118 protein-coding genes, 1 tRNA gene and 1 pseudogene (1 of these 120 running past the window's edge) are annotated in these 110,984 nt (G+C 61.1%); 36 read left to right on the top strand and 84 right to left on the bottom strand.

Going from position 1 to position 110,984, the window contains the following annotated elements:
* A protein-coding gene (locus B3397_RS12545) for an ATPase (RefSeq protein ID WP_296250463.1) crosses the window boundary here: on the top strand, positions 1-242 show its final stretch. It extends 610 nt beyond the left edge of the window; only the last 242 of its 852 coding nucleotides appear in the window; its start codon lies beyond the left edge, outside the window; it ends in the stop codon at positions 240-242.
* A gap of 117 nt (positions 243-359) precedes the next feature.
* Here the strand turns inward: B3397_RS12545 and B3397_RS12540 are convergent, their stop codons facing one another.
* Positions 360-1,409 carry an alkene reductase gene (locus tag B3397_RS12540; RefSeq protein ID WP_296250460.1) on the bottom strand — a complete coding sequence of 350 codons (1,050 nt, stop codon included), beginning with the start codon at positions 1,407-1,409 and terminating at the stop codon, positions 360-362.
* 89 nt (positions 1,410-1,498) lie between these two features.
* Positions 1,499-1,801: an ArsR/SmtB family transcription factor gene (locus tag B3397_RS12535; RefSeq protein ID WP_296250459.1), complete on the bottom strand. Its 303-nt coding sequence runs from the start codon at positions 1,799-1,801 to the stop codon at positions 1,499-1,501.
* Between the two features lie 156 nt (positions 1,802-1,957).
* On the opposite strand from B3397_RS12535, the gene B3397_RS12530 reads away from it, so the two are divergent.
* Positions 1,958-2,530, top strand: coding sequence for an ACP phosphodiesterase (locus tag B3397_RS12530; protein WP_296250457.1), 573 nt, complete (start codon positions 1,958-1,960; stop codon positions 2,528-2,530).
* A 25-nt stretch (positions 2,531-2,555) separates the two neighbouring features.
* Here the strand turns inward: B3397_RS12530 and B3397_RS12525 are convergent, their stop codons facing one another.
* Together B3397_RS12525 and olsB are read right to left on the bottom strand one after the other, a co-directional pair.
* On the bottom strand, positions 2,556-3,326 hold the full coding sequence (locus B3397_RS12525; RefSeq protein ID WP_296250455.1) for a lysophospholipid acyltransferase family protein: 771 nt from the start codon (positions 3,324-3,326) through the stop codon (positions 2,556-2,558).
* Positions 3,326-4,081: an L-ornithine N(alpha)-acyltransferase gene (gene olsB, locus B3397_RS12520; RefSeq protein ID WP_296250453.1), complete on the bottom strand. Its 756-nt coding sequence runs from the start codon at positions 4,079-4,081 to the stop codon at positions 3,326-3,328. Before olsB ends, B3397_RS12525 begins: the two co-directional genes overlap by 1 nt.
* A 231-nt stretch (positions 4,082-4,312) precedes the next feature.
* Here olsB and B3397_RS12515 point away from each other — a divergent pair, with 231 nt between their 5' ends.
* The 4 genes from B3397_RS12515 (at position 4,313) to sbcB (ending at position 8,627) form a co-directional block, all read left to right on the top strand.
* Entirely contained in the window at positions 4,313-5,392 is a 1,080-nt protein-coding gene (locus B3397_RS12515) for a serine hydrolase domain-containing protein (protein WP_296250451.1), read from the top strand.
* The gene (locus tag B3397_RS12510) at positions 5,389-5,718 is read left to right on the top strand and encodes an amidase (protein ID WP_296250449.1); all 330 of its coding nucleotides are present in this window, start codon (positions 5,389-5,391) and stop codon (positions 5,716-5,718) included. Before B3397_RS12515 ends, B3397_RS12510 begins: the two co-directional genes overlap by 4 nt.
* A 252-nt stretch (positions 5,719-5,970) precedes the next feature.
* The gene (locus tag B3397_RS12505; protein ID WP_296250447.1) at positions 5,971-7,128 is read left to right on the top strand and encodes a phospholipase D-like domain-containing protein; all 1,158 of its coding nucleotides are present in this window, start codon (positions 5,971-5,973) and stop codon (positions 7,126-7,128) included.
* Positions 7,129-7,190: 62 nt separating this feature from the next.
* Positions 7,191-8,627 carry an exodeoxyribonuclease I gene (gene sbcB / locus B3397_RS12500; protein WP_296250445.1) on the top strand — a complete coding sequence of 479 codons (1,437 nt, stop codon included), beginning with the start codon at positions 7,191-7,193 and terminating at the stop codon, positions 8,625-8,627.
* Positions 8,628-8,696: 69 nt separating this feature from the next.
* Here the strand turns inward: sbcB and mvaT are convergent, their stop codons facing one another.
* Complete coding sequence (gene mvaT / locus B3397_RS12495) at positions 8,697-9,077, bottom strand: histone-like nucleoid-structuring protein MvaT (RefSeq protein WP_296250443.1); 381 nt, start codon at positions 9,075-9,077, stop codon at positions 8,697-8,699.
* A gap of 323 nt (positions 9,078-9,400) precedes the next feature.
* Between mvaT and purU the strand changes: the two genes are divergently transcribed.
* On the top strand, positions 9,401-10,252 hold the full coding sequence (gene purU / locus B3397_RS12490) for a formyltetrahydrofolate deformylase (RefSeq protein WP_296250441.1): 852 nt from the start codon (positions 9,401-9,403) through the stop codon (positions 10,250-10,252).
* Between the two features lie 6 nt (positions 10,253-10,258).
* Entirely contained in the window at positions 10,259-10,423 is a 165-nt protein-coding gene (locus B3397_RS12485) for a hypothetical protein (RefSeq protein WP_296250439.1), read from the top strand.
* 44 nt (positions 10,424-10,467) lie between these two features.
* On the opposite strand, the gene B3397_RS12480 is transcribed toward B3397_RS12485, so the two are convergent.
* From B3397_RS12480 to B3397_RS12470, 3 genes are read right to left on the bottom strand one after another with little or no spacing between them, the layout of a single operon-like run.
* On the bottom strand, positions 10,468-11,463 hold the full coding sequence (locus tag B3397_RS12480) for a lysylphosphatidylglycerol synthase transmembrane domain-containing protein (RefSeq protein WP_296250438.1): 996 nt from the start codon (positions 11,461-11,463) through the stop codon (positions 10,468-10,470).
* Positions 11,460-12,221 (bottom strand): polysaccharide deacetylase family protein, encoded by a 762-nt coding sequence (locus B3397_RS12475; RefSeq protein ID WP_296250541.1) that lies wholly within the window; start codon positions 12,219-12,221, stop codon positions 11,460-11,462. The genes B3397_RS12480 and B3397_RS12475 overlap by 4 nt, the downstream gene beginning before the upstream one ends.
* Positions 12,214-13,311 carry a glycosyltransferase family 4 protein gene (locus tag B3397_RS12470; RefSeq protein ID WP_296250538.1) on the bottom strand — a complete coding sequence of 366 codons (1,098 nt, stop codon included), beginning with the start codon at positions 13,309-13,311 and terminating at the stop codon, positions 12,214-12,216. The genes B3397_RS12475 and B3397_RS12470 overlap by 8 nt, the downstream gene beginning before the upstream one ends.
* Positions 13,312-13,515: 204 nt before the next feature.
* Between B3397_RS12470 and B3397_RS12465 the strand changes: the two genes are divergently transcribed.
* A complete protein-coding gene (locus tag B3397_RS12465; RefSeq protein WP_296250436.1) occupies positions 13,516-14,991 on the top strand; it encodes a helicase HerA-like domain-containing protein in 1,476 nt (491 codons plus the stop codon).
* Between the two features lie 252 nt (positions 14,992-15,243).
* Here the strand turns inward: B3397_RS12465 and B3397_RS12460 are convergent, their stop codons facing one another.
* Together B3397_RS12460 and B3397_RS12455 are read right to left on the bottom strand one after the other, a co-directional pair.
* The gene (locus B3397_RS12460; RefSeq protein WP_296250435.1) at positions 15,244-16,716 is read right to left on the bottom strand and encodes an inorganic phosphate transporter; all 1,473 of its coding nucleotides are present in this window, start codon (positions 16,714-16,716) and stop codon (positions 15,244-15,246) included.
* 337 nt (positions 16,717-17,053) lie between these two features.
* Positions 17,054-17,254, bottom strand: coding sequence for a hypothetical protein (locus tag B3397_RS12455; protein ID WP_296250434.1), 201 nt, complete (start codon positions 17,252-17,254; stop codon positions 17,054-17,056).
* Positions 17,255-17,692: 438 nt separating this feature from the next.
* Between B3397_RS12455 and pcaR the strand changes: the two genes are divergently transcribed.
* The 9 genes from pcaR to pcaC all read left to right on the top strand — a co-directional run bounded on the left by pcaR (position 17,693) and on the right by pcaC (position 27,345).
* Positions 17,693-18,535, top strand: a complete 843-nt coding sequence (gene pcaR, locus B3397_RS12450) for a pca regulon transcriptional regulator PcaR (protein ID WP_296250536.1) — start codon at positions 17,693-17,695, stop codon at positions 18,533-18,535.
* Between the two features lie 231 nt (positions 18,536-18,766).
* Positions 18,767-20,113: an MFS transporter gene (locus B3397_RS12445; RefSeq protein WP_296250433.1), complete on the top strand. Its 1,347-nt coding sequence runs from the start codon at positions 18,767-18,769 to the stop codon at positions 20,111-20,113.
* Positions 20,114-20,292: 179 nt separating this feature from the next.
* Positions 20,293-21,150: a CoA transferase subunit A gene (locus B3397_RS12440; RefSeq protein ID WP_296250432.1), complete on the top strand. Its 858-nt coding sequence runs from the start codon at positions 20,293-20,295 to the stop codon at positions 21,148-21,150.
* The gene (locus B3397_RS12435) at positions 21,147-21,929 is read left to right on the top strand and encodes a CoA-transferase subunit beta (protein WP_296250534.1); all 783 of its coding nucleotides are present in this window, start codon (positions 21,147-21,149) and stop codon (positions 21,927-21,929) included. Before B3397_RS12440 ends, B3397_RS12435 begins: the two co-directional genes overlap by 4 nt.
* A complete protein-coding gene (gene pcaF / locus B3397_RS12430; protein ID WP_296250430.1) occupies positions 21,926-23,131 on the top strand; it encodes a 3-oxoadipyl-CoA thiolase in 1,206 nt (401 codons plus the stop codon). The genes B3397_RS12435 and pcaF overlap by 4 nt, the downstream gene beginning before the upstream one ends.
* Positions 23,132-23,435: 304 nt before the next feature.
* Positions 23,436-24,725 (top strand): MFS family transporter, encoded by a 1,290-nt coding sequence (locus B3397_RS12425; protein ID WP_296250428.1) that lies wholly within the window; start codon positions 23,436-23,438, stop codon positions 24,723-24,725.
* A 48-nt stretch (positions 24,726-24,773) separates the two neighbouring features.
* Positions 24,774-26,138, top strand: a complete 1,365-nt coding sequence (locus B3397_RS12420) for a 3-carboxy-cis,cis-muconate cycloisomerase (protein WP_296250426.1) — start codon at positions 24,774-24,776, stop codon at positions 26,136-26,138.
* Between the two features lie 11 nt (positions 26,139-26,149).
* A complete protein-coding gene (gene pcaD / locus B3397_RS12415; RefSeq protein WP_296250425.1) occupies positions 26,150-26,938 on the top strand; it encodes a 3-oxoadipate enol-lactonase in 789 nt (262 codons plus the stop codon).
* Between the two features lie 14 nt (positions 26,939-26,952).
* Positions 26,953-27,345, top strand: coding sequence for a 4-carboxymuconolactone decarboxylase (pcaC, locus tag B3397_RS12410; protein ID WP_296250423.1), 393 nt, complete (start codon positions 26,953-26,955; stop codon positions 27,343-27,345).
* 115 nt (positions 27,346-27,460) lie between these two features.
* On the opposite strand, the gene B3397_RS12405 is transcribed toward pcaC, so the two are convergent.
* The 4 genes from B3397_RS12405 to B3397_RS12390 form a co-directional block, all read right to left on the bottom strand.
* Positions 27,461-28,726: an OprD family porin gene (locus B3397_RS12405; protein ID WP_296250422.1), complete on the bottom strand. Its 1,266-nt coding sequence runs from the start codon at positions 28,724-28,726 to the stop codon at positions 27,461-27,463.
* A gap of 404 nt (positions 28,727-29,130) precedes the next feature.
* Entirely contained in the window at positions 29,131-30,591 is a 1,461-nt protein-coding gene (locus tag B3397_RS12400) for an AdeC/AdeK/OprM family multidrug efflux complex outer membrane factor (RefSeq protein ID WP_296250420.1), read from the bottom strand.
* Positions 30,588-33,758, bottom strand: a complete 3,171-nt coding sequence (locus B3397_RS12395; protein ID WP_296250418.1) for an efflux RND transporter permease subunit — start codon at positions 33,756-33,758, stop codon at positions 30,588-30,590. Before B3397_RS12395 ends, B3397_RS12400 begins: the two co-directional genes overlap by 4 nt.
* A gap of 3 nt (positions 33,759-33,761) precedes the next feature.
* On the bottom strand, positions 33,762-34,904 hold the full coding sequence (locus tag B3397_RS12390) for an efflux RND transporter periplasmic adaptor subunit (protein ID WP_296250416.1): 1,143 nt from the start codon (positions 34,902-34,904) through the stop codon (positions 33,762-33,764).
* Positions 34,905-35,157: 253 nt separating this feature from the next.
* Between B3397_RS12390 and B3397_RS12385 the strand changes: the two genes are divergently transcribed.
* Together B3397_RS12385 and B3397_RS12380 are read left to right on the top strand one after the other, a co-directional pair.
* Positions 35,158-35,790: a TetR family transcriptional regulator gene (locus B3397_RS12385; protein WP_296250414.1), complete on the top strand. Its 633-nt coding sequence runs from the start codon at positions 35,158-35,160 to the stop codon at positions 35,788-35,790.
* A 116-nt stretch (positions 35,791-35,906) separates the two neighbouring features.
* Positions 35,907-36,800, top strand: coding sequence for a DMT family transporter (locus B3397_RS12380; RefSeq protein ID WP_296250412.1), 894 nt, complete (start codon positions 35,907-35,909; stop codon positions 36,798-36,800).
* A 129-nt stretch (positions 36,801-36,929) separates the two neighbouring features.
* On the opposite strand, the gene B3397_RS12375 is transcribed toward B3397_RS12380, so the two are convergent.
* Both B3397_RS12375 and pobA read right to left on the bottom strand, forming a co-directional pair.
* On the bottom strand, positions 36,930-38,426 hold the full coding sequence (locus B3397_RS12375) for an MDR family MFS transporter (protein WP_296250410.1): 1,497 nt from the start codon (positions 38,424-38,426) through the stop codon (positions 36,930-36,932).
* 88 nt (positions 38,427-38,514) lie between these two features.
* Positions 38,515-39,696, bottom strand: coding sequence for a 4-hydroxybenzoate 3-monooxygenase (gene pobA / locus B3397_RS12370; protein WP_296250409.1), 1,182 nt, complete (start codon positions 39,694-39,696; stop codon positions 38,515-38,517).
* Positions 39,697-39,848: 152 nt separating this feature from the next.
* Here pobA and B3397_RS12365 point away from each other — a divergent pair, with 152 nt between their 5' ends.
* The gene (locus B3397_RS12365) at positions 39,849-40,733 is read left to right on the top strand and encodes a helix-turn-helix domain-containing protein (protein ID WP_296250407.1); all 885 of its coding nucleotides are present in this window, start codon (positions 39,849-39,851) and stop codon (positions 40,731-40,733) included.
* Here the strand turns inward: B3397_RS12365 and B3397_RS12360 are convergent.
* Complete coding sequence (locus B3397_RS12360; RefSeq protein ID WP_296250405.1) at positions 40,717-40,890, bottom strand: hypothetical protein; 174 nt, start codon at positions 40,888-40,890, stop codon at positions 40,717-40,719. The two genes, B3397_RS12365 and B3397_RS12360, sit on opposite strands and share 17 nt — an antisense overlap.
* Positions 40,891-40,979: 89 nt before the next feature.
* Positions 40,980-41,909, bottom strand: coding sequence for an AraC family transcriptional regulator (locus tag B3397_RS12355; protein ID WP_296250403.1), 930 nt, complete (start codon positions 41,907-41,909; stop codon positions 40,980-40,982).
* Positions 41,910-42,219: 310 nt separating this feature from the next.
* Here B3397_RS12355 and B3397_RS12350 point away from each other — a divergent pair, with 310 nt between their 5' ends.
* On the top strand, positions 42,220-42,546 hold the full coding sequence (locus tag B3397_RS12350; protein WP_296250401.1) for a putative quinol monooxygenase: 327 nt from the start codon (positions 42,220-42,222) through the stop codon (positions 42,544-42,546).
* A gap of 42 nt (positions 42,547-42,588) precedes the next feature.
* A complete protein-coding gene (locus tag B3397_RS12345) occupies positions 42,589-42,828 on the top strand; it encodes a hypothetical protein (RefSeq protein WP_296250399.1) in 240 nt (79 codons plus the stop codon).
* Here B3397_RS12345 and B3397_RS12340 read toward each other — a convergent pair.
* From B3397_RS12340 to bglX, 6 genes are all read right to left on the bottom strand, one after another.
* The gene (locus B3397_RS12340) at positions 42,821-43,447 is read right to left on the bottom strand and encodes a flavin reductase family protein (protein ID WP_296250397.1); all 627 of its coding nucleotides are present in this window, start codon (positions 43,445-43,447) and stop codon (positions 42,821-42,823) included. The genes B3397_RS12345 and B3397_RS12340 overlap by 8 nt on opposite strands.
* Before the next feature lie 124 nt (positions 43,448-43,571).
* Positions 43,572-43,946: a heme utilization protein gene (locus B3397_RS12335; RefSeq protein ID WP_296250395.1), complete on the bottom strand. Its 375-nt coding sequence runs from the start codon at positions 43,944-43,946 to the stop codon at positions 43,572-43,574.
* A 218-nt stretch (positions 43,947-44,164) separates the two neighbouring features.
* Complete coding sequence (locus B3397_RS12330) at positions 44,165-45,487, bottom strand: MFS transporter (protein ID WP_296250393.1); 1,323 nt, start codon at positions 45,485-45,487, stop codon at positions 44,165-44,167.
* Positions 45,488-45,655: 168 nt separating this feature from the next.
* Positions 45,656-46,984: a sigma-54-dependent transcriptional regulator gene (locus tag B3397_RS12325; RefSeq protein WP_296250392.1), complete on the bottom strand. Its 1,329-nt coding sequence runs from the start codon at positions 46,982-46,984 to the stop codon at positions 45,656-45,658.
* Positions 46,981-48,735 carry an ATP-binding protein gene (locus tag B3397_RS12320; protein WP_296250390.1) on the bottom strand — a complete coding sequence of 585 codons (1,755 nt, stop codon included), beginning with the start codon at positions 48,733-48,735 and terminating at the stop codon, positions 46,981-46,983. The genes B3397_RS12325 and B3397_RS12320 overlap by 4 nt, the downstream gene beginning before the upstream one ends.
* A 96-nt stretch (positions 48,736-48,831) precedes the next feature.
* Entirely contained in the window at positions 48,832-51,123 is a 2,292-nt protein-coding gene (gene bglX, locus B3397_RS12315; RefSeq protein ID WP_296250387.1) for a beta-glucosidase BglX, read from the bottom strand.
* Positions 51,124-51,369: 246 nt separating this feature from the next.
* Here bglX and B3397_RS12310 point away from each other — a divergent pair, with 246 nt between their 5' ends.
* Both B3397_RS12310 and B3397_RS12305 read left to right on the top strand, forming a co-directional pair.
* Positions 51,370-52,566 (top strand): class I SAM-dependent methyltransferase, encoded by a 1,197-nt coding sequence (locus tag B3397_RS12310; protein ID WP_296250385.1) that lies wholly within the window; start codon positions 51,370-51,372, stop codon positions 52,564-52,566.
* Positions 52,567-52,663: 97 nt separating this feature from the next.
* The gene (locus tag B3397_RS12305; protein WP_296250382.1) at positions 52,664-52,876 is read left to right on the top strand and encodes a response regulator transcription factor; all 213 of its coding nucleotides are present in this window, start codon (positions 52,664-52,666) and stop codon (positions 52,874-52,876) included.
* Here the strand turns inward: B3397_RS12305 and B3397_RS12300 are convergent, their stop codons facing one another.
* Positions 52,877-53,896: a DUF4917 family protein gene (locus B3397_RS12300; protein ID WP_296250380.1), complete on the bottom strand. Its 1,020-nt coding sequence runs from the start codon at positions 53,894-53,896 to the stop codon at positions 52,877-52,879.
* Between the two features lie 141 nt (positions 53,897-54,037).
* Here B3397_RS12300 and B3397_RS12295 point away from each other — a divergent pair, with 141 nt between their 5' ends.
* Complete coding sequence (locus tag B3397_RS12295; protein WP_296250378.1) at positions 54,038-55,111, top strand: glycerophosphodiester phosphodiesterase; 1,074 nt, start codon at positions 54,038-54,040, stop codon at positions 55,109-55,111.
* A gap of 137 nt (positions 55,112-55,248) precedes the next feature.
* On the opposite strand, the gene B3397_RS12290 is transcribed toward B3397_RS12295, so the two are convergent.
* From B3397_RS12290 to B3397_RS12265, 6 genes are all read right to left on the bottom strand, one after another.
* The gene (locus tag B3397_RS12290) at positions 55,249-55,557 is read right to left on the bottom strand and encodes a hypothetical protein (protein WP_296250376.1); all 309 of its coding nucleotides are present in this window, start codon (positions 55,555-55,557) and stop codon (positions 55,249-55,251) included.
* Between the two features lie 28 nt (positions 55,558-55,585).
* The gene (locus B3397_RS12285; protein WP_296250374.1) at positions 55,586-56,152 is read right to left on the bottom strand and encodes an AAA family ATPase; all 567 of its coding nucleotides are present in this window, start codon (positions 56,150-56,152) and stop codon (positions 55,586-55,588) included.
* A gap of 295 nt (positions 56,153-56,447) precedes the next feature.
* Positions 56,448-57,554, bottom strand: coding sequence for a Gfo/Idh/MocA family protein (locus tag B3397_RS12280; protein WP_296250372.1), 1,107 nt, complete (start codon positions 57,552-57,554; stop codon positions 56,448-56,450).
* A gap of 85 nt (positions 57,555-57,639) precedes the next feature.
* Positions 57,640-59,250, bottom strand: a complete 1,611-nt coding sequence (locus B3397_RS12275) for a sensor domain-containing diguanylate cyclase (protein ID WP_296250370.1) — start codon at positions 59,248-59,250, stop codon at positions 57,640-57,642.
* A 70-nt stretch (positions 59,251-59,320) separates the two neighbouring features.
* Positions 59,321-59,956: a DUF2238 domain-containing protein gene (locus B3397_RS12270; RefSeq protein WP_296250368.1), complete on the bottom strand. Its 636-nt coding sequence runs from the start codon at positions 59,954-59,956 to the stop codon at positions 59,321-59,323.
* A 44-nt stretch (positions 59,957-60,000) separates the two neighbouring features.
* A complete protein-coding gene (locus B3397_RS12265) occupies positions 60,001-60,192 on the bottom strand; it encodes a hypothetical protein (RefSeq protein WP_296250366.1) in 192 nt (63 codons plus the stop codon).
* A 401-nt stretch (positions 60,193-60,593) separates the two neighbouring features.
* Here B3397_RS12265 and B3397_RS12260 point away from each other — a divergent pair, with 401 nt between their 5' ends.
* Positions 60,594-61,802: a tyrosine-type recombinase/integrase gene (locus B3397_RS12260; RefSeq protein WP_296250364.1), complete on the top strand. Its 1,209-nt coding sequence runs from the start codon at positions 60,594-60,596 to the stop codon at positions 61,800-61,802.
* Between the two features lie 10 nt (positions 61,803-61,812).
* On the opposite strand, the gene B3397_RS12255 is transcribed toward B3397_RS12260, so the two are convergent.
* From B3397_RS12255 to B3397_RS12200, 11 genes are all read right to left on the bottom strand, one after another.
* Positions 61,813-62,016, bottom strand: coding sequence for a helix-turn-helix transcriptional regulator (locus tag B3397_RS12255; protein ID WP_296250362.1), 204 nt, complete (start codon positions 62,014-62,016; stop codon positions 61,813-61,815).
* Entirely contained in the window at positions 62,013-62,258 is a 246-nt protein-coding gene (locus B3397_RS12250) for a hypothetical protein (protein WP_296250360.1), read from the bottom strand. The genes B3397_RS12255 and B3397_RS12250 overlap by 4 nt, the downstream gene beginning before the upstream one ends.
* Positions 62,259-62,455: 197 nt before the next feature.
* A complete protein-coding gene (locus tag B3397_RS12240; RefSeq protein ID WP_296250357.1) occupies positions 62,456-62,683 on the bottom strand; it encodes an Arc family DNA-binding protein in 228 nt (75 codons plus the stop codon).
* A gap of 171 nt (positions 62,684-62,854) precedes the next feature.
* Entirely contained in the window at positions 62,855-62,992 is a 138-nt protein-coding gene (locus tag B3397_RS12235) for a hypothetical protein (protein WP_296250354.1), read from the bottom strand.
* A 39-nt stretch (positions 62,993-63,031) separates the two neighbouring features.
* The gene (locus tag B3397_RS12230) at positions 63,032-63,400 is read right to left on the bottom strand and encodes a hypothetical protein (protein WP_296250352.1); all 369 of its coding nucleotides are present in this window, start codon (positions 63,398-63,400) and stop codon (positions 63,032-63,034) included.
* Positions 63,401-63,440: 40 nt separating this feature from the next.
* Entirely contained in the window at positions 63,441-66,245 is a 2,805-nt protein-coding gene (locus B3397_RS12225; protein WP_296250351.1) for a toprim domain-containing protein, read from the bottom strand.
* A 2-nt stretch (positions 66,246-66,247) separates the two neighbouring features.
* Positions 66,248-66,481 (bottom strand): hypothetical protein, encoded by a 234-nt coding sequence (locus B3397_RS12220; RefSeq protein ID WP_296250350.1) that lies wholly within the window; start codon positions 66,479-66,481, stop codon positions 66,248-66,250.
* A gap of 68 nt (positions 66,482-66,549) precedes the next feature.
* Entirely contained in the window at positions 66,550-66,927 is a 378-nt protein-coding gene (locus tag B3397_RS12215; protein ID WP_296250348.1) for a hypothetical protein, read from the bottom strand.
* Entirely contained in the window at positions 66,927-67,208 is a 282-nt protein-coding gene (locus B3397_RS12210; protein WP_296250531.1) for an ogr/Delta-like zinc finger family protein, read from the bottom strand. The genes B3397_RS12215 and B3397_RS12210 overlap by 1 nt, the downstream gene beginning before the upstream one ends.
* A gap of 94 nt (positions 67,209-67,302) precedes the next feature.
* Positions 67,303-67,764 (bottom strand): YmfL family putative regulatory protein, encoded by a 462-nt coding sequence (locus B3397_RS12205; protein ID WP_296250346.1) that lies wholly within the window; start codon positions 67,762-67,764, stop codon positions 67,303-67,305.
* Positions 67,765-67,793: 29 nt separating this feature from the next.
* Positions 67,794-67,994, bottom strand: a complete 201-nt coding sequence (locus B3397_RS12200) for a DNA-binding protein (protein WP_296250344.1) — start codon at positions 67,992-67,994, stop codon at positions 67,794-67,796.
* A 103-nt stretch (positions 67,995-68,097) separates the two neighbouring features.
* On the opposite strand from B3397_RS12200, the gene B3397_RS12195 reads away from it, so the two are divergent.
* Together B3397_RS12195 and B3397_RS12190 are read left to right on the top strand one after the other, a co-directional pair.
* Complete coding sequence (locus B3397_RS12195) at positions 68,098-68,454, top strand: helix-turn-helix domain-containing protein (protein ID WP_296250342.1); 357 nt, start codon at positions 68,098-68,100, stop codon at positions 68,452-68,454.
* 107 nt (positions 68,455-68,561) lie between these two features.
* Complete coding sequence (locus B3397_RS12190) at positions 68,562-68,750, top strand: hypothetical protein (protein ID WP_296250340.1); 189 nt, start codon at positions 68,562-68,564, stop codon at positions 68,748-68,750.
* Positions 68,751-68,788: 38 nt separating this feature from the next.
* Here B3397_RS12190 and B3397_RS12185 read toward each other — a convergent pair whose 3' ends face one another.
* From B3397_RS12185 to B3397_RS12060, 26 genes and pseudogenes are all read right to left on the bottom strand, one after another.
* Positions 68,789-70,036 (bottom strand): phage late control D family protein, encoded by a 1,248-nt coding sequence (locus B3397_RS12185; RefSeq protein ID WP_296250338.1) that lies wholly within the window; start codon positions 70,034-70,036, stop codon positions 68,789-68,791.
* Positions 70,037-70,044: 8 nt separating this feature from the next.
* Complete coding sequence (locus B3397_RS12180; RefSeq protein ID WP_296250336.1) at positions 70,045-70,485, bottom strand: phage tail protein; 441 nt, start codon at positions 70,483-70,485, stop codon at positions 70,045-70,047.
* 5 nt (positions 70,486-70,490) lie between these two features.
* Positions 70,491-73,250, bottom strand: coding sequence for a phage tail tape measure protein (locus tag B3397_RS12175; protein ID WP_296250334.1), 2,760 nt, complete (start codon positions 73,248-73,250; stop codon positions 70,491-70,493).
* Complete coding sequence (locus B3397_RS12170) at positions 73,237-73,359, bottom strand: GpE family phage tail protein (protein ID WP_296250332.1); 123 nt, start codon at positions 73,357-73,359, stop codon at positions 73,237-73,239. Before B3397_RS12170 ends, B3397_RS12175 begins: the two co-directional genes overlap by 14 nt.
* An 8-nt stretch (positions 73,360-73,367) precedes the next feature.
* Positions 73,368-73,700 (bottom strand): phage tail assembly protein, encoded by a 333-nt coding sequence (locus B3397_RS12165; RefSeq protein ID WP_296250330.1) that lies wholly within the window; start codon positions 73,698-73,700, stop codon positions 73,368-73,370.
* Between the two features lie 51 nt (positions 73,701-73,751).
* Positions 73,752-74,267 carry a phage major tail tube protein gene (locus tag B3397_RS12160; RefSeq protein WP_296250328.1) on the bottom strand — a complete coding sequence of 172 codons (516 nt, stop codon included), beginning with the start codon at positions 74,265-74,267 and terminating at the stop codon, positions 73,752-73,754.
* 48 nt (positions 74,268-74,315) lie between these two features.
* The gene (locus B3397_RS12155) at positions 74,316-75,488 is read right to left on the bottom strand and encodes a phage tail sheath protein (protein WP_296250326.1); all 1,173 of its coding nucleotides are present in this window, start codon (positions 75,486-75,488) and stop codon (positions 74,316-74,318) included.
* A gap of 158 nt (positions 75,489-75,646) precedes the next feature.
* Complete coding sequence (locus B3397_RS12150; RefSeq protein WP_296250323.1) at positions 75,647-76,051, bottom strand: tail fiber assembly protein; 405 nt, start codon at positions 76,049-76,051, stop codon at positions 75,647-75,649.
* A 763-nt stretch (positions 76,052-76,814) separates the two neighbouring features.
* Positions 76,815-77,286 (bottom strand): annotated as a pseudogene (locus tag B3397_RS12145) (phage tail protein); the annotation flags it as partial.
* Positions 77,283-77,894: a phage tail protein I gene (locus B3397_RS12140; protein WP_296250321.1), complete on the bottom strand. Its 612-nt coding sequence runs from the start codon at positions 77,892-77,894 to the stop codon at positions 77,283-77,285. The pseudogene B3397_RS12145 and the gene B3397_RS12140, both read right to left, overlap by 4 nt.
* The gene (locus B3397_RS12135; protein WP_296250319.1) at positions 77,891-78,805 is read right to left on the bottom strand and encodes a baseplate J/gp47 family protein; all 915 of its coding nucleotides are present in this window, start codon (positions 78,803-78,805) and stop codon (positions 77,891-77,893) included. The genes B3397_RS12140 and B3397_RS12135 overlap by 4 nt, the downstream gene beginning before the upstream one ends.
* On the bottom strand, positions 78,802-79,155 hold the full coding sequence (locus B3397_RS12130) for a GPW/gp25 family protein (protein WP_296250317.1): 354 nt from the start codon (positions 79,153-79,155) through the stop codon (positions 78,802-78,804). The genes B3397_RS12135 and B3397_RS12130 overlap by 4 nt, the downstream gene beginning before the upstream one ends.
* On the bottom strand, positions 79,152-79,697 hold the full coding sequence (locus B3397_RS12125; protein ID WP_296250314.1) for a phage baseplate assembly protein V: 546 nt from the start codon (positions 79,695-79,697) through the stop codon (positions 79,152-79,154). The genes B3397_RS12130 and B3397_RS12125 overlap by 4 nt, the downstream gene beginning before the upstream one ends.
* Positions 79,698-79,780: 83 nt before the next feature.
* Positions 79,781-81,217 (bottom strand): KAP family P-loop NTPase fold protein, encoded by a 1,437-nt coding sequence (locus B3397_RS12120; protein WP_296250312.1) that lies wholly within the window; start codon positions 81,215-81,217, stop codon positions 79,781-79,783.
* A 78-nt stretch (positions 81,218-81,295) separates the two neighbouring features.
* Positions 81,296-81,748 carry a phage virion morphogenesis protein gene (locus B3397_RS12115; protein ID WP_296250310.1) on the bottom strand — a complete coding sequence of 151 codons (453 nt, stop codon included), beginning with the start codon at positions 81,746-81,748 and terminating at the stop codon, positions 81,296-81,298.
* Positions 81,745-82,224, bottom strand: a complete 480-nt coding sequence (locus B3397_RS12110; protein WP_296250308.1) for a phage tail protein — start codon at positions 82,222-82,224, stop codon at positions 81,745-81,747. The genes B3397_RS12115 and B3397_RS12110 overlap by 4 nt, the downstream gene beginning before the upstream one ends.
* Positions 82,221-82,433: an Rz1-like lysis system protein LysC gene (gene lysC, locus B3397_RS12105; protein ID WP_296250306.1), complete on the bottom strand. Its 213-nt coding sequence runs from the start codon at positions 82,431-82,433 to the stop codon at positions 82,221-82,223. Before lysC ends, B3397_RS12110 begins: the two co-directional genes overlap by 4 nt.
* Positions 82,330-82,773 carry an Rz-like lysis system protein LysB gene (gene lysB, locus B3397_RS12100; RefSeq protein WP_296250304.1) on the bottom strand — a complete coding sequence of 148 codons (444 nt, stop codon included), beginning with the start codon at positions 82,771-82,773 and terminating at the stop codon, positions 82,330-82,332. The genes lysC and lysB overlap by 104 nt, the downstream gene beginning before the upstream one ends.
* On the bottom strand, positions 82,770-82,976 hold the full coding sequence (locus tag B3397_RS12095; RefSeq protein WP_296250302.1) for a hypothetical protein: 207 nt from the start codon (positions 82,974-82,976) through the stop codon (positions 82,770-82,772). Before B3397_RS12095 ends, lysB begins: the two co-directional genes overlap by 4 nt.
* Positions 82,973-83,812, bottom strand: coding sequence for an N-acetylmuramidase family protein (locus tag B3397_RS12090; RefSeq protein WP_296250300.1), 840 nt, complete (start codon positions 83,810-83,812; stop codon positions 82,973-82,975). The genes B3397_RS12095 and B3397_RS12090 overlap by 4 nt, the downstream gene beginning before the upstream one ends.
* Positions 83,809-84,132, bottom strand: a complete 324-nt coding sequence (locus tag B3397_RS12085) for a phage holin, lambda family (RefSeq protein WP_296250298.1) — start codon at positions 84,130-84,132, stop codon at positions 83,809-83,811. The genes B3397_RS12090 and B3397_RS12085 overlap by 4 nt, the downstream gene beginning before the upstream one ends.
* A 57-nt stretch (positions 84,133-84,189) precedes the next feature.
* Positions 84,190-84,399: a tail protein X gene (locus tag B3397_RS12080; protein ID WP_296250297.1), complete on the bottom strand. Its 210-nt coding sequence runs from the start codon at positions 84,397-84,399 to the stop codon at positions 84,190-84,192.
* Complete coding sequence (locus B3397_RS12075) at positions 84,399-84,863, bottom strand: head completion/stabilization protein (RefSeq protein WP_296250296.1); 465 nt, start codon at positions 84,861-84,863, stop codon at positions 84,399-84,401. The genes B3397_RS12080 and B3397_RS12075 overlap by 1 nt, the downstream gene beginning before the upstream one ends.
* Positions 84,864-84,961: 98 nt before the next feature.
* Positions 84,962-85,666: a terminase endonuclease subunit gene (locus B3397_RS12070; protein WP_296250294.1), complete on the bottom strand. Its 705-nt coding sequence runs from the start codon at positions 85,664-85,666 to the stop codon at positions 84,962-84,964.
* Positions 85,667-85,668: 2 nt separating this feature from the next.
* The gene (locus B3397_RS12065; RefSeq protein WP_296250293.1) at positions 85,669-86,673 is read right to left on the bottom strand and encodes a phage major capsid protein, P2 family; all 1,005 of its coding nucleotides are present in this window, start codon (positions 86,671-86,673) and stop codon (positions 85,669-85,671) included.
* A 39-nt stretch (positions 86,674-86,712) separates the two neighbouring features.
* Entirely contained in the window at positions 86,713-87,555 is an 843-nt protein-coding gene (locus B3397_RS12060; protein WP_296250292.1) for a GPO family capsid scaffolding protein, read from the bottom strand.
* Positions 87,556-87,713: 158 nt separating this feature from the next.
* On the opposite strand from B3397_RS12060, the gene B3397_RS12055 reads away from it, so the two are divergent.
* From B3397_RS12055 to B3397_RS12040, 4 genes are all read left to right on the top strand, one after another.
* Complete coding sequence (locus B3397_RS12055) at positions 87,714-89,474, top strand: terminase ATPase subunit family protein (RefSeq protein ID WP_296250290.1); 1,761 nt, start codon at positions 87,714-87,716, stop codon at positions 89,472-89,474.
* Positions 89,474-90,496: a phage portal protein gene (locus B3397_RS12050; protein WP_296250288.1), complete on the top strand. Its 1,023-nt coding sequence runs from the start codon at positions 89,474-89,476 to the stop codon at positions 90,494-90,496. Before B3397_RS12055 ends, B3397_RS12050 begins: the two co-directional genes overlap by 1 nt.
* 96 nt (positions 90,497-90,592) lie before the next feature.
* Complete coding sequence (locus B3397_RS12045) at positions 90,593-90,805, top strand: hypothetical protein (RefSeq protein WP_296250287.1); 213 nt, start codon at positions 90,593-90,595, stop codon at positions 90,803-90,805.
* Positions 90,802-92,553, top strand: coding sequence for an Ig-like domain-containing protein (locus B3397_RS12040; RefSeq protein ID WP_296250286.1), 1,752 nt, complete (start codon positions 90,802-90,804; stop codon positions 92,551-92,553). The genes B3397_RS12045 and B3397_RS12040 overlap by 4 nt, the downstream gene beginning before the upstream one ends.
* Before the next feature lie 123 nt (positions 92,554-92,676).
* Here the strand turns inward: B3397_RS12040 and B3397_RS12035 are convergent, their stop codons facing one another.
* From B3397_RS12035 to B3397_RS11990, 10 genes are all read right to left on the bottom strand, one after another.
* Positions 92,677-93,567 (bottom strand): DUF6236 family protein, encoded by an 891-nt coding sequence (locus tag B3397_RS12035; RefSeq protein WP_296250283.1) that lies wholly within the window; start codon positions 93,565-93,567, stop codon positions 92,677-92,679.
* 137 nt (positions 93,568-93,704) lie between these two features.
* Entirely contained in the window at positions 93,705-94,535 is an 831-nt protein-coding gene (locus B3397_RS12030; RefSeq protein WP_296250281.1) for a phage antirepressor N-terminal domain-containing protein, read from the bottom strand.
* 262 nt (positions 94,536-94,797) lie between these two features.
* Entirely contained in the window at positions 94,798-94,956 is a 159-nt protein-coding gene (locus tag B3397_RS12025; RefSeq protein ID WP_296250279.1) for a hypothetical protein, read from the bottom strand.
* Between the two features lie 613 nt (positions 94,957-95,569).
* Positions 95,570-95,917: a LexA family protein gene (locus B3397_RS12020; RefSeq protein WP_296250277.1), complete on the bottom strand. Its 348-nt coding sequence runs from the start codon at positions 95,915-95,917 to the stop codon at positions 95,570-95,572.
* A 116-nt stretch (positions 95,918-96,033) separates the two neighbouring features.
* The gene (locus tag B3397_RS12015) at positions 96,034-96,645 is read right to left on the bottom strand and encodes a phage antirepressor N-terminal domain-containing protein (RefSeq protein ID WP_296250276.1); all 612 of its coding nucleotides are present in this window, start codon (positions 96,643-96,645) and stop codon (positions 96,034-96,036) included.
* A gap of 957 nt (positions 96,646-97,602) precedes the next feature.
* Positions 97,603-97,676: transfer RNA gene (locus B3397_RS12010), tRNA-Gly, on the bottom strand.
* A 118-nt stretch (positions 97,677-97,794) separates the two neighbouring features.
* Positions 97,795-98,685: an alpha/beta fold hydrolase gene (locus B3397_RS12005; RefSeq protein WP_296250275.1), complete on the bottom strand. Its 891-nt coding sequence runs from the start codon at positions 98,683-98,685 to the stop codon at positions 97,795-97,797.
* 289 nt (positions 98,686-98,974) lie between these two features.
* Complete coding sequence (locus tag B3397_RS12000; protein WP_296250274.1) at positions 98,975-99,667, bottom strand: pseudouridine synthase; 693 nt, start codon at positions 99,665-99,667, stop codon at positions 98,975-98,977.
* Positions 99,668-99,673: 6 nt separating this feature from the next.
* Positions 99,674-99,901, bottom strand: a complete 228-nt coding sequence (locus B3397_RS11995; RefSeq protein WP_296250273.1) for a cysteine-rich CWC family protein — start codon at positions 99,899-99,901, stop codon at positions 99,674-99,676.
* Positions 99,902-100,618: 717 nt separating this feature from the next.
* The gene (locus B3397_RS11990) at positions 100,619-101,731 is read right to left on the bottom strand and encodes an enoyl-CoA hydratase/isomerase family protein (protein WP_296250271.1); all 1,113 of its coding nucleotides are present in this window, start codon (positions 101,729-101,731) and stop codon (positions 100,619-100,621) included.
* Positions 101,732-101,899: 168 nt separating this feature from the next.
* On the opposite strand from B3397_RS11990, the gene ung reads away from it, so the two are divergent.
* Entirely contained in the window at positions 101,900-102,586 is a 687-nt protein-coding gene (gene ung / locus B3397_RS11985) for a uracil-DNA glycosylase (protein WP_296250269.1), read from the top strand.
* Here the strand turns inward: ung and B3397_RS11980 are convergent.
* From B3397_RS11980 to B3397_RS11965, 4 genes are all read right to left on the bottom strand, one after another.
* Positions 102,583-103,620, bottom strand: a complete 1,038-nt coding sequence (locus B3397_RS11980) for an AbrB family transcriptional regulator (RefSeq protein WP_296250267.1) — start codon at positions 103,618-103,620, stop codon at positions 102,583-102,585. The two genes, ung and B3397_RS11980, sit on opposite strands and share 4 nt — an antisense overlap.
* Positions 103,613-105,127 (bottom strand): tripartite tricarboxylate transporter permease, encoded by a 1,515-nt coding sequence (locus tag B3397_RS11975; protein ID WP_296250266.1) that lies wholly within the window; start codon positions 105,125-105,127, stop codon positions 103,613-103,615. The genes B3397_RS11980 and B3397_RS11975 overlap by 8 nt, the downstream gene beginning before the upstream one ends.
* Before the next feature lies 1 nt (position 105,128).
* Positions 105,129-105,587: a tripartite tricarboxylate transporter TctB family protein gene (locus B3397_RS11970; RefSeq protein WP_296250529.1), complete on the bottom strand. Its 459-nt coding sequence runs from the start codon at positions 105,585-105,587 to the stop codon at positions 105,129-105,131.
* A gap of 130 nt (positions 105,588-105,717) precedes the next feature.
* Positions 105,718-106,701, bottom strand: a complete 984-nt coding sequence (locus B3397_RS11965; RefSeq protein WP_296250264.1) for a Bug family tripartite tricarboxylate transporter substrate binding protein — start codon at positions 106,699-106,701, stop codon at positions 105,718-105,720.
* A 314-nt stretch (positions 106,702-107,015) separates the two neighbouring features.
* Between B3397_RS11965 and B3397_RS11960 the strand changes: the two genes are divergently transcribed.
* Positions 107,016-107,687: a response regulator gene (locus tag B3397_RS11960; RefSeq protein WP_296250263.1), complete on the top strand. Its 672-nt coding sequence runs from the start codon at positions 107,016-107,018 to the stop codon at positions 107,685-107,687.
* Positions 107,680-109,062, top strand: a complete 1,383-nt coding sequence (locus tag B3397_RS11955) for a sensor histidine kinase (protein WP_296250261.1) — start codon at positions 107,680-107,682, stop codon at positions 109,060-109,062. The genes B3397_RS11960 and B3397_RS11955 overlap by 8 nt, the downstream gene beginning before the upstream one ends.
* Here the strand turns inward: B3397_RS11955 and B3397_RS11950 are convergent.
* Positions 109,059-109,871: an HDOD domain-containing protein gene (locus B3397_RS11950; RefSeq protein ID WP_349679025.1), complete on the bottom strand. Its 813-nt coding sequence runs from the start codon at positions 109,869-109,871 to the stop codon at positions 109,059-109,061. The two genes, B3397_RS11955 and B3397_RS11950, sit on opposite strands and share 4 nt — an antisense overlap.
* A 60-nt stretch (positions 109,872-109,931) precedes the next feature.
* Positions 109,932-110,867 (bottom strand): YgfZ/GcvT domain-containing protein, encoded by a 936-nt coding sequence (locus B3397_RS11945; RefSeq protein ID WP_296250260.1) that lies wholly within the window; start codon positions 110,865-110,867, stop codon positions 109,932-109,934.
* Positions 110,868-110,984 lie beyond the last annotated feature (117 nt).

Genomic DNA, 110,984 nt, shown 5'->3' with positions numbered 1-110,984 from the left:
TCGAAAGCCTGGGCAACGACGTGGCGGCGCTGAAGAAACAGGGCAATCCCAGCGCCCAGATCGAGCGGCTGGAGCAGGATCTGATCGTGCTCAAGAGCGAGCAGGACAATCGCCCGGCGGCGGCCAGCGGGCCTAGCAACGGCGAGTTCGATGCGTTCCGCGGGCAGACCACACGCAGCCTGACGACGTTGCAGAGCCAGGTGCAGAATCTGCAGCAGCAGATCAATCAGCGGCGTCAGTAGTAGGGTTGTTGGTAGGCAGGGTTGGCCTGTTCGCGGCTTCACGCCGCTCCTACAGAGGGACTCAGTTCCTGTAGGAGCGGCGTACAGCCGCGAATAGGCCAAACCTGCCAACGCGAATCACATCCGCGGATAATCCAGATACCCCGCCGCGCCCTTGGCGTAGAACGTCTCGGGATGAGGCTCATTCAACGGCGCATCGGCTTTCAGACGTTCCGGCAAATCGGGGTTGGCGATGTACGGCACACCGAATGCCACGGCATCCGCGGTGCCATTGGCTAGTGCAGCATTGGCCGACGCCTTGTCGAACTTCTCGTTGACGATGTAAGGGCCGCCGAAAGCGTCACGCAGTTGCGCTGCCAGGCTGTCATCGGCCTCCTTCTCGCGGGCACAGATGAACGCGATGCCGCGCTTGCCCAATTCACGGGCAATGTAGGTGAAGGTTTCGCCACGGTTCTGATCGCCCATGTCGTGCAGGTCGGCGCGCGGCGACAGGTGCATGCCGACACGGTCGGCACCCCACACCTCAACCACTGCATCGGTCACTTCCAGCATCAGGCGCGCGCGGTTTTCCAGCGAGCCACCGTAGGCGTCGGTGCGCTGGTTGGTGCTGCTCTGCAGGAACTGGTCGAGCAGGTAGCCGTTGGCACCGTGGATTTCCACGCCGTCGAAACCCGCAGCCTTGGCGTTCTCGGCACCCACGCGGTACGCCTCGACGATGTCCGCGATCTCAGCGGTTTCCAGCGCGCGAGGCGTTTCGAAACCGGTGATTGGCCGAACCAGGCTGACGTGGCCAGCCGCTGCGATGGCGCTTGGCGCCACTGGCAGTTCACCGTCCAGGTAGGTGGAATGGGAGATACGCCCCACGTGCCACAGCTGCAACATGATGCGGCCACCGGCGGCATGGACGGCTTTGGTCACGTTGGCCCAGCCGCGCACCTGGTCATTGGACCAGATGCCGGGGGTGTCGGGGTAGCCTACGCCCATGGGCGACACCGAGGTGGCCTCACTGAGGATCAGCCCGGCACTGGCCCGCTGCACGTAGTACTCGGCCATCATGGCATTGGGCACCCGGCCGGCATCGGCGCGGCAGCGGGTCAGCGGGGCCATGATGATGCGGTTCGGCAGCTCCAGGGCGCCAAGCTTTATGGGGTCGAAAAGCGTAGTCATCTATCTAACCTCTGTCAGTGAGTAGGGTCGCCAGAGCCACGCAGGCTCGGCTGAAATAACGGGTGCAGGTGAAGATCATCGACCGCCAGTCAGAGCTGTTCGCTCATTTGCGCCAGAAAGGCCTGGATGACCTCTTCGTTGCGCCTGAAGAAATGCCATTGGCCCACCTTCTTGCTGCTGATCAATCCAGCCCGCTGCAAAGTCGCCAGGTGAGCAGACACGGTGGACTGCGAGAGCCCGCAGCGCTGATCGATCTGACCGGCGCAGACCCCGTTCTCGATGCTGTGATACTGATCGGGGAAATGCCCCTGAGGGTCTTTCAGCCAGACCAGAATCTCCCGGCGTACGGGGTGGGACAGGGCTTTTATTATGTCGTCGAGATCAAGGGGCATGAGCGGCTCGGTGTCTGTCGCGATTGCTTATATCGGTATGGACCGAAATATATATCTGTAGTTCGCGATATACAAATATGAATCCGTGCTAATCCGATAGTCAATCGCTATATCGGGTTATAACGATACGTTGCCAATGGTGCTAAGCTGCCGCTCATGAATTATCTCGCACACCTGCACCTGGGCGGCCCGTCCCCCGAGCAAATGCTCGGCAGCCTTTATGGGGACTTCGTCAAAGGGCGGCTGGACGGACGTTTTCCGCCCGCCGTGCTGGCCGGTATTCAACTGCATCGGCGCATCGACGCCTACACCGATAGCCACCCCATCGTTCAGCGCGCGATCGGCCGCTTCCCCGCCGAGCGCCGCCGCTATGCCGGCATCGTGGTGGATGTGTTCTTCGATCATTGCCTGGCCCGGCACTGGCATGCGTATGTCGATGAGCCGTTGGATGCATTTACCGGGCGGGTGTACGACGTACTGGCTGCGGAGCCCGAATTGCCCGGCCGCCTGGCAGCGGTTGCGCCCTACATGATTGCCGATGACTGGCTGGGCTCGTACCGGGATTTTCGCGTGATAGGGCAGGTATTGCAGGGCATTTCCCGACGCTTGTCCAAACCAGAGGGCTTGGCTGGGGCCATCCATGAGGTGCAGGCGCTGTATGAGCCATTGACCGAGGATTTTCGCGAGTTCTATCCGGTATTGCAGGAGGCCGTGGCGGATTTGCGGTGACCGACCGGCACCGCGTCCACCTTGATCACGCCGCTCGCCGTACCTCTTCCACCTCGCCGAACAGCGCCATGCGCACCGCTTCCTGGGCTTCATACGCCAGCGCCGCGCGCTCCTTGCCGACACTGGCAATCGGCGTCAACACCTGAACTCGCACCTCGGCGCGCTCCTGCTCGAACAGGCGCAGCAGGTGCGACAGCAGGTCGTCTTCGCCCACGAACGGCGCGATCGAGTCCGCTTCACCGTCCCGCACATAACGGATGGCGATGGGCAACACAGGCACGCCGGCATCGATGGCACTGGCCAGCAACCGACCGTGGAAGGTGCGCAGCGAGCGACCGTCAGTGGTGGTGCCTTCGGGGAAAATCATCAGGTCGTGGCCGCTTTGCAGGTGTTGGGTCATTTGCCGGCGTATGTGCTGGCTGTCGCCCGCGCCACGGCGAATGAACAGCGTGCCGGCTTTCAGGGCCAGCCAACCGGCCACCGGCCAGGTGCGTACCTCGGCCTTGGACAGGAACGATAACGGCGCCAGCATCCCCAGCACTGGAATATCGGTCCAGGACACATGGTTGCCGACCCACAGCATGGGCGCCCTGGGCATGTCGCCTTGCACATGGACCTTGAAGGGCAGGGCGTTGCTCAGCCGTGCCATGAAAAACCGCGACCAACGTTGTCGGCGATAGGTGGGGTTGCGCAGGCCGAGGCGCTCGTACAGGCTGAATACGCCTGCCATGGCCAGCCCCAGAGCCACCACCAGCAAGAGCCGCACGACGCGCCCGTACAGGCGCCAGCGCTTCATTACACCGCCGCCTTGAAGTGGCGTGCGTAGCGCGGACACAGGTCGTCGCGCTTGAGCAGGATGAACACGTCGGCGACCTGGAAGTCCTGGTCCCAGCACGGCTCGCCGCAGATTTTCGCGCCCAGGCGCATGTAGGCCTTGAGCAGCGGCGGCATTTCGGCAATGACGTTGCCGGGAATGTCCAGGGAGGGCAGGGGTGTTTTCGGCTCGGCCCGCAGGTGTTCGGTGCACAGGTAGCGCTCACGCAGGCGCTGCATGATCGCCTGGGCCTGTACGCCGCCATCCTGCATGGGAATGCTGGCGCAGCCCATCAGGTAGCTGTAGCCACCCTGGTTGAGCACCTCGGCCAGTTCGCCCCAGAGCACGGCGATGGTGCCGCCGTTGCGATACGCCGGGTCGACGCAGGTGCGGCCGATCTCCAGGATCGGCCCCTTGAGGTGGCGCAGGCCGTGCAGGCTGAATTCCTCTTCGCTGTAGAATCGGCCCAGGCTGCTGGCGGCCTGGTGGTCGAGCAGTCGGGTGGTAGCCACCAGGCGGCCGGTGGCCAGGTCACGCACGCCGATGTGTTGGCAGTGAAGATCGTAGTCGTCCATGTCCAGGCCCTGCTCGGCGCCCTTGAGCTTGGCGTTGAACTCACCGCTGAACACTGCAAAGCGCAACGCCTGGGCTTCCTGCAAGGCTTGCGGGCCGAGCAGACGTTCGGCTTGCAGACGGCGTTCGGTACGGGTGTCGCCAGCGCGTGCGATCTGAGTCATTGCAAGTCTCCAAATACCAGCCAGGGAAGAGCGGCCGGTCAGCTGTGTTGGGCAAGCTCAGCCTAGGAACACCCGGTGTCATCACCATTACGCTTTAGTGATGCTTGTATGACAGGGAAACAGGCACCCCCGCGCCGATGGTGTCGCCTGCAAGGCTGCACAACTCTTTGTCCGATCGACTGTCATACACCCGCCGCACACTCGCTCCTGTTCCTTTCATGAGTCATCCGAATGCCGCGTTTGCTTGTCCTGCTGACCCTCTTGCTGACCACCGCGGTAAGCCGTGCCGAGTCCTGGCCGCAGGCGCAATGGAGCGAGGCACTTGCGCCCACTTCACCGGCGATCGAGCAACTGGAGCGCTATGCCTTTCCCGCACGCAACGATGCTACCCGCGAGGGCGTGCGCACCGACGCCCTGCTGGTGGTCCGCGATGGCCAGGTGGTGTATGAGCGCTACGCCGCGCCGACCCGGGCGAGCACCGCGCATTCGACCTGGTCCATGAGCAAAAGCCTGTTGGCCACCGTGCTCGGCGTAGCCTTTGGCGAGGGCCGCTTTCATCTGCAGGACTCGGCGGCCGACTACTACCAGCCGCTGAACCAGCACCGCGATATCCGCTTGCAGGACCTGCTGCACTGGGCGTCCGGTCTGGACTGGCAGGAAGACTACGAGTACGCCCCGCTCGACTCTTCGGTGGTGGCCATGCTCTATACCCGGGGGCGGCGCGACATGGCGGCGTACGCGGCCAGCCATGGTCGCGCGGCTGCCCCAGGCAAGGTGTTTCTCTATTCCAGCGGCGACAGCAATCTGCTCGCTGCGGCGCTGCGCAACATGGTCGGCATCCACGATTACCCCAACTATCCCTGGCAAGCCCTGTTCGACCCCTTGGGTATCCACAGTGCGGTGTGGGAAACCGATGCCAGCGGCACCTTCGTCGCGTCGTCCTATGCCTACCTCACGGCCCGCGACCTTGCTCGGGTTGGTCTGCTGATGCAGCGCGATGGGCAGTGGCAAGGGCAGCAACTGCTGCCCCGGGCCTGGGTGGAGTTCAACCGCACGCCTTTCGCCCCCAGCGCTGATCAACCCGGCGAAGCCGCGGCTGGGGGGCACTGGTGGCTCAACAGCAACGGCGCCTGGCCGAGCGCACCCCGTAGCACTTTTGCAGCGCTCGGCCATTGGGGCCAGGCGCTGTATGTGCTGCCCGAGCAGAAACTGGTGGTGGTGCGCTATGCCGACGACCGGGACGGCAGCTATCGGCATGACGAATTGCTGCGCCAGGTGTTGCTCGCTTTCGGCGGGAAGGGCGCGCCATGAACCCGAGCAAGCATCCCTGGTTGAGCATCAGCCTCGTTGCCCTGATCGCGGCCACGGTCTGGCTGTGGCAGGAACGCACCCAGTTGTTGGCCTTTCCGGACATTCTGAGCGCCTACTCGGCGAAGGAATATTGCTCGTGCCGCTATGTGATGGAGCACAGCGGCGAATACTGCCAGGGGTACGTCAAGCAGTACCTGCCGTTGAGCAGCCTCGTGGAGGATGCGGACCAGCGTCGTGTCGTGGCTTCGGGGCTGGGACGAAGCAATACGGCCGCCTGGGTGGGGCCACGCCAGGGGTGCCGTTTGATACCGGGGGATGGCGGGTGAGGTGGGGTGTCGGTGCGGGCCTCATCGCGGGTAGAACCCGCTCCCACAGTGGAGCGGCGACTGCTCACCGCAATTGGCGGGGTAAATATGCCCCTGTGGGAGCGGGTTCTACCCGCGATGACGGCCACATTGGCAACCCTCCTACAACAGTTGCCCACCATGAAACATCCAGTTACTGTCCCTTCACCTTGACACCAGGACCCTCTATGCCTCGCCTGAATTCCGACCTGCACACCTGCGAGGCCTGTTGAGATGGCCGGTGCCATATTCCCCTGGCGCAACAGCAGCCAGTTCGAACTGTTGATCGACGGTCCGCAGTTCTTCCCCCGCATGATCGAACGCATTGCCCAGGCCCAGCGCCATATCGATCTTGAACTGTATCTGGTTGAGGCGGGCGGCTGCGCCCAGGCGATGGTCGATGCGCTGCAGGCCGCTGCGCAGCGAGGCGTCAGCGTGCGCTGCCTGTTCGATCACTATGGCTCGCTGGCGTTTACCGCTGCGTTGCGTGAGCAGTTGCAAACGGCCGGCGTGGAGTTGCGTTTCTATAACCCCATCCGCTGGCGCCGCGGACTGCGCAACCTCTATCGCGATCATCGCAAACTGCTGGTGATCGATCAGGAATGGGCCATGGTCGGCGGTACGGGCGTGACGGATCAGTTCTGGCGGCCGGGGGAAGCGGTCAGCGAGTGGCATGAGGTGATGGTGGCGATCAGCGGCTCCCTGGTCAGCGACTGGCAGATGCTGTTCGACCGTCAGTGGCGCGCCAACCTGCGCCGCACTGCCTGGCGGCCGCCCACCCATTTCGGCCTGCCGCGGGTGCCGCCCATGCCCGAACGGGGCGAGGGCATGGGCCGTGTGGCCTATGCCGATGCCCGCCAGCATCGCGACATCCTGCAGTCGCTGGTGCGCGCGCTGAACAGCGGGCAACGGCGCATCTGGCTGGCCACCCCGTATTTTCTGCCGACCTGGAAAGTCCGCCGCTCATTGCGTCGCGCCGCCAGTCGTGGCGTCGATGTGCGCCTGCTGCTCACCGGTCCGCGCACCGATCACCCGTCGGTGCGCTATGCCGGGCACAACTACTACCCCAAGCTGCTGCGGGCCGGGGTGAAGATATTCGAGTACCAGCCCTGCTTCCTGCATCTGAAGATGGTACTGGTGGACGACTGGGTGAGCGTAGGCTCGTGCAACTTCGATCACTGGAACCTGCGCTTCAATCTGGAGGCGAACCTTGAGGCGGTGGATCCACACCTGGCCCAGGCCGTGGAGCGCAGCTTCGTCACCGACTTTCACGCCAGCCGTCAGATCAGTCTGGGGGACTGGAAGCGCCGACCGATCTGGCGGCGTGTCCAGCAGCGTATCTTCGGCTGGCTCGACCGGTTGAGCGTGGCGCTGTTTCGACGCCGCGGCTGATCCGGTGGCCCTCTACACAGGCAGCCTCTAAACTGGCGGGCTAATGCGCACAGGACAAGCCCGTGAATTCCAGCATCTTCTGGTACGACTACGAAACCACCGGCATCAATCCGCGCTGCGACCGGCCGTTGCAGGTGGCCGGTATCCGTACGGATCTGCAGCTCAATGAAATCGATGCGCCGGTCAACCTCTACTGTCAGCCCAGCGACGACATCCTGCCCCATCCTGCGGCGTGCATGATCACCGGCATCACGCCTCAGCGCCTCGAGGAGCAAGGGCTGAGCGAGGCTGACTTCATGACCCGGGTGCACGCCCAGTTGGCGGCGCCCGGTACCTGCGGTGCCGGCTACAACACGCTGCGCTTCGATGACGAAATGACGCGCTACAGCCTCTACCGCAATTTTTTCGACCCCTACGCCCGAGAGTGGCAGGGCGGCAACAGCCGCTGGGATTTGATCGACGTCGTTCGTGCCGCCTATGCACTGCGCCCCGAGGGCATCGAATGGCCCGAGCAGGAGGGTCGCGTCAGCATGCGCCTGGAATTACTGACCGCCGCCAATGGCATCGATCACGGTCAGGCGCACGATGCCTTGTCTGATGTAAGGGCTACCATTGCACTTGCCCGGTTGATTCGTGAAAAGCAACCACGGCTGTATGAGTGGTTGTTTCAACTGCGCAGCAAACACAAGGTCATGGAACATATCCAACTGTTAGCGCCGATGGTGCATATCTCTGGTCGTTTTTCAGCGGCGCGTCACTATGCCGGTGTTGTGCTGCCATTGGCCTGGCACCCGAAAAATCGTAATGCGTTGATCGTGTGTGACCTGCACGACGATCCGCAGTCGTTCATCGAGGAAAGTGCCGAGACTTTGCGACAGCGTATGTACAAACGCCGAGACGCGCTGCTGGAGAATGAAACGCCGGTGCCTTTGAAACTTATTCATATCAATCGCTGCCCGGTGATTGCGCCGCTCAAGGTATTGCGCGACAGCGACTGGCAACGCTTGGGCATGGATAAAGCGCTCTACTCAGCCCGCGCCTTGCGTCTAGCCGATGCGCAACACCACTGGCGTGAAAAAATACCGGTGTTGTATGGCGACGCCGAGTTTGGCTCGAATGCAGACCCAGAGCAGCAGTTGTACGAAGGCTTTATCAATGATCGGGATCGGCTGCTGTGTGAACGTGTGCGCACCTTGGACCCGGAGCAGTTGGGTAATGAACAATGGATGTTCGATGATGAACGCTTGCCAGAACTTTTGTTTCGCTACCGCGCTCGCAACTTCCCACACACGTTGAAACAACCAGAGATCGAACGCTGGTCAAGCTTTTGTCAGCAACGCCTCCGCGATCCGGCCCTCGGAGCGCCCCATACCCTGCAAGCCTTTGAGGCCGCCCTGCAGGAATGCGCTGCCAGGGCAACGCCCACTCAATTGCAGGTATTGCAACGGTGGGAGATGTACGCCAAACAATTACAGGCGCGCTTGGGAATGTCCCGCTAAACACAAATGGGCAGGCACAAAAAAACGCCAGCAAGCTGGCGTTTTCTTCAAGCTACAACGGGCGAGCGATTAGCCCAACAGCGTTGCCCAGCTTTCGACGACGTCACCGCCCCACTTGGCTTTCCACTCTTTCAGGGTTTTGTGGTTGCCACCTTTGGTCTCGATCACTTCACCGTTGTGCGGATTCTTGTACTGTTTGACTTTACGTGCGCGCTTGGTGCCAGGGGCTTTAACCGCAACATTGCGCGGTGCCTTGTTCAACTTGGCCTCAGGATCCAGCAGGGCGATGATATCGCGCAGAGATTTCTGATATTCGCCCATCAGGGTGCGCAATTTGCCTTCGAATTCCAGCTCGGTTTGCAGTTTGTCGTCTTGCGACAGATTTTTCAGCCGAGCCTGCAACTCTTTGATGGCTTCTTCTGTGGCGCGGTATTCGTTGATCAGGGACATGAGGCTACCTTAGGAATGCAGGGTGTTTATGGAAACAGTGGGCCAATAATAATCTTCCGCCTTGTTCAAGTAAACATTTAACCGGCCTGTAGGGTTTTTTTCTGCGCCCAATAAAGTGAGGGTCGTCTGAGTTCTTGTTCATGTTGCTGATTGTCTCAAGCCTTATTTAATACCTTTCGCTGATCGGCGCAACAAAGGGGCCGCCGGACGCCGTGGGTTAATCGCACACGGGCCGCAATCACAAAACCCTTCAATGATTACTGCAGGTTTGCCCGACAGCCGCTAGAATGGCGGCCTTTGCGAAGTTTCTGGAGTTTCAACACATGCGCACTTTTCGGCTGGTGACCGCTTGCCCGGACCGCGTTGGCATTGTTGCCAAGGTCAGCCATTTTCTGGCGTCCCACAACGGCTGGATCACTGAATCGAATCATCACTCCGACGATCAGAACGGTTGGTTCTTCATGCGCCACGAGATCCGCGCAGACACCCTGCCGTTCGATATCGACGCGTTTCGCGAGGCGTTCGCGCCGATCGCCGAAGAGTTTGCGATGGAGTGGCGTGTCACCGATACCGCACAGAAAAAACGTGTGGTGCTGATGGCCAGCCGTGAATCGCACTGCCTGGCCGACCTGCTGCACCGCTGGCACAGCGACGAACTGGATTGCGACATTGCCTGCGTGATCTCCAACCACGATGACCTGCGCAGCATGGTCGAATGGCATGGCATTCCCTACTACCACGTCCCGGTGGACCCCAAGGACAAGCAGCCGGCGTTCGCCGAGGTGTCGCGCCTGGTCGACCATCATCAGGCGGACGTGGTGGTGCTGGCCCGCTACATGCAAATCCTGCCGCCGCAGTTGTGCCAGGCCTATGCCGGCAAGGTCATCAACATCCACCACAGCTTCTTGCCGTCGTTCGTCGGCGCCAAGCCTTACCATCAGGCCTCGATGCGCGGAGTCAAGCTGATCGGCGCGACCTGCCATTACGTCACCGAAGAGCTGGACGCCGGCCCGATCATCGAGCAGGACGTGGTGCGTGTCAGTCACAGCGACAGCATCGAGGACATGGTGCGATTCGGCCGTGACGTCGAGAAGATGGTATTGGCCCGCGGCCTGCGCTATCACCTCGAGGATCGCGTGTTGGTGCACGGCAACAAGACTGTCGTGTTCAGCTGATCCGCCATGGCCGACCCCCTCGACAAAGCCACTTCCACAGCCCCGCCGGTGATCGGCGAGGGGTGTGCGAGTCGGTACGATCCCGAGGCCCTGGACGAGGAAGACGGCACCGAGTTTCCGGGTGCCGAGGCGCTGTGGCAGCAGGAGCTGGGTGGGGATCCCGCCGAGTGATGCAGGACGGCTTTGGCAGCTGGCAGCCGCGCCTGCATCCAGGCTCAGGCTTGCCGGGTGCGCAACAGCTTGTTCAGTAGCGGCTTGCCCAGTAACGCCACGAACACCGGTCCACCGGCTATCAGGTAGAAATAGTAGGTTACCAGTCGCCAGATCAGGATCGCGGCGGCGGCGGTGGATTTGCCCACCATCGGCGCCAGCATGGCCGCGCTGGTCAACTCCGCCGCCCCGGCACCGCCCGGCAACAGACTGAACTGTCCGGCACTGAGCGACAGCATTTGAATCAGGAAACTCCACGCCCAGTCCACTTGGCTGCCGAGCCCTTGCAGGGTGAAATACAGCACGCTGTAACGCAGTGTCCAGTGGATGCAGGTCAGGGCGAACACTTGCGCCAGTACACGCCTGGGCAGTTTGAAGTTATCGGCGAACGCCTCCAGAAAGTGCAACAGCTTGCGCGCCCAGCGCCGCCGCGTATCGGCTTTCACGCGCATCAGCGCCAGCAGGCGCCCGTTGACGCGAATCACCCGCCGATGGCACCTGGCCAATAACACACAGCCCACCAGGGCACCGGCCATCAGCAAGCCGCTGATCAACAACATGCTCTCCAGGTTGCGGTTCAGGTTATTGAACAGGGCATAGATGAGGATGCCCACCAGCGCGCAGAAGAAGAACATCAGGTCGTTCAACTGATCCATGGCGAATGCGGCACTGGTCTTGGCCGGGCGAATCCCATGCCGCCCCAGCAGCGCCAGCAGGGTCAGTGGCGCGCCGCTGCCGCCCGGTGTCGCGCAGTAGGCGAATTCGGCGGCCATCACCACCCCCACGGTTTTCACGCGCCCGATGTTGGCGGCCTGCTCGGCCAGCAGCAGCCGCAGGCGCATGGCATTGACCACCCAACCCACGCAGATCATGCCGAACATGCCCAGCAGGAGCCACAAGGAGAACCCGCGCAGTTGCTGCAACATGTCGGTGCCGCCCAGTACCAGGGGGATCAGCACGGCAACGACGATGGCGATCACCAGCCATACCATCCGGCTCATGCGGCGGACCGCGCGGATGCATGCTGGCTGAGCCAGAGGTGCTTGACCACCGGCCGACGGCCCTGCCGGATCAGGCGCTGCAGCGTGTCGAACCAGTACTGGCGGGAGTAGGCGTGACGCATGTCGACCGGGTGCAGACCCAGGCGAATACAGGATGCCGCTTGCAGTTGGCTTTCGCGCCAGTCGCTGAAGACTTTCGAAAGGCCACGACGCCAGGCACTGCCAGCGCTCCAGACCAACCCTGGAACACTAACGGGGGAAAAATCCGGTAGCTGATAAAGATGCTGCGGATCGCTGGTGTAGAGCAGCGAGGACTCGCGCAAAGCCTGGCGAGTGCCGGGGCTCATCAGCCAAGCCGGCGCTACGAAGCCGTGCAGCGGCCAGCCGCACCGATGGAACAGGCGTTGACCCGCCTCCAGGCGCTCGGCGGCGTTGGTGTGGTCAAGCGTGTAAAACTCACCTTCCCAGGTGTAGAGGCGGCGCATGAAGTAGTCTCGCGGGTTGGTCGGTGCAGGGCCATCGTCGGCGTGATAATAACCGTGCAACGCCAATTCGTCGCCACGCGCGACCCGCTGATCGAGCAAACGGCAGAAATCCGGCGCGTGTTCGAGCGGATTGTTGTGGTGAAAGTCGGGGACCACCAGGAAGGTCATAGGGATTGCCCCCAGGGCATCGACTGCCTCCACGAACGGCTGATAATCGGGCCAGGTCTGCGGCGAGACATCGTGCAGGACCAGCATTACATGGCGCTCATCCATGAGCGGCACGCAGGGCAAAGTCCTGCGTCCCAAGCACCGCGCGGTAATGCTGCAGCAGGCCGTCGACCACAGTGTCCCACCCGTAATGCCGCTCGGCGTGCTCGCGCGCTTGCACACCGAAGCTGGCCGGCCCCGCCTCGAACAACTCGCCGACGGCTTTGGCCAGGGCCTTGCCATCGTTGGGCCGACAGAGCATCCCGCAGTGGCTGGGCAGCAACTCGGGGAAAGCACCGGCGGCCACCGCCACTACCGGCACACCACTGGCCATGGCCTCCAGGACCACCAGGCCAAAGGTTTCCCGATCACCGGCATGGACCAGGGCATCGGCACTGGCCATCAGCCTGGCCACTTCGACGCCATCGCGAAACTGGCGCAGCACGGTAACGTTGTCCGGCACTTGCAGCGGCATGTTGGAACCTACCAGCAGCAAGTGGTAGGGCGAGCCCAGGCGACGGGCGCAGTCCAGCAGTACCGGCAGATTCTTCTCCTTGGCGCCACGGCCGGCAAAGATCAACAGACGACTGTCCTCGGCAATGCCCAGTTGTTGCCTCAGTTGCGGGTCGCGGCGCCGTGGGTGGAAACGCTGCAGGTCCACGCCCAAAGGTTGCACGTGGACATTGCGCACCCCCAGCTTGCGCAGCTTGTGTGCCATCACCTGGCTGGGCGCCAGCACCCGGTCGAAGTGACCGTAGAGCTTGCTGATGTAGGCCTCCACGTTAGGCGTGAACCACGGACCCATGCGGTTGGCCACCAGCAGCGGCAGGTCCGAGTGATAGAAGCCGATCACCGGCACCTGTAGCTGTCGCCGTGCGCCCAGCGCCGCCCAGGCCGTCAGGTAGGGATCGCCGACTTCGATGAGGTCCGGCTGCAACTCGCGCAGCGTATTGCGCCACGGTGCCTGACGCACAGGGAAGCGATAGCCGCGACCGAAGGGCAGGGCAGGGGACGGCACATGGTAGATACCGTCTTCACAACTGAAGTCGCTACCGGGAATCAGCAGGCTATGACGCACCCCGAGGCGCTCGCCCAGCCGGCGATGCTTGGCATCCAGATAGGTACGTACGCCGCCACTGGCGGGGGCATAGAACATGGTGATGTCAGCAATGTGCACGGGGTGTTCCTCGGTGTGCCTGCATGAATTGACTATGGACGCGAGGCGACGTTCTATCCACCCGGCGCAACGGGGAGGTGCGCACGCTCATCATCTCGGGCAGCAGTGGGTGAATTACGGGCAGATAAAGCGGTTTCGCATTACGCTGGGCATACTCGACTCAAACGCCAGCAGAGGTGCGCTATGACGGATGCCAGCAAACTGTGGTTCGGTGCCGATCCGGACGGTCAACCCATTGGCCAGGATCTGCGCCTGGCCAACCGCCATGGCCTGATTGCCGGCGCTACCGGGACCGGCAAGACGGTAACGCTGCAACGTCTGGCCGAAGCCTTCAGTGAAGCCGGGGTGGCGGTGTTCGCTGCCGACATCAAGGGCGACCTGTGCGGGCTGGGAGCGGCGGGCAGTCCCGAGGGCAAGATCGCCGAGCGCATTGCCCAGATGCCCTGGTTGAAGTTCACACCGCAGGCCTGCCCGGTGACCTTGTGGGATATCCACGGGCAGTCGGGCCATCCGCTGCGCACGACCTTGACTGAGATGGGCCCGCTGCTGCTGGGCAGCTTGCTGGAACTGACCGACAGTCAGCAGTCGGCGTTGTATGCAGCGTTCAAGGTGGCCGACCGTGAAGGGCTGTTGCTGCTTGACCTGAAGGACCTGAAAGCGCTGCTCAACCACCTCAAGGACAATCCGCAATTGCTGGGTGATGACAGCGCCTTGATGACCACTGGGTCCACCCAGGCGTTGTTGCGGCGCCTGGCAACCCTGGAACAGCAGGGCGCCGAAGCCCTGTTCGGCGAACCGGCGCTGCAACTCGAGGATATCTTGCGACCGGGGGCCGATGGTCGCGGGCAGATTCACCTGCTGGACGCCAGTCGCCTCGTCCACGAGGCGCCGAAGGTGTATGCAACGTTCCTGCTGTGGTTGCTTGCCGAGCTGTTCGAGCAGTTGCCCGAGCGCGGCGATGCCGACAAGCCGCTGCTGGCGTTGTTTTTCGACGAGGCCCATCTGTTGTTCAATGGCACGCCGCAGGCGCTTCAGGATCGCCTGGAGCAAGTGGTGCGGCTGATTCGCTCCAAGGGCGTGGGTGTGTACTTCGTCACTCAGTCGCCCAGTGACTTACCGGATGCCGTGCTCGCCCAACTCAGCTTGCGGATTCAGCATGGACTGCGCGCGTTTACCGCCAAGGAGCAGAAGTCCCTGAGGGCAGTGGCTGATGGCTTCAGGCCCAACCCGGCGTTCGATGCCTTGTCGGTGCTCACCGAGTTGGGCACGGGTGAGGCTTTGGTGGGGACGTTGCAGGACAAGGGCACCCCGGCCATGGTGCAACGGGTGATGATCGCGCCTCCGCAGTCGCGTATCGGCCCACTGAGCGATGCGCAGCGGGCGACGCTGATCGAGCGCTCGCCATTGGCGGGACGTTATGACAAGCCGATCGATCGTGAGTCGGCCTACGAGATGCTGATGGCGCGCAAGGTTGCTCCGAACCCAGCGGAAAAATCCGCACCGCCCGAGGCGGGGTTCGCCGACAAGGCGGGGGAATTTCTCAGTGGCGCGGCGGGCCAGGCGTTGAAGTCGGCAATGCGCCAGGCCGCCAATCAGTTTGGCCGGCAACTGGTGCGAGGGTTGATGGGATCGTTGTTGGGGGGCAGCAAGCGTAAGTGAAGCAGGTGCAGTGTGGTGCAGTGCTGGCCCTATCGCGGGTAGAACCCGCTCCCACAGGTCTTCTCCGGCGCTAGACCCATCGTGTGGGAGCGGGTTCTACCCTGGCCCTATCGCGGGTAGAACCTGCCCCCACAGGTGTTCTCCGGCGCTAGACCCATCGTGTGGGAGCGGGTTCTACCCGCGATGAGGCCGGAACGGACACGCACAAAAAAGGCGCCCTGCACAGGCGCCTTTTTCATTGCGGCGGGGCGTTTACCCCACGAACTGACTGGCCAGCCAGAACAGCCCGGCCGCCAGCCCCATCGAGGCCGGCAGGGTCAGCACCCAGGCCAGCATGATGGTGCGTACGGTGCCGCCCTGCAGGCCGCTCTTGTTGGCGACCATGGTGCCCGCTACACCCGAGGACAGGATGTGCGTGGTAGACACCGGCAGACTGAACACATTGGCCGCGCCGATGGCGCAGGCCGTGACGATCTGCGCCGACATGCCCTGGGCATAGGTCATGCCCTGCTTGCCGATCTTCTCGCCAATGGTCAGCACGACGCGCTTCCAGCCCACCATGGTGCCGATGCCCAGTGCCAGCGCAACGGCCAGGATGACCCAGAACGGCGAGTATTCAGTGGTAGCGGTCAGGTCCTTGCGCAGTTTTTCCAGGTCCGATTTCTCGCGGGCATCCAGGACTGGCAACTTGCCGACTTTCTTTGCCGTGTCGTCGAGGCACAACAGGTAACGACGCACTTCGATGCGGTGCTCGGCCGTCAGCGAGTGATAATCCGACACGCCTTGCAGGGTGCCCAGCAGGGCGGCGATGGTCGGCTCGGTCTGCTGGGGATTGCAGCTGAACTTCTCTGGCAGGTCGCCTTGCTGCGCCTTGCCCAGCGCGAGGAACTCACCCAAGGTGGCCTCGTTGCGCTGGTAGAACTGGCTCAGGTGCTGGGTCGCGTCACGGGTGCGTTCGATCTGATAGGTCGTGGCACTCAGATCCAGCACGAACTGCTGAGGGACGATACCGATCAGCACCAGCATGATCAGGCCAATGCCTTTCTGACCATCGTTGGAGCCATGCACGAAGCTCACCGCCATCGCCGACAGCACCAGCACCAGGCGATTCCAGAACGGGGGATGTTTCTTGTCGTCCAGCTTGCGACGCTGTTCCGGGGTCTTGTGCATTTTCGAGGCAGGACGCCACCACTTCAGGCCGATCAGCACCAGCGCGGCTGCAATGAAGCCTGCCAGTGGCGAGAACACCAGCGAGGCGCCAATGTCGATCGCTTTCTGCCAGTTCACGCCATCGCCCAGCGGGATGTCGTTGATCAGGGCGTTGGCCAGACCCACGCCCAGGATCGAGCCGATCAGGGTGTGGGAGCTGGACGCGGGGATACCGAAGTACCAGGTGCCCAGGTTCCAGGTGATCGCCGCGGCGAGCAACGAAAACACCATGGCCAGGCCGTGTCCGGTGTTGACGTTGATCAGCAGCTCCACCGGCAGCAGGTGAACGATGGCATAGGCCACCCCTACACCGCCCAGCAGCACGCCCAGGAAGTTGAAGATACCGGACAGGAACACCGCCAGGTGCGGTGGCATGGCCTTGGTATAAATGACTGTGGCCACCGCGTTGGCGGTGTCATGAAAGCCATTGATGAACTCGAAGGTGAGGACGAACGCCAGTGCCAGGAACAGGCTGACCAGCACCCACGCATCCAGTCCGCTGAATAATTCGATCATGAAGGTTTTGTGACCGGGCCATTGAGGGGGCGCGATTATGCCAGAAAATGCCGAAATTCGAGCCCCCAGGTGCCAGCCGGTTACAACTTCGCAGTCGCGCACGAACGGGGCGCCGTATCGACAACTGACGCTGGGCACGGGGCTGATGCCCGAAAAACCGGGCTGTCGGTCAGGTTTGCCGACTCGTCTCAAGTCGGAAAAAAATAAAACGCCTGTATGAAATTTCCGCCGAGATGACGCAAATATGAAGCGTTTTGACGTCGTCCGGCGTTACCGACCCGGTACACGGGCTGGCGCTTGCAGGGCGCAGGTCAGCCAAGGCGCCAGCACTGGCGTGTCAGGCGCGTTGTTCCTGCAGGTCTTTTTCGATCTTCTGGATCTCTTCTTTGAAAGCCTGATCTCGAATGCTCTCGCGTTTTCGCCAAGGCTTGCGCTCGGGTTCGGGCTGAGCGGCATAGGTGGTGATTTCGCCACCGTAAACTTCCTTGTAACGTTGTTCCTGGCGCTCTAGTTGAGCACGCAGTTCATCTTTCGTCACAGTTTCTTACCTGTCATGTTGTGATCGTTGCGAAGGGGACGGCCAGCGTTTGCGGGTGCAAGACCGCTGCTGGCAGGCGGGACCATTATAGCGCCATGAATACATAACGCGATGGGAACACCCCACTCAATCGTTGCCCCAACTTGTATCAAACCGCTTACCCAAGGTTTGAGCACGAGGTGCTGTATAAGTTTCAGGCGCATTCAATGGCGTAAGTTTTCGGCGCGTGTAGTGTCGTTCGGGTAGTTATTTGTTTACCGCTGAAGCGCGTCGGGTTTTTATCCCGCGCCTGCAAAATGCGCGGGTGGCTTCCGAGCCACGCGGGACTATCGTAACGGATGTTTGCGATTATCGCGCGGTCGTTCGATAATCGAACGCAGTTAGGTCGTCAACGAAGGGTTTCAGCACGCCATGAGTGAAGAAAATAAAAGCAGCGGCATGAACGAGCAACTGCGCCACGCATTCACCTCGTTGGCGCCGCCTATCGTGGCGTCACCCGCCAAGCGTATCCAGGCATTCACCGGCGATCCGGACTTCATGACCTCCCTGGCTCGCGGGCTGGCCGTGGTGCAGGCGTTCCAGGAGCGCAAGCGCCATCTGACCATAGCCCAGATCAGTCATCGTACCGAGATACCGCGAGCGGCCGTACGTCGCTGCCTGCATACGCTGATCAAGCTCGGCTACGCCACCACCGACGGGCGCACGTATTCGCTGTTGCCCAAAGTGCTGACATTGGGCCATGCCTACCTGTCGTCCACGCCACTGGCGGTGTCGGCACAGCCCTACCTGGATCGCATGAGCGAGCAGTTGCACGAGGCCTGCAACATGGCCACGCTGGAGGGCGATGACATCCTCTATATCGCCCGGTCGGCGACCACCCAGCGGCTGATCTCGGTTGACCTGTCGGTCGGCGGGAGGCTGCCGGCCTACTGTACGTCGATGGGGCGGATTCTGTTGGCAGCGCTGGACGATGCGTCCTTGCACGATTACCTGGAGCATGTGGATCTCAAGCCCAAGACCAGCCGCACCCTGACCACTACCGAGGCGCTGTTGCAGTGTTTGCAGGAGGTCCGCCAGCAAGGGTGGTGCATCGTCGATCAGGAACTGGAGCAGGGGCTGCGGTCCATCGCGGTGCCCGTCTACGATGCTTCCGGGCAGGTATTGGCCGCACTGAACGTGAGCACCCATGCCGGACGCGTGACCCGGGCGGAACTCGAACAGCGCTTCATGCCGATCATGCTGGCGGCGAGCCGTGACCTGAGCGCCCAGTTGTTCGCCTGAACCGCGCCTTGCAGGTCCGGCCTCGTTGAGGGTAGTACCCGCTGCTGTGGGAGCGGGTTCTACCCGCGATGGCGCCAGGCCTGCCCTGCACCGGCTGTGCGATCACCGCACAGATCCGTTCCGGGTCAATTGACCACCCATCCATTGCCTCATTAATGTCTTCCGCATCGATTGCGGCCCCCGCAATATCGAGCAACCGACCGTGCACGCACGGCTTCGCGGATAACAATAATGAACCGACCCGACGCTGCTGTAGGAAGCTGCCTGGACGTCCAGGCCTTCATCAACACCCAACCCCTGTCACGCTATCAATGGCGGGTGGTTATCCTCTGTTTTCTGATTGTCTTTCTCGACGGCCTGGACACCGCCGCCATGGGCTTCATCGCGCCGGCCTTGTCCCAGGACTGGGGCATCGATCGCGCCAGCCTGGGCCCGGTGATGAGCGCTGCCCTGATCGGCATGGTCTTCGGCGCCCTGGGCTCCGGCCCGCTGGCCGACCGTTTCGGCCGCAAACTGGTACTGGTGGGCGCGGTCACCGTGTTCGGCGCTTTCAGCCTGGCCTCGGCCTACTGCACCAACGTCGACCAGTTGCTGGTGCTGCGCTTTCTCACCGGTCTGGGCCTGGGCGCGGGCATGCCCAATGCCACCACGCTGCTTTCGGAATACACCCCGGATCGCTTCCGCTCGCTGCTGGTTACCAGCATGTTCTGTGGCTTCAACCTGGGCATGGCCGGCGGGGGTTTCATTTCGGCCAAGCTGATCCCGGCCTATGGCTGGCACAGCCTGCTGCTGCTCGGTGGCGTACTTCCGCTGATACTGGCCGCAGTGCTGCTGGTCTGGCTGCCCGAGTCGGCGCGCTACCTGGTGGTGCGCGGCAAGGGCACCGACCGTGTCAGACGCACACTGGCCCCGATAGCACCCGCCATCGTCGCTCAGGCCGGCAGCTTCAGCGTTCCAGAGCAAAAGACGGTCAAGGCGCGCAACGTCTTCGCGGTGATCTTTTCCGGTACCTACAGCACGGGCACGCTGCTGCTCTGGTTGACCTACTTCATGGGCCTGGTGATCGTCTATCTGCTGACCAGTTGGTTGCCTACGCTGATGCGCGACAGCGGCGCCAGCATGGAGCAGGCGGCCTTCATCGGTGCGCTGTTCCAGTTCGGCGGGGTGTTGAGTGCCGTAGGTGTGGGCTGGGCCATGGACCGTTTCAACCCGCACAAGGTCATTGGCACGTTCTACCTGCTGGCGGGCGTATTTGCCTACGCCGTGGGCCAGAGTCTGGGCAACATCACGTTGCTGGCGACCCTGGTCCTGATCGCCGGCATGTGCGTCAACGGCGCGCAATCGGCGATGCCGTCGCTGGCCGCGCGCTTCTACCCGACGCAAGGGCGAGCCACCGGTGTGTCCTGGATGCTGGGCATCGGTCGCTTCGGCGCGATTCTCGGTGCCTGGATGGGCGCTACGCTGCTTGGGCTAGGCTGGAACTTCGAACAGGTGCTTACCGCGCTGGTGATACCTGCCGCGCTGGCCACCACCGCCGTGGTGATCAAGGGCATGGTCAGCCACGCAGATGCGACGTAGGGGTCGCGCTGCATCGTGCCCGGGGGCGCCGTTATGGGTAACCAAGCGCCCTTCAAACCGTGTTCGATTACCGAACGAATAGTCGATTATCGGATTGTCCCGCTCGGTGGACGGGCATAACCTGTCACCACAAGACATTCCAACAAGATGGCTCACAGAATCGAGGAGTCCTGCTCATCATGGCTGCAATCCTGTCTCTCCAAGAAGCGGTGAAGCAATTCGTCAACGATGGCGACACCGTTGCCCTTGAAGGCTTCACCCATCTGATTCCCACGGCCGCTGGCCACGAGATCATTCGCCAAGGCAAGAAAGACCTGACCCTGGTGCGCATGACGCCTGACCTGATCTACGACCAGTTGATCGGCGCCGGTTGCGTGAAGAAACTGATCTTCTCCTGGGGCGGCAACCCAGGTGTAGGTTCGCTGCACCGTCTGCGTGACGCCGTCGAAAAACAATGGCCGCAACCGCTGGAAATCGAAGAACACAGTCACGCCGACCTGGCCAACGCCTATGTCGCCGGTGCCTCTGGCCTGCCGTTCGCGGTGCTGCGAGCCTATGCCGGTTCCGATCTGCCCAAGGTCAATCCGCTGATCAAGACCGTGACCTGTCCCTTCACCGGCGAAGTCCTGGCTGCCGTACCTTCGGTGCGCCCCGACGTCACGGTGATCCATGCACAGAAAGCCGACCGCAAGGGCAACGTTTTGCTGTGGGGCATCCTGGGCGTGCAGAAAGAGGCCGCACTGGCAGCCAAGCGCTGCATCGTCACGGTGGAAGAGATCGTTGATGACCTCAACGCGCCGATGAACTCCTGTGTTCTGCCAACCTGGGCCCTGGCCGCCGTGTGCCACGTGCCGGGTGGCGCGCATCCGTCCTATGCCCACGGCTATACCGAGCGCGACAACGTGTTCTACCAGGCCTGGGACCCGATCGGTCGCGACCGTGACACCTTCAGCCGCTGGATCGAGACTTACATCCGCGGCACCCAGGATTTCAGCGAGTACCAGGCGAAACTGGCCAGCGCATCGGAGGCAAAATAATGACTTACTCCACCAATGAGATGATGACCGTTGCCGCTGCCCGGCGCCTGCGCAATGGCTCGGTATGCTTCGTCGGTATCGGCCTGCCGTCCAAGGCCGCCAACCTGGCTCGCCTGACCTCCTCGCCGGATGTGGTGTTGATCTACGAATCGGGCCCCATCGGTGCCAAGCCGACCGTGCTGCCGCTGTCCATCGGCGACGGCGAGCTGGCCGAAACCGCTGACACCGTGGTGCCCACCGGCGAGATCTTTCGCTACTGGCTGCAAGGCGGGCGTATCGACGTGGGCTTTTTGGGCGCCGCGCAGGTCGACCGCTTCGGCAACATCAATACCACCGTGGTCGGCGATTACCATCACCCCAAGGTGCGCCTGCCCGGTGCCGGCGGCGCGCCGGAGATCGCCGGCTCGGCCAAGAGCGTGCTGATCATTCTGAAACAGTCGCACCGCAGCTTCGTCGAGAAGCTGGACTTCATCACCTCGGTCGGCCACGGCGAAGGCGGCGACTCGCGCAAACGCCTCGGCCTGCCCGGCAGTGGGCCGGTGGGCATCATCACCGACCTGTGCATCATGGAGCCCGAGGCGGTCACCCGCGAGTTCGTGGTCACCTCGATCCACCCGGGCGTGACCCGCGAGCAGATCGTTGCCGCCACCGGCTGGGCCATCCGTTTTGCCGACGATGTGGCGACTACCGTCGAGCCCAACGAGACCGAATTGACTGCCCTGCGCGACCTCGAAGCGCGGACTGCGGCTGCACATGGCCAGGCCCCGGGAGAAGCATGATGCGTGACGTATTTATCTGTGACGCGATCCGTACCCCTATCGGACGCTTTGGCGGCGGCTTGGCTGCGGTACGTGCCGATGATCTGGCTGCGGCCCCGATCAAGGCCTTGATCGAACGCAACCCGACGGTGAAGTGGGATGAGGTGGACGAGGTGTTCCTCGGCTGCGCCAACCAGGCCGGTGAAGACAACCGCAACGTGGCGCGCATGGCGCTGCTGTTGGCCGGGCTGCCGCAGAGCATTCCCGGCATCACCCTGAATCGTCTGTGCGCATCGGGTATGGACGCCGTGGGCACGGCTTTCCGGGCTATCGCCAGCGGTGAGATGGAGCTGGCCATCGCCGGCGGCGTCGAGTCGATGTCCCGCGCGCCGTTCGTGATGGGCAAGGCCGATGCAGCGTTTTCGCGCAACATGAAGCTGGAAGACACCACCATCGGCTGGCGTTTCATCAACCCGTTGATGAAGGCTCAGTATGGCGTGGATGCCATGCCTCAGACCGCTGACAACGTGGCCGACGACTACAAGGTTTCCCGTGAAGATCAGGACGCCTTTGCCGTACGCAGCCAGCAGCGTACCGCCGCCGCCCAGGCAGCAGGCTTTTTCGCCGAAGAGATCGTGCCTGTGCGCATCGCTCACAAAAAGGGCGAAACCGTGGTCGAGCAGGACGAACATCCCCGTGCAGATACCACCCTGGAAACCCTGGCCCGGCTGAAGCCGGTCAATGGCGCCGACAAGACCGTCACTGCCGGCAACGCGTCGGGTGTCAATGATGGCGCAGCGGCGATGATCCTGGCGTCGGCCGATGCCGTGAAGAAACACGGCCTGACGCCACGTGGCCGGGTATTGGGCATGGCCAGCGCCGGCGTGGCACCTCGGGTGATGGGCATCGGCCCGGTACCGGCGGTGCGCAAGCTGGTGGAGCGCCTGGGCCTGGCGGTCACCGACTTCGATGTCATCGAACTCAACGAAGCCTTTGCCAGCCAAGGCCTGGCGGTGCTGCGCGAACTCGGCCTGGCCGACGACGCGCCGCAGGTCAACCCCAATGGTGGCGCCATTGCCCTGGGGCACCCCCTGGGCATGAGCGGTGCGCGGCTGGTGCTGACGGCGCTGCATCAATTGGAGAAAAGCGGCGGCAAACGCGGCCTGGCGACCATGTGTGTGGGCGTAGGGCAGGGATTGGCGTTGGCGATCGAACGGGTTTGATAGTGGGTGGGGTTGGGGTTTAGCGGAGGTAGCGCCGGCCCCATCGCGGGCAGAGCCCGCTCCCACAAGGAACGGTAGTCGCAAGGATCCTTGTGGGAGCGGGCTCTGCCCGCGATGAGGCCGCCACTACCACCGCATAAATCCACGCCCCACCAGCCCTTTTACCCACTACCACTCAACAATCACCCACCACCTCCACGCAAGGTGAACGGCTGATTGTTGGGTGGCGGAGGGTAATCGACTTGTGGAATGAGGTTGTTACAGGTTATGTCTAGGCCTTACCGACCTCACTGAGAACTAAAACATGACAACAGTTCATTACACCGGTGAAGAGCGCAAGAAGCGCATATTCGCCATTGTGGGTGCTTCATCGGGGAACCTGGTCGAGTGGTTCGACTTCTACGTCTACGCCTTCTGCGCCATCTACTTTGCCCCTGCCTTCTTTCCTTCGGATGACCCTACCGTACAGTTGGTGAACACCGCCGGGGTGTTCGCCGCCGGCTTTCTGATGCGTCCCATTGGCGGCTGGCTGTTTGGCCGTGTGGCCGATAAACACGGTCGCAAGAATTCCATGATGATCTCGGTGCTGATGATGTGCGCCGGTTCGCTGGTCATCGCCTGCCTGCCCACCTACGCCACCATCGGGGTGTGGGCGCCGATCATCCTGCTGCTGGCGCGCCTGTTCCAGGGCCTCTCGGTAGGCGGGGAGTACGGCACCACGGCCACCTACATGTCCGAAGTCGCCCTGCGCGGCCAGCGTGGCTTCTTCGCCTCGTTCCAGTACGTCACCCTGATCGGCGGCCAGTTGCTGGCGGTGCTCACCGTAGTGATCCTCCAGCAATTTCTCGATGAGCAGGAACTGCGTGCCTGGGGCTGGCGGATTCCGTTCGTGGTCGGCGCCGTGGCGGCGGTGATCTCGTTGTTGCTGCGGCGTACCCTGGAAGAAACCAGCACCGCCGAAACCCGCAACGACAAGGACGCCGGCAGCATCGCCGGATTGTTCAAGAACCACAGCGCCGCCTTCATCACCGTGCTGGGCTATACCGCCGGTGGCTCGTTGATTTTCTATACCTTCACCACCTACATGCAGAAGTACCTGGTGAACACCGCCGGCATGCACGCCAAGACCGCCAGCCTGATCATGACCGGCGCGCTGTTCCTGTACATGTGCATGCAACCGTTGTTCGGCATGCTGGCGGACAGGATAGGCCGACGGACGTCCATGCTCTGGTTCGCCGGCCTGGGCACCTTGTGCACCTTGCCGATCCTGATGGTGTTGAAAACCGTCACCAGCCCGTTCCTGGCGTTCGTGTTGATCACCTTGGCCCTGGCCATCGTCAGTTTCTACACCTCCATCAGCGGCCTGGTGAAGGCCGAGATGTTCCCGCCCCAGGTGCGCGCGCTGGGCGTCGGGTTGGCCTACGCTGTGGCCAACGCCGTGTTCGGCGGCTCGGCGGAGTTCGTGGCCTTGAACCTGAAGAACATGGGCAATGAAAATGCCTTCTACTGGTATGTCACGGTGATGATGGCGATTGCCTTCCTGTTCAGTCTGCGCTTACCCAAGCAGCCGGCGTATCTGCATTCCGATCACTAACCTTGCGGGCGCGCCGGTGCTGCCGGCGTGCTGCTACGAGAGCGTGTCATGAGCCAACGACCGAACAATCAATTGTTCGATGCCTACTTCACCACGCGCGACATGCGTGAAATCTTTTCCGACCGTGGCCGCGTCCAGGGCATGCTCGACTTCGAGGCCGGGCTGGCCCGTGCCGAAGCCCGTGTGGGGATGATACCCGGCGAGGCCGTGGCGCCAATCGAGGCTGCGTGCAAGGCCGAGCTTTACGACTTTCAAGCCTTGGGGGAGGCCATCGCCACGGCGGGCAACTCGGCCATTCCCCTGGTCAAGATGCTGGGCAAGCAGATCGCCGCCAGCGACGCTGGTGCCGAGCGCTATGTCCATCTGGGCGCCACCAGCCAGGACGTGATGGACACCGGGCTGGTGCTGCAACTGCTGGCGGCGCTGAGCTTGATCGAAGCCGACCTGAGCCGCCTGGGCGACGCCCTGGCCCAGCAAGCGCAACGCCACGCCGCCACGCCACTGGCCGGGCGGACCTGGCTGCAGCACGCCACGCCGGTAACGCTGGGCATGAAAATCGCCGGCTGGCTCGGCGCGGTCACCCGCAGCCGGCAGCGTCTGGCCGAACTCAAGCCGCGCCTGGCCAGCCTGCAGTTCGGCGGGGCCTCGGGCAGCCTTGCCGCGTTGGGTGACAAGGCGTTGCCCATTGCCCAGGCGCTGGCCGAAGAGCTGCGCCTGAATCTGCCTGAACAGCCCTGGCACACCCAGCGCGACCGTCTGGTGGAGCTGGCCTCGGTGCTCGGTCTGGTGGCCGGCAGCCTGGGTAAGGTGGGCCGTGACATCAGCCTGCTGATGCAGACCGAGGCTGCGGAAGTGTTCGAGCCGTCCGCGCCTGGCAAAGGCGGCTCTTCAACCATGCCGCACAAGCGCAATCCGGTCGGCGCTGCCGTGCTGATCAGCGCTGCGACGCGCGTGCCGGGTCTGGTGGCCACACTGTTCAGCGCCATGCCGCAGGAGCACGAGCGTAGCCTGGGCTTGTGGCACGCCGAATGGGAGACCTTGCCGGAGATCTGCTGCCTGGTGTCCGGCGCCCTGCAGCAGGCCTTGCTGATCGCCAACGGCATGGAGGTCGACAGCCAGCGCATGCTCAAGAACCTGGACCTGACCCAAGGCCTGGTCCTGGCCGAAGCGGTCAGCATCGTGCTCGCCCAGCGCTTGGGTCGCGATGCCGCCCATCATCTGCTGGAGCAGTGCTGCAAACGGGCCGTGGCGCAGCAGCGCCACCTGCGCGCGGTGCTGGGCGAGGAGCCCAACGTCACTGCCGAACTCAGTGGCGACGAACTGGACCGCCTGCTGGACCCGGCCCACTACCTGGGCCAGGCGCAGACCTGGGTACAGCGCGCCGTTGCCGAACACCATCAATTCAACGCTTGAAGGAGACTGCCGTGCCACGCGTACAACTCGCCGAGGGCGAACTGAACTACACACTCGATGGCGCCGAGGGCAAACCGGTGCTGGTGCTGTCCAACTCCCTGGGGACCGACCTGGGCATGTGGGACACCCAGATCGCCGCGTTCACCGAGCACTTTCAGGTGCTGCGTTACGACACCCGCGGCCATGGCGCCTCCCTGGTCACCCCGGGCAGCTATACCATCGAGCAACTGGGGATGGACGTGCTGGCCCTGCTCGATGCCCTGAAGCTGGACAAAGTGCACTTCTGCGGGCTGTCCATGGGGGGCTTGATCGGTCAGTGGCTGGGCATCAACGCCGGTCACCGGTTGCACAAGCTGGTGATCTGCAATACGGCCGCGAAGATCGGCAGCCAGGATGTGTGGAACCCGCGCATCGAGATGGTGCTCAGCCAAGGCGAGCAGGCGATGGTATCGCTGCGTGACGCGTCCATCGCCCGCTGGTTCACCCCGGCCTTCGCCGAGGCGCACCCCGGTGAGGCCAAGCGCATCACCGACATGCTCGCGGCGACCTCGCCCCAGGGATATGCGGCCAACTGCGCGGCGGTACGCGATGCCGATTTCCGTGAACAGCTGGTATCGATCCAGGTGCCGCTGCTGGTCGTGGTGGGCACCGAGGATGCGGTGACCACGCCGGCTGACGGTCACTTCATCGAAGAGCGGGTGGTGGGCGCACAGTACGCCGAGTTCCACGCCGCCCATTTATCCAACGTCGAAGTGGGCGAGCCGTTCAGCCGCCGCGTCGTCGATTTCCTGCTGAGCTGACAAGGAGCCCGTTCGTGGACGAGAAAGAACGCTACAACGAAGGCATGAAGGTACGCCGCGCAGTGCTGGGCGATGCCCACGTGGATCGCAGCCTGAGCAACATCACCGAGTTCAACGGCGAATTCCAGGAGATGATCACCCGTCACGCCTGGGGTGATATCTGGACGCGCCCAGGGCTGCCACGGCATACCCGCAGCCTGATCACCATCGCCATGCTGATCGGCATGAACCGCAACGAGGAATTGAAACTGCACCTGCGCGCCGCGGCCAACAACGGTGTGACCCGTGAGCAGATCAAGGAAGTGGTGATGCAGAGCGCCATCTATTGCGGCATTCCGGCGGCCAATGCGACGTTTCACCTGGCGGAGTCGGTGTGGGATGAGTTGGGGGTCGAGTCGCAGGAGTGAGGGATTGATTGGGGGAGGGGGAGCCCCACGCGGTATGCTTTTTAGCTCCCTCTCCCTCAGGGAGAGGGCTGGGGTGAGGGGACCAGACGCCGCCAATCCCCAACCCTATCCTCGCTTACAAGATACTCAACGGATAACTCACAATCACCCGGTTCTCATCGAACTCGCTGGTGCTGTAGTCCCGGCGCATGGTCGAGTTCCTCCAGCGCATGTTCAAGCTCTTGAACGTCCCCGACTGAATGGTATAGGCCAGTTCGGTTTCCCGACCCCACTCCTTGCCATCGGTGATGGTCCCGGTGTGCACGTTATCACCGCTGATATAACGGTTCATCAACGTCAGCCCGGGCACGCCCACCCCGGCGAAGTTGAAGTCGTGACGCAACTGCCAGGACTTCTCCTTGGCGTTGTCATAGCTGGAGTTGTAGCTATCGTTGGCCAGAGTGCCGCCGCTGGTGCCGTTGACGCGCATCCAGGCATTGTCGCCGGTGACTTTCTGCAAGCCGACATAGAAGGTGTTGCTGCCGTACTTGGCCGACAGCAGCGCCGACCAGGTCTTGTTGTCCAGGTCGCCGGCCAGTGCGCTGCCGTCTTCCTTGCCGTGGAAGAAGCCCAGGTTGGCGCCCAGGGTCCAGTCGCCCAGCGGCTGGCTGTGCAGAATCTGCAGGTACTGCTGCTGGTAGATGTCTTTGAGCTCGGCGTTCCACAAGCCGATCAAGGTGTTCTTTTCGTTGAAGGTGTATTCGCCACCCACGAAGTTGAAACGGTCGGACGTTGCCGTGGCGCGGCCCTGCATGAACATGTCTTCCATGCTGGCGTCGTTGCGCGGGCTGTTCTGGCGGAACTGACCGCCGTACAACGTCAGGCCGTCGATTTCCTGGGAGGTCACCTGACCACCGCGGAAGGTCTGCGGCAGCGAGCGACCGTCGTCAGAGCGCAGGATGGGCAGTACCGGCATCCATTCACCGACTTTTACCACGGTCTTGGACACCTTGGCTTTCAGTGCGACGCCCAGCCGGCCGAAGTCATCGGCTGGTTTGTTGCCATCGTGGGTCGGCAGCAATTGGGTGCCGTAGGTCCCGCGGCCACCGTCGAGCTTCACCGAATACATGCCCAGCACGTCGACGCCAAAGCCGACCATGCCTTGGGTGTAGCCGGATTTTGCGTCGAGGATGAAGCTCTGGGTCCATTCTTCCGACTTGCTCTGTGGAAACGCCGGGTTGGTGTGGTTGCGGTTGAAGTAGAAGTTACGCAGATTGAGACCTACCTTGGCATCTTCCAGAAAGCCGGATTCCGCGGCCATGGCGGGCAGGGCGGCGGTGGCAACGGTCATGGCGATCAGGTTGGGCAACAGACGTGAGGGGCGACGCGGGTGTTGGCGCATGGGGTAACCCTGTTGTTATTGGTTTTTTAGATGCACGAATGTCTGAAGCTCCAGACATTTTGTTACGTGTTGCGCGGATAGTGCTTGCGCAGCTGGGGTGGTTCAATTGGTCGCACCTAAAAACGTGCGATAAACGAACAGTAACTAACTGGTTAATGACAAATCAGTTATCTGATCACCTGACCACTATTGACCATGATTGGGGTTTAGGCCAATAGGGTTGCAGATTTTCTTTTGCAGGTCCGGCGCCATCGCAGGCAGAGCCCGCCCCTAGACGGTCTACACGACCACCAAAACCATCCCCTGTGGGAGCGGGTTCTACCCGCGATGGCGTCGGCCCTGCCTGACCTCATAAAAAAACCCACCGCAAAGGGTGGGTTCTTTTCATTCAAGCGCTGCTGCAATCAGCTTTTCGGCGCCGTGGCTGGCGCTGGCTGTGCAGCCTGGGCCTGACCGGTACGTTCATACCAGCCACCGCCCAGTGCCTTGTACAGATTGACCTCGCTGGTCAGTTGCGACAGACGGTCGGTGATCAGCGACTGCTGCGCACTGAACAGCGAGCGCTGTGCATCGAGGAAGGTCAGGTTGCTGTCCACCCCGATGCGGTAGCGACGCTCGGCCAGGCGGTAGTAATCCTGGTTGGCCTGCACCGAATCACGCTGGGCCTGCAACTGATCGTTGTAGGTCTTGCGCGCCGTGAGGCCGTCGGACACTTCCTGGAAAGCCGTCTGAATGGCCTTCTCGTAGTTGGCCACGTTGATGTCTTTCTGGATCTTGGAGTAGTCCAGGCTGGCACGCAGCGCACCGGCGTTGAAGATCGGCAGGCTGATGCTCGGCGAGAACAGCCAGCTGCCCGAACCGCCATCGAACAGACCCGACAACTGGCTGCTCGAGGTGCCGGCATTGGCGGTCAGGCTGATGCTGGGGAAGAACGCTGCGCGTGCGGCACCGATGTTCGCATTGGCTGCCAGCAGATTATGCTCGGCCGACAGAATGTCCGGACGACGGGTGAGCAGCTCGGACGGCATGCCGGCGGGCATTTCGCTGAGCAGATCGGCATCCAGGCCTCGTGCAGCCGGCAGGTCGACCGGAATGTTGGTGCCCAGCAGCAGGGTCAGGCTGTTGCGGTCCTGGGCCACCTGGCGCTGATAGCGCGCCAGGCTGACACGGGCGGTTTCCACCGACGTACGCGCCTGGCTCAGGTCCAGGGCCGACGACACGCCGACTTCGGCGCTGCGGCTGGTCAGCTTCAGGCTCTGTTCGAACGCCACCAGGGTGTCCTGGGTCAGCTTGAGCAGTTCCTGGTCGGCCTGCCAGGTCAGATAGGCATTGGCAACACTGGCCACCAGGCTGATCTGGGTCGAGCGACGGGCTTCTTCACTGGACAGGTAGGTCTGCAGGGCCTGTTCGTTGAGGCTGCGGATACGGCCCCACAGGTCCAGCTCGTACGCGCTGACGCCCAGGGTCACCGCGTATTGACTGCCAATGCCTGCTTGCCCGCTGGTGGACAAGTCCGCCGGCGAGCGTTGGCGGGTACCCGTGCCATCGACGTTTACCGCCGGGAACAGGTCCGCACGCTGGATGCGGTACTGGGCCCGGTAGGCTTCGATGTTCAAGGCCGCGACTTTCAGGTCGCGGTTGTTTTCCAGGGCAACCTGCACCAGTTGCTCGAGGGCAGGGTCCGTGAAGAACTGCCTCCAGCCTTGTTCGGCCGCGGCCACATCAGCCGCCTGGGCAGGCGAGTACGCCTCGCCCTGCGGGTATTGCTCGGCTACGGGCAGCGCGGGGCGCTCGTAGTCGGGGATCATCGAGCAGCCGCTGAGCACGAAGGCAGCGACGGCGATGGATATCAGGGACTTGCTCATTGGCCAGCCTCATCGTGTGAAATTGCTTTGCCGTTGTCCTTTTCGTGTTCCTTGTCGTACTTGCTCTTGAACAGGGACGACACAGCGACATAGAACATCGGGACCCAGAAGATCGCCAGGACGGTAGCGGTGATCATACCGCCGATTACCCCGGTACCGATCGCATGTTGGCTGCCCGAGCCGGCGCCGCTGGAGATGGCCAGGGGCACCACGCCGAGGATGAATGCCAGCGACGTCATGATGATCGGGCGCAGACGCATCCGGCAGGCCTCCGCCGCAGCATCGACCAGGCTCTTGCCCTGTTCGTGCAGTTCCTTGGCGAACTCGACGATCAGAATGGCGTTCTTGGCCGCCAGCCCCACCGTCACCAGCAGGCCCACCTGGAAGAACACGTCGTTGGACAAGCCGCGCAGGCTGGTGGCGATCAAGGCACCGATTACACCCAACGGGACCACCAGCAGTACTGCAATCGGGATCGACCAGCTCTCATACAAGGCCGCCAGACAGAGGAACACGAACAGCAGCGAGATGGCATAGAGCGCCGGGGCCTGAGAACCGGACAGGCGTTCTTCGAACGACAGGCCGGTGAACGAGTAGCCCACACCGGCCGGCAGTTTCTTGGCCAGCGCTTCAACCTCGGCCATCGCCTGGCCGGAGCTGTAGCCCGGAGCCGGGGTACCGAGGATCTCCATTGCCGCCACACCGTTGTAGCGCGACAGTTTTGGCGAACCGTATATCCACTCGCCGGTAGCGATGGCAGACAGCGGCACCATGGTCCCCGAGTCGTTGCGCACGTACCACTTGTTCAGGTCTTCAGGGGTCATGCGACCGAAGGCTTCACCTTGCACGTACACTTTCTTCACCCGACCGCGGTCGATGAAGTCGTTGACGTAGCTGCCGCCCAAGGCAATCGACAAGGTCTGGTTGATGTTCGACAGCGTGATGCCCAGCGCACTGGCTTTCTCGTCATCGACGGTGAGCTGATACTGCGGCTCATCGTTCAGGCCGTTGGGACGTACGCCCGCCAGAACCTTGCTTTGCGCGGCCATGCCGAGGAACTGGTTACGTGCCTCCAGCAATTTCTCGTGGCCGACACCGCCCTGATCCTGCAGGTAGAAGTCGAAGCCCGAAGCGTTACCCAGCTCCAGTACCGACGGTGGTACCACGGCGAAAACCATGGCGTCGCGGAAGCTGGCGAAGTGTTTCTGCGCACGTTCGGCGATCTTGAACACGGTGGTTTCGGCGTCGCGTTCACCCCACGGCTTGAGCATCACGAATGCCAGGCCCGAACTCTGGCCACGACCGGCGAAGTTGAAGCCGTTGACGCTGAACACCGATTTCACCCCGGCACCCTCGCCGTTGTCGGCGTCGAGCAGGTAGGTGCGCATTTCGTCGATGACTTTCTGCGTACGCTCGGCAGAAGAACCGGCCGGAGTCTGGACCTGAGCGAAGATCACGCCCTGGTCTTCTTCCGGCAGGAACGCGGCCGGAATGCGCATGAACAGCCAGATCATGCCGGCGAAGATGATCAGGTAAACCAGGAAGGCCGGCAACTTGTGCGTCACCATGCGCTTCACGCCGTTCTCGTAGCTGACCACACTGCGGTCGAAGGTACGGTTGAACCAGCCGAAGAAACCACGCTTGGGTTGGCCGTGCTTTTCCGGATCGATCGGCTTGAGCATGGTGGCGCACAGCGCCGGGGTGAAGATCAGCGCGACCAGTACCGACAGGCCCATGGCAGAAACGATGGTGATCGAGAATTGCTTGTAGATCACGCCCGTGGAACCGCCGAAGAAGGCCATCGGCAGCAGTACCGCCGAGAGCACCATGGCGATACCCACCAGTGCCCCCTGGATCTGGTCCATGGACTTTTTCGTCGCTTCCTTGGGTGACAGGTGCTCCTCTTCCATCACCCGCTCGACGTTTTCCACCACCACGATGGCATCGTCCACCAATAGACCGATCGCCAGGATCATGCCGAACATGGTCAGGGTGTTGATGGTGAAGCCGAACGCCGCCAGGATGCCGAAGGTACCCAGCAATACCACCGGTACCGTCATCGTGGTGATGACCGTGGCGCGGAAGTTCTGCAGGAACAGGTACATCACCAGGAACACCAGCACGATCGCCTCGATCAGGGTGTGTACTACACCCGAAATCGACTCGGTAACGGTGGGGGTGGTGTCATACGGATACACCACCTTCATGCCTGGCGGAAAGAAGGGTTCGAGGTTGGCAACCGTGGCGCGAATGGCCTTGGCGGTGTCCAGGGCGTTGGCGCCCGATGCGAGCTTGATTGCCATACCCGAAGCCGGGTTGCCGTTGAACTGCGCGTCGATGCTGTAGTTCTGACCGCCCAGGCCGATGCGTGCAACGTCCTTGAGGCGAACTTGCGAACCGTCGGTGTTGACCTTCAGAAAGATGTTGCCGAACTGCTCGGCGGTCTGCAGGCGGGTCTTGCCGATGATGGTGGCATTGAGCTGCGTGCCGGGCAGGGCGGGCAAGCCGCCCAATTGGCCAGTGGCGATCTGCACGTTCTGTGCGCTGATCGCGCTGCTCACTTCCACAGGGGTCAGCTGGAAGTTGTTGAGCTTGGCTGGGTCCAGCCAGATCCGCATGGCGTACTGCGAACCGAACACCTGGAAGTCACCTACACCGGAAGTCCGCGAAATCGGGTCCTGGATGTTGGAAACGATGTAGTTGGACAGGTCGTCCTTGCTCATGCTGCCGTCTTCGGACACCAGGCCGATCACCAGCAGGAAGTTCTTCACCGACTTGGTAACGCGCAGACCCTGCTGCTGTACTTCCTGAGGCAACAGTGGCGTGGCCAGGTTGAGCTTGTTCTGCACCTGTACCTGGGCGATGTCCGGGTTGGTGCCCTGGTTGAACGTCACGGTGATGGTCATGCTGCCGTCGGAGTTACTGTCCGAGGAAACGTAACGCAGGTTGTCGATACCGTTGAGCTGTTGCTCGATGATCTGTACCACGGTGTCCTGCACGGTCTGTGCGGACGCACCTGGGTAGGTGACCTGGATATCGATGGCGGTCGGCGCGATGGCCGGGTATTGGTTGATCGGCAGCTTGAGGATTGCCAGCCCACCTACCAGCATGATCACCAGGGCTAATACCCAGGCGAAAATGGGGCGGTCGATAAAGAATCTGGACATCGATTACTCCCCTTTGCCGTTGGCGGCAGGGGCGGCTTGATCGTTCTTGACGTTGCCCGCTTCCTTGACCGTCACATCGGCACCTGGCTTGACGTACTGCAGGCCTTCAGTGATGACGCGGTCACCGGCGTTCAAGCCTTTCTCGATCACCCAGTACGCACCGGCAGTGCGGTTGGCGACCAGCTCACGCTGCTCGACCTTGTTGTCCTTGTTCACGATCAGGGCCGTTGGCGTGCCCTTGAGGTCACGCGTCACGCCCTGTTGCGGGGCCAGGATCGCCTCGTTGCGTACGCCGGCCTGCAGCTTGGCATGGACGAACATGCCCGGCAGCAGCACGTGGTCAGGGTTGGGGAACACGGCGCGCAGCGTCACCGAACCGGTGGCCTGATCAACCGACACTTCGGAGAACTCCAGCTTGCCGTCCTGCGCGTATTCGCTGCCATCTTCAAGGCTCAGCTTGACCGTGGCGGCATTGTCGCCGGCCTTCTGCAACCGGCCGCTGTCCAGGTCGCGGCGCAGCTTGAGCATCTCCGCCGAAGACTGGGTGACGTCGACGTAGATCGGGTCCAGCTGCTGAATGGTGGCCATGGCGTTGGTCTGGCCGCTGGTCACCAGTGCACCTTCGGTGACTTCGGAGCGACCGATGCGACCGGAGATCGGCGCGTACACCTTGGTATAGCGCAGGTCGATCTGGGCACTCTTGACGGCGGCTTCGGCCTGCAGCTGCTCGGAGCGGGCGTTGTCGTATTCCTGACGGCTCACGGCCTGCTCGTCGATCAACTGCTTATAGCGACCGGCCAGGGACTTGGCCGATTCCAGGGTGGCCTGCGCACTGCCCAGCGTCGCTTCGTAAACCGACGGATCGATCTGATACAACTGCTGACCGGCCTTCACCTCGGTGCCTTCCTTGAATTGGCGCTTGAGGATGATGCCGTTGACCTGCGGCCGTACTTCGGCAACGCGGTAGGCAGTGGTGCGACCCGGGAGTTCGGTGGTCAGGGTGTAAGCCTGGGGTTGAAGGGTAACGACGCCGACCTGAGGAGCTTGCTGAGCCTGCGGGGCTGCTTCTTCCTTCTTACAGCCACTGAGCAGGGTTGCCAGGGCGACGGCGGATACCAGAGCGGTAACAGCTGGCTTGAATTGCATGAAGATCCTCGGGTCGTGAGCGCAGGGGGCTCATGAATAGTGGAAAGGTAAAAAATCGGGTCGACTGGATTAATAGCTTACTAACGAATATACTTACATTCGCGGTTGTTTGTAAACACCTTGATGGCCACCCGCCTGCGACCACGCGGCACACCCATCACCCCTCGGGACAAGCCCCCAACAACAGGCGCCCGACCTGAGCACGGCCCTCGAGAAGCGAAGGGCGCTCACCAAAGATTGAGGTTCTACTGCCATGGTTCGCCGTACCAAAGAGGAAGCCCAGGAAACGCGAAGTCAGATACTCGAAGCCGCCGAGCAGGCGTTCTACGAGCGCGGCGTGGCGCGTACAACCTTGGCCGACATCGCCAATCTGGCCGGCGTGACCCGCGGGGCTATCTACTGGCACTTCAGCAACAAGGCCGATCTGGTCCAGGCGATGCTCGACAGCCTGCAGGAACCGCTGGAGGAATTGGCCCGCGCCAGCGAGAGCGAAGACGAAATCGACCCCTTGGGTTGCATGCGTCGGTTGCTGATTCATTTGTTTCAACAGATTGCAATCGACCCGAAAACCCGTCGCCTGAACGAAATTCTGCATCATAAATGCGAGTTCACCGATGAAATGTGTGACATGCGCCAGCAACGCCAGCTGGCGATTCTGGACTGCAATGTTCGGATCGATCTGTCCCTGAGCAATGCCGTGAAGCGCGGCCAGTTGCCTGCCGACCTCAATACCTTCCGCGCGGCCACCGCGCTGTACGCCTATATAGATGGCATGATTGGCCAATGGTTGCTGGTGCCCGAGAGTTTTGATCTGTACACCGAAGCTGAACGCTGGGTCGACGTGTGCTTGCAGATGCTCAGCCTGTCGCCGGCCTTGCGCAAATAAAGTTCTGAATCACGTTGTAACATCCGCCTTGGGCACGCCATCATCTGAGCGGACCCGAGGCGACGACCTTCAAAGGGCGGCGAGTACCTTTTCATTGTCATGTTGCGAGCGTGTGAATGAGCCTGCAAAACCCGTTGCTCAATGGGGCTGACCAGCCATTGCGCGGTATCGCGCTGATTTGCCTGGCCACTCTGCTGTTCGCCAGTCATGACGCCATCTCCAAATACCTTTCCGGCTTCTACCCCATCGTCATGGTGGTGTGGGCACGCTATGTGGTGCATACGCTGATGATGCTGGTGATCTTCGTGCCCCAGACCGGCCTGTCCACGGTAATTCGCACCAAGCGTCCCGGCCTGCAGCTGTTGCGGGCTTTGTGTCTGGTTGCCACCAGCCTGTTCTTCACCACGAGCCTGCGCTACATCCCCCTGGCCGAAGCCACGGCGGTGAACTTTCTGGCGCCGTTGCTGGTGACTGCCTTGTCGGTGCCGCTGCTCAAGGAAACCGTGACGCGGGCGCAATGGGCGGCAGTCATTGCGGGCTTCGTCGGTGTGCTGATCGTGATCCGGCCCGGTGGGGCGCTGTTTACCCCGGCGATCATCCTGCCGTTGATCTCGGCGTTCTTCTTTGGCCTTTACCAGTTGCTGACGCGCAAGCTCAGTGGTGTCGACAGCCCGACCACCAGCAACTTTCTGGCAGGCATCTTCAACAGTCTGATCATGAGCGCGGTGCTGCCGTTCTTCTGGCAAATGCCGACGTGGGGTGATGCGTTGTTCATGATCGGGCTGGGCACCTGCGGGATGCTGGGGCATCTGTTGCTGACCCAGGCCTTCCGGCATGCGGCGCCGGCGTTGCTGGCCCCGTTCAGCTATGGGCAGATTCTGTTCGCCGGCATGTATGGGTATCTGATCTTCGACCACACCCCGGATGTGTTCGGCATTGTCGGTATCTGTGTGATCAGCTTGAGTGGATTGGCGGTGGCATGGGCGCAACGTAGGCCGCGTTTGGCTTGATAGGTGGTTGACAGGACGGGCCCTATCGCGGGTAGAACCCGCTCCCACAGGGGCAGGGTCTGAGGCTGAGGGTGATCTCTGTGGGAGCGGGTTCTACCCGCGATGGCGTCGGTCCTGCAAAGCCCCCACCTACTTCTCACCATGCCCCCGCCCGCGCAACTCCAGGTTTGGCAATGCCAGGGCTACCAGTACCCCCAGCAACGACACGCCAGCACTGGCCCACAGCAAATGCTGGAAGGTTTGCCCCAACTCCGCCCGCAGCGCCTGCTGGGCTGGGCCCGGCGCGGCGTTCAGGCCGGACAGCAAAGCATTGCCCGAAGCCGCTTCCAAGCCGCCGGCGCCCAGGTCCACGCCATGCAACATGGCCAGCAGCAGTGCCGACAGGCACGCTACCCCCACGGCGCCCCCCAGTGAGCGAAATAGCGCCAGGGTGCTGGTGGCTACCCCGATATCCTGTGGTGGAACGGAGTTCTGCGCGCCCACCAGCGAGGTCGGGAACTGCAACCCGCAGGCAAAGCCGGTCAGCAGCATGAACGTCAGGCTGAGGGGGAAATTGTCCGGTGGGCAGAAGGACATGCCCAGGATTCCCAGCGGGGTAAGCACTGCGCCGGCCAGGATGATGGGCTTGTAGCGCCCCGTCTGCGATGTGCGTCGCCCGCCCAGAAACGCGCCGATCGGCAGACCCAACGCCAGCGGCAGCAGATGCAGTGCTGCGGCGTCGGCTCCGGACCCGGTCACCGTCTGAAAGCGCAACGGCATTATCACGCTCAGCCCAATCGCCTGGAAGCTGGTGAAAAATACGGTGCACCAGCACAGCACTGCAGCCGGCACAGCGAACAAGCGCATTGGCAGCAGTGGCTCGCGAAAGCGCCGCTCATGCCAGACGAACGCCACCAGCATCGCTATCGCCAGCAGCAGCACGCCCCATACCTGCACATCCGCCAGGCTATGGCCTTGACCGACTTCGGTCACGGTCATCAGCAAGGCGCTCAGGCCGACGATCATCAGCATCGTGCCCAGGTAGTCGATCACCGGTGTGCGCTGCGGCACGGGAAGACCGGCCAGCTTGCGGCTGGCGTACCAGCAGGCGAAGGTGCCCAGCGGCAGGTTGATCAGGAAGACCCAGCGCCACGACAGGTACTCGGTCATGTAACCGCCCAGCACCGGTCCCAGCACACTGGCGGCGGCGTACATGCTGCTGAAATAGCCTTGATAGCGGCCGCGCTCGCGGGGCGGCACCACGTCGCCGATGATCGCCTGGCTGACCGATACCATGCCTCCCGCGCCGATGCCCTGAAGAATGCGCGCCAGTACCAGTTGCTCCATGTTCTGGGCCAGGCCGCAGAACAGCGATGCCAGGGTGAACAGCCCGGTGCCGATGAGGATCATTCGGCGCCGGCCGTACAGGTCACCCAGTTTGCCGTAGATCGGCGTGGCCACAGTCATGGCCACCATGTATCCGGAGATGACCCAGGCCAGCAACTCGACATCGTTGAATTGCGCGGAAATGGCGGGCAGGGATACGGCAACGATGGTCTGATCCAGAGCACCGAGAAAGATGGCCAGCATCAAGGACACCAGGATGCTCTTGATTGCCGGCGGCTGTGGCTGACTGAGATTGTTCACGGCAAAGGCCCGGGCAGGAGGCCCGCGGCAATGGGCCGCAGGCTGGGTCCGCTCAGTCTACTTGATAGCTAGCTATCTTTTCTATCGGTCAGGTGATGGCTTCGTAAGGCAGACCGACATAATTTTCCGCCAGGCTTTGCCGCGCCGCAGGCGAACCCACCAGGTATTCGAGTTCGGCCTGCTGGATACGCTGGCCAAATGCATCGGTGTCCGGGAAACGGTGCAGCATCGAGGTCATCCACCAGGAAAACCGTTCAGCTTTCCACACCCGTCGCAGGCACACAGACGAGTACTGAGCGGTGGCCTCGCTGCGGCCATGGTGGAACACTTGGCAGAAGATATCGAACAGCGTGCTGACATCGCTGGCGGCCAGGTTCAGGCCCTTGGCGCCAGTGGGTGGCACGATGTGGGCGGCATCGCCCACCAGGAACAGCCGCCCGTGCTGCATGGGCTCGACCACGAAGCTGCGCAGCGGCGCGATGCTTTTTTCGATGGACGGGCCCGTCACCAACCGCTCGGCCAGGTCGGCGGGCAGCCGACTCTTGAGTTCGGCCCAGAAGCGGTCGTCCGACCAGTCCTCGACCTGTTCATCCGCGCCGACCTGCACGTAGTAACGGGTGCGCGTAGCCGAACGCATGCTGCACAAGGCGAAACCGCGTTCATGGTTCGCATACACCAGCTCCTCGTGCACGGGAGGGGTGTCGGCCAGTATGCCCAGCCAACCAAACGGGTAGACGCGCTCGAAGGTCTTGATGGCTTCGCTGGGGATCGATTGCCTGGATACCCCATGATAGCCGTCGCACCCGGCGATGTAGTCGCAGTCCAGGCGCAGGCTCTGGCCGTCCTTGTCGAAGGTCACGAAAGGGGCGGCGCTTTGCAGGTCGTGGGGCTTCACGTTGCTGGCTTCATACAGGGTTTCTGCGCCGGCCGCAGCGCGGGCCGCCATCAGGTCGCGAGTGACCTCGGTCTGGCCATAGATCATGACGGCGCTGCCCGTCAGTGCCTTGAGGTCGATATGCTCGCGACGACCGGCAAACGCCAGCTCGATACCGTGGTGAACGATGCCCTCGGCGTCCATCCGCGCGCTCACCCTGGCCTTGCGCAGTAGGTCTACCATGCCCTGTTCGAGTACGCCGGCACGGATGCGACTCAGCACATAGTCCGGCGTCTGTCGTTCGATGATGATGTTGGAGATGCCGGCATTGGTGAGCAATTGGCCGAGCAGCAGGCCGGACGGACCGGCGCCGATAATGGCGACTTGAGTCTTCATGGGCATGTAACCGCGTATTTTTATGATTGGAGTGCTGGTATTTTTCGCGGGCAGCGGTGGAATAAGAAGGGAGTTTTTCGCCCGATACAGGTACTTTTCATGGATTCGTGCGATCAGCGAAACATGCCGACACGCCGCTCTGGAGCACAATCATGTCGATACCGGTGTTCAAGCTGTACGGGGAAGGGGTGGCCTGGCCCACGCCGGACCTGCTGCACTGCGAAACCATTCCCAAGCGCAGTCGCCTGCACCACTGGGAAATCCAGCCGCACCAGCATGCCGATCTTTGCCAGTTGCTGTATGTGCACAGTGGCGAGGCAGTGGTCGAAGTGGAAGGTCAGCGTCATACCTTGCGAGAAGCGGCCCTGCAGGTGGTACCGCCGCTGTGCGTTCACGGCTTTCAATTCTCGGAGAATATCGAAGGCTATGTGCTGACACTGGCCGCGCCACTGGTCAGCCAGCTGCAACGTCAGGTGGGGGAGACCTTGCGAGTGCTGGATACACCGGCAACCTACCGGGCCGGCAACGACCGGGATTATCTCCATGCACTGTTCACTGCCTTGCAACGTGAATATCAGGGCGCCGAGGCGGGTCGCGACGTGTTGTTGCATTCGCTGGCCAATGTGGCGGTGATCTGGGCGGGACGCCAGGCGCTGCAGCGTCGCGCCGCCAAGCAACCTGCGCAACGCGGCCGCGAATACCTGTCGCGGTTCACGGAGGCAGTGGAAGCCAACTATGCACGGCAACCCAGCGTCGAAGCGCTGGCCCATGGCATCGGTCTTTCGGTCGCCCACTTGAACAGCCTTTGCAGAGCGCTAGCGGGTCAGTCGCCGCTGCAGATCGTGCATCAGCGCATCCTGCTCGAAGCAAAGCGCAACCTGCTGTATACCGCCATGAGCATCAGCCAGATAGCGGATCGCCTGGGGTTTGCCGATGCCGCTTACTTTTCGCGCTTCTTCCGCCGGCTGGTAGGCGTGTCACCCAAAGCCTTTCGTGCCGCGAGCCAGCGGTCGAGCGGTGTCAGCGCAGATAGCTGAACGCCGCATTGCGCTGCATGCACATGGCCAAGGTGCAGGCGCCTTGCAATTGCGGTGAGATACGAGCCTGCTCCGCTCGCCAGGCAGCAGTGGCGTAGAGGGCGGTGACGGCAACCAGTGACAACGCCACCATGCATTTTCTTGTTCTTGTGGTCATGACGCTTACCTCGCTTTACGACAGCCAAGTACTGTCTATAAGCGTAGGTCAGCTTTTGCTTCAGTGAGGGCCGTTGGTCTCTTGGTGCATCAGATGCTCATGCGCAACCGGGTCAGGTCGCGCAAGGGTGGCGCGCCGAAGTGACGACTGTATTCGCGGCTGAACTGCGAAGGGCTTTCGTAGCCCACCCGATACCCGGCTTCGGAGGCGTCCAGGCTTTCATTGAGCATCAGTCGCCGCGCTTCCTGCAGGCGCAGCTGTTTCTGATACTGCAAAGGGCTCATGGAAGTGACCGCCTTGAAGCGGTGATGCAGGGTCGAGACACTGAGATTGACTTCACGGGCCAGGTCTTCGATACGCAAGCCTTGCTGAAAGTGTTGGTTGATCCAGGCAATGGCGCGGCTGACCCGGTGCGTCTGGCTGTGGCCGACCGCCAATTCGTACAGCCGATGGCCCTGCTGCCCGCGCAATAGACGGTAGAGGATTTCACGGCGTACCAGCGGTGCCAGCATCGCGATGTCCTTGGGTGTTTCCAGCAGGCGAACCAGTCTGAGCACAGCGTCGAGCAGGCCGTTGTCCATCTGCTCGACATACAAGCCGCGTTGGCTGGGTCGCGAGGGCACGCCCATCGGCCCGGCATCGGCGATCAGCGTATTGATGTCGGCCGGGTCGATATCCAGGCGGATGGACAGGCTCGGGTTCTCCGGCGTGGCTTCCAGCAGCCGCCCGGAGATCGGCATGGCCACCGAGACCACCATGAAATTGAGCGGATCGTAGATGTAGCGCTCGTCACCCAGGCACACCTCCTTGCTGCCTTGAGCCAGGATGCACAGCGCTGGCTGAGCCAGGGCGGGAAACGATCGGACGCATTCTTCATAGCGCACCAGATGCAGGCCGTCGATGGCTGTCACGAAGCTGCCAGGGGTGCGGGCACCGCGGTCAATACACTCGGCCAGCTCTACGCGGCGCTGCTCCAGGGTCGGGTCCAGTAACTTGGCGATAGGCTCGGGGGCGTTCATGAAAGCTCCATGACGTAGGCGACAGAATGAGCACAGGATAATCGGCGGTTAATGTTCAAGGTAGACGATAACTGCGGGATGTTTGCCTGATCCTGCCCGCGTTTGTAACAGAATGCGCTGACGCCTGCCGGGCCATGGGGTGGGGTGACAGCGTGCGCGAGTTATTCGACGCGGCTTTAGGGTGGGAGGCTTGCCTGAAACTGCGGATCGGCAGGATCAGGCAACAGCGCGACAGGAATCGTCTAACCGCCATTGCCTGACGCCCTTTACCTTAGTACCCGTCGCAACGTTCATCCAGGGAGAGCCGACCATGACGTCAATCAACACAGTCAGTCATTGCGCTTTAGTGACCGCCCGCCAAGGGTTTTCGCACGCCGTAGGCATCGGCCTTAGCGGCTTGGTCGTCCCCGCGCGCGGTATGCCCGGTTGTCTGCATTTTTCGGTACAGCGCAGTCAGTGCGACGAGCACCTGTGGCAGGTGGCGGGCGTATGGAGCGATCAGGAGGCCATGCGCGCCTGGTTCACGTCGCCCTCCATGCAGGTTTTCAGCGATTTGTTGCAAGACATGCTGGTCAGCAGTCTGGACGTGCATACCTTCAGCGAACCGGGTATCGAGCGGGCTGCGAGCGCCGCCTGAGCCGGGTACAATCGCGCCTTTGACCTGTCCAGGAACCGGCGCATGGCACGCAAAGTATTCGAACAGCATGAAGCGGTATCAGCGGTCGTTCCAAGCGACGAGGGCTATCACGCGGCGATAGCGATCAAAACCCTCGAAGGCGGCACCCCACCACGTTTCCATAAAGTGCTGGAAGGGCAGACATTCAAGACTGCGCTGGCGGCAGACATGGCCGCCGCCGAAGTGCTGGAGACCCTGCAGGCCATCGACGCCGAGGGTGCGCCCAGCTTCACCGTCATTTGACCTGCGGACGGTACATCTTGAACAGCGCTTGCGGGCCGATCTCGAAGTAATCGGCGGGGCCGCCGCCGCGCAGGATTGGTGCCGCGGCGGCGGTGTCGTAGATCCCCTCCTTGAGCAGCGTGCGGGCAATGTGCACGGCCACCACCTCACCCAGGATCAGCCAACTGGGCACCCGCTCCTGGTCGGCTCGCTGCAACTGGATGATCTGGGTCACCTTGCATTCGAACGCGACCGGCGCCTCCAGCACCCGTGGCACCGACACGATGCGCGACGCCTTGGGCGTCAGGCCGCTGAGTTCGAACTCGTCGATTTCCGGGCCCACGGCGGAACAGCTGAGGTTCATCTGTTCCGCCAGCGGACGTGTGGCCAGGTTCCAGACGAACTCGCCGGTCTGTTCGATGTTGTTCAGGCTGTCCTTGCGGCCCACGCTGCAGAAACCAATGATCGGCGGAATGTAGTTGAAGGCGTTGAAGAAGCTGTAGGGCGCCAGGTTCAGCCGCCCTTGGCGATCGTGGGATGAGATCCAGCCGATGGGTCGTGGACCGACAATGGCGTTGAAGGGATCGTGGGGCAAGCCATGGCCCTGGGCGGGCTCGTAGCTGTAGGTATCTTCCGACATCGGCGCTTTCCTCAGGTGTTCACAATGACGCCAGTGTGCTGTGCCTCGGCGCGTGGATGCAATCCCGTCTCCCAGAAACAACTAAGCCCGGCCAGGGCCGGGCTGTACAGCATTGCCGTATCGATCAGGCAAAGGCGGCGGAGCCAGTGCGAGCCGAACCGTCTTCAGCAAAGGTCGCCGAGTGGGTACGGTCGGAACCGTCTTCAGCGAAGGTCGCCGAGTGGGTACGGTCGGAACCGTCTTCCGCGAAAGTCGCCGAGTGGGTGCGGTCGGAACCGTCTTCAGCGAAGGTCGCCGAGTGGGTACGGTCGGAACCGTCTTCAGCGAAGGTCGCCGAGTGGGTACGGTCGGAACCGTCTTCAGCGAAGGTCGCCGATTGAGTGCGGCTGTAACCGTCTTCGGCGAAGGTGGCCGAACTGGTGCGATCGAAGCCGTCGGCAGCGAAGGCATTGGCGGTCAGAGCGGTGAAGGCGAGGGCGATGATCAGTTGAGTTTTCATGGTAGTGCTCCCGGTGCAATGGATGTTTCGTTGAGTAGGTGTCTTGCTGTGGGAGTGATACTACGCCTGAAAATTTGATTAAAAAGCGCAAATAAACGCTAATAACCATCGAATTATCAAATGTAGCAGCGGCGTAAGCCGCGTCCGGCCGCCCCGCGATGTGCCTGAAAAAGCACCGGGGGCCCGGACGCGGCTCACGCCGCTGCTACGTGAGACCGTTAATCGGTTTCGATGCGGGAGTGCTTCTGGGTGTCTTTCATGAACACGTACACCAGCAGCGAGCAGGCAATGCAGGCAGTGACGTACCAGTAGTAGCCCGTCTCCATGCCGATCTCCTTGAACCACAGGGCGATCAGCTCAGCCGTACCGCCGAAGATCGAAACGGTCAGCGCATACGGCAAACCCACACCCAGCGCCCGAATCTCGGTGGGGAACAGCTCGGCTTTGACCACCGCATTGATCGACGTATAGCCGCTGACAATGATCAGCGCGGCCATGATCAGGAAGAACGCGCCCCACCAGGTTTCGATGGTGTGCAACGTGGTCAGGATCGGCACCGTGCACACGGTGCCCAGCACGCCGAAGGCGATCAGGATGGGCCGCCGGCCAATCTTGTCCGACAGCGCGCCGATGATCGGCTGCAAGCACATGAACAGGAACAACGTCGCCGCGGAAATCGCTGTGGAGTCCGCCTTGCTGAAGCCCACGGTGTTGACCAGGTACTTCTGCATGTAGGTGGTATAGGTGTAGAACGCCAGCGTCCCGCCCATGGTCAGGCCCACTACGGTAAGCAGCTCCTTGGGATGGCGCATCAGGGTGCGCATCAAGCTTTCCTTGGGTGCCTCTTTCTGTTTGGTGAACGACTCGGTTTCTTCCATGCCGCGACGCAGCCACAACGCGACCACCGCACACAAGGCGCCGATCACGAACGGTACACGCCAGCCCCACGAGAGCAACTGCTCTTCGGTAAGGGTCTGTTGCAGCACGATCAGTACCGCCAACGCGATGAGCTGGCCCGAGATCAGCGTGACGTACTGAAAGCTCGAGAAAAAGCCACGGCGTTCCTTGGTGGCCATTTCGCTCAGGTAGGTGGCGGAGGTGCCGTATTCGCCACCCACCGACAGGCCTTGCATCAGGCGTGCGACCACCAGCAATACCGGTGCCCAGATACCGATGGTTTCATAGCCCGGGGTCAGGGCGATGACCAGCGAGCCAAAGCACATCAGCAGTACCGAGGCCATCAGTGCCGCCTTGCGGCCCTTGCGGTCGGCATACAGGCCCATCAGCCAGCCGCCGATCGGGCGCATCAGGAAGCCGACGGCGAAGATCGCTGCGGTGTTGAGCAGTTGCGCATTGAGGCTGTTCTTGGGGAAGAAGACCTGGGCGAAGTACAGGGAGAATGCGGCGTAGACGTACCAGTCGTACCACTCGACCATGTTGCCGACCGAGCCACTGAAGATGGACTTGAGGCGGCTGGACGTGGTTCGAACCTTGGCGGGCGCGGCGGCCGACCCGACCGGCAGGGTGTTGGAGTTATCCATGGTGGATCCTTCTAGTTGTTGTTAGTAGCGCATCAAGGCACTTGGCAGTGGCTATAGCAGGAGCCGTGCCAGCGGCGAAACGCCTATTCCAGAAGGGTGCCGGGGTGTTGGTAAGCGGTTTTTTGCCTATTCATACGCGTGTAATAGGCGGATTCTTGCCGATGGAGCCTAGCCGCGAAACAGCTCCCGCTGCAGGCCGTGGCGCTGCATTTTTTCGTTGAGGGTACGTCGTGGCAGTTGCAGCTCTTCCAGCACGGCCTTGATGTCGCCTTGGTGCCGAGCCAGCGCAGCGCGCAGGCACTGCGCCTCGAAAGCTTCCTGCTGGGCGGCCAGCGACAGCCCCTGGACCACTGGCTCGCGGGAGGGCGAGGCCAGGCCCAAAGCGTGGCGTTCAGCGGCATTGGCCAATTCGCGGACGTTGCCCGGCCAATCGTGGCTCAGCAACTGCCCCAGCTGGGCACCGCTGATGATCGGCGCGCTGCGGCCCAGTCGCTGGGCCGTGGTCCGGGCGAAATGCTCGAACAGCATCGGAATGTCCTCGCGGCGATCGCGCAGCGGTGGCAGGCGCAGCTCGGCCACGGTCAGGCGGTACGCCAGGTCCTCGCGGAAACGCCCGCTGCGGGCTTCCTCGAGCAGGTCGGGCTTGGTTGCGGCGATCAGGCGCAGGTCAACCTGAATGCTGTGGTTGGAGCCCAGGCGTTCCAGCTTCTGCTCCTGCAGCACCCTCAACAGTTTGGCCTGCTGCGCCAGCGGCAGGCTTTCGATTTCATCGAGAAACAGAGTGCCCCCATCGGCATACTCCAGCTTGCCGATCCGCTTGCCCTGGGCACCGGTGAAGGCGCCGCTTTCATGGCCGAACAACTCGGCTTCGAACAGCTGCTCCGGAATGGCCGCGCAGTTCAACGCCACGAACGGTTTGTCGGCGCGCGGTCCGAGGTCGTGCAGGCAGCGAGCCACCAACTCCTTGCCGCTGCCGGTTTCGCCGCGAATCACCACATTGACCGGCAACTGGGCGAGCTCCAGAACCTGAGCGCGAAGCTGTGCCACGGCCGCAGAGACGCCCAGCACAGTGGCCTGCAGACGCTCCCTGGCATCGGCCTGGGCATGCAGGCGGCGGTTTTCCAGAACCAGCCGACGTTTCTCCAGAGCTCGGTGCAAGCTGCTCAGCAGGCTTTCCGGGCTGAACGGTTTTTCCAGAAAGTCGTAGGCGCCGTCGCGCATCGCCTGTACCGCCATGGGGACATCGCCGTGCCCGGTCAGCAGAATCACCGGCAACTCCGGGTCGCGGGCCTGCACCTGTTCGAGCAGACCCAGGCCGCCCATGCCGGGCATGCGTACGTCGCTGAGAATGACGCCGGCGAAATGTGCAGGCAGCTCGGCCAGACAGTCTTCGGCACGGCTGAACAGTTGCACGTTGAAGCCGGACAAGCTCAGCCACTGTTCGACAGCGCTGCGAATGCCGGCTTCGTCATCGATGACTATCACTGAGTCGCTCAAGGGGTTTCCTCGTCCATTGGCAGGGACAGCGTGAACTGTGCGCCGTTTTCCAGATTACCGGCCATCAGTTGGCCGCCATGTTCATGCACGATCGCATAGGACACCGCCAGCCCCAGGCCGAGACCCTCACCAACGGGTTTGGTGGTGAAGAAGGGGTCGAAGACGTTGCCCAGATGTTCACTGGCGATGCCGCCACCGTTGTCCCTCACGCTCAGGCGCCAGGCGCCGCTCTGCCGCTGCAGCTCGATACCGAGCCACGGCCGAGGCTGGCTGGCAGCGGCGTCCAGAGCGTTGCGCAACAGGTTGATCAGCACCTGCTCCAGGCGAATGGCGTCGCCGCGTACCCACGCGGGTCGATCCAGGTGCAGATCCAGTTGCACGCCGCCGTCACGCAGGCGTGCGTCCAGTAACTGCAGGGCCTGTTCGACAACCGTCGCGAGGTCGAGGCGTTCACGCAGGCCGGCCGGACTCTTGCGCGCGAAGGTCTTGAGGTGCGCGGTCAGCGAGGCCATGCGGGTCAGCATCTGCTCCAGGGGCACCAGCGCCTGGCGAGCCTCGTCGTGCCGTCCATGGTCCAGCAGCAGGCGCAGGCTGGCCAACTGCATGCGCTGGGCGGTCAGGGGTTGGTTGATTTCGTGGGCGAGGGCGGCTGACATCTGGCCCAGCGCGGCCAGCTTGGTCGATTGCACCAGGCCATCCTGCGCTGCACGCAACTCCAGAGTGCGCGCCTGCACCAATTGTTCGAGCTGCTCCCGGCTGCGCTGACGCAGCTTGGCCAGGCGCCAACGCTGATTCAGCAACAACCCGCCAAAGACCAGACTCAACCATACGCCCGCAGCGGCGAGCGCCGCATTGCGCGAGTCCTCCGAGGCACTGGTAGGGCGCTTGAGCAGATGCAGCGTCCAGCCTTCGCTGGCCATGGGCAGCGAGGCCCAGAGGTAGTCGGCACTGCCGTCGGGACCGTTGACCCGCACCCGCTGGCTGCGGGCGTCCAGGCGCTCCAGTGGCCTGTGATCCAGGGGCAGGAGCGGTTGCTTGTCGTATTGCCGGGTGTTGCCGAGTTCGGCCCTGTCGGCCTCGCTCAGCGCTTGCAGCTCACGGTACCGCCAACCGGGCTGGTTGGCGATGAACACGATGCCACGGGCATCGCTGACCAGCAGGGTATCCGGGCCTTGCGCCCATTCGCGCTCCAGTTCGGGAAATTCCAGCTTCACCACCATGGCTCCGATGAACCGGCCCTGAGCGTCGGTTACGGCGCGGGACAGAAAGTAGCCGGGAATGCCACTGGTGACGCCTACCGCATAGAAACGACCGCTGCCCTGGCTGATGGTCTGACGAAAGTAGGGGCGAAAGGCGTAGTTGTGGCCCACATAACTGGTAGGCAGCCGCCAATTGCTGGCGGCCACGGCCAGGCCATCGCGGTCCAGCAGCTCCAGGGTGGAGGACTGTGCCGCGCCGTTGATGCGTTCCAGCTTGCGGTTGAGCGCGTCCTGGGTGGCGGTGTCCACCGGGCCGCCCAGCGCCTGGATCAGCTCGGGGTCCAGAGCCAGCACCGCCGGCAGCGCCCGATAACGCTCGATCAGGGTGTGCAGGCCATTGGTATAGAGCGCCAGCTGTTCGTGACTGCGGCCGGCTTCCTCCAGCACTGCAAGGTGTCGGGCATGACGGCTCGCCCAGACTGCAGACAGCAGCGTGCCGGCCAGGATCAGCAGCACGATGAGGGTAAGGCGAAGGCGGCGGGGTGTGGGCATGGCTCTGGCCGGACAGGTGGGGCGACTGCGCGTGCCCCATGGTGGGAGCGGGTTCTACCCGCGATGAGGCCCGTCAAGTCACCCAACTCGTGATAATTACAACAGATCGAAACTCGCCTGCTTCACGTCTTCGGAGTCCAACCCGATCATCACGTTGAACTGACCCGGCTCGGCCGCGTACTTGAGCTGAGCGTTGTAGAACTTCAGGTCGTCTTCGCTGACATCGAAACTCAACGTCTGGCTCTCACCCGGCTTGAGCATCAGCTTCTTGAAGTGCTTGAGCTCTTTCACCGGCCGCGCCATGGACGCCGCTACATCGCGGATATACAACTGGACCACGGTTTCGCCCGCCACCTTGCCGATGTTGCGCACGTTGATGCTGGCGGTCAGCTTGCCGCCCTTGCGCATCTGCTTGCTCGACAGGATGACGTCCGACAGGGTGAAGTCGGTGTAGCTCAGGCCGTAGCCGAAGGGGTAGAGCGGGCCGGGTTCGGCGTCAAAATACTGCGAGGTATAGTTTCCGGGTTTACCGGCAACGAACGGCCGACCAATGCTCAAATGGTTGTAGTAGCTGGGAATCTGCCCGACGTAGCGGGGGAAGGTGACCGGGAGCTTGCCCGAAGGGTTGTAATCGCCGAACAGTACGTCGGCGATTGCATTGCCGCCCTCTGTGCCGCTGTACCAGGTTTCCAGCACGGCATCGGCCTGACGCTGCTGGGCGTCGATGGACAGTGGTCGACCATTCATCAGTACCAGCACCAGCGGTTTGCCAGTGGCGCGCAACGCCGTGATCAACGCCTGCTGGGTTCTTGGCAGGTCCAGGCTCACCCTGCTGGCCGACTCATGAGACATACCACGGGACTCACCCACGGCGGCGACAATGACGTCGGCCTGCTTGGCGGCCGCCAAGGCTTCGTCGATCAACACTTGATCGGAGCGCGGATCGATCTCGACCTGCTTCTGATCCAGAATGATGTGGTTGAGGAAGTCGAGCACGTAGCGATCATCGGTCAGGTTGGCGCCCTTGGCATACACCACCTTGCCCGGCTCGCTGGCTGCCTTGCGCAGGCCGGCGAGCAGGGTGACCGACTGTTGCCACCGCCCTGCGGCCGACCAGCTGCCCAGCATGTCGATGGGCGCATCGGCCAACGGGCCGATGACCGCAATGCGGGTATCCTTGGCCAGCGGCAGGGTCTGCTTGTCATTCTTGAGCAGCACCATGGTCTTGCGCGCTACCTCGCGCGCCTCGGTGCGATGCAGCCGGCTCTCGGCGTCGAGGTCGGCCGGATCGTTTTCTGCCTTGCCGATGCGTACATACGGATTGGCGAACAAGCCCATGTCGTATTTGGCGCCCAGCACCTCACGAACGGCATTGTCGATGTCGGCCTGATTGATCTGGCCACTACGCAGCAGCTCCGGCAGATATTGCCCATAGACCTTGTCATTCATGCTCATATCGATGCCGGCCTTGATGGCGAGCTTGGCAGCCTCGGCCTCGTCCTTGGCTACCCCGTGCTTGATCAACTCGAAGATTGCCCCGTGGTCGCTGATAGTCACGCCCTTGAACCCCCATTGCTTGCGCAGCAGATCCTGCATCAGCCAGGTATTGGAGGTGGCCGGTACTCCGTTGATCGAGTTCAGTGCAACCATCACACCGCCCGCGCCGGCATCTACGGCAGCGCGATAGGGCGGCAGATAATCCTGAAACATGCGCGTAGGGCTCATGTCGACGGTGTTGTAGTCGCGCCCGCCCTCCACAGCGCCATACAGCGCGAAGTGCTTGACGCTGGCCATCATCCGATCTGGATTGGCCGGGCTCGGTCCCTGGATATTGTCGACCATGACCTTGGCGATTCGAGACACCAAGTAGGTGTCCTCGCCAAAGCCTTCGCTGGTACGCCCCCAACGAGGATCGCGGGACACATCGACCATGGGCCCGAACGTCATGTCCAGCCCATCGGACGCTGCTTCCAGGGTAGAGGTTTTGGCACTAAGGGCGATGGCGTCCATATCCCAGCTCGCGGCCAGGCCCAGGCTGATCGGGAACTGGGTGCGGTGACCATGGATCACGTCGTAGGCAAAGAACATCGGCAGCTTCAGACGGCTGCGTTGAGCGGCGTCCTGCATGGACCGGTTGTCGTGGGGAGTGACTGAGTTGAACGTCCCGCCGATGCGCCCGGCAGCGATCTCCTCGTTGATCTTTGCCAGCGGCAGGTCATGATCGATGCTGATCAGGCGCAGCTGGCCGATCTTCTCATCCAGCGTCATGCGCTTGATCAGGTCGCTGATGAACGCATCCTTGTTCTGCGGGGTAGGCGCGAGGCTATCGGCAAACGCCGGTTGAAAGGCCAGGCCCACGACTACACCCAGCACACACAGCTTATTCATTGAGTTTTTTCTCTTTGGCCGACCGCACACAGCGCGGCGGCTGGAAAGGTTGGCAGTGTTGTTATCATTCGTTGGGAGTGTTTTAACGTATTGGCGCGGGGCAATCCAGTCGGGTGCGGAGATTGATACAAATGCACGCGCCAGAGGCCCCGCATGGATCTGCGCAAGTTGCCGATCCAATCAATTTACCGTGTTGGCCGCCAACCCTCTAAAATGCCGTTCTGACCCATCGAGATCTGCTTTGCCATGCCTGTTACCGACCCACGCGCCGAATTCCTCGCTCTGCTGGACACCAGCCTGGCGCAAAACGCTTTCATCAAGCTGGTGCTGGCACGCCACGTCGGCGATGAGCCCGAGCTGCAGCGTGTCATCGTCAAGCTGGCCACGGTCAAGGGCGCCCCTTGCCTGTCGTTCGTGTACCGCTACAAGACCCGCGATATCACCAAGAACTTCAGCCTGCAAGATGGCCAGCAGTTCGTGGCGCAGGCGTTGCCCGACACCTTCAAGAACGCCCATTTGCTGACCCTGACCGACGAGCTGCAACTGGAATTCAGCAAGAAGAACAAGGCCAGCCTGCACCGCAACAAGCAACAACAACCGCGCGAGGCGCCGGCCCAGGCCCACGACCGTGAGAAAAAACGCTACCTGGAGCTGACCCGGCCGTTCCTGACGGATCTGGGCGTGACCAATGCGCGCCACGAGTTGATCCCGGCGATGTCACGCAAGTGGAAGCAGATCAACAAGTTCATCGAGGTGTTCTCCCACGCCTTCAGCACCTCGCCCCTGGCCGACAGTGCCCAGGCGGTGCGAGTGGCCGACTTCGGTTCGGGCAAGGGCTACCTGACCTTCGCCATTCACGACTACTTGGCCAACACGCTTCTGCGCCAGGCTCAGGTCACAGGCGTGGAGCTGCGCCCGGACATGGTGGAGTTGTGCAACGCTGCCGCCGGCGCGCTGGAACATCCAGGCCTGGTGTTCGAATGCGGCGACGTGCGCTCGGTGGTGCCCAGCGAGATCGACGTGATGATCGCTCTGCACGCCTGCGACATTGCCACCGACTACGCCCTGCACACGGGCATTCGCTGCGGCGCTTCGATCATCATGTGCTCGCCGTGCTGCCACAAGGAAATTCGCCTGCAGATCCAGAGCCCGGGCTTGCTCAAGCCGATGTTGCAGTACGGCCTGCACCTGGGCCAACAGGCGGAAATGGTCACCGACAGTCTGCGAGCGCTGTTGCTCGAGGCCTGCGGCTACGAGACCAAGGTGTTCGAGTTCATCTCCCTGGAACACACCAACAAGAACAAGATGATCCTGGCGGTCAAGCGCGACAGCGCCCCAACCAATGCCGCGTTGCTGGAGCGTATCGACGCACTCAAGGCGTTCTACAGCATTCGCGAGCAACGTCTGGAGACGCTGCTGCGGGCTGACGGTCTGCTGGACTGAACGCGTATTCTGCTCAACGGCGCTACAAGTTGCCTGCGTTGTCTGCCGCCTGATGCCCGGCCACCATTGATCCTACGAATCAGTGGTCGGAGTTCTCATGGTGCGCGAATACAGACTCACGCCGCGCGAGCAGGAAGTGCTGGCATGGAGTGGCAAGGGGAAATCATCCTGGGAGATTTCACGAATACTGGCGTGCTCGGAAGCCACGGTGAATTTTCACTTCGCCAATATCCGCCGCAAGTTTGCCGTCGGCTCGCGCAGCGTTGCCGTGCTCATCGCGCTTGAGAAAGGGTTGATCTGCCTGCACTGATCAGCGGCGTTTCTTCAGCGCTTTTTCCACCGGCACGTTCAAGCCCGGTCGCCCCAATGGGTGGCTGGTGGCATTGAAGAAGCTCAGCGCTTTGCCGCTCCCCTCGAACAGTTGGGTATAGCGCTGCTTCTGACTGATGACCCAGGCATCGCTCAGCGGGAATACGGATACGTGCAGCGCCTGCAACGGCGCTCCGCGCAGTGCCTGAAGGATGTGCAGATCGTCGGTGTCCAGATTGTGCCCGAACACACACAGCGTTCCCTGCTCCCCGCTCAGCTTCGCGTGGCACCAGCTCAGGTAATCGGAACCTCGGATGGCGCGGCGTTTTTCTTCGCTGCGGCCTTCGTTGACGAACAGCGGTACGTCGCCTGGGGTGTTGATGGCGAAACCATCGAGCAGGGCACTGCCCTGGGCGGTACGCAAACGCGTACTGCCATCGGTGTTCTTGATCAGGTGCAGGCCGCCGTGCAGGTACACAACGCTGGTGCCCTGAGGCTCGGTGCGTCGAATGTCAAAGCCGCTGTCCACGTCCATCAGTTCGTCGAGCCCTTCAGGGGCATGACGGACGGCCCACGGGCACAGCAGGTCGTAGTTGCTGCTGTACACCGCAGCGTACTGGCGCAGTTCGGCATTGAGCGCCGCCAGGGTCGCGTCACTGACCAGGCGATAGGGAATGTGCACGCTGCGCATGGCATGGATCAAGGCTTCCTTGATCGCGTAGTAGCGGTTGAGCGGCGACGTCGAACTGATCGCCAAGGCGGCGTTGACCCGCACGGTGCTGTTGAGTACTCCCAGCACCTGCTCGAAATTCTGCGTATCAAGCGACTTGAACAACGCCAGATCAGTGAGCCCCAGGGGTTTGTTGCGGACCTTCTGCGCACGCTCGAACAGTGAGTCATAGGCGAAATTGCGCCACACCGCGCGGCTGGCGCCATTGCCCAGCAGCAGGCTGTGGCAGGGACGGTGGGTTTGCAGGGCTTGCCAGTCATCCAGCTGTGCATCGAAAGCGTCGTGTGCCATGGTCTTTATTCGTTCTGCTCATGTCTGGATACAAGGGCGGAACTCTAGCACGCCATCGCCCTGTAATCTGACGCCGTCTATGCTGGCTCGGTTCATCGGCGTTTGTCGCCGTCACTTTTCTCGACATCAGAAGGATTTCGCATGTTGGCAAACTGGAGCAAACATCTCTGCGCGGGCCTGCTGTTTTCCTGCGCCGCATCCGCATACGCGCAGACCCCGGCGCAACTGGCGCAGGCCTCGAATATTCCCTACCCGGCGGTGATCGCTCATCGGGGTGCGTCGTTCGATGCGCCGGAGTCCACGCGTGCGGCCTATCTGCTGGCCCGCGAACAAGGTGCCGACTACCTGGAGCTGGACGTGCAGCGCACGCGCGACGGTCAACTGATCGCCCTGCACGACGACACGCTGCTGCGCACCACCGATATTGCGAGCAAATTTCCCGCACGCAAGAACAACCCGGTCAGCGACTTCACCCTGGCCGAACTGCAAACCCTGGACGCCGGTAGCTGGTTCAATCAGGCCCATCCGGACCGTGCGCGCCCCAGCTACGTCGGCTTGCCGATCCTGACGCTGGACCAGGTGCTGGACATTGCCGAAGGTAATCCCGAACGCAACCCAGGGGTCTACATCGAAACCAAGGTGCCTCAGCAATTCCCAGGTATCGAGCGCGACCTCAAGGCCAAACTGCAGTCGCGGGGCTGGCTCGACGGCAAGCATCGCGTAGTGCTGCAGACCTTCGAACAATCCAGTCTGCAATTGCTTGCCAAGGAAATGCCCGACGTGCCCAAAGTGCTACTGCTATGGGTGGGGGAGGGCAGCATCGAACCGAAGTCCAGGGTGTCGTTTGCCGAGTCGGGCCTCAAGGACAAGGCGGCCTACTACGCCACGCAACAGCCCCGTGACCGTGCCGAGTTCGAACGTTGGCTCGACATTGCCAAGGCGAATGGCGCGATCGGTACTGGCCCCTCTGCCGCGCTGACTCACGGCGGAGATCAGAGCTACATGGACCTGGTGCAGCCTTGGATGAACACGCTGACCCACGAGAAGGGCATGCTGGTGCATGTCTACACCGTGGATGACGAGGTGGACTTCAAGAAGGTCATGGATGCGGGCGTAGACGGGATATTCAGCAACCGCGCTGGAGCGTTGCTGGAGTTCAACGGACGCAAGCCGGACAGGACGCTAGAGCAGATTCTGCAGGCGCAGGGTTTCTAGCGGGTAGTGAGAGACGGGGCAGGGAGCTGAAGCAGTCGGGCAGCTGCCTTCGCAGAGCCCCTCTCCCACGGGAGAGGATTGGGGTGAGGGGGAAGCCCCCACCGCCAAAACCCGACACAACGCCGCAAATGAGAGCGTTACTTACCGCTGCCGCTCCCACCGCCGTCGCCCGAACCACCTTCACCCTTGGAACCGCCGAGTGGGCTTGGACCGCCGTCGGTGGTGCTGCTGTCGGCTCCATTGCTCATGGAGCCCTGCTTGCCATCGATGCCTTTGGAGTTGCCGTCGTTGGGCGCGGTTTCAGGGCTCTTGATGGCAGGCTTGCCTGATGGGGTTTCCGGTGTTGCAGTGGGATTGGCATCGCTGGAGGCAGCAAAAGCGGCCAATGGAGAGGCCGACAACATCCCAGCCAGCGCCAGGGAAGCGAGTTTTCTTGTGAGCGTCATGGTGCATCTCCGCAATGAGGGATTACGTTCATTGGGCTACACCGGGGGGCAACAGGTGCCGCGCAACCGACGAGTGGCCGAAACAGGCGCCAACCGCCTGGTTGAACGTATGGGTATCGGGAGCGTGCAGGGTCAGCAGTGGAATCCCCAACGCTTTACTGATCTGCTCCGCATGCTGCATTTCGCGGCGCTGGAATGCTTCCAGATCGGCCGGTATCGCGGTTGCATCCCGGCTCGACTGGCGTTGGGCAACGACTGATACATCTGAGCTGATCAGGACGATGGCGGCAAGGTTCAGTCGAGCGAACGCGTCAGTGTTCGACGCCACCTGTTGCCCATGCTTGTCGCGCAGCACCAGCTGGCCCTCGAGCAGCAGTGATTTACCGCTGGCGACGATGCTGTTTACTGCCAGTTCCAGCGCTTGCTGATCCAGGTCACTGTCATTGACACGCTCGCCAGCGCTCAGATTGAAGGAGGTGAGTACTTGTTCGATCAGCGCACTGGCGGTGATGTGCCGCACCTCGTATTGGCGGGCATAGCGCTCGCACAGCCAGGTTTTGCCGACGCCGTGAATACCGGCCACGAATACGACCATGAGGATGTCCATATCAGGTTGTGAAGTGGCGGGTACTACGACATCCAGCGAGCGGAGGGGTCAAGACATGGCGGGGTATGGGCTGGCCAGCGACGGCTGGCCACTACAGTTGAATAATCGCAAGTAGCTGATTATTTTGAGTTTTTATCTTTTACTCGGCGCGTGGAGTGCTGCGGTTGCATCCACATCTGTGCGGTTACCGGCAGCCCCTCTGTATCTTGAAAGGCGATCGAAAGCCGTTGTGGCAACAACGGAGGCTCAGTGCGCATCGATCAATGCGCACTGAGCGAGTGGTTTACTGGGTAGGCGATTCGGTATTGATGTACTCGGGTACCTTGGCCAGTGGGTACTGGCGGCGCTGCCTGGCGTCTGGCACGCGCTTGGCCGGCAGTGGCTCCAGTTTCTGGGCCTGCCCGGTGCTCAGCGCTCGCTCGACCGCCGCCAGTACTCGAACATCTCTCCAGCCTTCATCGGCATCCGCCTCTGGCGCCACGTCATTGAGGATGCAATCGGAGAAGTAGGCGGTTTCGCCGGCGAACTGGTCAACTACCGGGTGAGCATGTTCGAGGGTCTTGCCATCGATGATCGCGCGATAGGTAATCCCCACCCCTTCACCGTAGCCGAAACACGGCGAGGCCTCTATTTCACCAGTGCTGCCAATCAGCTGGAAGCGTTCGCTGCTGGGCAGGCTGTAGCTGACGGTGAATTGCGCCAGCCGCTCATTGGGGAAGCGCAGTACCACCGTCACCGTATCAGGCGTATCCAGGCCGTGGCCGGGGGTGTTTATACCCACTGCAGTCACTTCGAGCGGCTCGTCATTGAACAGCTGGCGCACCATGTTCAATGGGTAGGGGCCCATGTCCAGAACAGGGCCGGCGGCGAAGCCATTCTGAACCCGATGGTTGGAAGGCTTGACGGTCTGGGTGAAGGTCGAGGTGAACAGCCGTGGGTCACCGAAATCACCCGCCTTGACCCGCTCGATCATCTCGATCGTGCCCGGCTCGCAGTGCAGACGGTAGGCAACCATCAGTTTGGCATCGGATTGCTCGGCCGCCGTCTTGATCGCCAGGCAGTCGTCTTCGCTCGCCGCCATGGGCTTTTCCAGCAACACATGGATGCCCGCTTGCAGCGCCGAGACCACATACTCCTTGTGCAGGAAATTGGGCGTAGCCACGTACACCGCATCGATCTCGCCGGAGGCAAGCAGGGTTGCATAGTCCCCGTAGCCATAGCTCTTGATGCCGTATTGCTTGGCTAGCTTGTCGGCCTTGACCGGATCGCCGGTCACCAGCGCCGTGATCACGGAGTTTTCCGTCTGACCTACACCGGGCATGAACGCACCCTGTGAAATCGAGCCACCTGCGACCACTGCATAACGAATTTTTCCGTCTACACCGGGCATCTTGTCCTCCACTGGTTAATCATCGAAACAGTTGCGTACCCCAGTTCCGGCCACACTCATGGGCGTGAGTTCCTTCTTTTGATGTTCATCCAGATCCAGGGGAGTCCTGCTCAACCGTTGTCGACTCTCGCGGTTCCTGCTGTTCGCGCACGGCGTACCAGCGATTGCGGCCACTGCTCTTGGCCATGTAGAGACACGCGTCAGCGGCCTTGATGATGCCTGCGGCGGTGACCTCATCAGCCGCAGAGGTGCTGGCTACGCCGGCACTGACGGTGACGATTCCCGCAGGGTGATCGGCATGGGGTATGGCCAGCGCGCGTACGGCCTGGCAGATCGACTCGGCGACGTTGCCTGCTCCGGCCCCATCGGTGTCAGGCAGCAGTACGGTGAATTCCTCGCCACCGTAACGAGCCGCCAGGTCGGCTGGCCGCCGCAGCGCCTTGCCGATGGCACCCGCCACCCGCTCCAGGCAACCGTCGCCGGCCGCGTGGCCATAGGTGTCGTTGAAGCGCTTGAAGTGGTCCACGTCCAGCATGATCAACGCCAGCGGCGAGCCCTGGCGTTTGGCCCGGCGCATTTCCAGCTCCAGCACCATGTCCAGCCGGCGGCGATTACCCAGCCCGGTGAGGCTATCGGTCAGGGCCATTTCGCGAACCGTCTCGTGTGCCCGGCGGATCTCACGTTCCATGGCGATGCGCTGACGCAACTGTCCGAGCACGATGATGCCGAACCAGCCCAGACCTGCGATCAACACCAGCAGCACCAGGCCGGTCTTGATCAGATCCTGTCGCCACGGCCCGATGAAGGACTCGCGCGACAAGCCGGCCTCGACCACCAGTGGGTAGCTGTCCAAGGCACGGTACCCGTACAGCCGGTGGGTGTTGTCCACCACCGCCTTGACGTCGGCAACCCCTTCGTTGGAGCGCGGCAGATAACGCGTGAAAATCTCACTGTCGGCCAGACTTCGGCCAATCACGTCGGCGTCGAAGGGCCGGCGAACGAGAATCGTGCCGTTGCGCATGGCCAGCACCAGAGCGCCTTTATCGTCGATCTTGAAATCGCCATAGTAGTTGACGAAGTAATTGACCCGAATCGTCCCCAGCAGAACCCCGGCGAAAGAGCCGTCTGGATTGTTCAAGCGACGCGATATGGGGATGATCGGCTCATCCGTGGAGCGGCTTTTCACCACGTCACCAATCCGCACACTGCGGTCGGTGTGGGTGCGGTGGTATTGGAAGTAGTCCCGATCGGCGTTGTTGGTGATCTCCGGGGTGGCTTCCTTGTCCGTCACGATCCACTCACCGTCCGGACCGTAGATGAACAGCCCATGCAACTGAGGCATGATCTTCGCCTGTTCGACCATCAAGGCGTGGATGCGCGGCACGTCCATGCGATCCAGGCCGTCGCCCTCGACGCGCTCGCTGAGGACCGAGGTCAGCACATCGACCTGGCGTACCGCATCTTCGGCATGCTGGGCCGTAGCACGGGCCAGGTTCGTGACCGAGTCCTCGGCTGAAGCGTATGCCTGCCGGTAGTCGCGCCATGCTCGCCAGCCTTCCACACTGATGAACATCACGATGACCAGGAGGATAAAGGTACCCGTCAGCCGAAACAGCGCCGCCGTGCGACCGCTGCCGAGCGCGAGGCTGTCGGTGGGCGTATCGGGCTGGGGTTCTTTCAGTTTGCGTCCGAGCATTTTCCCTCCTCCATCGGCGACGCTCCAAGCGGCAGGACCTGCCGCCTGCCTGCCTTTCAAACTAGGCCCATCAGCCGTTATGTCTACCCAGCACCCAGGAAATTTTTTCCCTGATCAAATGCCCACGGCAGATGAGCACGACCAGCGAGCCGGCCGCTGCGATGGCCATGTCTTTCTGAGCGTCCCAGAAGTCGCCCTGTGCCCCGACAAATGAGGAATTACTGCCGCCCAACCACTCCATCAGCTCGTAGAGCATGGACGTGGACAGCACCAGTGACCAGGCCATCAGCGAAGCCCAAGCCCCTTTCAAAGCGCACTGGCGCGTCAGAATTTCGCGCAAAGGCAGCGCCCACAGCAGCCCGTAGAACAGGTGTACGAGGCGGTCGTACTGATTGCGCTGCCAGCCGAAAGTCTGGTCGATGGAGATACCGGTAAGCGCTGCAAACGCCTGATCGTAAGGAACCTGAGGATAGGTGTAGTGGGTACCCACCTGGTGCAGGCACAAGAACAACACGACCTGTGCCCAGGAAACAGGTGTCCAGTAGAACCGGTGGCGTGCGAACCAAACGAATGCGGCACCCACCAATACCAGGCTGTTCTCGATCAGCCACGTATGGCGATCAACCGGATTCCAGCCCAGCGTCACGAAAATGGCGACGAAAGCCAGCTGCAACAGCTGCGTGGACGTAAGGCGCGTGCGGATCAAGATGCTGTGCTCCGGTCAGTGACAGGGGCCGGATAACGCGCCGTTTATATCCGAATCAGAACCATTGGCTGGGGCGATGCACGGCGCAGCGGCTTGAGTTTCGCCACACCCGCCGCCGCTTCAACGTCCATAGGGTGATGGTGGCGTCGCGCGATGCGCAGCACGCCCCAAAGCATGGCCAACGCTACAGCCATCCAAGCCGCGATCATGCTGAAGATCATCATTGCAAGGCTCATGAAATGCCTCCTTTGCCTGTCGTCTTCTAGGTCATCGTATATAGGTGACCCGGATCGGCGCTTGGGATTCAGAGTTTTTTGAAAATTGGCAGGATATGAGTGCTTAGTGTTCTTTTGCTTTCAGGGGAGGGCAAGATGTACTTGAGAAGGCTCAGCCATCACACCTGGCAGTGTGACAAGCGGACTGAAACCCTTGGAGAAAGTGGAGCGGGTGAAGGGAATCGAACCCTCGTTATCAGCTTGGGAAGCTGGCGTGGATGGTGTTTCATCGTGTTCGAGGATGTATGCTTGCACCCCAATAGGCACGAGTAATCAAGGGGTTGGGCAAGATCCCTCGTTTCATGTCGTCTCACTGTTTACCCCCATAGTTCAGGCCAACGGCCCCCAGATACGGCCCCCAAATGCTCACGGAAAAGCAAATCAAGGCGATGAAGCCGCGCGAAAAGGAATACCAGGTTTCGGATGGCCGCAGCGTCAGAGGCGAAGGCGTGCTGCTCGTACGCATCCGCGTCAACGGCACCAAGGAGTTCTATTTTCAACGGCGGGTCGGTGGCACCAAGATCAAGAGCAAGCTCGGTGTTTATCCCGCTCTCAGCTTGGCGGCCGCGCGCGACCTGTGCAGGGTCGAGAAAGAGGTGTTGGTCGAAGCTGGAACCTTCCAGGATCTTCTCAACGCATACGTTTCGAAGCTCGAAGGCGAAGGAGCGGTATCGGCTTCCGACGTGGAATGGTCGTTCAAGCATTACGTTGCTGAGCCATTTCCTAACCTTGCCAGCCGACCAGCGGCTCTGATTGGTCCTGGAGACGTTCGAGACATCATCGTGCGGATGATCGACGCCGGCATCACCACCTATTGCAACCGCGTGAGAGCCCGCTTGCATGCGGCGTTCCAGATGGGCGTGGAGCAGCAGTTCAATCCCCGGAGCTATCAGAAGGCAGCTCTGAAATTTGGGCTGGTGAACAATCCGGTGGCGAGCGTACCGGTGCAGAGCGATTGGGAGCGAGCTGGTGACCGAGCGTTGACGACTCGGGAACTGGCGCACCTGTGGCAGTTGCTACCCGAGAACTTATCTTTGGTGACATCTGAGCTGATCAAGTTCCTGATCGCTTCAGGTGGCCAGCGGCCAGAACAGTTACTTGCGGTTGAGCGGAAGCAGTACCACGACGATCACCTGGTCATCAGGAACAAAAAGGGTCGGGAAGGCGAGCCGAGCGTTCATGTGGTGCCTTATAACGCGCTGATGCGGGACATCCTGCACACCATGCGGGAGATAGGTGAAACCAGCGCGTACCCGTTTGAAGGTAAGGTGCCAGGCCAGTCGCTCCATACAAACTCGCTTTCCAGGGCGGTAACAAAACTATGCGCGCGCCATCCTGAGAAGTTTGACTCCCCCTTTACCCTGCGCGACTTGCGCCGCACATGCAAAACCTTGATGGGCGTAGCCCGGATCTCCAAAGAGCTCAGGGATCGAATCCAGGCGCATGCGCTGAAGGGCGATGTCTCATCCAAGCATTACGACCGGTACGATTACTTTCACGAGAAAAAGGACGGATTGAGTCGCTGGGCGAGCTGGCTGCAGACGAACGTGATCGACGCTCAGTTGGAATAAATGAGGCCGCTTACGCGGCCTCGGTGGTTTTCCATTTCTGCGGGTTTTCCTGCCAGGCGGCTATCGCCGACTCCCTCCAACCCACGCGCCCAGCTGAGATTGGAACAGGCCGCGGGAAGTTGCCACGTTTGATCTCACGCCATAGCGTTGAGTGAGATAGAGACGTGGCGCCCAGAACCTCTCGCTCCCGCAGAAAGCGATCCAGCGATCTCATATGTCTGCCTCCTGCAGGAGCTCGCTGCTGTCGTCGCAGGCTGATTGTCTGCAGATGAAGACTTCCCCGGTCTGTCCCGCAATCCGCCGAACGCTGTGAGGGTCAGCGCCGATCTTCCGGGCCATCGCCCTGGCGGCGTCGACAGGACTGATGGTGCAGCTCGCCGTAGATTTGAGGCCAGAGATCCGCGCGATATAGGTGCCGCTGGTATAGCGGACTTTGATCGTCTGCTCATCGTGCATAGCGTTTCTCCCGAGCTGCTCGAGCGGCAGCTACTTCAGCAAGGCGATCCGCCCATTCCTCGGCCTTCCGCGCCTGCCGGATCCGGCTGCACTTCTGATGTTTTCGTGTCGACCGCGATGTGTTGCAGATATCGCAGATGTTTGTCAGCACCAGGCGCATCGAGGCAAGGGGAGGGCGGGTGCGTTGCATGGTTTGTTCAGACATTGCTCCCTCCAGCGGTACTGGCCTGTGCGGCCGAAGCAAGAGCTTCAAGAAGTACCTGCTGACGGTTGGTGACGTCGAGATACTGACGCACTGCCTGAACGAATACGCTGTTCATGCTCCGGTCGTCATCCAAGGCGCACTGCTCGATCGCTTGGCGCAAGCCGTCGGGAAGGCGAACGACGAATTTGTCTGCACTACGGGAATCATAATCGCGGTTCATAAAGTTTTCACAGTCTGTTGGCCACATGGGTAAAAGGGGCAAGGTGGGTACGCAATCGTGGTAGCCTCCGCACCGCTGCCGTTGTTGGATTGGTCCTGCATGGTTCTCTCCTTTCGGGGGTGGCAAGCGTCGCGGGGTTGCAGCCCCGCGGCGCCAACTCCAAACGGATCCTTACTGAAGGATCCAGATCATCAGGTCCGGCACCTGGGCGCCGATCACGCCGAGCAATGCGACAGCAATCACTGCACCGGCTAGCTGGCCGATGAATGCGCTGCGTTCCTGCTGCTGGATGTGGTTGTTGTCACGCATGGTTCTCTCCTTTCAAGGTTGCGCCGGTTGCAGCCGGCTTCAGTTGAGGCGGTATTGCTTACCGTCCTCGATCACGTAGAAGTTCATGTCCCGCAGGCGGTAAACACCACCTGGTCCGCCGTGCACGACGTAGTCGTCGTATGGGGCCTTGCACACTCGAACTGGAAACAACTTGTCTGCCTGATGGGAATATTCGCTGCTCTTCTTGATCAGGCCGTAGAGCTGCTGTCCTTGAGGGCGGCAGCCGGCGGGGCCATGGGCGGCCTCGAAGCCAAGCCAGGCCGCTTGTGTCTCAACGTTGGTGTACATCGTGTCGTCGTCCCTGCGATCCAGCGCATAGCCTCGTTCTTTCGCCCAGTCCTCGAAGCCAAAGAGCATGTCGAGGTCCTGCAACTTGTTGTCTGTCATGGTTCTCTCCTTTCAGCGGTATTGAGCGCGGGTTGCAGCCCTACGCTTGGAACATCCAGCACTTCACGGTTACCGCCTTCGCGATAGTGCTGTTGTGTCGTTTGGCTTGATGGGCGCGCACAGCGCTGGCCACCGCCTTATTCGATTCGATGAACTTGTGGGCTCGGGACTCACGCAAGCGATCGCGTAGCTCAGCCACGTCGGCCAGCTTCTGGCGGTGCTCTGCTGCGCGTTCGGCGAATTCGTTGAGATTGATAGCGATCAGGTCTTCGTTGTTGCTGTGGTTCACCACTGGGCCTTCAGCATCCAGCCCCTGCAGGTAGTCGTAGACCTCCCAGAATTCTGCAACCACGGGGTGGTCGGCACTGATGGACGCCTGACGCTCGATGGCCATTGAGACGATGCAGCGTTGCACCGCACTGACCTGGTAGTCGGACAAGGGCACGATCTGCCGTAGGCTGTCCAAAAGACTGAGCAGCTGAGCGTGGTTCTTCACGATCCGCTCGACACGGATATAGCCGCGCAGCTGGTTGCCGCACGCTTGGCAGCTAGCCTTCTCGTTATGCGCCTGATACGGGGTATCGCATGCAATGCAATGGGTATGCAGCCGGCGCAGCTTGCCTTCGTGATGGGGGATCCGGCTGGACATGGTCTCCATCACCAGGTCCTCCTTGCGCACGGCCTTCAACAAGAAGTGACTCAGCTCGTTGCCGTCCAGGGCGGTCAGCCGATCGGCGGCTGCGCGGCTCTCTGGAGTGACGTTGGGCCGAACAAAGTGCAGTTTCACGATGCGGGTCATGATTGCCTCAGATGCCACCACCGGCGCGTTCTGACTGATCGCGATCGTTCCCCTGAACGGCGGCTCGTACGTCTCGTTGCCGGCGGTCTTCACGCCCTTGGTGGCCAGCGTGCCGCCACCGAAGTAGTCCTTCAGCTCGTCCCATTCGAAGTTTTTGGCGTGAGACTTGTCATCGCCGCTCCGATCGGACTCAAGCAGCACCACGGGCATGCCCGATACCTGCCCCATCAATCGGCTGCGGCCAGCTTTTGTGGACTTGGACGGGTCGAAGCCCTCGTACCCGGCCCGCCCCAGCAGCTTCCACAGAAGGTTCAGCAGGGTGGTCTTGCCGGCGCCGGCCTCACCAGTTGCCTCGAGGAACGGGAATGACTGGTAGCGACTGCGGATCTGCTCGGCGAACAGCGAGCCAAACCAGAAGATCAAAGCCACGACGCCTTGGGCCCCAAAGCACTGCCACAGCAGATCGAGCCATTCCTCGCTGTACTGCTTTGGGTCGCGCTCAAGGCGGATGCCGATGCCTTTCTGCAGGGTCTTCAGGCGAAGCTTGCCGAATTCGAAGAACTCCTCCTCGTTGACCTCGATGACCTGGCCATCCTTCACTGCCAGATCCCCAAACACATAGCAGCCGTATTCCTTGCTGTACCCGACGTAGTCGATGGTTTGGACGGTTTTGATCGCGAACAGCTGGTCCTTCATGATCTTGTCCAGCTGCTGGCCGCTGCCGGTGAACACTGCGCCGGCGGCCATGCCGAGAAGACGTTTCTTGAACTCGCTTGCCGCAGCGACCTGGCCCCCGGTGAAGGTGTTTTTCACCGACCCGCCGTCATGGGGGAAGTCCACGCGGAAGAAGTACCAGGACTCGTCCGTGATCTCGTTGCGCTGGAAATACAGGGCTCGCGGGTAGCAGTTGGCGATTTCGACCACGCAGCCGGACATGCGCAGCGCCTTTTCCCGCATGGCCTTTTCGTTCAGCAGTTGCTCTTCGTGGTTGTCGCTCGTTTCGAGCGCCTGCATGGCGTTGTTGAACTTGCTGATGTCCAGCTTCCACCAGTACAGCCGAGAGTCGAAGCCGAAGTGGAACTCCTCGCGCTCGCGCCAGGTGTACATGAGCATGGCTTTCTCTGATGCGCTTTCTGCGATCAGCAGGGCCCCGTGATGACGGGCTTCCTCCAGATCTGCATCAGTCCGCCGGCCGCGAGCGCTCAGGTCTTCAATAAAGCCCCACCGTTGATGAAGATCATTCCAGTCGACCTTTCGGCCGTCGCGCTGGGGGATCTGGGCAGCTTCGCAGGTGAAACCCATCCCTCGAGCCATCGCTACCCATTTGCGGGTGTATCGATGCGCGCCAGGCTCATTGTCCAAGGCCCATACTAGCTTCGGCAGATCGCCAGCGCGTGCGGTGGCCAGCTCCTGCAGGGACTGCTGCGGAAACAGATTTGATGACATGGCCGCTACGGCGTCGATATCTGCATGGATCAAGGACAGCGCGTCGAAGATGCCCTCGACGATCCAGATCTCTTTGGACTCGGCCAGTGATACGCGGGGGTGGCACCACCAATGTCCCTTGGCCCCGCCACCCTTCGTGAAGCGAGCTTTTTTCTTGCCGAATCGGTGGGGTTTGTCGATCAGCCGTTCCCAGTAGGTGCCATTGGGCAGCGGGAAGCGCACGGTGGCGGAGCCGATCTCTAGGTCTGGGTCGAAGAATTGTTCCTGGGTGAAAGTGCCTTGCACCAGGTCAAACCTGAATCCGCGCGCAAACTCCAGGTAGGCCCGCGCTGTGGCGATCGGGTCGCCATTGGTGGACGGGGCCCGCCTGCTCCAGTCGTCGAACAGGTCGCCGTACAGCTCTTTGACGTGCCATTGCTGGCCGCATTTGCTTTCCCGGCCGCACTTGATGAACCAGGGCTTCTCGAAGTTGGAGTACAGCTCTTTCTTGCCGCACGCAGGGCATTGGCCGCCCCGCATGAACTCGGTGCCAGTGCGATGACGCAAGCCGTAGTCGTTTTCCAGTCGGGTCAACACATCTGCCCGGATAGCGTGTTCCATGATTACGCCTGCTCTTTGATGGCCGCTTGAAGCGCGCCGAGTGTCTTTTTCTGAGCCGCCAGAGCGGGGTATGCAGTGAGGATTGCGCCGGCACGAAGCCCATCGGGGATCCGACGGAATTCGTCGGCGTACCACAGTTCCTGGATGCCCAACCGCAAGCGCTCTCGTAGCTCTTTTTGCAGCGCTGTTGCGAGGTTTTGAGGCAGTTCCATACGGACGGAAAGGGCTGTTTTCATGGTGTTATCCCGGATTTCGAGCGCAATTCACCCAAACCCACTGGCAGCGGGTTGGTCAGGTTTTCAGGTCAATAGGGGGAGCGGGGCGGTGATCGACGATCGCGGACGTCGACCAGGTGTTGAAAAATCAGCTCAACGGGAATGGTGAAGGTCTCACCCGTGTTCGGATCCGTGAGCACGGCGAGGGCGCGGGTGCTGTTCTTCAAATCCAAGCAGCGGTTGTTCGCACTGTTGCGAAGGTCGGCGTAGGCCACTCCCGCGAGTTTTTCCGCCAAGTACTCCGGCACTCCCAGTCCGATCTTCAAGTGGGTAACGGTGCGAGTGAACAGCAGTTGATCGTTACCCAGGTATTCGGCCTGGTGGCGTTCCAGGAATGCGAGCGCGGCTTGCTGCATGCTTTCCCGATATTCCAGTGCGTCGCGGTTTACGTCGGTCAGGTTTTTCATCAAGCGATCTCCAGGTCGAGTAGGTCCATCTGTTGCTCATCCCCGGTACGCATCGATTCGCGGCGCAGGGATACAGGCGCCACGGGCAATTGCACAGTTGGGTTGGGCATCCCCGAAGGGCTCATTTCGTGCGTGATCTCGAACTGGCCGCGGTAGGTCGCGCCGCAGGCCTCGTTGATGCACTGCAGGTACGCCGTCCGCAAGAAAATATGCTGACCGACGCTTGTGCGAATGCGCAGCGACCCGCCGCAATGCGGGCACACCAGCTTGTACGTACTCAAATTGTCTCCCCGTCGCAATGTGCGACCTTCGGCCGAGGCCGAGAATTGGCGGCGCTTCATGCGCCTACTACGGTTCCTTTGAGTCCCGACCTGATTAATTCCGGTGCAGGATGATCACAGCGGTAATTTCTTCATGACGTGCAGCAACATGGGCGCGATGAGCTTGGAGGATCCTCTGAATCTCTGCCTCATCGATGACCCCATCCTTCAACGCTTCCGCGATGATCGCGTCAACTGCTCCACGCTTTACTGCCGTATTAACGGCTCGAGCGTAGAGGTCCACGTTGTCCATCTGCTCCGGATCTGCCAGGGGTGCAAACACACCTCCATACAGCCCCGATACGTAGTCGACCAGGTGAGTGGTGCCGGCGTCCTGCTCTAGTAGGCGGATCTGCTCGTCGGTTAGCGGACGGCTGCCGGCACTTTCGTAGGCGTGGTTATCAAACTTTTTCAGGGGAAGTCCCAGGCGGGCAGCAGCGCATTCACGACCGCCCGGGTAAGCGCAGATGACTGCGCTTACGACTTGGCGGCGGGTCTCTAGGACTGTGCGTTTCATGTTCTGGTTTATCCCTGGCAGCGGTGCCGTTAGTTTGATATCACGCCGTCTTTGATCCCGAGCAGCACAGCAGCTCGGTGGGCTTCTCCACGACGACCTTTCTTCCTGCCGTTGAGGAGGTCGCTGACCAAATTATTGTTCAACTCATGTTTCCGGCAGAACTCGGCGATGCTCACGCCTCGACGGTCAAGTTCTGCGCGGGCTTGCTCTAATGTGAGGAGGCTAGGCATAGTGTTTCTCTGTGTTGTTTCGTGTTGCAGGTGCCACCATTATGCCCAAGAATTTGGCTGTGTAAAGGGTAGGCTGCCAAGAATTTGTGTGTCTGGAGTTTCCTTGGAAAAAACATTGGGCGAGCGGCTCCGGGAAGAGCGCGAAAGGCTTTCGCTTAATCAGAACGAAATGGCTGATGCAGGAGGCGTGAAGCGCAACTCCCAGGGTAATTACGAGCGCGGTCGGCAGAACCCTGATACCGCGTACCTGCTCGCAATCGCAGCAGCGGGGGCCGACGTCAACTACATCCTGTTTGGTCAGCGCGATGTCTGCGCCGGCGAGCTTCTTGTGGACGAAGCCAAAATCCTGGAGTTGTATCGCTCGTTGAGCGAGAGTGACAAATTCATGGTCACGCGAATGGCGAGCAGCCTCAATGCCTTCAAGGCGCGTCTCGACGAAGTTGATCAGAAAGCCGGCTAGCGCCAAACCTCTCCCGTTCATCGAAACCCCCAGCGCAGAGCGCTGCGGGGGGCTTCAGCATTCCTGAAAGATGTCGATTCCGTCGTGCATTTTAAGGAGCTATACGCATGCTGGATCAACGCTTGATGGAAAACACTGCAACGGGTCATGTCGAGACTGTCGGTCATTTGAGAAGCCTTTCACCGATGGAGCAACTGTTGCTGGCTAGGTATCGACAGCTGTCGGACCGGGACCAGAGCTACTTGCGAAAGCTTGCCGAGGCGCTTGCGTTGATGGGGGATGACGACACCCGATGAATGTGGCCCCGGCCTAGTCATTCCGGCTGGGGCTTTATCTACGAAACGAATTTCAGCCTTGAGAATTCTCGCTCTACCGCCCGCTGCGCATTCGCTTTCGTTGCGTACAGATGCACGAGCCGTTTCGGCTGCGTCTGGTCCCCTTGGATGACGGTCTTCTGGGCCCCTGCTTTCTCCCTGTAGTACGCCACCACCCCCGTGTATTTCTGCAAGCCCACCGCTAGATCGGCAACATCATCGGTATCCGGAAGTTTGGACTCCAGCTCCAAACTGGTGACGTACGAGTCGCTTGTGAAGCTGTGGCGAACATTGCCGCCAAGCCAAATAAATGCCGAGATCTCCGTTTTGATACCCGAGAGTGTGTACGTCATCTCCGGTATCAGCTCCGGCCGGCCCTTAGCCAACGTGTAGGAGAGCGTTGCGGTACCGCGCTGCAAGCGGCGAAGCTCTGCCCGGGCTGCTGACAAAGCACTGCTGCGATTCGCGTATACGTGCCGCAGATCCTTGTAGTTGTCGCCGGCGCCGGCGACAGCCTCTCTCTTCTCGGCGCTGTTGACCTCGTAGTAATAGGCCCGCACCCCGGAGTAGCTGTCCCGATCGGCCTCCAGGAAGCGGTGCTGATCACCATCCAGCCGCGTCAGGTACACGTGAGGGAGGGCCAGTCCGCTGGCAGTCGATGATTTCCCGATCGGCATGAACAGCATTCGACCAGCCTTTACTGTGGCGATCGCATCGTGCTCGAGGCCGAGTCGTGTCAGTACGTTGGCATCTGACTCGTTGGCCTGGTCGAGGTGGGCGATTTGGATGCTGCTGAGCGCAGCACTGACCATGGGTCCAAGGCCGTAGGCACCTGCAATCGCGCTGACAATCGCCTGAATACTCTGCCCATGCCAGCTGCGCTCCCTCTTTACCTTTAGGCCTTCGCGCAAATCTGCGCTGCGTGCACGGATGCTTAACTGGTCCGGCGCACCGCTATGTTCAGTCTCATCTACGGTATAGGTACCTTTGTCGACCAGGCCTGTGTTGCTCCAGCCTAGCCACAACTGCAGTTTGGCTCCCCGTGGCGGGATGCTCAGCAAACCGTCATGGTCCGATAAATTGACATCCAGTTGGTCAGCCTCAAGCCCTCTGTTGTCGGTGAGCTCGATGCTGATGAGCCGCTGCTCGATCGCTGCAGTGATATCTTGCCCGTCGACCAGCAGGCGGCAGATGGGACGTGGGTATTCCGTCGCGTCACGATAGGAGTCTGCGGCGTTGGTGAGGTAGGAACCAATCTGGTCAAGCATCTGGCCGCTCACAGCAGGCCCCGCAGCAGATTCCCGGCCGAGCTGATAGCGGTACCGAGCAAGTCGACCCGACCATCATCAACGCGCTTGAGTGCGATGGTAAATTCTATCCGGCGGGCGGCACCGTCCTGAAAAAACAGCGTCCTGGTCTCGCTGAGGCTTTCGATGACCCATACACCCAGGATGCGACCTGTGCCCTCGACCAACGGCCAGGCTTTACCCGTATCGGCCATGTAGCGCAGCGTATCCAGGCTTAAGGCTGTGCCTTTGAGTGCCGGCAACAGCACGCCAGGCAGTGTTATGGCATCCTCGCCGCGCCCTAGGAACTGGCGGGCGGGGTTGGTGCCAATTCGCGACGTGGCCGAGTGTCGCCAGTCAGTTTGGCGTTGCAGCTCCTGGTAGACGAGCGTCTCCAAGCTGAAGATGAACATGCCGATGGACATCATCATGGTCGTTAATCCTGGTCCGAAAGGGAGCTGCGGGCGCGTGCTCGCTTGAGGGCATCACGGCGATCAAGTTCTGCCGATACCGCACGCGCAATGGCGCCTGCATCCATGCCAGGAGCAGTTGGAATTGTGATGTGGTTGGTGTCACCGGCGATCTGGATGACTTGTGCCGGACGGGCCGATATCGCGGGCCGGGTGTCGATCGCTATCGCGTTGCCGGCGCCTGCCACACCGACCGCAAATGATCCGGCTTGAGCTAGGCGCTTGCCGATGCCGGCGATCGCCTGCAGAGGGCCACCCTCACTGTTGGTGAGGCCCTGGGTCAAACCGGCCATAGTGAATCCGCCGAGCTGCGCGAAGACCCGCGACGGGCTGTGGATGCCAAGCTTTTCTTTGAACCAGCTGATGGTGTTGTCGCCGACTCTCGATATTGCCAACTGCACCTTGCCCATCCCTGCAGTGATGCCGTTGACCAAACCGTCCAGGATCATCCCGCCGAAGCTGGAGAATTTGCCCGGGAGTTCGACGCCGAAGTAGCTCATCACACCAGCGAATGCCCGTGTGAAAATGCCCAGAGGACTGAAGTTCACTAGGATCCGCAAAATGCCGCCAATGCCGTCGCCGGCATCCTTTTTAAGCTCGTCCCAAAGCCCACCAAAGTAGCTTTTAACCTGATCCCAGTTGGAATAGATCAGGTACGCCGCAGTTGCAATCGCGGTAATCATGGCGCCGATAGGATTGGCCAGCGCAAGCCTGCCTACCCAGAGCAGGGCAGACCCCACCATTGGTAATGCTTTGGTTGCCAGGGTTCTGAGAAAGCCGATCAGCGTGGGCATTCGTATCCCAATCAGTGACAGCGCGGTACGGGCTACCAATATCGGCCCGAGAGCTCCGGCCATCGTCAGTGCTAGCACGCCGAATCCCGCAGATAGCGCGGCGATACCCGCAGCTGCTTTCAGGACGGTCATTACCAAAGCGGGGTTGGCTTTTGCCCAGGTATTGACTGTCTCGACTACGCCGTTGAAGCCGTCGATCAGTTCTATCAATCTCGGCCGAAGAGTTTCCCCAAGTGAGGCTGAAAGGTTGAAGAGGCGGTTCTGGTTCATCTGCCAACGGGAAGACAGCTGGTCAGCCTTTATGGCGCCTTCCCTATTCATTGATCCAGTACCGCTTGCGCTATTCACCAGTTCAAGCTGCTCACGATATTTGCCAATGTTGTTCGCAAGTTTTGCGGCGTCATCCCCGTACTCCTTACCGAACAACTGGGTCATGACCCCTAGTTGGTCGCTTTTGGGCAGTTTGTTCACTGCAGCCAGTACCTTCTGGATGGTCCCCGTAGCATCCTTGGCCATGCCGTCCTGGACCGCCTTCGCCTCTATGCCTACCGCCTTGAGGCCCTCCTGGAAGCGCTTGGGTTGCTGCGTGGCGATCGCCAGTTCTCGGATCATCGCATTGGTGGCAGTAGCAGCGATCTCAGCCGATGACCCCAGTGTGAGAAACGTCGATCCCAAAGCTGCAGCATCCTTGAACGACATATTCACCGATGCTGTGACGCCTGCGGTGCGCTGCAGTACATCGATGATGTCGGCACCCTTGGACAGCGAGTTGTCGTCAAGGTAGTTGATCGCGTCCCCCAACTGGCTGACGTTCTTGATCGGCAGCTTGTAGAGGTCGGCAATGCGCGCCAGGTTCTCGCCAATTTGATCTGCCGGCAGCTCGAATGCCGTCGCGGCCGTGGCAGCAACCCGGGCGAACTCCAGCAGGTCAGCTTTCCCCTTGATCCCCATGCGGGCACCGCCCTCGATCAATGCGGCGATATCGGTGGTGGCCATGGGGATAGTTTCGGACATGCGTTTGATCGCAACGCCCATCTCATAATACGTCTGGGTGAGATGGCCGTTGTCGTCCCGAGCACCGTCAACCTGTTTCGCCACGCCCGCCATGGCATCTTCGAAGCTGGAGTAGTTCTTGATCATGCTCAGGATAGGCATGCCCACGGCCGCACCTGTAGCCGCGCCACTGGCCCCGGCGACTGCGGCGTTACCGGCAAACTCGCGGCCCTTTGCATAGTCGTTCTTGACGCGTGCGACACGGTCCTGTTGAACCTTCAAGGCGCTGAGCTTGCGTTTCTGCTGCTCGAGCACCGTGTTGAGCCGCTCCTGCTCAATGCGGGTCTCGCGGGAACGCCGGCCCAGGTTCTGCGTGCTGACACCAGCACTGTCGAGCCGCTGTCTCAGACCGCCTAGACGTTCCTGGGCGATACGCTGGCGTTCGCTTAGCTTGCCAAGTTGCTCATTGCCTTGGCGGACGCGGTCGTTATGGGTCTTGATAGACGTGGCCGAGCGGTTGAAAGCCTGCTGCGCCGTCTGCAGTTTGATCTGAGCCTTCTCGTATTCACGCATGAACTCAGCAGTTGTGCCTTTGCCCTCGACCAATGCCTTGGACAATTTGTTGTACTGAGTTTTCGAGGCCTTGAGGTTGCCTGTGAGGTTCACATGAGCCGCACGCTGCTGATCAAGCGCTTGAGTCTGCGTGTCAATATTGGCCTTCAAGGCCTTTATGGCGTTGCTCTGCTGACGGATCTCGATGGCTGCCTTGCGGTAGCCGGTAATGTTGCCTTGCTCCAGATTCAGCGCTTTGACCTGGTCGCGTGTGGCCTTAAGAGCGGTAGCGGTCGAGCTGCTGCCGGTCTTGATCCGCTTGAGCGGGGCGGTGACCTTGTCGACTGCTGACAGCAGCACTTCCAGCCGCAGTTTATCCATCGTCATTTGCCCCGCTTCTAACCCTGGCGCGTTCGCGCCATTCCATCAACTCGGTGAGGGACAGCGGATCCATCGCTGCTGGCCCCCAGTGAAAAACCACGGCGATGTCCGCCATGGCGTCGTCTACGCAACGAGGGATGCATCCACCTTCGCCGACTTCGGCAACAAAAAACCTGTCACCGCAGTGGCCATTTGCACCAAGTCCGCTGGATCCATCTGGCCAATCTCATGATCAGTCAGGGCTGGAGCGGTGATGCGTGGCAGCACTTTGCGCAGGGCCAACACATCCATCTGCAGAAGATCGGAGAGGCTGGTACCGCGCAGCTCGCCTGCCATAGGTTTGCGCAGGGTCACCTCGGTGATCTCTACGGTGCCGCGCTTGATCGGCGTGTCCAGGTCAATGACTTCCTGATTGGGATTCTTGGTGACTAAGGTGTCTGTGGTTTCGGTGGTCATGGATATCGCTCACGAATAGGGGGAGCGCCGGATCTGGCCGGCGCAGAAGGGTCAAATACCGAGTGCTTTGCGATGCTCAGCGAGGCGGTCTTCACCATTCACGTTGAAGATGAAGTTCAGCAGATCGATCTCGATCTCGACGTTGTTGTCGATGCTGAGCTTGTAGTAGGTGCAGCTGGTGGTGAACTTGTGCTCGGTATCTTCGCCGGCTTCGGCGTCACCCATGTCGATCTCTTCATGGCGGCCCCGGACGACGACCTCCACCGCCGAAACGACGCCGGAATCGTCTTGCTGCACCGAACCGGCCCATCGCAGCAGGATGCCGCTAGCCGATACCGCGCCGTACTGACGCAGCGCGGTAAGGTCCCAGCCGCCCAGCGTCCATTCCATCTGGATGCCGTCATCGCTATGGCCAAGGTCTACTTTCACAGGACCGTCCATGCCGCCGCCGCGGAATGACTCCAGCTTGCGCCCCAGTTTGGGCAGGGTAACGCTCTTCGACTGGCCGACGTAGCTGTTGCCGTCGTTGAAAAGAACCATGTTCTTGAGTTTCTTAGGTAGGGCCATGTTGGCGTACTCCTACGGCGCGGCCGCAGCCGCGCATGTGAATGGGGATCAGGCAGTAATGCGGCTGGCGAAGTCGACCAGAAAGCGATCGGTGATGCGCTGGCGCAGAGTGAGGTCTTCCAACGGCGGGACTGGGGTGTAGTCGTAGTCCAGGAAGAGCTTGCCGGCCTTGAGGGTGTCCTTATCGTTGGCAGCTTCGTCGTACCAGCACGATGCGCCAATCAGGTACCCGTTCCGCACCAACTCCCGGAACTTAGCGTTGATGCCCTCGATGATGTCCCGCGCCAGACTCGGGTGCAGGGGCTTATCCACCGCCCAGAAATGAGCCTCGGCCATCGTGTCGGCCAGTACCTGTGCGGTTCGGGTATAACTTTCGAAAGCGAACAGCGGGTCGTCACTGCAGGTCCGCGAGCCCCAGAAGCGGAACCCATCACGGCGGATCAGTGTGGTCACGTCGGCAGCATTCAGCAGGCCCGCGTCGGTGGCTGGGTTTTGCAGATCCCAGTACACATCTTTGCTCAGACCTGTTACGCCGTTGACGCCAACGTTAGAGAGCGTCTTGTGCCACCCGGTTTGCTCATCGATCTTGGCGCGAAGGCCCAGGGCCCGTGCAATAGCCGACGCCGGGGCATCTGCGTTGGTGGTGGTATCCCAGCTGACAAAGTCGGGCCAGATGGTCATCAGCTCACGTGCACTGAAGTTCTCGCGGTATGCGATCGCTTCGGAGGCGGTCTCGCACTCCCATGCATTGGCATAGGCGAACCCGCGCAGCTTCTGTGCGATCGCCGCCAGCTCAGTGGCAACTGGCAGTGAATCCAGGCCCGGAACGCCGAGGATCCGCGGGCGCACGCCCAGTTGGGCTTCTGCCGCCAGCAAGGCTTTGAGGCCTGTGTACTGACCACCAGCGGTCACGCCGCCGATGATGTTGCTGGTGGTCGCTGCGGCGTCGGCCCCTTCGGCCACGCGAATTACGACAGTGACAGGGTTGGCCTGGTCTGCGATAGCGTCGAGGGACTTGGCCAGCGTGCCTTTCACACCTGCCTTGCCACTGGCGGTGAGCACGTCGGTCAGCAGCACCGGCTTGTTCAAAGGGAAGGCGGTAACGTCGGCGTCCTCAGCTGTACAGACCATACCGACCACAGCAGTTGCGACGGTACGGATAGGGCGAGTGCCTTCGTTGATCTCGACGACGCGGACGCCGTGATGATAGTCAGTAGCCATTGGGGGTTTTCCTGCGCGTTGGTGGCGATAAAGCACAGGGTGACGCGCGCGCGATGTGGCGGCGAGGAGGGTTGTGTGTAGCAGAGCTATCTACATCGCATGAACAAAAACGCCCCAAAGGTACTGGGGCGTATGGCTTCCGGCGATGAGCCTTTAACTTAGATAGGTAGCTCGGGCCATTCGGGCTTAGCTGTAGTGAGATCGATCGCCTTCAATTGCCTGCAGTAGGCCTGCCACGCTTTTGCCTGCTGAGTCTCCTCATCATCCGCATCCCCGAGCTGCAACGAGAGCAGTAGAGGTGTCATTGCCTGGGAAGCCTGAGCATATAGCTGAGCGTAAACACCGGAGTTTGTGGCAAGAATTTCTTGAGGTGTAGGTAGGGGGGTAGCCGGTACCGGCGGCGGCAAAAATTCGCCATCGGTGTAGCTGCCTCCGATCATCGCATCGTCCGGAGCCTGCACCACAATTGCTCCTTCGGGGGCAACCCATTGGCCATCGCCGTTCCACACAATGATGTTGGTGATCTTGCCAGTGCTGGCGTTTGTTACGGCGTAGTTTGTCATGCTTACCACTCCAGAATAATTAGTCCCTGCGAGCCAGCGCCGCCGGCGCCTCCATTGAAAGGTCCTCCGGTATTGGTCGAGTAATGGCCTCCACCGCCGCCACCGCCGCTTCCGTATCCAAACGAATCGCTACCCGCGACCCCATGGGCGGTGCTCGGTCGACCACAGCCACCGCCACCTCCGAACGGACTGGACGCACCCATTCCCCCCGACCCCGACGCAGTGACCTGTCCTGCATCGTTTCCGTAGCTCCCCGCCGGGTAACCTGTGCCAGCACCGCCGCCTCCTGAATACGTCGACGACACGGGCACAGACCCATAGCCACCGCCGCCGCCCGTGAGTTCTAACAAGCCGGACGTTGCTCCCAGGATCATTGAGTTACCACCGGAGCCGCCGTTGCCGCCACCTGCTACGGACATCGTCCCACCGATCCCCCCAGCACCTAGGGTGATCGTCAGATTGGCCCCGGCGACCACGGGAATCGGTACGCGCAGGATCGACTGGCCTGCGCCGCCGCCGCCGCCACCGCCACCATAGAAGGTGTTATCACCACCTGCGCCGCCCCCACCACCTCCACCACCAGCGCAACCACTTGCCCAGATAGTCGTCACGCCTGCAGGCACAGTGAAGGTACCGCTAGACGTATAGCGTTGAATACCCTTGAGTTTACGAAGGGATTGCTTGACCCGTAGCGGGGTCATCAGGTGCAAGTTGTTTTCGCCCGCACTCGCTTCTTGCTCGGTAGCTAGGAGATCCAGGAATCGCTGGTCCACGTAGGAACGGGTAGCCAATACAACCGACGGATCGATCTTGAGCTCGACATTCGAGGTGTTCGAAACGATCAAATTGACCCGAACAACTTGGGTACGCCCGGATCCCTGAGTGAGCAGGGGTTTGAATGAAGGCGCGCAGTTCGCAACAGCGACAAGATCGTTGCCCTCGTCGTATAGACCAATCTCCCGAATCCAGAATCCACCTACTTCTGCAGGGATCACTTGCTCAGCGATGATTATTGATGCGTTCGAGGGGTCTACTTTGAGTTGATTAAGAGGCGCGCGCCGCCGCTCGTTGATCAAGCCCTTCTGTGCAGACGAAGGCACTGGATCATTGCCATTTGCGTCACCGACGCCCATCTGCGTGATTTTCCAAGGGATACCCAGAGCGTTTGCGTTGGCCTGCTTGGCCGCGCCGATATCGGTCAATGTTGCAAAGAATTGTGAGTTCTGATCGATCATGAATATACGTCCAGGCTGTCGATGGTGTGTTCACGTCCACCGCGGCCTATGACGCCCGACACTACAATGTCGTGCTGCACTGGCGGGTACACGTCGATTTCGTCGCCTTCTGAGATGGAGGCGCCGATGAAATAGGGGCCTTGGGTGGCAAGGCTTATCGCCAAGCCAGTGAGCTGCCTGCTTACGGGCTTGGCGTCATCGATCAGCCAGGAGAGCTCCTGGTACATCTCTTCGGTAATGCCCGTGTCGAGCACCCCAACCTTCAAAGCAAATGTGCCGGGGGTACCTTCAGGAACTGTTTGCCACCACTCGACTACCTCGATCAGGTAGCCCAGTGGCTCAACCACCCGCCTCAGTGCCCCGATCGTCCCTTTGTGCGAATGAACGAAGTGAGAAGATTTGATGACTTGGCGCTTGGTTGCCTCCGACCATGATGAATTCCAGCGGTCGACGGAGAATGCCCAGGCTAAATAGGGGAGCAGCTCGATAGGGCACAGATCAGGGTTGATGAGGGTGCGAATTGGCACTGGCACGCGCTCGATCTGAGCCGCAGCCTCGGCCGCAAGTCGCTCGAGCTCTATGGCGTTGGGGGGCAACAGTGCTGTCATGCGGATGTACCTGGTGTAAGCGTATAACCAGTGCAATAGGCGGCTTGGGATGCTGTCGGCGCTAGGTCGACCCAACCTTCCAGCACTACTTTCCTCATACCCTCAACGTGAAGCGCGGCATGCACTGCCGATTCGGATACTTCAACGCCCAGCCGGCGACGCTGTCTGATGAATGCTTTTAGGCTGGTTTCTGCCGCAGCCAGAATGGGGTCAGCTTCAGGGCCAGAGCTGGCGGGGTAGAGGATTGCATTGATTGCGTAAGGCAAGATTGTTGCCGCTTGGACGGTGAGCCGATCGGCGACAGGCCGGCGGTCGTCGTCACTCAGATACGTTGACACGATATCCAGAACAGATTGGTCCAGGCTGCCGTCACCCAGCAGTCCCTGCACAGTGACGACGACTACTGCCGGAGACGGGCTATCTGCGGTCGCATCCGCTACGCGACCATCAGCGCTGCGTGCATGCAGGATGTAGCTGTTACGCGGGCCAGCGGTCGAGAGTCCTTCCCAGGCCATCTGCGCTCGTTCCCGCAAGCTATCGTCAGACTCCATAACTGCAACGATAGGAGGCACAGCCGCGGGATCCGCCGGCGTAACGGTCAGCCTGGAGACATTCACATTACCGGCAAGCTGCTCGAGGTCAGTTCCCCGCGCTTTGGCCAACATCATGGCCAGGGACGCTTCATTCACCCGCTGACGCCAAAGGGTCTCACGATATGCGTTCTCCTGCAGGAGCTTTGTAAGCGGCTCGGACTCCAGCGCCAAGGTGGCTGCCACTTTGGCTCGCTGCACCGCTGGCCAGAGGCTAACGGCGTATGCCTTGCGCTCGGCCAAGATCGTTTCGTAGTCGATTTGCTCGACCACGGCTGGATCTGGCAACTGAGCTAGATCGATGGGCGTGAAAGTATTCATGCAGTGGCTCCCAGTGCCAGCGGCACTCTCAAACTAAGGGGCTCATTGCCGTCGACGCGGCTGCCCTCGATGTCCAGGTAAGCCTGACCAGGGCGTTCGCCCAGGTTCAGCTGGATCCGACTGAGGCGGATCCGTGGTTCCCATCGCATGACAGCCATGGCAGTGGCGGCATATGCCAGAAGGCGCGTGCTGTCGTTAAGCGGCCAGTCGATGAGGTCCGCAATTTGACTGCCATATTCGCGACGCATGACACGGGTGCCGATCGGGGTGGTGAGAATGTCGGCGATGGACTGAATGAGGTGCTCGTCGTCCGTGATGGTACGACCGGTTGTGGCGTTCATACCGATCATGGGATAGGCCCATCTGAGGTGCCGTTGCCGCTTTGTACGCCGGACGTTCGGTGCTTGGTGAGGCTGATTGCCATTGGACCCGCGACCACGTCTTCGGTGGCGGTGATCAGCCCGTCCACATCCAGGTCACCGATCAGCCGCATGCCACCGGGTACGGTGGCCACAATTTTCCCGCCGGCTGGCAGCGTGGCAGTGAGGGTGTGGTTAGCGGTGTCGTAGTCGATAACTGCGCCATCACGGTAGCGGCGCCGATGACGGGTACCGCTGGTGTCAGGAGCAGGAAACTGGTCGCTGTACAGACCGAAGATCACGAATCCGGTCGCCGGATTACCAGAGGGCGAGAGGATCAGGCACTGCTCACCAACGCTAGGCGGATCCCACTCACTGTCCTCGCCGGCACGCAGGGCGAAGAACGGCAGCCAGTCAGTGAGCAGGCCCCCCGTTTTCACGCGGCAACGTGGCCGCTCCAGATCGATTTCGGCGATGGTGCCGCCGCGGATCAGGTTTTCAAGGCGTCGGAGGATGTCGGTGAGTTGGTTCATGCATCGAGCGTGACGCTTGCGCGTGCGGGTTGCACCAAATCTAAACTGTAAACAGGTCCGTTACATCTGCTACAGAAGCCTGCCTATTCCATGCTATAAGCCAAATTAACAAACGTTGGATAGAGCTTCATTCGCTCAAACTCGTTCGCAAACTCCATGATCGCTGTGGTGACGTATTGCAGTTCCTCATCAGTTGACCTCCGCGCAGTTTCTTGCGCGTTATTTCGACCGTTCCTATACAGACCTATATAAGTTTCGAAGATTGCATGCACGGAACGACTGACCGAACCAAAATATAGGTACCTCGCAGGGTATCTATCCATGAGATCAGCAATAGCACCCGCATAGCTGCCCGAAAACGAGGTAGAGTATATATCTGGGGCCTCAATTTTAAGGAAGACTAGGTATGCTGCCCAGAAGAAATGAAAAGGCTGATTTGATAACCCGCTCTGGACCGCCTCTAGATGGCAGATGATTTTATCCAAGTCTCGAAGACTTGGCTTAAAGGTATTGGCAAGGGACAGTATGACAAGCTGTGATTCAGTGATCTCGATGTCGGCAGCCAGCTCCGTATCTGGGTGGGGCATGCTGTTTGGTAAATTATAAGCGTGTGATGGTCTACCCAGCCTAGTGTATCGCTTGCGCAATCCTAAGGAGACCATGTTATCACGTTCAAAATGTATACATTTAGCTTTGATCCACGATGTGAAATCTATGTTGGATAGGCTGTATTCTCTGTCGAAGAATCTTCTAAGATATTTTCCTGAGTCAAAGCCATTACCGTATACAGCGCGGACTGCCTCGCCAAGCTGGGAAGTATCGGTGGCTATGATGAAGCGGCAACTGTCGACGTCGAATAGATGCTTAATACGCTCGAGGAGTTCAATAGCAAATGTCGGCCTGCACCTGTCGAGTTCGTCAATGTAGATATACGCTACCTTCACGCTTCCGCCTGTAGCGCATTTTTCTGCTGCCTGCCTCAGAAGCTTGTTGAGTACGTGCTTAAAATCCTTGACGGTTGCGAGCGTTTCTTTATTGGATTTTATGAGTTCCTCGACGGCCTTTTCCGCAGCATCGCCCAACTGGTCGTTATCAATGATATCAGCGATTATGCTGAGCTCAATACCTGTGAATTTCTTGAGGATCCCTTTTGCTAGAGCAGGCGTCGCGGCTACTAAGGTTTTTGAAGCCTTTTTAGTGAAATCCTTAAGCACATGTTCTGCGTCGCTTTGAAATCCTATAATGTCTTCGAGTTGATCGCGAATCGTCGACACTAGTGATACAAACGCATCTCCTGAATAATCGGCCTCCCATGCATTAAAATAGATACAGGCTCTGCCTTGGCGGAACTCTTGCTGACTCCAATTCCGCAAGAAAAAAGTCTTACCGGTGCCCCAAGGGGCATTAATGTTCAAAACCTTCACCCTAGTATCACCGTCCAGATACGAGGTCAAAAAGTTAGCGATGCCCTTGCGTTCCATGTGATCATTTGCCCATGGCTCACCAGATAGTTCGATCATTTTCGCTTCCGTTGCTTAGGGGATATGAGTGGATTATCAGGTGGGCAGCGGGAACAGGCAATGGGACAGGATGATGTGTTAGCTTTTTAGATGTTGCATCAACAAGTCACTGACGTTCTTGGCATCCTGCAGGGCGAATCCCAACAATTCCCTAGGGGCATAACGAACATCGGGCTGCCCTCGGGCTGGCCGATCCTTCATACCGTAATGATGAACCCGTGCTATGCGGGATACACGGCCTATAAACTCGACGGCGGCGCCGGCATTGGTGGACTGGACACGCATATAGCGTGCGGTACGCAGCTTGGTGAACATCTGAGCTTTGATACGCCCCTGCTTCTCACGCAGCACCTTGAGCTTGCGAGGCGCGAAGGGGGTGCCGTCAGGCGATCGCTGGGTTGCGATGCGCTTCTGCTGGCTTCTGCGCAAGTCGCGCGCCACGTTGCCCATCAACTTGCGGCGCTCGCCCGCATCAAGTTTGGCCAGCAGGGCGCCGGCCCACTCTTCGAGCGCCTGCAGGTCGCGGCTCAAGTCGCTCCCCACTGTACGAGATGCTCGCCTTTCAGGTAGAGCGCGAGGGTATCAAGGGGGAACAGATCCTCGTCTACCTCAGGCTCGGCAGGGTGATCGACCGAGAGGGCGCCGGTCTCCATGGCTTTCACGATGACTCGTTCGGTCAGCGGAAGCTTGATCGATAGGTCGACCTTGCTGTTGTCCAGGATGTCCGCTTCGAACTTGATGGCATCCTTCCCGCGGTCGAGGTTCTCCATCAACTCGCGCTGGTTGACCTTCACCCACGCCAGCAGTGGAATGGCGACGGCATCGGGGTGGCCGGCGTAATCCGTGAGAATGATGTTAAGGGTGTAGGAGTACTCGAATGACAGTCCTTCTGCAGCAGTGCTGCGCATCGTCCCGTTGTCGATGAAGATAAGTAGGCGATCGGGATCGTGTTGGAGCTCGGCCACCAGTCGCAGCAGGTGCTCTCGAAGCGATGCGGGCTTGTTCATGGTTTGGCCGCCTCGTTCAACTGGTACCGGTAAACGGTGTCGATCTGCGCGGCGCAATCTGCCCACGCTGCTTCGATCTGGTCCTGGTCGTTGAGCAGTTCGCCGTTAAGGCGTGGCGCCGTCGCCGGCAGCGTGCACGGCACCACGGCCGGACATCCAGTCGCGATAACCAGCGGCGCCGATGATGGCGGGGCGCTCGCGCAGCCCACGAGCAACGTCAGGCAGCAACTGCTGAGCCCAATCGCGAAGGTCTTTGTTCTCACGGGTCAGTTCCTCGATTGTTTTCTGGCGGCGGGCCAGGCCGGTGCGTAGTTCGTCCTGGAGCTTACGCAGCCCGACCTGGGCCGCGCGCTCGTCGTCCAGGGTAGATCTGAGCATGACCGCCCGGGCGGTGCTCAGATCCGCCTCAGTGGTGGCCGTGTCAGCGCGCTGCTGAGCCAGCTCAGTGTTCTTGTCCGCGGCTGCGATGCGTTGGCTCTGGGCCCAGAGCAAGAGTGCCAGCGCCCCGAGTAGGGCGAGCCCGTAAAGCACTTGGCGTACGGTGCTCATGCCCGGTACCAGCCGGCGGCGTTCATCGCCGCTTTATCCACATGGCGGATCTCGCCAATGAACACGATGGCTTTGATACCCGGTGTGGCCACTGCCAGCGCTTCAGCGAATGCCCTGGCCACCTCCGGCATGGTCCCGGCCGGGAGCTGGAACACATCCCCATGGGCGGGGTTGAGTTTGCGAACGTGGTCGATATCGATCATGCCGCCTCCAAGGTGGCGCCGGCGGCCGCGTGACGGTCGTACGCGCGCTCGAGCTTGGTGTCGTACAGGTTCCGCAGGTAGTCCGGCCCGTTATAGCCCTTGGCGAACACAGGCCATTTCCGGGCCTTCAATGCCTTGTGCAGCACCGGATCCGCTTCAATGAAGCGGACGAACGCCTCGAACTGCTCGTTTTCGCACTGGGCCATCCGCTGTGTAAAGTCTTGGACGCTGGCGTAACCCAGGCGCATGGCGTGGTAGCCCATGATCTGGAAGGCTCCCCAGCTGGCTGACTCCAGAGCACACGTGTCATCGATGAGGCGGGCATTGGCCAGGCGCTGGTGCTCGGCGGTCCCGCCAACGTAACCACCTGGCTTCGGATTAACGAGACTGGGCTGGGCGATGGCCAGAGCTGCAGCACGCTGCTGCAGCGTGGCCACATCGTCGCCCGGGTGACGAGGCTCCGCCAGGCGGCGATACATGATGTGCCGCTCGTACAGGATCTTGGGCTTGCCGTTATCCAAAAAGCCTGAGCCCTGGCTTTCCACTTCGTTGACTGCGAGGACCGTGGCCAGGTCTACGCCCAGGCGGGCCGCTGCAGCAACAAGCGTTGCGTTGCGCAGTAGCGACGAGCAGCTGTCACCGACGAGTGCGGCCTGCGTCTTGGTGCCGGCGATTCCATCAGCCACGAGGCCGACCTGCGCCTGGAATACTCGCACCGCGGCTTCAGTGACGTCGCCGTATTGCCCATCCACCGAAAGGTTCCCGCCGGCCTGGTTGAGCCGGTGCTGCAGCTGCTTTACGGCCAGATTGCGGTCGCCGTGTCGAAGTGCGCTCATACCTGTTCCGCCTTGCGCTTGAAGAATTGGTTGGCCATGGCCCGTGTACCCTCAACGCCGAGGAGTCCGATGACGCCGCCGAAGAAGGGGCCTGTTGAGAGCGGGATCCCGATCAGCGAAAGACCGTTGCTCGCCGCAACAGCTAGTAGCCCGCATAGCGGCGCTTCAAGCAGCACCCGTCGCCAGCGGCCTCCGCCATACATGATTCGCAGTGTTGCGATCAGCGCCGCGAGGAACCCGGCGTATATCGCCGGCCAGTTGTGTTCGAGCCAGGTCGCGAACCAGGCCCAGGTATCCGGTTTGTCAGGCATTTTCGTCATTCCGATATCCGGTGGTGATTGGGGTCCGGTCCTTGGCCTGGGTGTGGTCGAGGCGAATCAGTCCCATAGATTCACCATTTGGGTTTGCTCTGCCTGGGGCGCGACCTCGGGCAAGGTCACCAGCGTGCCGTGAGGCAAGACGGGCCCCAGATCTGCCAGCCCAGGGTTGGCCTCAAGCACGGCTTCCGTTACGCCGGCGGTGCGGCCGTAAATACGCCAACAGATCAAGTCCACGGTGTCGCCCTGCTGGGCCAAGGTAGTGGCCATCAGATGAGGTCGATCGTTGAATGCCCAATGCCCAGCAGGTTGCGGATCGCAAACCGGGCATCGCGGCGGAATTCATCTACGGACGGAGTCAGTTCGTCCGCGTTCTTGCTGCCTTCTGCGGTGCTGTCGTAGCTGCGGTACCGCTCGGCAAGCTCGGCGCCGGCGGTGCAGTAGATCGCCCGCTTGTACTGCCAGACCCACTTGCTCTGGCCCTGCACTTGCGGGGCAGGCACGTCGGCCAGGGTGATATGGCCGCTCACCAGGTGCGAAGCCTTCAGTTGCTCCAACTCGGCATTGACCTCGATCAACGCATTGACGGTGGCCACTTCGAGCCGGACGTCCGAAACGCTGCCGTCCATACGAATGGCTGCGCGCAAGTTGTTACCGTCGATATCGGGCCAGAAATCGTCGTTGGTGATGGGAAACGGCTTGGTAGGGCTGCCGTTGGCAAGGAATCCGCTCATATGTCACACCAAAGTCGGCGGTGACCGGGGCGTCACAGCAAGGAAAGGAGAAACCTGCTGATCAGCTCCGGGCCGCCGGGGTTGCGGGGTACGCTCTGTCAGCTCCCAATAGGGGGAGCAATCTTTTTGAGGAGGCGCTCGGCGCCATCCAGATCTTTCTTGCCGCCGCAGCTGTTGTTCAGCTCGATGGCGCGTTTGAGCAGCTCGATGCCGGCGCTAACCTGCCCGGGTTGGCCCGGTTGTTCAGCGGTTAGGCCCGTAACTGTGGCCCGGCCGGTGGCCAGGTACAGCTTGGCGCGTGCCTCATCGGGCATGTCCTGTTCTGCGGTCAATTCCATGGTGCGATGCAAGGTGGCTAGGTCGAAATCGCCATTGGTTTTCTGAGCTTTGAGCGCCGCTTCCGCGACCTCTTCAGCGATCAGGCAGCCCGTGGTGCGTTCGAAGCGATCGGGCATCAGCAGGCTGTGCTGCAACACATACGCTGCGATGTCGAGCGCGCCGGCGTAGTCCGCCGCATCGATCCGCCAGATCATGATGGTGGTGAGTACTTCGTCCTGGGCGCCGTTGCCGCCCTCGAGCACACCCTGGACATACGGCTCGTACGCGGGGAGAAGCTGAAGCTTCAGCGCACACTTGCCTTCGGTGGACTGGATCTGCTTGAGCCGTAGGCGGTCCTGCAGCAGCTGGGCCAGCTGCAGTTCATAGGCCGTCCCTCCCGCCATCGTGAGAGCCGGTGGAGTGGCAGCGGCCTCCACCGCCGCGAGCACGCGGCGCTGGTGACGTTGAGCGAGAGAGAGGCCCATGGTTACGCCGCCTCTTCGATGTTTTCGACCAGGGCGCCCAAACCGAAGTCTTCCACGACGTACGCTTCGTTCGAGGACTGGTAATCGGCGATGCGATCGCGTTCCGGTTCTTCCTTGGTCATGCGACGACGCGCGCCGATCTGGAAGTAGATGGACAGGTTCTTCAGGGTGGTGATGAACACGCCACCATCAATGAAGAATGGGGCGTCGACCACCGGCAGACCGCCCAGGGTGCCGTTCGCGATGATGCGGGCTGCGGCCAGCTCGTTTTCGTTGTCCGCAGCGCCTTCGATGTTGGCGAGGAACTTGGAGTGCAGCAGGTTCCGATCGACCAGGACCACGAGATCTGGGCGCTTGCGATGCCATGGATCCAGCAGCTGGATGGCGTCGTAGACCAGGCCGTCCAGAGTCTTGTAATCACCGGTTGGGCCGATGGTGATTTTGCCAGCCACCTTGCCGCTGCTCAGGACACGTGCCGGGGCCTTCGTGCGGTACTTCTCCAGCCAGCCGATATTCACATCTTCCAGCAGCGGATTGTTCACCCGATCAGTGTCAGCCGCGACCGACTTGCCATTGAAGCCAATCATGATGCGATCCAGGGCCTGTTGTCCGACGATCGCATTGGACAGTCGCGCCTGGAAGTCTTTGAACTTGGCCCAGGCATCCAGCAGTTGGTACTTCACGTAGGTGTCGAAATCGGTCTTTTTGCAGCTGTAGGTATCGCTCTTGAGCGAACTGACGCTGCGCGGATCGCGCGCCTTGTTGGAGGTGTCGGTACGGCCGGCGATAGTGGAGCCAACGCTCAGCAGGATGGCCTCACCTTCCTGCTCGTCGACGCCAATGATGTTGATCTGCTGCAGGAAGGCGCTCGATTCCTGGATAGCGGTTTCCAGCGTTTGCTGGACGGTCGGGGTGACGGTGAATTTCTCGGCGGCGGAGCCTACGGCGTTCAGTGCTGCGACCTGCTTGGTGAAGCCGTTGAAGGCAATTCGAGTTTCGTTACGCATGGTGTTCTCCGGGTAAGGCGATAGGGGGCGGTCGCGGGATCAGTACGCTGTCAGCACGGCACCATCGCCGCCGGTAACGGGCGGGCGCTGGGTTTGGCTGTGATCGACGGTAGTACCGAGGCGCTCGAGCAGTTCTGCGAAGTCGGTGCTCAACTTGTCCTGCTTTTCCTGCAGGGTCCTGAAGGAGGTGGCCTGAGTAGATGCCGCCTCGGCTTGCTCGGCTGCGTGGGTGGCCAGCGCCTCGACCGCTTCGTTCAGCTCGGTGAAGTTCGCATCGTCCTTCGAAGCCTTGGTCTTGCTGCGACCGAGCAGATCGTTGACGCGAGCGAACAGACCTTCCAGTTTGCTCGGGTTGTCGTCGACCTCTTCGAAGTCCAGCTCTACCTCAACCGAAGCGGTGAACATGTTGTCCGGATGCTGCTTGCGGGATTTGTAGGGGTTGGCGTCGGGGTTCTGCGCGGCAAAGGACAGCACGTCGGTACCGAGGCTGGCAGGGCTGTCGGTGACCCCCAAGCCCACCAGGTACGCTTTGCCGCTGTCTGCGAATTTCTCGGAGACCTCGATGCTGGTGTAGATCTTCTGTTTGGCCTTGTTGAGGTTGATCAGATCGGGGGTGGGCTCGATCTGGGCAAACAGCGCCAGACGCTTTTCGCCGCCGACGTCGACCTCTTCCGCTTTCACCGCCACGACATCGCCGTAAGCACGGAAAGGGCTGTCGGCCACGGTGCTACGGATGTGCTCCATCCAAATCCGGGCACCGTAGACGGTGGGGTTGTAGCTGGCAGCCATTTCCTGAATCCAGGAGGCTTCGATCTTCCGGCCATCGGAAGTTGCGCCGGCAGTGGCGACGCGAAACCACTTGGAGCGGAATTTCTTTTTCATTCGAGATGTCCTCAATGCGTGGGGCGGCGTTCTGCCGTTGCGTTGAGGTGCATCGTCGATTCTGCATGCTATTGCAGCAATCGGGCGCGGTTGTACCCGTTTCCCCTACATCCGGCACGACTACGTGTCTACGCGCGCGCGGCGTCAGCATCGCCGCCATGACTACGACTGAACTCACTCCCGTCCGAGATAACCGCCGCCAGGCCAAGTTCCATTACTGGACGGGCATGCGGATCTCCGCGATCGCCGAAATGCTCGGTGAGAACGAAAAGACCGTGCATGCCTGGAAAACCCGGGATGAGTGGGATCGGGCCGACAACGTCGAACGGATCGGCGGTGCGCTGGAGGCGAGGCTGGTGCAGCTGATCCTCAAGGAAGGCAAAACGGGCGGTGACTTCAAAGAGCTCGATCTGCTGCACCGGCAGCTCGAGCGCCAGGCGCGCATCGAGCGCTTCAAAACAGGCGGCACCGAAGCTGAGCTCAACCCGAACCTGGCCAAGCGCAACGAGGGGCCGAAGAAGAAGGCGGCGCGCAACGAGTTCGATGAACAGCAGATCGAGCTGCTCACCGAGGCCTTCACCGATGGTTGCTTCGGTTATCAGCTGGACTGGTACCGGGCCGGCAACCAGCGCACCCGGGCGATCCTCAAAAGCAGGCAGATCGGCGCGACCTACTATTTTGCGCGGGAGGCGCTGATCGATGCGCTGGTCACCGGCCGCAACCAGATCTTCCTGTCGGCATCGAAGAACCAGGCCCACATCTTCAAGGCTTACATCCAGGGTTTTGCCCGCGAGGTTTGCGGCGTCGAGTTGACTGGCGACCCGATCATCCTGGGCAACGGCGCCGAGCTGCATTTCCTTGGTACCAACGCCCGAACCGCTCAGGGTTATCACGGTAATTTCTACTTCGACGAATTCTTCTGGACGTTCAAGTTCAACGAGCTGAACAAGGTCGCCAGCGGCATGGCGATGCAGAAGCAGTACCGGCGCACGTACTTCTCTACGCCCTCGAGCATGGCCCACGAGGCCTATACGTTCTGGACCGGTGAACGCTTCAACAAAGGCAAGCCCGCGGCGCAGCGCCTCAAACTGGATGTCTCCCACGATTCACTGCAGCAGGGACGCCTGTGCGAGGACAGGATCTGGCGGCAGATCGTGACGATCCTGGACGCGGAGCAGCGTGGGTGCGATCTGTTCGACCTTGAGGAGCTACGGCTGGAGTACAACGCCGACGCCTTCGCAAACTTGCTCATGTGCCAATTTGTCGACGACGGGGCGAGCATCTTTCCGCTCAACGTGCTGCAGCCCTGCATGGTCGACAGCTGGATCGAATGGTCCGAGGACTACAAGCCTTTCGCCGCCAGGCCGTTCGCCGATCGGCAGGTGTGGGTCGGCTACGACCCGGCAGAGACTGGGGACAGCTCCGGCCTGGTGGTCGTTGCGCCGCCACTGGTACCCGGGGGGAAGTTCCGAGTGCTCGAGCGTCACCAGTTCAGGGGCATGGACTTTGCCGCCCAGGCTGAGTCGATTCGACAGATCACCAAACGCTACTGGGTGACATACATCGGCATCGATGTCACCGGCATGGGCTCTGGCGTGGCGCAGCTGGTGCGCCAGTTCTTCCCCAACCTCACCACCTTCAGCTACTCGCCCGAGGTGAAAACCCGGCTGGTGCTGAAAGCCTACGACGTTATTCACAAGGGGCGCCTGGAGTTCGATGCCGGCTGGATCGACATGGCCCAGTCCCTGATGGCTATCCGCAAGACAGTCACCGCCAGCGGTCGGCAGTTCACTTACACCGCCGGCCGCACCGATGAGACCGGCCACGCCGACTTGGCCTGGGCCCTTTTCCACGCACTGCAGAACGAACCGCTTGAGGGGCAGACCGCCGCCAACACCGGGTTCATGGAGATCTATTGATGAGCGACAGCCCAGGAAACACCACAGAGCTATCAGTGCCGGCGCCGGCCGGGCGCATGGAGGCGTTCACCTTCGGTGATCCGACCCCTGTTCTCGATGAGCGCGGCATCCTGGACTATCTGGAGTGCTGGTCCAACGGCCGCTGGTACGAGCCCCCGATATCCTTCGATGGATTAGCGAAATCGTCCAAGGCCAGCGTGTTCTTGCAGTCGGGGCTCAACTTCAAGCGCAACATGCTGGCCCGCACTTTCATTCCCCACCGGCTGCTGTCCAGGCAAACCTTCGAGCAGTTCACCCTGGATTGGCTCTGGCTGGGGAACTGCTACCTGGAGAAGCAGAACAACATGCTCCGCAACACGCTCGGCCTAAAACCGGCGCTGGGCAAATACATGCGCCGCGGCGCTGACCTGGAGAGCTACTACCAGGTGCGCAGTTGGCGCGACGAGCATGCCTTCCTGAAAGGATCGATCTGCCACATCCGCGAGGCGGATATCGATCAGGAGATCTACGGCCTGCCCGAGTGGCTGCCGGCGCTGCAGAGCGCGTTGCTGAACGAGTCCGCCACGTTGTTCCGACGCAAGTACTACAACAACGGCAGTCACGCCGGTTTCATCATGTATATGACCGATGCCGCCCAGAACGAGAACGATGTCGACGCGCTGCGCACCGCTTTGAAGTCAGCGAAAGGCCCGGGCAACTTCCGGAATTTGTTCATGTACGCCCCAAATGGGAAGAAGGACGGTATTCAGCTGATCCCCGTCAGTGAAGTTGCTGCGAAGGACGAATTCACCTCGATCAAGAACATCAGCCGCGACGACATGCTCGCGGCGCTGCGAATCCCTCCGCAGCTGATGGGCATCGTGCCGCAGAACGCTGGTGGCTTCGGATCGATCAAGGAAGCGGCGCAGATCTGGGCCATGAACGAGCTGGAGCCTATCCAGTCGCGCCTGCGCCAGGTGAATGATTGGCTGGGCGAGGAGGTGATCCGATTCACTCCCATCGAAGCAGCGAGCCTTGAATAACAGCAACTTCCATAACTTTTCCGGCTGACTTACCGCTGGGTTACCGCTTGGGTAATTGCACGTTAGGCCTCTTTCAACCACGCCTCTGGAGGCGCTATGTACTTAACCGAGTTAACTGAAAAAAACTTAGGCAGGGTCAAGATACTGGTCAAAGCCAATCAGGGTCAGGTCACCATCTCGGACGGTGGTCCGGACGATTGGCTGGTGGTAGATACCATCACCGAGGATGGCGGTGACTGGTACGACCTGGGCAAATCACTGGTCCAGATCCAAGCCCACGATGGTGCTGAATTTAAGGTGACGAAATGACCTTCAAAATTGGCGCCTCGAGCAGTGACGGTGGGTCGATACCCAAGAAGACCCTCGCCGAATTGACCACCACCTACCTCGCCCGCGATAACTTCCCAGGGAAAGCGTTCTGCATTGACGCAACGGTGAATGCCTACATCGAGAGCTTCCCAACCCAGTGGAGGAAGCAAGACGGTACGGTAGTCAGTACGGACCCAGCGCTGGCCACCAGCGTCCAGCTATCTCAAAAGGCGGTGATGGTCGCCGCCGGCGGCACCCGTCAACTGACAGCACAGGTTCTACCCGCTGATGCGAGCCAGCTGGTGAGCTGGAAGTCCAGCAACCCTGCACTGATCTCTGTGTCGATGTCTGGCCAGATCAAGGGTGAGGCAGCCGTTCTGGGCGACTCAGTGACCATTGAGGTCACTACTGCCAACGGCAAGAAGAACAGCACCATCGTCAGTATTGGCGCGTCGACCGGCGTCCGTCGCCTGGTCAGTTCGGCCAACCGCTACATGAACCGCCCCACCCGTCCCAGCGATCTGGCAAACGGTGCTCCACTGCTGGACGTAGCAACAGAACTGGTCAGCCGAGTTCCACACCGCATAGGTAGCGCCGACGTCAATGGGCTATGCCTGCGGGTGTCGAACGACTACGTGTGGACGACTGGTGTCGAAGGTCCTGCGAACAATCTCACCATCAAGCACACTTCCTTCGAGATCCCGGGTATCGGCAGCCGCCAAGTGTTGTGGGATGGAAGTGAAGGTGTGGTCCTGCAGACGAAGGATCGCAAGCACAGCGTGGTTGTCATCCGGCCTGGCGATTTCGGGTTGGAGCGATTCGAGGTGGGTACTCTGTTCTATGTCCGCGGGCATGCGGCTGTTCCTGCAGGTGGGTTCTACCCTACGGTCGAGACTTGGGGCATTGGAAGTTTCCAGTGCGCGGCCTTCGACCCTACTAAAAACGCCTGCACTAACATTGGCGGCACTGGGGCGCTGACATTCACCAACGCCCAGACGGTTGGCGTCTACCAACCATGGACGCCAGTGGTCACCGGGTTCTTCGAGTTCGGCGATCCACTAGTGGTGCTGACGGGCAGCGACTCCATCGGTGCTGGTGCCGGCGACAACGGGCCGACAGGACGCGGCCTCGGGTTCCCAGAACGCGCCACGATGGGCAACGATTGGACCACTGCCTACGCGGCTTGCAACATCACTCGTCCAGGGGGCTATGTCTTCAACTGGGCCAATCAGCCGACGTTGTTGGACATGGTGAAGCTCGGCAACAATCTGTTGGACGGCATCCTCACCAACAACTTTGACGATCAACCCAATCTAATCGACAGCGGTCTCAACTACCTCATCAACCAGGTCAAAGATAGCTATGTCGCGATCAAGGCCAGCGCCGTCAGCGGCTCCGGTATTCGGCCATTCACGATCATCCGCCTCAAGTTGATGCCGCGTACCAAACCACCGACTGGGCCGTTGGTCACGGATCAAGAGCTGCACGGTCCGAAATGGGGACCTGGTGGGAACGTCGAGCAGTTCCATAACATCATCAAGTCCTACCCGCTGGTGGATCGTTTCTACGTCCATGACGCGTTCAGTCGCTACACGACGGACACCGCCGATCCGAACTCGAATTACTGGAAGGAGGGTAAGCTCAGTGCTTCAGACGGCACGCATCCTGGTTACTCGGTCACTGGACCGGTGGGCGCGGATCTGCGGCTTGTTCTGGACGAGTTCGCCGCGCTGCCTGTAGCCGCCTGATCGTAGGCACAAAAAAGCCCCGTACCGATATCTTTGGTACGGGGCTTTTGTATGTCTGAAACGCTAAAACGCAGCAAACCGTAGCCTATTAGGTCGGGTCCGTGTGCTTACAGCGAGCGGTATTCAAAGCAGTTCTCTCTGGGCATGGTAGAGATACTTGTACGGCGATTTTGGACGTCTCAGGTCCCTAATCCCCGGTTCTCCAGTGAGAGAAAAATTACTCGACACCCCTGCTATCGTAGCTGCGACTGCTGCCGCAGTGGCATCCATGGAAATTTCCTTTGCCTTAGCGAATACGTCTAGCGCCGTAGACATCGTCTTAGAAATGCTGAAGTTCATGGAGAATTTAGCATTCGCAAGGTGGACGGGAAATTGCCACTCTGCGCAGACCTTTATGAGGTTGGAACAAGCGCTATCTAGCTCCGCAAGCTTTCTCGTCAGAGCTTCATGGCTATCTGCGCCGCTGGCGATTTCGGCGGCCATGGCCTCGATATGAGCCCTGAACATCAGAAGCTCGGGCCTGCGTTTCTGCTTGAAGCTAAGTATTTCCTGCAACGGTACGTCGGTACTGGGTACCGGAAGAGATTTATAGAGCTCCATCGCTAGTCCTGCAGCGTTCTTATGGTCAGGGTTGCGTGGTGTGGGGGTACCGAGACTCCACATCCCAGGATTCAACCTTTCGTAGTGCTCTGTAAAGTGCCGTTCGATTTCTTGGATGACTGCTGATAATTGGCCGCCTACCTGGTAATGAAACTCTGGGGTTTGCAATATGCCAGCCGTTACCAGAAACGCTTCATCGGGCCCGTTGGTTGAGTAAATCACGTTGTTTTTCGGCCAAGCGAGTCGATCCCAGAAAAAGAGCGCCGATCGAAGTTGCTGAGGATCTAGTCCAGAGGAAAGCTGTACGGAGTCACCTTCGATGGCAACAGTATTGGATAACACCAAGCCGCGCATATGGTTCGAGTACTTTCCGTAGTGTGGATCTGACGCTTTGCGTTGTGATGCCTGTCCCATAGCTGTTCCTTCTCCTAAATATACGTTTCCGATCGTTTTTGTAGGGGGTCCGGATCGTGTAGGCCGTTCACCTGCGGCTAAGGATATCAACCCTCCCTCAGCCGTGGTTACTGGATTACCTAGTCGGTAATCTGGGGTCACAAGCCCACTTGGGGCGGCTTTCTGAATACCCAGCACTTCACCGATCGCCCCTTTAGTGCGCTGGATACTGGCTTCACCTGAAGGAATTCAGGTCGGCTGCAGATCTTCAGTGCGCCTAGAACGTCCGGCCCTACTCCGATCTGCAGGCCATGTGTGGAGAACAGTTCTGTGAGATGGGGGATATTGAGTGCGATCAGGCCTGAGCTTATTGAATGGTTGTAGGCGATTCCCTTGTCGTCTAAGTGCAAAACTGCAGCCCAGAAGTCTGCAAGGATGTCGGGCCGTGTCGGTTCCGCGATGCCTATCGCGTCAAGATCTGGCGCTGGCATGCCCATGGCGCCTGACAATTTCAGGATCTCTTGCCCCAGCAGCTCACGCATCGCCCGATTGCGCGTACGCATCAGCTCCTTGAGCAAGGCGATCCGATGCTTCGACATGCTGATCTGCTGGGGGATGCTGATCGCACCTGGACGAACAGCTGCCCCAGTCGTCCAGTACTTCCACAGCACCTCATCACATTCCTCCTGGTACTGGATGATTTTGTCGCGCAGCTCGGGCGCTACCTTATTGGGGCTGATCGAGTAGAGCCAGGCCGCGAGCTTCCGCAGCGGTAGGCATGTCATGGGCCGCAATTTCCCATCCTCGGCAACCGTTGGGATTTCCCCAATGGTTGATCCGAACTTTTCAGTGAGCTTTACGTACTGGGTCGGCCAGTCCATCCCCATATTCGCGACGATCGGTTTCATTGCAACGAAGGGCTCATTGTCCTGGTCGACCAGTACCACCGTATCGTCGTGAAATGGCACAGGCATCAATTGAGTGTTCATCTGTATCTCCTTGGAATCGCGTAGCCAAGGGGCTCGGCTTCGCCGACACCCCATGGGTGTCAGTTGCGGGGCTGGTGCCCAGTCGCGGAGCTGATGACGGCGTTGAGATCATTGCAGATCCCATCGAGGAACCCAGCCAGCATTTGTGGCTGGTAAAGCCCAGGCTGGTCGGCCTGCTGCGCCAGTGCATGCACCAGGGCGAGCGAGTCACGGACGCGCTCCAAGTCGTACAGATCTGCATCGGTGAGACCGTGCGGCCGTCTCACGCGGCACCGCCGATCGCTTCCAGAGCGCGCACCTGGTTCATGTGGTGGTTGTAGCGATTCAGGCGGGTGCGGAGGGATGAATCAGCGTGCAGCGCGGCAAGGGCCATGCGGCGGTGCGCGAGGGCACGGATTTTGGACGGAATGAGAGTGGTCATGGTGGAGCTCCTTTTGCTTGATGGAGCTGCCACGTTCGTTTCCAAGCGAATGGGTGGCAGCTGTACGCAGGTTGGAAAACCGGGGCAAAAGGAACCCGGCAGACCCGAAGGCCTCCCACGCACAGCCGCCATAACACAGAACGGCAGGCACAAAAAAAGCGCCTGCTGTTGTGAAAGGGGCGCTGTTGCGCCTTTTGCTTGTCGGGTTTCCAAGCCCGGTCACTGAATTTGCAGCAACGGGCGCACTTTACGCCCGTAAAGGTCCGAGGATCAATAGTCCGCGGACAATATTTCGTACCACAGTACGTTGTTACGCCTCAGTCAACGGGGCGACACAGCCAGGACTGGGCGTACAGCCGATCGCCCTCTACCTCTAGACCACTGAGCACCAGACCGTTGGGTGCCATCCAAGAGAGGACCACGTCATGAAGCAGCGGAAGGTCGGGCGGGCCAATAGGGTTAATGCCCTGCAGCGTGGCGGTCTTGGAGTTCCTGCCCAGTTGCTCGCATCGCTGCTCCTGGATCTGCACATCGCCTAGGACAGGCGCCTGGTTGCGTACATCCGCAGGGGCAAGTGGTTTGCCCTGGCACATGCGCCTGGTCACCTGGTACCTCATGGCTGTCGCTCATGAGCACGAATGCTATGGGCTACCACACCCCATACCGAAAACTCATCGCCCTCCAGGACATAGCGGTTGGGGAATGCCGGGTTGGACGACCGCAGGATGTACATGCCGCCCTGGCGATCGAGCAGCTTCACCATGGGCTCGGAGTTCACCACACCGATCACAACCCGTCCGACGGTGGCATCGATACTGCGGTCGACCACCAGCAGATCGCCGCAATGGATCCCCACCCCAGTCATGCTGTCGCCATGGCAGCGCACCAGGTACGTGGACGGCGCCGATATTTTCAGGACCTCATCAATCGAGATGGTGACTGGGTCAAAGGGACTGTCCATAGCAACGCCTGAAATACTGTATGCGTGAACAGTATTCTTGCACTGCGACTGGTGCGGTGGCAATGCCAGCTGGTCGTGCGGCCCATTGGAATGGCCAGATCCCGACCCGAGAGTGGCTAGCCTTGCTGGATCGCTAAGGGGTGCGGATCCAGCGGCGGCGTGGGCAAGCCCAAGGCATCGTTTACCTGGCGCAATTGGTTGTACAGGCTCTGCCGTTCAAAGCCATCCGTCGCTGCGGCCACCAGTTGGGCGAGGTTGCGCCCTTGCTCCTGGAGGATCAGCAGCTGCTTGAAGTTGATGCCGTCCCGCGCGCTGCGCTTGACCCCAGGCAGCGGCAGGATCCGGGCGGCGCGCTCCTCCAGCGTTGCGATGAGCTGCTTCGTGTCATTGGTCCAGTATTGCCACAGAACCTCATCGCACTCTTCCTGGTACTGGATGATCTTGTCGCGCAGTTGAGGCGCTACTTTCTTGGGATTGATCGTGTAGAGCCAAGCGGCGAGCTTGCGCAGCGGGAGGCAGGTCATGCCGTATTGCTTGCCGTCTGCTCCAGTTGTGTCGATCTCCGACACGACTGAATGGAAGCGCTCAACGATCTTGATTCGCTGGGCAGACCAGCCCAGCCCTATATTCTCAACGATGGGTCTCATGGCGACGTAGGGTTCGTTGTCCTTGCCGACCAGCACTACGGTGTCACCGTGAAACGGCACTGGCATCAACTGCGCATTCATTGAGCTTTCCTTACTCACCCGACGATTGGTCCACAACGCTGCGCTGGAATAGCCAGGCCGCGACCCTAAAGATGTGGCTCAGCCCAGTCGAAAATAACCCAGTCCAACATACCATTTGGGTAGTGTCCCGTCCATTCAAACACACCCTGTGGCCCCCGTATTCATTGGGCTTCGGCAGCTGTCGGGCTGACCTGCAGGTGCCTCAAGGGCCGCGCTTGGCAGCGGCCCCGTCCCCAGGTCGTTGCGCGCACCATTTTGGGGCGTCCGAGGCCGGGAGGAGTGGGTCAGCACCTGGCGCGCGCCGTCGTCCCCCCGCCACGCCTGCGGGCTAAATAGGGGGCTTTTTCTGCAACCCTGCAAGTATGGGGAGGCGGCCCAGGCTGGGCTTCTCCTTCGCGTCATTGTCCCGCCAGACACCTGCAGATCCCTGCAAGGTAGGCCTGTCCTGACGTGCATGGGGGGGCAGTTTCTGAGGCTTCAACTCTGGGAGGACCCTCGGGAAAAAGGTAATCGAGGAAATCGAGGGCGGGAATGAGGCTGGACGCCCCGTGCGATGCGGGGTGGGATGATTACTTTGGGTAGTAATATTTAGTAATGCTTCAAGTAATATTTTCGTAACTACCTGATTCATAAGGCTTTTATTTTTTCAGAATCTCACTTGCTTGAAAGGTAATTGCATTACTTGGAATTACTTAAATATTACCTTGATGTACTTGGTCAATGTCTTACACAACGCGCTTCTTAGTGGCATTGAGAAAAACATTACCTCTATTACCCTTTTCCCATGGGTCAACCTAAAACGCCGATACCTATCAGGGGGGGGAGGGTGAGATGGTGTCGCGCTTGCAGCTACGTCAGTTCTGGCACGTATGCGCACGTGCTCGCACATACGGCCCCCAATACGGCCCCCAGCGATGCGCCTCGAGGCGCGGACAGGGCTGGAGCCCTTGAAATCATTGGAGCGGGTGAAGGGAATCGAACCCTCGTTATCAGCTTGGGAAGCTGGAGTAATGCCATTATACGACACCCGCTCTGAGCGGTTGACTTTGTACCAGAACCTACCAGCAATTTGAAGCGCTTATTCACTTTTCAGCGCAATCAGCGGCACCCGCAGCGGTTCACGCAGCGGCGTGCTGCAGGTGCTGATCTTCAGAGTGCCAGGGCATGCTGGCCCGCCTGATGGTGATGCTGATAGCGAATGCGCGTTTCGCGGGCATGGGGTTGCAGGAAGTCCATCACTGCCAGGCGGGTGTCGCGGCAGGCGGCCTTGTGTTCCATGTCGAGAAAATGGCCGGTGCTCTGGATGCAGGCAAAGTGACTGTCCTGCACGTGCCGGGCGAAGAATCGGGCTTCATGGTGAGTGGTGTACTCGTCCCATTCACCGTTCATGAACAGCACCGGTACGTTGATCGCGCGTGCACGGTCCAGGGTATCGCCGAGGTCGCAGCGCAGCACCTCGTTGATGTGGAAGTTCATCTGTGCGTACTCGTGCAGGTCCAGACTGCTCACGTGCCGGTAATTGAAACGCTTGAACAGTGACGGCAGGTGTTTGCCGATGGTGTCGTTGACCAGAAGCCCGACCTCGTTGCGGTTGCAGGCGCTCAGGTGAGTGACGCCGCGGTTGAGGTAGTCGCGCATGTGCTCGTTGAGTACAGGGGAGAAGGAGCTGATGATGGCTTTTTCGATACGTCGCGGGCGCTTGGAAAGGGCAAGCAGGGTGCTGGCGCCGCCCCAGGAAAAGGACATGACGTGCTCGGCGGCGAAGTGATCGATCAGCTCAACGAGGATGTGCGCTTCCTCGTCCTTGGTCAGGGCTTTTTCGTGAATGTTGTGGGGCTTGGATTTGCCCGCGTAGGGTTGGTCGTACAACACCACGTTGAACTCAGCGTTCAGGCTGCGGACCGTCTGAGCGAAGGACGCAGTGGTAGCCAGTGAGCCGTTGACCAGGATGATGGTCTTGGCGGCAGCCTCTGCGCGATAGAACTCCGTGTACACCCGATACTGACCCTGTATGTCCAGCACAGCGATTTCTGGCCTCATGTCGATAGACTCCTGGCAAAAAACGAGTGTTCCGCGCACTCAACATGCACGTCTTTTATGACAGGTAGGCATCTGCCTGGGAGGGGCCCTTGTCGATCCTGGGAAGGCGGCCGACGGGTGTTGTTCTAGGCGGGCTGTTGGCGCGAGGCGACAACGGGTAGTTTCTTGGTATGCACGCATGACCGGCCGGTCACATGAGGACCGGTGAATTCATTCAAGCAGGCGGGGGCGGATGCCGCAAGGGGCGTAGGGGCACCGTGATGTGACTTTCGGCTGAGTGGTCGCGGGTCTAAACCTGCTGAATCTCTTCAGCCGTGAGTGCGCGGTATTCCCCAGGCTGTAGCCGTTCGTCGAGTACTAGCGGACCCATGCTTTCGCGGTGCAGCTTGATCACTTTGTTTTGAAAGTGACCAAACATCCGTTTGACCTGATGGTAGCGGCCTTCGACGATGCTCAGTCGCGCCTGATGCGGCCCCAGAATGTCGAGTTGGGCGGGCAGGGTGGTGAGGTTTTCGAAAGCGAAGTACAGGCCCTGCTCGAAGACTTGCACGTAGTGCGGCTCGATGACCTGCTCGGTTTCGACGTAGTAGACCTTGGGTAATTTGGTCTGGGGTTGAGTCAGGCGCCGCGACCACTGGCCGTCGTTGGTCAGTATCAACAACCCTGAGGTGTTGAAGTCCAGTCGACCGGCCAGGTGCAGGTCGGTGCGATCCTGAGCGGCGAGCAGATCGAGCACGGTGGGGTGCGCAGGGTCCGTGGTGGCGCTGACGCAGCCCATGGGTTTGTGCAGCATGAAATAGCGGGCGGGGCGGCCTTGTTGCAGCACTTCGTCGTGGATCTGGACGTGGCTGAACTCGCGGACAGGGTGGTGCGGATCGCGAGTGATCAACCCGTCGACTCGAACGTTGCCCGTTACCAGCGCCTGGCGGACTTGTTGGCGGTTGAAGCGGGGCAGATTGCTGAGGAAACGGTCGAGGCGCATGGAGGCTCAGGGCTGAACGGGATGGGTGCTGTTTCGCAGCTGATGGTCCACCTGGGCGCATCGGGGGCACAGGCAGGCGGCGTTGCGCAGGTTGTCGGGCAAGGCTTCGAGCACGGCGCGGTCGATGCTTACCGAATAGCACCAGCAATTCTGGGCGGTGGTTGTGGGTTCGGCCAGGGTGCAGTCGTTACGGCTGCCGCAGGCCGGGCAGAGGCGGGTGTCGGGGGTGGCCATGATGGTCGATGCAGGTGGTGGGTACGTGTGTAGTGTACTGGATCGGGCAGGGCAGGTAATTCTTGTGTGGGCAGGTTGGGTGCCATCGCGGGTAGACCCCGCTCCCACGGAGGAGCCCCTTGTGGGAGCGGATTCTACCCGCGATCGCGTCACCACGGTTTGTATCAATTTATGACAAGCTCGAATACCGCACCTTTTGCAATGTCTGATCCTGTGTCGAGATCCGTATCGTCCCTCGATGCCGACCAGCGCCGCTGGTTCGAGCCGCCCCGCGGTCCAGGAGGCCGCTTATGTATAGAAGAATCCTGCTCGTTGTTGTCTTGGGTCTACTGACCAGTGCGTGCGTACCGTACGGAGGCGGGAGCTACTATCAAACCGAGGTCTATACGGTCGATCGCTACCCTGCCGGTGGCTATTACCCCTACAGCCGAGGCTACTACTCACCACCGCCTCGCTATTACGTGGCGCCGGCGCCCCGGTACTACGTAGCGCCGCCGCCACCGCGCTATTTCGGCGGACCCCCAGGGCCCCATTATCGTCCGGGACCACCGCCGGGCTATCGTGGCCATCCAGGCGGCCCGGACCCGCGCTGGCGGGGCGGACCTTCCCGCTATTCGGGTCAGGACCGTGACCGCGGCGACCGCCCAGGGCGCGGCTGGCACCGGTAGAAACGCTGCACACACAAACGGCGCCCATGGGCGCCGTTCTTGCATCCGCTCAAATCGCCGACAGATCCGCCAGCGGATGTCGTCCTTCCCAGGCCTTGCTGAAGTGCGCCTGCACCACGTTTGTCGGGATGGCCGCGATATCCGGCCAATGCCAATGAGGCTTCTGGTCCTTGTCGATCAAGCGTGCACGCACACCTTCGGCGAATTCGGGGTGGCGGCAACAATTAAGGCTCAGGGTGTAATCCATTTCGAAAATCTGTGCCAGCGACAGAGGTCGCACACGCTTCAACTGCTCCCAATGGAGCAGCGCTGTCAGTGGGCAGCCTTCGGTCATGGTCTGCGCGGCTTTGGCCAGCAACGGGTCCTGATGGCTGCGCAGGCGGCTGATGGCCTGCCAGGCGTGCACTGCGTCGCACACGTCCAAGGCCTGGTCGACGAGCGCACGACGGGGCAACCACTGAGCCTCGGGCAGCTCGCCCGATGCCTGCTGTTCCAGCGCCTTGAGCAGGCTGTTCAGCTGCACCGGCGTCTGTTCTTGCCAATTGAGTTGCAACAGGCCGTCTATCAGCTCTTCCTGCTGGTCGTCGCGCATGAAACGGTCGGCCAGGCCCAGGTCCAGGGCGTCGCGAGCATTGCTGTGCGCGCCGGTAAGGCCCAGAAACAGTCCCAGCTTGCCCGGCACACGCCCGAGGAACCAGCTGGCGGCCACGTCCGGATACAGGCCGATGCTGATCTCCGGCATGGCCAGTCGACTGCTGGGCGTCACGATGCGAATGCTGGCGCCTTGCAGCAGGCCCATGCCGCCACCGAGCACATAGCCATGGCCCCAGCAGATCAGCGGCTTGGGGTAGGTATGCAGGCGGTAGTCGAGGCGATACTCGGCGGCGAAGAATTTTGCCGCCAGCGGCGGCACTTCGCCGGGGTGGGCCCGACAGGCTTCGACCAGCGTGCGTACATCGCCTCCAGCACAGAACGCCTTGCTGCCAGCGCCGCGCAGCAGCACACAGACCACCTGATCTTCAGCCGCCCACTCGTCCAGTTTCCTGCCCAGCGACTCGAGCATGGACAGCGACAGCGCGTTGAGTGATTTTTCCGCATTCAGTGTGGCGATGCCGATGCGGGCACCGTCGACACCGGTAAGCTCTTCGAAATGTAGATCCATCCTGACCTCATCGGTGGTGGGGGGTGGTGGCTGTACCGTGACGCTGAAGGTGCGCCGGCAATGGATGTCCGCAGAACAGAGTATGGTTGGCGCTGGCGAACTTGCTTTGGCGATTGACTTTGTGTGGCCGCTTTCCTACCGTCCGCCCATTGATTCTCGGGTGAACCCATGACCACAGACGACCGCATCAAACTCGAACCCAGTTGGAAAGCTGCCCTGCGCGATGAGTTCGAAAAACCCTATATGGCGCAACTGCGCGAGTTCCTGCGTCAGGAGCATGCCGCCGGCAAGGAAATCTATCCGCCAGGCCCGTTGATTTTCAATGCCCTGAACTCGACTCCGCTGGATCAGGTCAAGGTGGTAATCCTGGGGCAGGACCCTTACCACGGCCCAGGCCAGGCCCATGGTCTGTGCTTCTCGGTGCAGCCGGGCATTGCCACACCGCCGTCGTTGGTGAATATCTACAAGGAGCTCAAGCGCGACCTGAACATCGATATCCCCAATCACGGATGCCTGCAGAGCTGGGCAGATCAGGGCGTGTTGTTGCTCAACACCACCATGACCGTGGAGCGTGCCAATGCAGCTTCCCACGCCAAGAAGGGCTGGCAGCATTTCACCGATCGCATCATCCAGGTGGTCAGCGAGCAGCAGCCCAGCACGGTCTTCATGCTCTGGGGAGCCCATGCCCAGAGCAAGCAGACGTTGGTCGACAGCAGCAAACACCTGGTGCTGACCTCCGTGCATCCCTCGCCGTTGTCGGCCTACAAGGGTTTCATCGGCAATGGTCATTTCAGCCGGGCGAACAAGTTCCTCGAGCAGAACGGCCTGACCCCCATCGACTGGCGCCTGCCCTAGGGCTGCGGTCGACGCCGGCTCCAGGTGCGGAACAACGGCTCGGCCAGGAACAGCACGAACAGCAGGCGCATGACCTGCATCGCGGTCACCAATGGCACCGAGAGTTGCAGCACTTCGGCGGTCAGGCTCATTTCAGCGATGCCGCCGGGCATCATGCCCAAGGTCACCGAGCGCAGGTCCAACTGAGTCAGGGCACTCAGCCCCAATGCGCAGAGCCCGGCAATGCCCATGGTCAACGCCGTGCCGATCAAGGTCCGACCGAGAAACGACGGGGCGCGGCGGAAGAACGCCCGATTGAAGTGACAACCCAGGCCACTGCCGATCAGCCACTGGCCGATCTGGCTGCCGCCGTCGGGCAGGCCGATGTGCAGGTCGAAACTGACGCTGATGATGGCGCTCACCAGCAGGGGGCCAAATAGCCACGGGTTGGGCTGCTTGAGCTTCTGCCAACCCCAGGCCACCAGCCCGCCAGCAGGAAAGATCAGCGCCAGCCATAGCCAATCGACCCCGCCTTCGTGGCTGATCGGCACGCCTTCGCCCAGCAGGAACTTGAACAGCGCCGGCACGCATAACACCACTGCCAGCACCCGCAGGCTTTGCCCGGCGGCTACTCGGCTGAGATCGGCACCGTTACGGGCACCCAGGTTGACCATTTCGCCGGAACCACCCGGCATGCTGGAAAAAAAAGCCGTGGGCCGGTCTTCGCCGGTGCGCAGCATCAGCCACACACCCACGACGCTCGACACGCTGGTAATCAGCGCGGCAAAAAAAATAAGGCCGAAGTGTCCCCACACCTGCTCCATCACCATCGGCGTGAAGTGCAGGCCGATACCGATACCGACGATCCACTGGCCGATCTTGCGACCGTTGGGTATCTCGGCCAGTTGCCAGGGGGTCAGGCAGCGCACCAGGATGATCGCCAGCAGCGAGCCGATCATCCAGGGCAGGGGCCAGCCGATCAGACTGGCGAGGTAGCCGCCAGCCAGACCGACGAAGGGGGTGCCCCACCAGCTATGCAGAAACCGCTCAGACATCGGCGATCGCACGACGCTGGGCAGCGCGTTTGCGCCAGATGCGCACCAGCGGCAAGAGCAGCATCAGAATGGTCACGATCCACACGCCCAGGGTGATCGGGCTGGCCCAGAGGATGTGCAAGTCACCGTTGGAAATCGACAGTGCCCGGCGCAGGTTCTGTTCCATCAGACCGCCCAGGATGAAGCCCAGCAGGATCGGCGACAGCGGGAAGTCCAGCTTGCGCAGGATGTAGCCGAAGATGCCGATGCCGATCATCAGGAACAGATCGAAGGTGGTGGCGTGCACGGCGTAGACGCCGATCCCGGTGATGATGGCGATGACCGGCACCAGCGCCCAGTTCGGCACGGCGAGGATCTTGGTAAAGATACGGATCATCGGAATGTTCAGGATCACCAGCATGATGTTGGCGATGAACAGCGAGGCGATCAGGCCCCAGACGATGTCTGGCTGCTGCTGGAACAGCAATGGGCCAGGGGTGATGTTGTACAGGCTCAGGGCGCCGATCATCACGGCGGTGGTGCCCGAACCCGGAACGCCCAGGGTCAGCATGGGGACCAGCGCGCCGCATGCGGTGGCGCCGATGGCGGTTTCAGGCGCAGCCAGGCCACGCTTGTCGCCTTGGCCGAACTTGCCGCTGGCGCCGGCCAGGCGCTTTTCCGTGGTATAGGCCACAGCACTGGCCAGGGTTGCGCCCGCGCCTGGCAGCACGCCCATGATGAAGCCCAGCACGCCGCAGCGAATGTTCACCCAGAATACCGAAGCGGCTTCCTTGAGGTTGAACATCATGCGCCCGGTGGCGGTGACCGCAGCGCTGCCATGGTGAGTCTTTTCCAGCAGCAGGAGGATTTCGCTGATGGAGAACAGACCCAGCACCAGCACCACGAACTGGATGCCGTCGGCCAAGTGGATGTTGTCGCCGGTGAAGCGGTAGACGCCGCTGTTGGCATCGATGCCGACACTGGACAGGAACAGTCCGATCAACGCTGCGATGAAGGTCTTCAGCGGTCTGTCGCCGGCCATGCCGCCCAGGCAGACGATGGCGAACACCATCAGTACGAAGTACTCCGCCGGGCCAAAGGCAATCGCCCATTTGGCCAGTATCGGGGCGAACATCACCATGCCGCAGGTGGCGATGAAGGCGCCGATGAACGAACTCCATGCCGACAGCGACAGTGCCACGCCAGCCAGGCCCTGGCGAGCCATGGGGTAGCCGTCCAGCGTGGTCATCACGGTGGACGCTTCACCTGGAATGTTGAGCAGGATCGAGCTGATCCGACCGCCGTATTCGCAGCCCAGGTACACCGCCGCCAGCAGGATCAGTGCCGACTCCGGTGGCAGCCCGAGGGCAAAGGCGATGGGAATCAGCAAAGCCACGCCATTGATCGGGCCCAGGCCCGGCAGCAAGCCGACCACGGTGCCGATCAAAGTGCCCGACAGCGCGGTGATGAGGTTGTAAGGGGTCAGTGCAACGCCGAAGCCCTGACCCAGGTAGCCGAGAGTATCCATGTCAGTTCTCCAGAACGCTGAGCAGACCAAGGGGCAGGGGCACATCCATGATCCTGTCGAACAGCACGTACAGGGCGATGCTCATCAGGGTAATGATGATTGCGCTGGGCACCGGCTTGCCGCCGTAGAGCAGGGCCATGGGAATGCCGATCAGGGCGCTGCTGAGGATGAAGCCCAGCGGTTCGAACAGACCGGCGAACACCAGCAGCAGGACAACGCACAGGCCGATCTTCTTCAGGGTGGGACGATCCAGCGGCGGTTCTTCTTCGCTGTGCACGATGGGCGTGGGGCGAATCAGCATGTACAGCAGGGCCAGGCTCATCAGCCCGAGCATCAGCAGCGGGTAGGCGCGCGGGCCGACCGGCTCATAGGAAAACGGCGCCTGGTACGGCCAGGCCATCAACGCCAGGCCTGCGCAGACGAGCAGCAAGAGCAACGCGAAGATACGTTGAACGATCATGATCATGGTCATGTTCCTTCGTGGGGGGGAACGAAGCAGGGGGCTAGCCATTCGCGGCTGGACGCCGCTCCTACAGGTCGCTGTGGGAGCGGGCTCTGCCCGCGAAGGCCGTGACGCTAACCGACGTCGATTACTGGACCAGACCGAATTCCTTGGCCAGCGTCTTGTAGTCGGCAACCTGCTTCTTCACGTAGGTGTCCAGCTCCTGCCCGGTCATGGCAAACGGGAACAGCTCGCGCTGATCACGCAGCTTGGCGAACTCCTCGGAGGCCAGCAGCTTGTCGAAAGCGGCTTTCCACCAGTTGTATTCGTCGTCGGTGACCTTCGGCCCCAGGTAGAAGCCGCGTACCACGGGCCAGACGATGTCGTAGCCCTGTTCCTTGGCCGTAGGGATGTCTTTCATTTCCGGTTCGTCCAGACGTTCGTCGGCGAACACCGCCAGCAGACGCATGTCGCCGCTGAGGATATGCGGCATGGAGTCGGAGATGTCGGTACTGCCCACCTGGATGTGGCCGCCGAGCAGGGCCGTGGCGATTTCGCCGCCGCCTTCCAGGGCTACATAGCGCAGGTCGCGCGGGTTGATACCGGCGGCCTTGGCGATCAATGCGGTCTGCATCCAGTCCTGGCTGCCGACCGTGCCGCCGGAGCCGATCACCACTTTGCTCGGGTCGGCCTTGAGGGCCTTGACCAGATCATCGAGGGTTTTGTAGGGCGAGTCAGCCTTGACCGCGATGGCACCGTAGCTGGTCCCTACCGCTGCCAGCCAACGCACGGCATTTTCGTCGAAGCGGCCGAATTTGCCCTGGGCCAGGTTGAGCAGCGAACCGCTCGACCAGGCCACCAGCGTGCCGGCATCGGCAGGGCGCTGGGCGACTACGGCGTTATAGGCTACCGCGCCCACGCCACCGGGCATGTAAGTAACGCGCATCGGCTTGGACAGGATCTTTTCGTTGACCAGGGCGCTCTGCACCAGTTTGCAGGTCAAGTCGAAACCACCGCCAGGGGAGGCCGGGGCGATACATTCGGGGCGTTTGGGTTCTTCGGCGGCGAGTGCCGAGGTGGCCAGGAACAGGCAACTGACGGCCAGTGCGAGCGGACGGATAGCGCGGATCATGGGTCTCTCCATTGTTGTTCTTGTTATCGAAAACGTCTTGGAACGTTTTACGGGGCATAGCTTCTGCGAGCTAGCTGTTGTTAAACATTATGTCGCGAACCTTTCACCAAGCTTTCAATTGCCTTTCGGTCAGCTGTCATTTTGATGTGACCGCTTCACAGCGGGCCTCGGCGCTGTAGACTTGAGGCATAAAGGGGGGGATGGACCATCGCCACGGCGAAGATTGCTGGCGAGAGCAGGTTCTACCTGCGATGAGGCCATCCCGAACGCCGCAGACCCCGAAAAAAACATAAGCCTGCCCGTGAGGAACACCCATGCGTGTCCTGCTTGTAGAAGACCACCCGCAGTTGGCCGAAAGTGTCGCCCAGGCGCTCAAGGCCACGGGGCTGAATGTCGACGTGCTGCACGATGGCGTCGCCGCCGATCTGGCGCTGGCCAGCGAAGAATACGCGGCCGCCATTCTGGACGTCGGCCTGCCGCGTCTGGACGGCTTCGAAGTGCTGGCCCGGCTGCGTGCCCGCGGCAAGAACCTGCCGGTGCTGATGCTCACCGCGCGCAGCGACGTCAAGGACCGGGTTCACGGCCTCAATCTGGGTGCCGATGATTACCTGGCCAAGCCGTTCGAACTCACCGAACTCGAAGCCCGGGTCAAGGCCCTGTTGCGGCGCACGGTACTGGGCGGCGAGCGGCAACAGCGCTGCGGGCCACTGGTGTACGACCTGGATACCCGGCGCTTCACCCTGGCCGATGAGTTGCTGACCCTCACTTCCCGAGAACAGGCGGTCCTGGAAGCCATGATCGCCCGACCCGGGCGGGTGATGAGCAAGGAGCAGTTAGCCAGTCAGGTCTTCGGCCTTGACGAGGAGGCCAGTGCCGACGCCATCGAGATCTATGTCCACCGCCTGCGCAAGAAGCTCGACGGTCAGTCGGTCGCCATCGTTACCTTCCGCGGTCTTGGCTACCTGTTGGAGAGCCGCGATGCATGAACCCAGCAGCCTGCGTTGGCGGCTGCTGTGGAATCTGGCGATGCTGTTGGTGTTCCTGATGCTGGCCAGCGGTCTGAGTGCCTACTGGAACGGCCGTGAAGCCGCCGACACCGCCTACGACCGAACCCTGCTCGCTTCGGCGCGAACCATCGCTGCCGGGCTGTCCCAGCGGGATGGCAGCCTGAGTGCCGATGTGCCTTACGTCGCGCTGGATACGTTCGCCTACGACAGTGCCGGGCGCATTTATTATCAGGTCAATGACATTGACCACAAGCTGATCTCTGGTTACGAGAACCTGCCTGGCCCGCCCAAGGGCACTCCGCGCACGGACGATTACCCGGCCCTGGCTACCTTCTACAGTGGTCGCTACCTGGGCCAGGACGTGCGGGTGGTCAGCCTGCTCAAGCCGGTCAGCGAACCGAACATGAATGGCATGGCGGAGATCCGCGTGGCGGAGACCGAAGAGGCGCGTGTGGACATGGCTCGCAGCCTGATGGCCGATACGCTGCTGCGGCTGGGCATGCTTGGCGGCGGCGCGCTGCTGCTGGTGTGGATCACCGTCAGCGCCGCCTTGCGTCCCCTGGAGCGGTTGCGCGACGCCGTCGAGGACCGCCAGACCGATGACCTGCGGCCTTTGCCGCTGGTGGAGGTGCAACGCGAACTCTGGCCCCTGGTGCAGGCGCTCAACCATTTTACCGAGCGCTTGCGTGTGCAGTTCGAGCGCCAGGCTCAGTTTATCGCCGATGCTGCCCATGAACTGCGCACGCCGCTGGCGGCGCTCAAGGCGCGGGTCGAACTGGGTTTGCGCGCTCGCGAGCCCGACACCTGGCGCGATACCCTGGAGCAGGCCGCTCAGGGCACCGACAAGTTGACCCATCTGGCCAACCAGCTGCTGTCCCTGGCGCGCATCGAGAACGGCGCGCGGGCGATTGCCGAAGGCGGCGCGCAGTCGCTGGATCTGAGCCAGCTGGCCAGGGAACTGGGCATGGCCATGGCGCCACTGGCCCACGGCCGCGGCGTCGCCCTGGCGCTGGAAGCCGAGCACGAGGTGTGGTTGCGGGGCGAGCCGACCTTGCTCAACGAACTGCTCAGCAACCTGGTGGACAACGCCCTGGCGCACACGCCCTCGGGCGGCAACGTGATTCTGCGGGTGATCGAGCCGGGCGTGCTGGAAGTGGAAGACGACGGGCCGGGGATCCCGGCTGACGAGCGAGATCGCGTATTCGAACGCTTTTACCGCCGCAACGCGCAAAGCGCGGGCACCGGGCTGGGGTTGGCCATCGTCGGCGAGATCTGCCGCGCGCACATGGCACGCATCAGTCTGCACGACGGCGCCAACGGCGGCCTGAAGGTGCGAGTGGACTTTCCGGTCTAGGCCAGCAGGCTCTGAGCCGGCAGCAATTCTTCTGCCAGCAGCAGTGGGCTTTGCTTGATGCCCAGGCGCTGATAGGCGGGGTGATCGATCAGAGTGTCCACGCCATCATGCTTGGGCAGCTTGAGCAGGGTCGCGATCATCACCAGGTCGCTGTAGTCGGTTTCGGTGTTGCCTCGCTGCAGGTCCAGATATTGCCCCGGCACCTTTGCCAGCATGGGCGGGAAATCCCACTTGCGCAGGATATGGTCGCCGATGACCGGGTGAATATGCTCGATCACATGGTTCAGGCAAACGCCGTCGGAGAGCAGTTCGTTGTGCTCCTGGGCGTAGGTGAGAATGGGCAGCACACCGATCTGATGCATGAGGCCGGCAAGGGCGGCCCGGTCTGGCTTGAGTAGCGTGTAGCGACGGGCCAGTTCCGAGCTCATGCCGGCGATCTCGACGCTGCGTCGCCAGACCTCGCGCATGCGGCTTTGCACGGCTGGCGCCCTGGCGTGGAAAATCTGCTCCATCACCAGGCCGATGGCCAGATTGCTGCTGTAGTTGACCCCCAGGCGGTTGATGGCGGTGTGCACATCCGTGACCTCGAAGCTGGCGCGCAGCAATGGGCTGTTGACCACCTTGAGCAACCGCGCGGACAAGGCAGCGTCCTGGCTGACCACCTGACTCAGGCGCATGACGCTGATGTCATCGTCCTCGGCGGCTTCGCGAATCTTCACCGCGACCTCCGGCAAGGTCGGCAGCACCAGGTCGTCGTTGTCGATGGCCTCCAGTAAATCGCGTTGAACAGTGTCCGCCAGTTTATTCATTCGACGCCTCTGCAACAGGTAGGACGGCGCCTTCTGCCAGGCGCCGCGGGGCACAATCGTCTAACGTTGGATCTCGCGGTCGCGGTCCAGTTCGTAGGGCAGGGACAAAAGCTGCAGGGCGGGCCCTTGCAGACTTTGCAGGTGAATCCGGCCATCTTCCACGGCGTCAGCCTGCAACACGGCGAGTACTTCATAGCCGTTTTCGCTGGGGGCGGCCACGGCGACCTCGCCGATGGCGCTGCCATGGGTGGGAGAGAACAGCGCAGCGCCGGGCTCGGCTGGGGCGTCCAGGCTCAGCCTGTACAGACGGCGTTTGAGCTTGCCCAGGTACTGCATGCGCGCAACGATTTCCTGGCCGGTGTAGCAACCTTTCTTGAAGCTGACGCCGCCGACCGCTTGCAGATTGAGCATCTGTGGAATGAACAGCTCGCGAGTAGGCCCGAACACCTGGCCGATGCCGGCGCGGATCTGGCCCAGCAGCCAGCCCTCGAGGCTGCCCTCGCTGAGCTGGGACGCCAGCCGTTCACCCAGGGTGGCCGCCTGCTCGGCTGGTGCCCAGAGCTCGGCGCGGGCAGGGGACACGCGCACTGCAATCAGTTGCTCGGTGCGCGCCACTGCGTGGGCGTCCAGCCCCAGCTCCAGGCCCAGCGCCGAAAGGGCGCCGTCGCCGTGCTGCAGACCGAAGCGCACCCAGGCACCGCTTTCGTCGGTGAGCTTGGATTTGGAGAACACCGCGTACTTCTTCAGGTCCGCCAATTGCGGCTCGATCAGCTCGCTGGCCATGGCCAGCACGCAGCCGTCGCCTTGCAGCAGGATGCGGAAACTGGACTGCATGCGACCTTTCTGAGTGCAGCGGGCACCCAGGCTCGCGGTGTCTTCGTTGAGATAGTTGAGGTTGCAGGTCAGCTGGCCCTGCAGGAACTTGCTGGCATCCGAGCCACGAACGGCCAGAACGCCTTCGTGGGCCAGGGTGCAGAAAAAAGCGGTATCAGACATGAGGCATCGCAGAAGTGGCAGGACTGGAGGTCATCATAGAGCGGCGGGGCGGGGGAATGCTATCCCTGTGGGGATGAGGTGGGCCTGCTGGCGCCTTCGCGGCTGTACGCCGCTCCT

The organism is Pseudomonas sp. UBA4194 (assembly GCF_002379585.1).
Lineage (GTDB): Bacteria > Pseudomonadota > Gammaproteobacteria > Pseudomonadales > Pseudomonadaceae > Aquipseudomonas.
The sequence above is the reverse complement of the archived record's forward strand: the minus strand, read 5'-3'. Positions and strand labels throughout refer to the sequence as shown.

Excerpts from the sequence above, each read along its gene's own strand:
- B3397_RS12305 (WP_296250382.1), top strand. The coding sequence starts at position 52,664 with ATGGTGCGCGAATACAGACTCACGCCGCGCGAGCAGGAAGTGCTGGCA.
- B3397_RS12260 (WP_296250364.1), top strand. The coding sequence starts at position 60,594 with ATGCTCACGGAAAAGCAAATCAAGGCGATGAAGCCGCGCGAAAAGGAA.
- B3397_RS12150 (WP_296250323.1), bottom strand. The coding sequence starts at position 76,051 with ATGACAAACTACGCCGTAACAAACGCCAGCACTGGCAAGATCACCAAC.
- B3397_RS12405 (WP_296250422.1), bottom strand. The coding sequence starts at position 28,726 with ATGCGCCAACACCCGCGTCGCCCCTCACGTCTGTTGCCCAACCTGATC.
- B3397_RS12015 (WP_296250276.1), bottom strand. The coding sequence starts at position 96,645 with ATGAATGCGCAGTTGATGCCAGTGCCGTTTCACGGTGACACCGTAGTG.
- B3397_RS11955 (WP_296250261.1), top strand. The coding sequence starts at position 107,680 with ATGCATGAACCCAGCAGCCTGCGTTGGCGGCTGCTGTGGAATCTGGCG.
- B3397_RS12135 (WP_296250319.1), bottom strand. The coding sequence starts at position 78,805 with ATGAATACTTTCACGCCCATCGATCTAGCTCAGTTGCCAGATCCAGCC.
- B3397_RS12175 (WP_296250334.1), bottom strand. The coding sequence starts at position 73,250 with ATGACGATGGATAAACTGCGGCTGGAAGTGCTGCTGTCAGCAGTCGAC.
- B3397_RS12285 (WP_296250374.1), bottom strand. The coding sequence starts at position 56,152 with ATGGTCGTATTCGTGGCCGGTATTCACGGCGTCGGCAAAACCTGGCTG.
- B3397_RS12235 (WP_296250354.1), bottom strand. The coding sequence starts at position 62,992 with ATGCGTGACAACAACCACATCCAGCAGCAGGAACGCAGCGCATTCATC.
- B3397_RS11990 (WP_296250271.1), bottom strand. The coding sequence starts at position 101,731 with ATGGATCTACATTTCGAAGAGCTTACCGGTGTCGACGGTGCCCGCATC.
- B3397_RS12440 (WP_296250432.1), top strand. The coding sequence starts at position 20,293 with ATGGCTGCAATCCTGTCTCTCCAAGAAGCGGTGAAGCAATTCGTCAAC.
- B3397_RS12110 (WP_296250308.1), bottom strand. The coding sequence starts at position 82,224 with ATGAACAAGCCCGCATCGCTTCGAGAGCACCTGCTGCGACTGGTGGCC.
- B3397_RS12385 (WP_296250414.1), top strand. The coding sequence starts at position 35,158 with ATGGTTCGCCGTACCAAAGAGGAAGCCCAGGAAACGCGAAGTCAGATA.
- B3397_RS12205 (WP_296250346.1), bottom strand. The coding sequence starts at position 67,764 with ATGAAACGCACAGTCCTAGAGACCCGCCGCCAAGTCGTAAGCGCAGTC.
- B3397_RS11975 (WP_296250266.1), bottom strand. The coding sequence starts at position 105,127 with ATGGATACTCTCGGCTACCTGGGTCAGGGCTTCGGCGTTGCACTGACC.
- B3397_RS12080 (WP_296250297.1), bottom strand. The coding sequence starts at position 84,399 with ATGGCCACTACCTTGGCCCAGCAGGGCGACACCGTGGACTTGATCTGT.
- B3397_RS12510 (WP_296250449.1), top strand. The coding sequence starts at position 5,389 with ATGAACCCGAGCAAGCATCCCTGGTTGAGCATCAGCCTCGTTGCCCTG.
- pcaF (WP_296250430.1), top strand. The coding sequence starts at position 21,926 with ATGATGCGTGACGTATTTATCTGTGACGCGATCCGTACCCCTATCGGA.
- B3397_RS12465 (WP_296250436.1), top strand. The coding sequence starts at position 13,516 with ATGACGGATGCCAGCAAACTGTGGTTCGGTGCCGATCCGGACGGTCAA.
- B3397_RS11945 (WP_296250260.1), bottom strand. The coding sequence starts at position 110,867 with ATGTCTGATACCGCTTTTTTCTGCACCCTGGCCCACGAAGGCGTTCTG.
- B3397_RS12330 (WP_296250393.1), bottom strand. The coding sequence starts at position 45,487 with ATGGATAACTCCAACACCCTGCCGGTCGGGTCGGCCGCCGCGCCCGCC.
- B3397_RS12380 (WP_296250412.1), top strand. The coding sequence starts at position 35,907 with ATGAGCCTGCAAAACCCGTTGCTCAATGGGGCTGACCAGCCATTGCGC.
- B3397_RS12395 (WP_296250418.1), bottom strand. The coding sequence starts at position 33,758 with ATGTCCAGATTCTTTATCGACCGCCCCATTTTCGCCTGGGTATTAGCC.
- B3397_RS12360 (WP_296250405.1), bottom strand. The coding sequence starts at position 40,890 with ATGACCACAAGAACAAGAAAATGCATGGTGGCGTTGTCACTGGTTGCC.
- B3397_RS12095 (WP_296250302.1), bottom strand. The coding sequence starts at position 82,976 with ATGATCGATATCGACCACGTTCGCAAACTCAACCCCGCCCATGGGGAT.
- B3397_RS12250 (WP_296250360.1), bottom strand. The coding sequence starts at position 62,258 with ATGCACGATGAGCAGACGATCAAAGTCCGCTATACCAGCGGCACCTAT.
- B3397_RS12345 (WP_296250399.1), top strand. The coding sequence starts at position 42,589 with ATGGCACGCAAAGTATTCGAACAGCATGAAGCGGTATCAGCGGTCGTT.
- B3397_RS12300 (WP_296250380.1), bottom strand. The coding sequence starts at position 53,896 with ATGGCACACGACGCTTTCGATGCACAGCTGGATGACTGGCAAGCCCTG.
- B3397_RS12045 (WP_296250287.1), top strand. The coding sequence starts at position 90,593 with ATGTACTTAACCGAGTTAACTGAAAAAAACTTAGGCAGGGTCAAGATA.
- B3397_RS12130 (WP_296250317.1), bottom strand. The coding sequence starts at position 79,155 with ATGATCGGTATGAACGCCACAACCGGTCGTACCATCACGGACGACGAG.
- pobA (WP_296250409.1), bottom strand. The coding sequence starts at position 39,696 with ATGAAGACTCAAGTCGCCATTATCGGCGCCGGTCCGTCCGGCCTGCTG.
- B3397_RS12525 (WP_296250455.1), bottom strand. The coding sequence starts at position 3,326 with ATGAAGCGCTGGCGCCTGTACGGGCGCGTCGTGCGGCTCTTGCTGGTG.
- purU (WP_296250441.1), top strand. The coding sequence starts at position 9,401 with ATGCGCACTTTTCGGCTGGTGACCGCTTGCCCGGACCGCGTTGGCATT.
- B3397_RS12425 (WP_296250428.1), top strand. The coding sequence starts at position 23,436 with ATGACAACAGTTCATTACACCGGTGAAGAGCGCAAGAAGCGCATATTC.
- B3397_RS12040 (WP_296250286.1), top strand. The coding sequence starts at position 90,802 with ATGACCTTCAAAATTGGCGCCTCGAGCAGTGACGGTGGGTCGATACCC.
- B3397_RS12355 (WP_296250403.1), bottom strand. The coding sequence starts at position 41,909 with ATGAACGCCCCCGAGCCTATCGCCAAGTTACTGGACCCGACCCTGGAG.
- B3397_RS11960 (WP_296250263.1), top strand. The coding sequence starts at position 107,016 with ATGCGTGTCCTGCTTGTAGAAGACCACCCGCAGTTGGCCGAAAGTGTC.
- B3397_RS12255 (WP_296250362.1), bottom strand. The coding sequence starts at position 62,016 with ATGAGATCGCTGGATCGCTTTCTGCGGGAGCGAGAGGTTCTGGGCGCC.
- B3397_RS12025 (WP_296250279.1), bottom strand. The coding sequence starts at position 94,956 with ATGACCACTCTCATTCCGTCCAAAATCCGTGCCCTCGCGCACCGCCGC.
- B3397_RS12280 (WP_296250372.1), bottom strand. The coding sequence starts at position 57,554 with ATGCCCGGTGTAGACGGAAAAATTCGTTATGCAGTGGTCGCAGGTGGC.
- B3397_RS12000 (WP_296250274.1), bottom strand. The coding sequence starts at position 99,667 with ATGCGCCTCGACCGTTTCCTCAGCAATCTGCCCCGCTTCAACCGCCAA.
- B3397_RS12240 (WP_296250357.1), bottom strand. The coding sequence starts at position 62,683 with ATGAACCGCGATTATGATTCCCGTAGTGCAGACAAATTCGTCGTTCGC.
- olsB (WP_296250453.1), bottom strand. The coding sequence starts at position 4,081 with ATGACTCAGATCGCACGCGCTGGCGACACCCGTACCGAACGCCGTCTG.
- B3397_RS11980 (WP_296250267.1), bottom strand. The coding sequence starts at position 103,620 with ATGTCTGAGCGGTTTCTGCATAGCTGGTGGGGCACCCCCTTCGTCGGT.
- B3397_RS12290 (WP_296250376.1), bottom strand. The coding sequence starts at position 55,557 with ATGACGCTCACAAGAAAACTCGCTTCCCTGGCGCTGGCTGGGATGTTG.
- B3397_RS12365 (WP_296250407.1), top strand. The coding sequence starts at position 39,849 with ATGTCGATACCGGTGTTCAAGCTGTACGGGGAAGGGGTGGCCTGGCCC.
- pcaR (WP_296250536.1), top strand. The coding sequence starts at position 17,693 with ATGAACGAGCAACTGCGCCACGCATTCACCTCGTTGGCGCCGCCTATC.
- B3397_RS12065 (WP_296250293.1), bottom strand. The coding sequence starts at position 86,673 with ATGCGTAACGAAACTCGAATTGCCTTCAACGGCTTCACCAAGCAGGTC.
- B3397_RS12340 (WP_296250397.1), bottom strand. The coding sequence starts at position 43,447 with ATGTCGGAAGATACCTACAGCTACGAGCCCGCCCAGGGCCATGGCTTG.
- B3397_RS12535 (WP_296250459.1), bottom strand. The coding sequence starts at position 1,801 with ATGCCCCTTGATCTCGACGACATAATAAAAGCCCTGTCCCACCCCGTA.
- mvaT (WP_296250443.1), bottom strand. The coding sequence starts at position 9,077 with ATGTCCCTGATCAACGAATACCGCGCCACAGAAGAAGCCATCAAAGAG.
- B3397_RS12225 (WP_296250351.1), bottom strand. The coding sequence starts at position 66,245 with ATGGAACACGCTATCCGGGCAGATGTGTTGACCCGACTGGAAAACGAC.
- B3397_RS12505 (WP_296250447.1), top strand. The coding sequence starts at position 5,971 with ATGGCCGGTGCCATATTCCCCTGGCGCAACAGCAGCCAGTTCGAACTG.
- B3397_RS12470 (WP_296250538.1), bottom strand. The coding sequence starts at position 13,311 with ATGTTCTATGCCCCCGCCAGTGGCGGCGTACGTACCTATCTGGATGCC.
- B3397_RS12020 (WP_296250277.1), bottom strand. The coding sequence starts at position 95,917 with ATGGACAGTCCCTTTGACCCAGTCACCATCTCGATTGATGAGGTCCTG.
- B3397_RS12050 (WP_296250288.1), top strand. The coding sequence starts at position 89,474 with ATGAGCGACAGCCCAGGAAACACCACAGAGCTATCAGTGCCGGCGCCG.
- B3397_RS12515 (WP_296250451.1), top strand. The coding sequence starts at position 4,313 with ATGCCGCGTTTGCTTGTCCTGCTGACCCTCTTGCTGACCACCGCGGTA.
- B3397_RS11950 (WP_349679025.1), bottom strand. The coding sequence starts at position 109,871 with ATGAATAAACTGGCGGACACTGTTCAACGCGATTTACTGGAGGCCATC.
- B3397_RS12400 (WP_296250420.1), bottom strand. The coding sequence starts at position 30,591 with ATGAGCAAGTCCCTGATATCCATCGCCGTCGCTGCCTTCGTGCTCAGC.
- B3397_RS12335 (WP_296250395.1), bottom strand. The coding sequence starts at position 43,946 with ATGAAAACTCAACTGATCATCGCCCTCGCCTTCACCGCTCTGACCGCC.
- B3397_RS12120 (WP_296250312.1), bottom strand. The coding sequence starts at position 81,217 with ATGATCGAACTATCTGGTGAGCCATGGGCAAATGATCACATGGAACGC.
- B3397_RS12275 (WP_296250370.1), bottom strand. The coding sequence starts at position 59,250 with ATGCTCGGACGCAAACTGAAAGAACCCCAGCCCGATACGCCCACCGAC.
- B3397_RS12090 (WP_296250300.1), bottom strand. The coding sequence starts at position 83,812 with ATGAGCGCACTTCGACACGGCGACCGCAATCTGGCCGTAAAGCAGCTG.
- B3397_RS12310 (WP_296250385.1), top strand. The coding sequence starts at position 51,370 with ATGCCTGTTACCGACCCACGCGCCGAATTCCTCGCTCTGCTGGACACC.
- B3397_RS12320 (WP_296250390.1), bottom strand. The coding sequence starts at position 48,735 with ATGCCCACACCCCGCCGCCTTCGCCTTACCCTCATCGTGCTGCTGATC.
- B3397_RS12165 (WP_296250330.1), bottom strand. The coding sequence starts at position 73,700 with ATGACCACCGAAACCACAGACACCTTAGTCACCAAGAATCCCAATCAG.
- B3397_RS12140 (WP_296250321.1), bottom strand. The coding sequence starts at position 77,894 with ATGACAGCACTGTTGCCCCCCAACGCCATAGAGCTCGAGCGACTTGCG.
- B3397_RS12230 (WP_296250352.1), bottom strand. The coding sequence starts at position 63,400 with ATGACAGACAACAAGTTGCAGGACCTCGACATGCTCTTTGGCTTCGAG.
- B3397_RS12035 (WP_296250283.1), bottom strand. The coding sequence starts at position 93,567 with ATGGGACAGGCATCACAACGCAAAGCGTCAGATCCACACTACGGAAAG.
- lysB (WP_296250304.1), bottom strand. The coding sequence starts at position 82,773 with ATGAGCACCGTACGCCAAGTGCTTTACGGGCTCGCCCTACTCGGGGCG.
- B3397_RS12295 (WP_296250378.1), top strand. The coding sequence starts at position 54,038 with ATGTTGGCAAACTGGAGCAAACATCTCTGCGCGGGCCTGCTGTTTTCC.
- B3397_RS11970 (WP_296250529.1), bottom strand. The coding sequence starts at position 105,587 with ATGATCGTTCAACGTATCTTCGCGTTGCTCTTGCTGCTCGTCTGCGCA.
- B3397_RS12075 (WP_296250296.1), bottom strand. The coding sequence starts at position 84,863 with ATGAGCGGATTCCTTGCCAACGGCAGCCCTACCAAGCCGTTTCCCATC.
- B3397_RS12215 (WP_296250348.1), bottom strand. The coding sequence starts at position 66,927 with ATGAAAAACCTGACCGACGTAAACCGCGACGCACTGGAATATCGGGAA.
- B3397_RS12055 (WP_296250290.1), top strand. The coding sequence starts at position 87,714 with ATGACTACGACTGAACTCACTCCCGTCCGAGATAACCGCCGCCAGGCC.
- B3397_RS12190 (WP_296250340.1), top strand. The coding sequence starts at position 68,562 with ATGCTGGATCAACGCTTGATGGAAAACACTGCAACGGGTCATGTCGAG.
- B3397_RS12170 (WP_296250332.1), bottom strand. The coding sequence starts at position 73,359 with ATGGCGGACATCGCCGTGGTTTTTCACTGGGGGCCAGCAGCGATGGAT.
- B3397_RS12180 (WP_296250336.1), bottom strand. The coding sequence starts at position 70,485 with ATGATGATGTCCATCGGCATGTTCATCTTCAGCTTGGAGACGCTCGTC.
- B3397_RS12160 (WP_296250328.1), bottom strand. The coding sequence starts at position 74,267 with ATGGCCCTACCTAAGAAACTCAAGAACATGGTTCTTTTCAACGACGGC.
- B3397_RS12460 (WP_296250435.1), bottom strand. The coding sequence starts at position 16,716 with ATGATCGAATTATTCAGCGGACTGGATGCGTGGGTGCTGGTCAGCCTG.
- B3397_RS12060 (WP_296250292.1), bottom strand. The coding sequence starts at position 87,555 with ATGAAAAAGAAATTCCGCTCCAAGTGGTTTCGCGTCGCCACTGCCGGC.
- B3397_RS12005 (WP_296250275.1), bottom strand. The coding sequence starts at position 98,685 with ATGAGGCCAGAAATCGCTGTGCTGGACATACAGGGTCAGTATCGGGTG.
- B3397_RS12185 (WP_296250338.1), bottom strand. The coding sequence starts at position 70,036 with ATGCTTGACCAGATTGGTTCCTACCTCACCAACGCCGCAGACTCCTAT.
- B3397_RS11995 (WP_296250273.1), bottom strand. The coding sequence starts at position 99,901 with ATGGCCACCCCCGACACCCGCCTCTGCCCGGCCTGCGGCAGCCGTAAC.
- B3397_RS12030 (WP_296250281.1), bottom strand. The coding sequence starts at position 94,535 with ATGAACACTCAATTGATGCCTGTGCCATTTCACGACGATACGGTGGTA.
- B3397_RS12155 (WP_296250326.1), bottom strand. The coding sequence starts at position 75,488 with ATGGCTACTGACTATCATCACGGCGTCCGCGTCGTCGAGATCAACGAA.
- ung (WP_296250269.1), top strand. The coding sequence starts at position 101,900 with ATGACCACAGACGACCGCATCAAACTCGAACCCAGTTGGAAAGCTGCC.
- B3397_RS12220 (WP_296250350.1), bottom strand. The coding sequence starts at position 66,481 with ATGAAAACAGCCCTTTCCGTCCGTATGGAACTGCCTCAAAACCTCGCA.
- B3397_RS12265 (WP_296250366.1), bottom strand. The coding sequence starts at position 60,192 with ATGAGCCTTGCAATGATGATCTTCAGCATGATCGCGGCTTGGATGGCT.
- B3397_RS12540 (WP_296250460.1), bottom strand. The coding sequence starts at position 1,409 with ATGACTACGCTTTTCGACCCCATAAAGCTTGGCGCCCTGGAGCTGCCG.
- B3397_RS12475 (WP_296250541.1), bottom strand. The coding sequence starts at position 12,221 with ATGGATGAGCGCCATGTAATGCTGGTCCTGCACGATGTCTCGCCGCAG.
- B3397_RS12530 (WP_296250457.1), top strand. The coding sequence starts at position 1,958 with ATGAATTATCTCGCACACCTGCACCTGGGCGGCCCGTCCCCCGAGCAA.
- B3397_RS12085 (WP_296250298.1), bottom strand. The coding sequence starts at position 84,132 with ATGACGAAAATGCCTGACAAACCGGATACCTGGGCCTGGTTCGCGACC.
- bglX (WP_296250387.1), bottom strand. The coding sequence starts at position 51,123 with ATGAATAAGCTGTGTGTGCTGGGTGTAGTCGTGGGCCTGGCCTTTCAA.
- B3397_RS12480 (WP_296250438.1), bottom strand. The coding sequence starts at position 11,463 with ATGAGCCGGATGGTATGGCTGGTGATCGCCATCGTCGTTGCCGTGCTG.
- B3397_RS12350 (WP_296250401.1), top strand. The coding sequence starts at position 42,220 with ATGACGTCAATCAACACAGTCAGTCATTGCGCTTTAGTGACCGCCCGC.
- B3397_RS12485 (WP_296250439.1), top strand. The coding sequence starts at position 10,259 with ATGGCCGACCCCCTCGACAAAGCCACTTCCACAGCCCCGCCGGTGATC.
- B3397_RS12445 (WP_296250433.1), top strand. The coding sequence starts at position 18,767 with ATGAACCGACCCGACGCTGCTGTAGGAAGCTGCCTGGACGTCCAGGCC.
- B3397_RS12200 (WP_296250344.1), bottom strand. The coding sequence starts at position 67,994 with ATGCCTAGCCTCCTCACATTAGAGCAAGCCCGCGCAGAACTTGACCGT.
- B3397_RS11965 (WP_296250264.1), bottom strand. The coding sequence starts at position 106,701 with ATGATCCGCGCTATCCGTCCGCTCGCACTGGCCGTCAGTTGCCTGTTC.
- B3397_RS12390 (WP_296250416.1), bottom strand. The coding sequence starts at position 34,904 with ATGCAATTCAAGCCAGCTGTTACCGCTCTGGTATCCGCCGTCGCCCTG.
- B3397_RS12125 (WP_296250314.1), bottom strand. The coding sequence starts at position 79,697 with ATGAACCAACTCACCGACATCCTCCGACGCCTTGAAAACCTGATCCGC.
- B3397_RS12420 (WP_296250426.1), top strand. The coding sequence starts at position 24,774 with ATGAGCCAACGACCGAACAATCAATTGTTCGATGCCTACTTCACCACG.
- B3397_RS12070 (WP_296250294.1), bottom strand. The coding sequence starts at position 85,666 with ATGGGCCTCTCTCTCGCTCAACGTCACCAGCGCCGCGTGCTCGCGGCG.